Annotated in this window: 97 protein-coding genes, 3 tRNA genes and 3 pseudogenes (2 of these 103 only partly in view); 55 read left to right on the forward strand and 48 right to left on the reverse strand. The window is 40.7% G+C overall.

From position 1 onward, the window contains the following. Positions 1–2,495 (reverse strand): annotated as a pseudogene (locus ACYQ3L_RS06700) (hybrid sensor histidine kinase/response regulator transcription factor) (it extends 1,532 nt beyond the left edge of the window). A gap of 87 nt (positions 2,496–2,582) precedes the next feature. Between ACYQ3L_RS06700 and ACYQ3L_RS06705 the strand changes: the two are divergent. The 5 genes from ACYQ3L_RS06705 (at position 2,583) to ACYQ3L_RS06725 (ending at position 11,534) form a co-directional block, all read left to right on the forward strand. After that, positions 2,583–3,407, forward strand: a complete 825-nt coding sequence (locus ACYQ3L_RS06705; protein WP_459952367.1) for an IS982 family transposase — start codon at positions 2,583–2,585, stop codon at positions 3,405–3,407. A gap of 285 nt (positions 3,408–3,692) precedes the next feature. After that, complete coding sequence (locus tag ACYQ3L_RS06710; protein WP_379994055.1) at positions 3,693–5,159, forward strand: hypothetical protein; 1,467 nt, start codon at positions 3,693–3,695, stop codon at positions 5,157–5,159. Between the two features lie 36 nt (positions 5,160–5,195). After that, positions 5,196–8,234 (forward strand): SusC/RagA family TonB-linked outer membrane protein, encoded by a 3,039-nt coding sequence (locus ACYQ3L_RS06715; protein ID WP_379994054.1) that lies wholly within the window; start codon positions 5,196–5,198, stop codon positions 8,232–8,234. A gap of 13 nt (positions 8,235–8,247) precedes the next feature. Continuing rightward, positions 8,248–9,825 (forward strand): RagB/SusD family nutrient uptake outer membrane protein, encoded by a 1,578-nt coding sequence (locus tag ACYQ3L_RS06720; RefSeq protein ID WP_379994053.1) that lies wholly within the window; start codon positions 8,248–8,250, stop codon positions 9,823–9,825. Positions 9,826–9,920: 95 nt separating this feature from the next. Further along, on the forward strand, positions 9,921–11,534 hold the full coding sequence (locus tag ACYQ3L_RS06725; protein WP_379994052.1) for a glycoside hydrolase: 1,614 nt from the start codon (positions 9,921–9,923) through the stop codon (positions 11,532–11,534). A gap of 111 nt (positions 11,535–11,645) precedes the next feature. Here ACYQ3L_RS06725 and ACYQ3L_RS06730 read toward each other — a convergent pair whose 3' ends face one another. Both ACYQ3L_RS06730 and ACYQ3L_RS06735 read right to left on the reverse strand, forming a co-directional pair. Beyond that, positions 11,646–11,951 (reverse strand): hypothetical protein, encoded by a 306-nt coding sequence (locus tag ACYQ3L_RS06730; RefSeq protein WP_379994051.1) that lies wholly within the window; start codon positions 11,949–11,951, stop codon positions 11,646–11,648. 328 nt (positions 11,952–12,279) lie between these two features. Then, a tRNA-Met gene (locus ACYQ3L_RS06735) sits at positions 12,280–12,346 on the reverse strand. 424 nt (positions 12,347–12,770) lie between these two features. Between ACYQ3L_RS06735 and istA the strand changes: the two genes are divergently transcribed. The 3 genes from istA to ACYQ3L_RS06750 all read left to right on the forward strand — a co-directional run bounded on the left by istA (position 12,771) and on the right by ACYQ3L_RS06750 (position 15,604). Further along, positions 12,771–14,354, forward strand: a complete 1,584-nt coding sequence (gene istA / locus ACYQ3L_RS06740) for an IS21 family transposase (protein WP_380002093.1) — start codon at positions 12,771–12,773, stop codon at positions 14,352–14,354. After that, positions 14,341–15,123 carry an IS21-like element helper ATPase IstB gene (gene istB, locus ACYQ3L_RS06745; RefSeq protein WP_459952321.1) on the forward strand — a complete coding sequence of 261 codons (783 nt, stop codon included), beginning with the start codon at positions 14,341–14,343 and terminating at the stop codon, positions 15,121–15,123. The genes istA and istB overlap by 14 nt, the downstream gene beginning before the upstream one ends. 124 nt (positions 15,124–15,247) lie before the next feature. Continuing rightward, entirely contained in the window at positions 15,248–15,604 is a 357-nt protein-coding gene (locus ACYQ3L_RS06750) for a (deoxy)nucleoside triphosphate pyrophosphohydrolase (RefSeq protein ID WP_459952468.1), read from the forward strand. Between the two features lie 235 nt (positions 15,605–15,839). Here ACYQ3L_RS06750 and ACYQ3L_RS06755 read toward each other — a convergent pair whose 3' ends face one another. Further along, a complete protein-coding gene (locus ACYQ3L_RS06755) occupies positions 15,840–17,057 on the reverse strand; it encodes a phage integrase SAM-like domain-containing protein (protein ID WP_379994172.1) in 1,218 nt (405 codons plus the stop codon). A 240-nt stretch (positions 17,058–17,297) separates the two neighbouring features. Beyond that, positions 17,298–17,370, reverse strand: a tRNA-Lys gene (locus ACYQ3L_RS06760). 386 nt (positions 17,371–17,756) lie between these two features. On the opposite strand from ACYQ3L_RS06760, the gene ACYQ3L_RS06765 reads away from it, so the two are divergent. From ACYQ3L_RS06765 to ACYQ3L_RS06775, 3 genes are all read left to right on the forward strand, one after another. Next, positions 17,757–18,842, forward strand: coding sequence for a phosphotransferase enzyme family protein (locus ACYQ3L_RS06765; RefSeq protein WP_379994173.1), 1,086 nt, complete (start codon positions 17,757–17,759; stop codon positions 18,840–18,842). Between the two features lie 39 nt (positions 18,843–18,881). Continuing rightward, entirely contained in the window at positions 18,882–20,888 is a 2,007-nt protein-coding gene (locus ACYQ3L_RS06770) for a retaining alpha-galactosidase (RefSeq protein WP_379994174.1), read from the forward strand. 351 nt (positions 20,889–21,239) lie between these two features. Beyond that, the gene (locus tag ACYQ3L_RS06775; protein WP_379994175.1) at positions 21,240–21,584 is read left to right on the forward strand and encodes an MGMT family protein; all 345 of its coding nucleotides are present in this window, start codon (positions 21,240–21,242) and stop codon (positions 21,582–21,584) included. Here the strand turns inward: ACYQ3L_RS06775 and ACYQ3L_RS06780 are convergent. The 5 genes from ACYQ3L_RS06780 to ACYQ3L_RS06800 all read right to left on the reverse strand — a co-directional run bounded on the left by ACYQ3L_RS06780 (position 21,581) and on the right by ACYQ3L_RS06800 (position 27,258). After that, entirely contained in the window at positions 21,581–22,810 is a 1,230-nt protein-coding gene (locus ACYQ3L_RS06780; protein WP_379994176.1) for a sugar MFS transporter, read from the reverse strand. The genes ACYQ3L_RS06775 and ACYQ3L_RS06780 overlap by 4 nt on opposite strands. Positions 22,811–22,861: 51 nt before the next feature. Beyond that, positions 22,862–24,325 (reverse strand): rhamnulokinase, encoded by a 1,464-nt coding sequence (locus tag ACYQ3L_RS06785; protein ID WP_379994177.1) that lies wholly within the window; start codon positions 24,323–24,325, stop codon positions 22,862–22,864. Positions 24,326–24,400: 75 nt separating this feature from the next. After that, positions 24,401–25,045, reverse strand: coding sequence for a class II aldolase/adducin family protein (locus tag ACYQ3L_RS06790; RefSeq protein WP_379994178.1), 645 nt, complete (start codon positions 25,043–25,045; stop codon positions 24,401–24,403). 24 nt (positions 25,046–25,069) lie between these two features. Further along, positions 25,070–25,459 carry an L-rhamnose mutarotase gene (locus ACYQ3L_RS06795; protein WP_291109672.1) on the reverse strand — a complete coding sequence of 130 codons (390 nt, stop codon included), beginning with the start codon at positions 25,457–25,459 and terminating at the stop codon, positions 25,070–25,072. 8 nt (positions 25,460–25,467) lie between these two features. Then, the gene (locus ACYQ3L_RS06800; RefSeq protein WP_379994179.1) at positions 25,468–27,258 is read right to left on the reverse strand and encodes an L-fucose isomerase; all 1,791 of its coding nucleotides are present in this window, start codon (positions 27,256–27,258) and stop codon (positions 25,468–25,470) included. A 228-nt stretch (positions 27,259–27,486) separates the two neighbouring features. Between ACYQ3L_RS06800 and ACYQ3L_RS06805 the strand changes: the two genes are divergently transcribed. From ACYQ3L_RS06805 to ACYQ3L_RS06815, 3 genes are all read left to right on the forward strand, one after another. Beyond that, positions 27,487–28,374, forward strand: coding sequence for a helix-turn-helix domain-containing protein (locus tag ACYQ3L_RS06805; protein WP_379994180.1), 888 nt, complete (start codon positions 27,487–27,489; stop codon positions 28,372–28,374). 268 nt (positions 28,375–28,642) lie between these two features. After that, positions 28,643–29,590, forward strand: coding sequence for a cysteine synthase A (cysK, locus tag ACYQ3L_RS06810; RefSeq protein WP_379994182.1), 948 nt, complete (start codon positions 28,643–28,645; stop codon positions 29,588–29,590). Positions 29,591–29,837: 247 nt separating this feature from the next. After that, positions 29,838–31,133 (forward strand): O-acetylhomoserine aminocarboxypropyltransferase/cysteine synthase family protein, encoded by a 1,296-nt coding sequence (locus tag ACYQ3L_RS06815; RefSeq protein WP_379994183.1) that lies wholly within the window; start codon positions 29,838–29,840, stop codon positions 31,131–31,133. A gap of 83 nt (positions 31,134–31,216) precedes the next feature. Here ACYQ3L_RS06815 and ACYQ3L_RS06820 read toward each other — a convergent pair whose 3' ends face one another. From ACYQ3L_RS06820 to dut, 16 genes are all read right to left on the reverse strand, one after another. Beyond that, positions 31,217–31,717, reverse strand: a complete 501-nt coding sequence (locus ACYQ3L_RS06820) for an OmpH/Skp family outer membrane protein (RefSeq protein WP_379994184.1) — start codon at positions 31,715–31,717, stop codon at positions 31,217–31,219. Between the two features lie 56 nt (positions 31,718–31,773). Next, positions 31,774–32,289, reverse strand: coding sequence for an OmpH/Skp family outer membrane protein (locus tag ACYQ3L_RS06825; RefSeq protein WP_379994185.1), 516 nt, complete (start codon positions 32,287–32,289; stop codon positions 31,774–31,776). A gap of 88 nt (positions 32,290–32,377) precedes the next feature. Beyond that, entirely contained in the window at positions 32,378–35,050 is a 2,673-nt protein-coding gene (locus ACYQ3L_RS06830) for a BamA/OMP85 family outer membrane protein (protein WP_379994187.1), read from the reverse strand. 74 nt (positions 35,051–35,124) lie between these two features. Next, on the reverse strand, positions 35,125–35,874 hold the full coding sequence (gene uppS, locus ACYQ3L_RS06835; protein ID WP_379994188.1) for an undecaprenyl pyrophosphate synthase: 750 nt from the start codon (positions 35,872–35,874) through the stop codon (positions 35,125–35,127). Between the two features lie 19 nt (positions 35,875–35,893). Then, the gene (gene porG, locus ACYQ3L_RS06840) at positions 35,894–36,604 is read right to left on the reverse strand and encodes a type IX secretion system protein PorG (RefSeq protein WP_379994189.1); all 711 of its coding nucleotides are present in this window, start codon (positions 36,602–36,604) and stop codon (positions 35,894–35,896) included. A 75-nt stretch (positions 36,605–36,679) separates the two neighbouring features. Then, positions 36,680–38,056, reverse strand: coding sequence for a DUF6242 domain-containing protein (locus ACYQ3L_RS06845; RefSeq protein ID WP_379994190.1), 1,377 nt, complete (start codon positions 38,054–38,056; stop codon positions 36,680–36,682). A 77-nt stretch (positions 38,057–38,133) separates the two neighbouring features. Beyond that, on the reverse strand, positions 38,134–39,201 hold the full coding sequence (ribD, locus tag ACYQ3L_RS06850) for a bifunctional diaminohydroxyphosphoribosylaminopyrimidine deaminase/5-amino-6-(5-phosphoribosylamino)uracil reductase RibD (protein WP_379994191.1): 1,068 nt from the start codon (positions 39,199–39,201) through the stop codon (positions 38,134–38,136). A 75-nt stretch (positions 39,202–39,276) separates the two neighbouring features. Then, positions 39,277–39,654, reverse strand: coding sequence for a RidA family protein (locus ACYQ3L_RS06855; protein ID WP_379994192.1), 378 nt, complete (start codon positions 39,652–39,654; stop codon positions 39,277–39,279). Positions 39,655–39,677: 23 nt separating this feature from the next. Further along, positions 39,678–40,418, reverse strand: coding sequence for a 23S rRNA (guanosine(2251)-2'-O)-methyltransferase RlmB (rlmB, locus tag ACYQ3L_RS06860; protein WP_379994194.1), 741 nt, complete (start codon positions 40,416–40,418; stop codon positions 39,678–39,680). A 5-nt stretch (positions 40,419–40,423) separates the two neighbouring features. Beyond that, complete coding sequence (locus tag ACYQ3L_RS06865) at positions 40,424–42,103, reverse strand: amino acid permease (RefSeq protein WP_379994195.1); 1,680 nt, start codon at positions 42,101–42,103, stop codon at positions 40,424–40,426. A gap of 500 nt (positions 42,104–42,603) precedes the next feature. Then, entirely contained in the window at positions 42,604–43,545 is a 942-nt protein-coding gene (locus tag ACYQ3L_RS06870; protein WP_379994196.1) for a GNAT family N-acetyltransferase, read from the reverse strand. Continuing rightward, positions 43,535–44,308, reverse strand: coding sequence for a WxcM-like domain-containing protein (locus tag ACYQ3L_RS06875; protein WP_379994197.1), 774 nt, complete (start codon positions 44,306–44,308; stop codon positions 43,535–43,537). Before ACYQ3L_RS06875 ends, ACYQ3L_RS06870 begins: the two co-directional genes overlap by 11 nt. Before the next feature lie 15 nt (positions 44,309–44,323). After that, positions 44,324–45,607, reverse strand: a complete 1,284-nt coding sequence (locus ACYQ3L_RS06880) for a murein hydrolase activator EnvC family protein (RefSeq protein WP_379994198.1) — start codon at positions 45,605–45,607, stop codon at positions 44,324–44,326. Further along, positions 45,604–46,452 carry a lipoprotein insertase outer membrane protein LolB1 gene (lolB1, locus tag ACYQ3L_RS06885; RefSeq protein ID WP_379994199.1) on the reverse strand — a complete coding sequence of 283 codons (849 nt, stop codon included), beginning with the start codon at positions 46,450–46,452 and terminating at the stop codon, positions 45,604–45,606. Before lolB1 ends, ACYQ3L_RS06880 begins: the two co-directional genes overlap by 4 nt. After that, positions 46,452–48,206, reverse strand: a complete 1,755-nt coding sequence (locus ACYQ3L_RS06890) for a tetratricopeptide repeat protein (protein ID WP_379994200.1) — start codon at positions 48,204–48,206, stop codon at positions 46,452–46,454. The genes lolB1 and ACYQ3L_RS06890 overlap by 1 nt, the downstream gene beginning before the upstream one ends. Before the next feature lie 23 nt (positions 48,207–48,229). Next, entirely contained in the window at positions 48,230–48,664 is a 435-nt protein-coding gene (gene dut / locus ACYQ3L_RS06895; RefSeq protein WP_379994201.1) for a dUTP diphosphatase, read from the reverse strand. 204 nt (positions 48,665–48,868) lie between these two features. On the opposite strand from dut, the gene ACYQ3L_RS06900 reads away from it, so the two are divergent. Continuing rightward, a tRNA-Val gene (locus tag ACYQ3L_RS06900) sits at positions 48,869–48,943 on the forward strand. Positions 48,944–49,385: 442 nt separating this feature from the next. Here ACYQ3L_RS06900 and ACYQ3L_RS06905 read toward each other — a convergent pair. Beyond that, positions 49,386–50,210 carry an IS982 family transposase gene (locus tag ACYQ3L_RS06905; RefSeq protein ID WP_459952367.1) on the reverse strand — a complete coding sequence of 275 codons (825 nt, stop codon included), beginning with the start codon at positions 50,208–50,210 and terminating at the stop codon, positions 49,386–49,388. Positions 50,211–50,769: 559 nt separating this feature from the next. On the opposite strand from ACYQ3L_RS06905, the gene ACYQ3L_RS06910 reads away from it, so the two are divergent. Then, positions 50,770–50,904: a hypothetical protein gene (locus ACYQ3L_RS06910; protein WP_380001046.1), complete on the forward strand. Its 135-nt coding sequence runs from the start codon at positions 50,770–50,772 to the stop codon at positions 50,902–50,904. A gap of 14 nt (positions 50,905–50,918) precedes the next feature. Further along, on the forward strand, positions 50,919–51,176 hold the full coding sequence (locus ACYQ3L_RS06915; protein ID WP_380001048.1) for an OsmC family protein: 258 nt from the start codon (positions 50,919–50,921) through the stop codon (positions 51,174–51,176). A 40-nt stretch (positions 51,177–51,216) separates the two neighbouring features. Here ACYQ3L_RS06915 and ACYQ3L_RS06920 read toward each other — a convergent pair whose 3' ends face one another. After that, positions 51,217–53,913, reverse strand: coding sequence for a cation-transporting P-type ATPase (locus ACYQ3L_RS06920; RefSeq protein ID WP_380001050.1), 2,697 nt, complete (start codon positions 53,911–53,913; stop codon positions 51,217–51,219). 345 nt (positions 53,914–54,258) lie between these two features. Then, complete coding sequence (locus ACYQ3L_RS06925; RefSeq protein WP_459952368.1) at positions 54,259–54,480, reverse strand: hypothetical protein; 222 nt, start codon at positions 54,478–54,480, stop codon at positions 54,259–54,261. A 561-nt stretch (positions 54,481–55,041) separates the two neighbouring features. Between ACYQ3L_RS06925 and ACYQ3L_RS06930 the strand changes: the two genes are divergently transcribed. Next, positions 55,042–56,133, forward strand: coding sequence for a site-specific integrase (locus ACYQ3L_RS06930; protein ID WP_380001053.1), 1,092 nt, complete (start codon positions 55,042–55,044; stop codon positions 56,131–56,133). Positions 56,134–56,399: 266 nt separating this feature from the next. Here ACYQ3L_RS06930 and ACYQ3L_RS06935 read toward each other — a convergent pair whose 3' ends face one another. From ACYQ3L_RS06935 to ACYQ3L_RS06980, 10 genes are all read right to left on the reverse strand, one after another. Then, positions 56,400–57,275, reverse strand: coding sequence for a branched-chain amino acid ABC transporter permease (locus tag ACYQ3L_RS06935; RefSeq protein WP_380001055.1), 876 nt, complete (start codon positions 57,273–57,275; stop codon positions 56,400–56,402). Between the two features lies 1 nt (position 57,276). Beyond that, a complete protein-coding gene (locus ACYQ3L_RS06940) occupies positions 57,277–58,164 on the reverse strand; it encodes a branched-chain amino acid ABC transporter permease (protein ID WP_380001057.1) in 888 nt (295 codons plus the stop codon). Beyond that, positions 58,152–59,129 carry a polyprenyl synthetase family protein gene (locus ACYQ3L_RS06945; RefSeq protein ID WP_380001059.1) on the reverse strand — a complete coding sequence of 326 codons (978 nt, stop codon included), beginning with the start codon at positions 59,127–59,129 and terminating at the stop codon, positions 58,152–58,154. The genes ACYQ3L_RS06940 and ACYQ3L_RS06945 overlap by 13 nt, the downstream gene beginning before the upstream one ends. Positions 59,130–59,229: 100 nt before the next feature. Beyond that, positions 59,230–60,243, reverse strand: coding sequence for a hypothetical protein (locus tag ACYQ3L_RS06950; RefSeq protein WP_380001061.1), 1,014 nt, complete (start codon positions 60,241–60,243; stop codon positions 59,230–59,232). Positions 60,244–60,252: 9 nt separating this feature from the next. Continuing rightward, on the reverse strand, positions 60,253–61,377 hold the full coding sequence (locus ACYQ3L_RS06955; RefSeq protein WP_380001063.1) for an ABC transporter substrate-binding protein: 1,125 nt from the start codon (positions 61,375–61,377) through the stop codon (positions 60,253–60,255). Positions 61,378–61,383: 6 nt separating this feature from the next. Further along, positions 61,384–62,031 carry an ATP-binding cassette domain-containing protein gene (locus ACYQ3L_RS06960; protein ID WP_380001065.1) on the reverse strand — a complete coding sequence of 216 codons (648 nt, stop codon included), beginning with the start codon at positions 62,029–62,031 and terminating at the stop codon, positions 61,384–61,386. Then, positions 62,025–62,675: an ABC transporter ATP-binding protein gene (locus ACYQ3L_RS06965; RefSeq protein WP_380001067.1), complete on the reverse strand. Its 651-nt coding sequence runs from the start codon at positions 62,673–62,675 to the stop codon at positions 62,025–62,027. Before ACYQ3L_RS06965 ends, ACYQ3L_RS06960 begins: the two co-directional genes overlap by 7 nt. A 155-nt stretch (positions 62,676–62,830) precedes the next feature. Further along, entirely contained in the window at positions 62,831–63,370 is a 540-nt protein-coding gene (locus ACYQ3L_RS06970) for a hypothetical protein (protein WP_380001069.1), read from the reverse strand. Positions 63,371–63,391: 21 nt separating this feature from the next. Then, entirely contained in the window at positions 63,392–64,315 is a 924-nt protein-coding gene (locus tag ACYQ3L_RS06975) for a relaxase/mobilization nuclease domain-containing protein (protein ID WP_380001071.1), read from the reverse strand. Further along, positions 64,296–64,913, reverse strand: coding sequence for a MobC family plasmid mobilization relaxosome protein (locus ACYQ3L_RS06980; protein WP_380001073.1), 618 nt, complete (start codon positions 64,911–64,913; stop codon positions 64,296–64,298). Before ACYQ3L_RS06980 ends, ACYQ3L_RS06975 begins: the two co-directional genes overlap by 20 nt. 664 nt (positions 64,914–65,577) lie before the next feature. On the opposite strand from ACYQ3L_RS06980, the gene ACYQ3L_RS06985 reads away from it, so the two are divergent. From ACYQ3L_RS06985 to ACYQ3L_RS07015, 7 genes are all read left to right on the forward strand, one after another. Continuing rightward, entirely contained in the window at positions 65,578–66,354 is a 777-nt protein-coding gene (locus ACYQ3L_RS06985; protein ID WP_380001075.1) for a ParA family protein, read from the forward strand. After that, a complete protein-coding gene (locus ACYQ3L_RS06990; protein ID WP_380001077.1) occupies positions 66,354–66,851 on the forward strand; it encodes a DUF3408 domain-containing protein in 498 nt (165 codons plus the stop codon). The genes ACYQ3L_RS06985 and ACYQ3L_RS06990 overlap by 1 nt, the downstream gene beginning before the upstream one ends. Further along, the gene (locus ACYQ3L_RS06995; RefSeq protein ID WP_380001079.1) at positions 66,851–67,441 is read left to right on the forward strand and encodes a hypothetical protein; all 591 of its coding nucleotides are present in this window, start codon (positions 66,851–66,853) and stop codon (positions 67,439–67,441) included. The genes ACYQ3L_RS06990 and ACYQ3L_RS06995 overlap by 1 nt, the downstream gene beginning before the upstream one ends. Positions 67,442–67,777: 336 nt before the next feature. Then, positions 67,778–68,056 (forward strand): helix-turn-helix domain-containing protein, encoded by a 279-nt coding sequence (locus tag ACYQ3L_RS07000; protein WP_380001081.1) that lies wholly within the window; start codon positions 67,778–67,780, stop codon positions 68,054–68,056. Position 68,057: 1 nt separating this feature from the next. Beyond that, the gene (locus ACYQ3L_RS07005) at positions 68,058–68,357 is read left to right on the forward strand and encodes a helix-turn-helix domain-containing protein (protein WP_380001083.1); all 300 of its coding nucleotides are present in this window, start codon (positions 68,058–68,060) and stop codon (positions 68,355–68,357) included. Positions 68,358–68,486: 129 nt separating this feature from the next. Continuing rightward, positions 68,487–69,011, forward strand: a complete 525-nt coding sequence (locus tag ACYQ3L_RS07010; RefSeq protein ID WP_380001085.1) for a helix-turn-helix transcriptional regulator — start codon at positions 68,487–68,489, stop codon at positions 69,009–69,011. After that, complete coding sequence (locus ACYQ3L_RS07015) at positions 68,989–69,714, forward strand: nucleotidyl transferase AbiEii/AbiGii toxin family protein (RefSeq protein ID WP_380001086.1); 726 nt, start codon at positions 68,989–68,991, stop codon at positions 69,712–69,714. The genes ACYQ3L_RS07010 and ACYQ3L_RS07015 overlap by 23 nt, the downstream gene beginning before the upstream one ends. A 326-nt stretch (positions 69,715–70,040) precedes the next feature. Here the strand turns inward: ACYQ3L_RS07015 and ACYQ3L_RS07020 are convergent, their stop codons facing one another. From ACYQ3L_RS07020 to ACYQ3L_RS07030, 3 genes are all read right to left on the reverse strand, one after another. Then, entirely contained in the window at positions 70,041–70,406 is a 366-nt protein-coding gene (locus tag ACYQ3L_RS07020; RefSeq protein WP_380001089.1) for a virulence RhuM family protein, read from the reverse strand. A gap of 3 nt (positions 70,407–70,409) precedes the next feature. Then, positions 70,410–71,636 (reverse strand): site-specific integrase, encoded by a 1,227-nt coding sequence (locus tag ACYQ3L_RS07025; RefSeq protein ID WP_380001092.1) that lies wholly within the window; start codon positions 71,634–71,636, stop codon positions 70,410–70,412. An 80-nt stretch (positions 71,637–71,716) separates the two neighbouring features. After that, positions 71,717–72,946, reverse strand: a complete 1,230-nt coding sequence (locus ACYQ3L_RS07030) for a tyrosine-type recombinase/integrase (RefSeq protein WP_380001094.1) — start codon at positions 72,944–72,946, stop codon at positions 71,717–71,719. A gap of 308 nt (positions 72,947–73,254) precedes the next feature. On the opposite strand from ACYQ3L_RS07030, the pseudogene ACYQ3L_RS07035 reads away from it, so the two are divergent. From ACYQ3L_RS07035 to ACYQ3L_RS07045, 3 genes and pseudogenes are all read left to right on the forward strand, one after another. Next, positions 73,255–73,452: pseudogene (locus ACYQ3L_RS07035) on the forward strand (tyrosine-type recombinase/integrase); the annotation flags it as partial. A 58-nt stretch (positions 73,453–73,510) separates the two neighbouring features. Further along, positions 73,511–74,755 (forward strand): site-specific integrase, encoded by a 1,245-nt coding sequence (locus ACYQ3L_RS07040; protein ID WP_459952369.1) that lies wholly within the window; start codon positions 73,511–73,513, stop codon positions 74,753–74,755. A gap of 197 nt (positions 74,756–74,952) precedes the next feature. Next, positions 74,953–76,503, forward strand: coding sequence for an IS5 family transposase (locus tag ACYQ3L_RS07045; protein WP_459952245.1), 1,551 nt, complete (start codon positions 74,953–74,955; stop codon positions 76,501–76,503). Between the two features lie 220 nt (positions 76,504–76,723). Here ACYQ3L_RS07045 and ACYQ3L_RS07050 read toward each other — a convergent pair whose 3' ends face one another. From ACYQ3L_RS07050 to dxs, 4 genes are all read right to left on the reverse strand, one after another. Further along, complete coding sequence (locus ACYQ3L_RS07050) at positions 76,724–77,806, reverse strand: CapA family protein (RefSeq protein WP_380000695.1); 1,083 nt, start codon at positions 77,804–77,806, stop codon at positions 76,724–76,726. An 18-nt stretch (positions 77,807–77,824) separates the two neighbouring features. Next, the gene (locus ACYQ3L_RS07055; RefSeq protein WP_380000693.1) at positions 77,825–79,282 is read right to left on the reverse strand and encodes a TrkH family potassium uptake protein; all 1,458 of its coding nucleotides are present in this window, start codon (positions 79,280–79,282) and stop codon (positions 77,825–77,827) included. Positions 79,283–79,292: 10 nt separating this feature from the next. Continuing rightward, entirely contained in the window at positions 79,293–80,630 is a 1,338-nt protein-coding gene (gene trkA, locus ACYQ3L_RS07060) for a Trk system potassium transporter TrkA (protein WP_380000691.1), read from the reverse strand. A gap of 101 nt (positions 80,631–80,731) precedes the next feature. Continuing rightward, entirely contained in the window at positions 80,732–82,675 is a 1,944-nt protein-coding gene (gene dxs, locus ACYQ3L_RS07065; RefSeq protein WP_380000688.1) for a 1-deoxy-D-xylulose-5-phosphate synthase, read from the reverse strand. Positions 82,676–83,071: 396 nt separating this feature from the next. Between dxs and ACYQ3L_RS07070 the strand changes: the two genes are divergently transcribed. The 3 genes from ACYQ3L_RS07070 to ACYQ3L_RS07080 all read left to right on the forward strand — a co-directional run bounded on the left by ACYQ3L_RS07070 (position 83,072) and on the right by ACYQ3L_RS07080 (position 89,775). Further along, a complete protein-coding gene (locus ACYQ3L_RS07070) occupies positions 83,072–85,480 on the forward strand; it encodes a TonB-dependent siderophore receptor (protein ID WP_380000685.1) in 2,409 nt (802 codons plus the stop codon). A 228-nt stretch (positions 85,481–85,708) separates the two neighbouring features. Then, positions 85,709–86,833, forward strand: a complete 1,125-nt coding sequence (locus ACYQ3L_RS07075) for a PepSY-associated TM helix domain-containing protein (RefSeq protein ID WP_380000683.1) — start codon at positions 85,709–85,711, stop codon at positions 86,831–86,833. An 83-nt stretch (positions 86,834–86,916) separates the two neighbouring features. Continuing rightward, entirely contained in the window at positions 86,917–89,775 is a 2,859-nt protein-coding gene (locus ACYQ3L_RS07080) for a glycoside hydrolase family 2 protein (protein WP_380000681.1), read from the forward strand. Positions 89,776–89,969: 194 nt separating this feature from the next. On the opposite strand, the gene ACYQ3L_RS07085 is transcribed toward ACYQ3L_RS07080, so the two are convergent. Together ACYQ3L_RS07085 and ACYQ3L_RS07090 are read right to left on the reverse strand one after the other, a co-directional pair. Further along, positions 89,970–91,544: an Rne/Rng family ribonuclease gene (locus ACYQ3L_RS07085; protein ID WP_380000679.1), complete on the reverse strand. Its 1,575-nt coding sequence runs from the start codon at positions 91,542–91,544 to the stop codon at positions 89,970–89,972. 313 nt (positions 91,545–91,857) lie between these two features. Further along, positions 91,858–92,166, reverse strand: coding sequence for an HU family DNA-binding protein (locus ACYQ3L_RS07090; protein WP_260397887.1), 309 nt, complete (start codon positions 92,164–92,166; stop codon positions 91,858–91,860). Between the two features lie 124 nt (positions 92,167–92,290). Here ACYQ3L_RS07090 and mutY point away from each other — a divergent pair, with 124 nt between their 5' ends. The 24 genes and pseudogenes from mutY to tpiA form a co-directional block, all read left to right on the forward strand. Beyond that, positions 92,291–93,355 carry an A/G-specific adenine glycosylase gene (gene mutY, locus ACYQ3L_RS07095; protein WP_380000677.1) on the forward strand — a complete coding sequence of 355 codons (1,065 nt, stop codon included), beginning with the start codon at positions 92,291–92,293 and terminating at the stop codon, positions 93,353–93,355. A gap of 73 nt (positions 93,356–93,428) precedes the next feature. Beyond that, entirely contained in the window at positions 93,429–94,355 is a 927-nt protein-coding gene (locus ACYQ3L_RS07100) for a glycosyltransferase family 2 protein (protein ID WP_380000675.1), read from the forward strand. 202 nt (positions 94,356–94,557) lie between these two features. Then, positions 94,558–94,911 (forward strand): NADH-quinone oxidoreductase subunit A, encoded by a 354-nt coding sequence (locus tag ACYQ3L_RS07105; RefSeq protein WP_291110978.1) that lies wholly within the window; start codon positions 94,558–94,560, stop codon positions 94,909–94,911. Beyond that, positions 94,902–95,474 carry an NADH-quinone oxidoreductase subunit B gene (locus ACYQ3L_RS07110; RefSeq protein WP_044216933.1) on the forward strand — a complete coding sequence of 191 codons (573 nt, stop codon included), beginning with the start codon at positions 94,902–94,904 and terminating at the stop codon, positions 95,472–95,474. The genes ACYQ3L_RS07105 and ACYQ3L_RS07110 overlap by 10 nt, the downstream gene beginning before the upstream one ends. Before the next feature lie 81 nt (positions 95,475–95,555). Then, a complete protein-coding gene (locus ACYQ3L_RS07115) occupies positions 95,556–97,184 on the forward strand; it encodes an NADH-quinone oxidoreductase subunit D (protein WP_380000672.1) in 1,629 nt (542 codons plus the stop codon). A gap of 123 nt (positions 97,185–97,307) precedes the next feature. Next, on the forward strand, positions 97,308–98,408 hold the full coding sequence (gene nuoH / locus ACYQ3L_RS07120; RefSeq protein ID WP_380000669.1) for an NADH-quinone oxidoreductase subunit NuoH: 1,101 nt from the start codon (positions 97,308–97,310) through the stop codon (positions 98,406–98,408). 80 nt (positions 98,409–98,488) lie between these two features. After that, a pseudogene (locus tag ACYQ3L_RS07125) lies at positions 98,489–98,962 on the forward strand (4Fe-4S binding protein); the annotation flags it as partial. Between the two features lie 255 nt (positions 98,963–99,217). Next, entirely contained in the window at positions 99,218–99,721 is a 504-nt protein-coding gene (locus tag ACYQ3L_RS07130) for an NADH-quinone oxidoreductase subunit J family protein (RefSeq protein WP_380000667.1), read from the forward strand. A gap of 124 nt (positions 99,722–99,845) precedes the next feature. Further along, positions 99,846–100,190, forward strand: coding sequence for an NADH-quinone oxidoreductase subunit NuoK (gene nuoK, locus ACYQ3L_RS07135; protein WP_006801649.1), 345 nt, complete (start codon positions 99,846–99,848; stop codon positions 100,188–100,190). 175 nt (positions 100,191–100,365) lie between these two features. Further along, complete coding sequence (nuoL, locus tag ACYQ3L_RS07140; RefSeq protein ID WP_380000664.1) at positions 100,366–102,306, forward strand: NADH-quinone oxidoreductase subunit L; 1,941 nt, start codon at positions 100,366–100,368, stop codon at positions 102,304–102,306. Positions 102,307–102,416: 110 nt separating this feature from the next. After that, on the forward strand, positions 102,417–103,901 hold the full coding sequence (locus ACYQ3L_RS07145; protein WP_380000662.1) for a complex I subunit 4 family protein: 1,485 nt from the start codon (positions 102,417–102,419) through the stop codon (positions 103,899–103,901). A gap of 95 nt (positions 103,902–103,996) precedes the next feature. Beyond that, positions 103,997–105,421 (forward strand): NADH-quinone oxidoreductase subunit N, encoded by a 1,425-nt coding sequence (locus tag ACYQ3L_RS07150; RefSeq protein ID WP_380000660.1) that lies wholly within the window; start codon positions 103,997–103,999, stop codon positions 105,419–105,421. A gap of 95 nt (positions 105,422–105,516) precedes the next feature. Next, positions 105,517–106,224 (forward strand): MotA/TolQ/ExbB proton channel family protein, encoded by a 708-nt coding sequence (locus tag ACYQ3L_RS07155; RefSeq protein ID WP_380000658.1) that lies wholly within the window; start codon positions 105,517–105,519, stop codon positions 106,222–106,224. A 33-nt stretch (positions 106,225–106,257) separates the two neighbouring features. Then, on the forward strand, positions 106,258–106,677 hold the full coding sequence (locus ACYQ3L_RS07160; RefSeq protein ID WP_380000656.1) for an ExbD/TolR family protein: 420 nt from the start codon (positions 106,258–106,260) through the stop codon (positions 106,675–106,677). Positions 106,678–106,811: 134 nt separating this feature from the next. Beyond that, the gene (locus tag ACYQ3L_RS07165) at positions 106,812–107,360 is read left to right on the forward strand and encodes an RNA polymerase sigma factor (protein WP_380000653.1); all 549 of its coding nucleotides are present in this window, start codon (positions 106,812–106,814) and stop codon (positions 107,358–107,360) included. Positions 107,361–107,362: 2 nt separating this feature from the next. After that, positions 107,363–108,628: a hypothetical protein gene (locus ACYQ3L_RS07170; RefSeq protein ID WP_380000651.1), complete on the forward strand. Its 1,266-nt coding sequence runs from the start codon at positions 107,363–107,365 to the stop codon at positions 108,626–108,628. A gap of 24 nt (positions 108,629–108,652) precedes the next feature. Then, positions 108,653–109,450, forward strand: a complete 798-nt coding sequence (locus ACYQ3L_RS07175; RefSeq protein WP_380000649.1) for a hypothetical protein — start codon at positions 108,653–108,655, stop codon at positions 109,448–109,450. Between the two features lie 67 nt (positions 109,451–109,517). Next, a complete protein-coding gene (locus ACYQ3L_RS07180; RefSeq protein ID WP_380000646.1) occupies positions 109,518–110,045 on the forward strand; it encodes a mechanosensitive ion channel domain-containing protein in 528 nt (175 codons plus the stop codon). Positions 110,046–110,117: 72 nt separating this feature from the next. After that, positions 110,118–110,573 (forward strand): single-stranded DNA-binding protein, encoded by a 456-nt coding sequence (locus ACYQ3L_RS07185; protein WP_380000644.1) that lies wholly within the window; start codon positions 110,118–110,120, stop codon positions 110,571–110,573. A gap of 126 nt (positions 110,574–110,699) precedes the next feature. Next, entirely contained in the window at positions 110,700–111,284 is a 585-nt protein-coding gene (gldD, locus tag ACYQ3L_RS07190) for a gliding motility lipoprotein GldD (protein WP_380000642.1), read from the forward strand. After that, positions 111,257–112,771, forward strand: a complete 1,515-nt coding sequence (locus ACYQ3L_RS07195) for a glycosyltransferase family 39 protein (RefSeq protein ID WP_380000640.1) — start codon at positions 111,257–111,259, stop codon at positions 112,769–112,771. Before gldD ends, ACYQ3L_RS07195 begins: the two co-directional genes overlap by 28 nt. Positions 112,772–113,204: 433 nt before the next feature. Beyond that, a complete protein-coding gene (locus ACYQ3L_RS07200) occupies positions 113,205–113,756 on the forward strand; it encodes a DUF1599 domain-containing protein (protein WP_380000638.1) in 552 nt (183 codons plus the stop codon). A 7-nt stretch (positions 113,757–113,763) separates the two neighbouring features. Continuing rightward, positions 113,764–115,092, forward strand: a complete 1,329-nt coding sequence (locus ACYQ3L_RS07205) for a BT_3928 family protein (RefSeq protein WP_380000636.1) — start codon at positions 113,764–113,766, stop codon at positions 115,090–115,092. 35 nt (positions 115,093–115,127) lie between these two features. Next, positions 115,128–115,343: the 5' portion of a triose-phosphate isomerase gene (gene tpiA, locus ACYQ3L_RS07210; RefSeq protein ID WP_380000634.1), read on the forward strand. Its footprint extends 531 nt past the window's final position; the window shows 216 of its 747 coding nt (coding positions 1–216); it begins with the start codon at positions 115,128–115,130; its stop codon lies off the right edge, out of view.

Raw genomic sequence — 115,343 nt, forward strand, 5'->3', positions numbered from 1 at the left:
TTTAATTCCTGTTCTTGCAGATGGTTTTTCTTTTCTAAAGTAAGGGAATTCTCTAAGTCGAGTTTACGCTTATAGAAACGGAGTATAAGAATCACTATGCAGAAAACCGCTATAATATACAGTGCTTTAGCCCACCATGTGAGCCACAATGGCGGATTGATATTGATTTTCAGAGAGGTGATATTTTCCGACCAGTCCTGATTTTTCACCCGGGATTTAATTACCAGTTCGTATGTGCCGGGAGGAATGTTGCGGAAGGTAACCGAGTTTTCTCCCTGTGTATTGTACCATAAATCCTCCAGGCCTTTGAGCATATAAGTATATTCAACCAGATGATTGAGCGAATAATCCAATACATTGAATGATATATTGAATGTATTCTGGTTATAGCTTAACTCAATATCGGACGTAACCGGTATATCCGTATCCTTATCCGATATTTTCAGCTGATCGCTATATATTTTGAAACTGGTGATAGCTGTAGGCGGTAAATCTATTCGGGTAGGCACAGCCTCCGGATTGAAATAGCATACGCCGTTTTGCGAGCCGAAGAATATTGTTCCATTGGAGTCTTTGGTAACCGAACCACTCATAAAATCACCCAGGGGAACCCCATTGTAATGGTCGTAATTATCGAACTTGTTATTGTTGTGCATAAAACGGCTGATCCCTCCGTTGGTGCTAATCCATATGTTTCCATCCTTATCTTCGGTAATGGCGCGGATATGGCTGTTTATTAACCCGTCTTTCTCGTCGAAAACGATATATTCATCCATTTTATCGGGAGATTTGAAATAGACAAGCCCCTCTCCCGTGGCCACCCACATTTGCCCCTTTGTGTCTTTATATATATGATCTACGGTATTGGACGGGAAGCCCCGGTCTGTTTTCAGAGTCTTGATAACTTTCAAATTCTTGTCGAGAACAGCCAGTCCTTCCCCGAAAAAACCAATCCATATTTGCCCTTTGTTGTCTCTCGATATGGCACGTACCAGATTGTTGGGCAGTTCGGAATTCCCGGTAGAGAACAACTGCCCTTTCTTTGTCTCAATATTGTATTGGTATAATCCATAGGTACAACCTATCCACATATTCTTTTCGTTGTCTTCATAAAAACACCTGACATCGGTGTTTTTCCCTTCTATCATAAATTCCGAAACGGCTTTCCTCTGTGAATCGAATATGTTCACGCCACCCCGGAACGTGCCGAACCATAGATTGTTCTTTGAGTCTCTGATTGCGGCTAAGATAGCATCATCGGTTATCTTATTGCTCTTTTTATCTAAAATCCACGTCCTTTCCCCATTCTCGAAAACATTGATTCCCCCGCCATCGGTACCTATCCATACACGGTCTTTCTCATCGGTACATATTCCCCATGCTATAGGGTTATTTAAAGAATTATTCAGAGTTTGTATAGGTGAGTACGACCATGTATCGAAAAAAGGCGAATAATGGCTGATGAAGTTTATCCCTCCTCCATATGTGGCAAACCAGGAATTGTTGAAAGAGTCCTGATAAATGCACCGGATCGTCGGATTCGAAAATCCTTTGCTATCGTCCCGGTAAGAAATATTATTGAACGAAACATGCTGAGGGGTCAGGAACATGCTTTGCTTTATATCGAGGATGCTTACCCCGCCTTTTTCTGTTCCGACCCATAATTTCCCGTCGCTGAGCTGATTAATGGTGTATATGTAGTTCGAGATCAGGGAAGCCTTGTTTTGGGGATCGTGGCTGAATACTATAAATGATTCTTTCTCGGCATTGAAAAGAGCCAGCCCATTGTTCGTTCCTATCCACACATTATCATTTTTATCTACATAGATAGTCCTTACTTCATCCCCCGGCAAGCTTTCCTTATCATCCGGATCGTTTCTGAAATTCCTTATCTTTTTGTCTTTCAATGATAGTATGCTCAGTCCTGACGACACATGTCCTATATATAGCAATCCCTTATTATCCTCATTTACAGACCAGACATTATCACTGACCATCCCCGGAATTGTAGACTGATTATAGTGTTCGAACGTCTTATTCTTTTTGTTGAAATACTCGACACCCCTGTAATATGTAGACAGCCATAGGTTTCCGTCTTTAGAGTTGGTTATATCGGTAATGTCGTTTGTTATAATTCCCGATGGATTGGCGGCGTCATGTTTATAATGGGTAAATGTTTCTGAATAGCAGTCAAACATATTTAGCCCTTCCCGTTGTGTCGCGATCCATACCACATTATCATGTTGATCGGCATATACTTTGTTCAGTTCGTTGCCGCTTACGCTGTTACTGCCCTCAATGTTATTCTTTTTATAGATTCTGCATTTATTTCCGTCAAACCTGTTTAATCCGGATTCGGTGGCAAACCACAAGAATCCTCTTTTATCCTGCGTAATGCTCACAATATAATTGTTTGAAACACCATGTTCTATACCCAGCCTTTTTATCGTATAGGACTGAGCGTGAGATGATGAGGGTATAGACAGAATAATAATTAATTCAAGTTGCTATTTATAGAATTATCCAATAAAAAAGGTCAATCCCTTAACTTTGCGGTGCTAACACACAAAAAAGGACTGACCATGGTTACAAAAACCATTGCAATATACGTATTTTTTGATGATATATTGAAATCGATGAACCACAAAGAGCCTGAGAGCCGTAAGACCAGTGATGCGGAAATCATTACGGTAGTTCTGATTGCCGCCCAGTATTTTGCAGGCAATATAGAGAAATCCATCTGTTTTGTCCGTTCTACCGGATTGATGCCTCGTATGCTTGGCAAAAGCCGCTTCAACCGCAGGTTGCACAATATAGGAGAATTTCTTAGCCAACTCTTTTTCTATACAGGCCAGGCAATAAAGGGTATGAGCCTTGAGACAACTTATAGCATCGATAGCTTTCCTGTAGAGGTCTGCCATAATATACGCATAAGTAGATCCAGGATTGTCAAAGGGGAACAATACCGAGGTAAATGTGCTTCCAAACGTGTTTATTTTTATGGTTTTAAAGTTCATATGATAGTTACTTCGGATGGTATTCCCGTAGAATTTACCTTTACAGCAGGCGGAATCCATGATATTGACGGTATAAAACAATTGCCGGTCAACCTGCCTGATGGAAGTCAACTTCTGGCTGATTCCGCTTACACTGATTATTTGCTTGAAGACATGCTGGCCGATAATAATATTTATCTGAAAGCTGCCAGGAAAAGTAATTCCACAAAGCCGCATAATCCGTGTATGGAATATCTGATATCTATTCACAGAAAGCGGATTGAAACAGCTTTTAGTGATATTACCAAGTATTTGCCTAAGAAAATTCATGCCGTCACTCAAAAGGGGTTCTTGATTAAACTTATTGCTTTCATTTGGGGATATACTTTTGATAAAATTTACAATCTATAAATAGCAACTTAAATTAATTAGGAACAAAAATGATCTCATAGGGTCTATCAGACTATTGACTATTGATATTCAAATGTAATAATAATCTGATAATATAGATACCCTAATCAGGCATTGACCGATTTAGCATTCATTAATGATTAGTTTGCGTTCACGTCCGTAGTCGATCAATATATACATTTGCTGCAGAAATATAGTGCTGGTACAATTGGAAAGTTCACAGCTGCGGTTTTAATTGTATCATTCAATATAAATTAAAAAAATCATAAACTAAAATCTGATTTCATGAAAACAAAAAAGTGTATTAGCTTGCTGTTGATCCTTCTATTTCTATTGAATGGATGTAGCGATGATGATGGCTATTCCGATGTAGACGGGTTACCTCCTACAATTGTTATGGGCTCTTCGAATATAAAGACAGAACCCGGCAGAGAAATTACAATCAAAGCAAAAGTAGAAGATAAAGACGGGCTTCGCTCCATCAATCTGAAAAATGCGGCATTCAATCTGGATAAAACTATAGATCTTACATCAGACAGTATTGTATATTCTTTCGACCTGAACTATAAATACAAGATAGTGAAGGGGCTGGAAGGAGACAATTTTCAATTAGATGTTACCGCTACCGACCGCGGCGGACGTACCACTACAGAAACTGTACTGGTTACCATGGACGGGGATTTTACAAATCCTGTATTTACCGTATCTCCGGATGCAGCCATAACTGTTCTGTTGAAAACAGAAACACGATTGAACGTTAAATTTACAGCAGAAGATGATAAGGCATTGGATCTGGTAACAATAAACATACCTGAAATCAATTATTCGAGAGAAATCACAACCTTCACAAATTCAGGCAAGACTCTTGAATTTAATGACCCTATAACATTACCTTCGGCAGTAGCCACATATAACCTGACATTAAAAGCTGTTGACAAAGCAGGGCTGGAAACTAGCAAGACCAGTGTGATCACTGTATCGGAAATGCCGGACTTCCCTAAAATGTACCTTGCGGATGTAGCGACTGTAGCCGAGTTGAACAGTGATGTATTTGGCGTGCCTATGCGTATAGAGCGTACTGCCGCTTTTGAATATAAAGCTAATTATTATTGCCAGAAAGCAGGTACTGAGATTTTCTTCTTACCTCAAAAAAGCGATTTCACTCCGATTTGTTTCGGTATCGATCCTGCCGATAACACAAAATTGACTGATGATCCCGATATTGCAGAACCTATCGTGTTAACTCAGGCGAATGTATATTATGAAATTACATTTAATGTAAAAACCGTTATTTACAAAGTCAAGACCTATGCGATTGCTGATGCGGTTGATCCTGTCCCTCATAAATTCGGTTCTATCAGTCTGGATACTTGGGGTGATGGCGGAAGCTGGCTTCAGGAGTTCTATTTTGGTTATATGACTTCCAATCCGAGAGAAGTAAGCCGGTTTACACAGGATGCGACCAATCCGCACCTCTATTACCTGGCTAATCCATTGTCTTTGGAAGCAGGACAGAAAATGAATTTTGTTTTCCACAACTGGCACTCTGATGGATGGTGGAACTATTGCTCATGGCGAGTAGATAATTCGGACGAACCGGAAATATTCAATTATTATGGCGACTATAAGAACCCTGCATGGACCAAGCCTAACGGTGCTGATAACTGGGCGAAACCGACAGTAAAACAGACAGGTTCTTATAAATTATATTTTGACGCTCATTTGGGAAGAGCTAAACTTGTCCGCGAGTAAATATAAACAGAAGTAAAAAAACATAAATAAATACTTATGAAAAAATATCTGATAATTCTATTATTAACCTTGCCTCTGTGTCTTATGGCACAGACCAGAGTTACACTTACCGGAAAAGTTTCGGCTGCCGGCAATGAGCCTCTTATTGGCGTCACTGTAATGGAAAAAGGCACGACCAATGGAACAATGACAGACATAGATGGTAATTATACTTTGTTGAATGTTCCGGAAAACGCTACGATTGTATACTCCATGATCGGCCTTATAACCAAGGAAGTGAAGATGGACAAAGGCGGGGTTATAAATGTTGTGATGGAAGATAATACAAAGATGCTTGACGATGTGGTGGTTATCGGTTATGGCGTGGTGAAGAAAAGCGACCTAACCAGCTCAATAACTACCGTAAAAGGAGAAGCATTAAAGAACATGACATCAGGAAATGCCTTATATTCCATGCAGGGTAAAGCCAACGGTGTGCAGATCACCGGTTCGGGTGGCCCGGGAGACAACCCGCGCGTGATAATCCGCGGTGTGACCACAATAAACGGTTCCGATCCGCTGTATGTAGTAGACAATGTACCTTTGGGGCAAGGAGCGAATATAAATTTCCTGAACCAAAATGATATAGAAAGTATAGAAGTATTGAAAGACGCCTCAGCCGCAGCAATCTACGGTACCAGAGGTTCTAATGGGGTAATTTTGATTACTACAAAAAAAGGATCGGAAGGAAAAACTAAATTCCAGGCCAGCGCATCTTTAGGAATGCAAACCCTGAACAAACCCGATATGGCTAATGCCGCTACTTATGAGAAAGTATTTAAAGAACGTTTCGAAAACGACAAAGCTAAAGGCGGAAGTAATGCACCCTGGGATGTTGCCGGTATCGGTTCATTCTCTGATACGGATTGGTGGGATCAGGTAGTTAACGATGTGGCATATACCCAATCATATAACTTTAGCTTTCAGGGAGGAACAGATAAATTTGTTTACAGTGGTAGTTTGGGATATTTCCGCCAGAATTCTCAGTTCGACGTTGGTTACTGGGAACGTATTACAGGTAGATTCAACACAGAATACAAATTCAACAGTGTTGTAAAGGCTGGAATAGATTTTGCCCCACGTTACGAGAACTGGACAGATACGCCTAACCTGTTCGATGCCGTTATGCGCATGGACCCGACAACACCTGTATATAGAGCCAGAGAAAACTGGGGTATAAATGAGTACAGCAATTATGCCCGTTCTTACCACAATCAGGTTTGGAATCCGGCAGGAAGCGTTGCCCGTCAGAACAAGCACAGCAATGAATACGGGCTGATGATGAATCCGTATCTGAGTATTGAGCCGATAAAAGGATTGATTGCCCGCACTCAATTCAGTGTAAATGCGCGCTTCAGAATGACCGATAATTATACTCCTCAGTTCCATATTCATGATCTTGAACAAAGTCAACAGAGCAAAATCGAACGGAATTCAAATCATTGGGTAGATTGGACGTGGACCAATACATTGAATTACATGCGTACATTCAATGAAAAACATAATCTAACCCTGATGGGTGGCTTCACTATGGAGAAGTCTGCAGAATATTGGTTGACCGGCTCTAGAGAAGCAGTACCAAACAATCATCCGAATCTTCAGTATGTAAAGGCAGGAACATTAAACCCTCAGGCAGACGGAACTGATGTATACAAATCCTATATATCTTATTTAGGACGTGTAATGTATAACTATGATAGCCGCTATTATCTTACTGCTTCGGTTCGTACCGACGGATCTTCCAGATTCCCAAAAGGAAATAAATATGCCACATTCCCTGCTGCTTCTGTGGCATGGAGAGTATCGGAAGAAGGATTCATGAAAAACCAGAATGTACTATCAAATCTGAAAGTCCGTGCAGGATGGGGACGTGTAGGAAATGATATTATAGACCTAAATGCTTACCTGAACCTGATCGATAAAGCTGATTATGTTTTCGGCTCCGACCGCTATATAGGAACCTCTGTCAGCTCTGTAGGCAATACGATGTTGAAATGGGAGATTGTAGAAGACTATAATCTGGGAATAGACGCAGGCTTTTTAGATAACCGTCTGGATATTACAGCTGATATTTTTCTGAAAAAATCGAAGGATATGTTGATCCAGAAACAAAATCTGATGGTAACAGGTTATCCGATGTGGAATGCCGAAATGTGGTCTAATATTGGTAGTATGGAAGCCAAAGGTTGGGAATTATCGGTGAATTGGAAAGACCAGATGAGAGACTTTAATTATGAAGTTGGAGTAAACCTTTCCGGTGTAAAAAATATCGCTAAAGGTTTCGGTCTTACTACAGAATACTTAAGGGGAGGGTTCTTTAATGAATACATTATAAAGAACGAAGTCGGAGGAGAGATCAGCCGCTTCTACGGCTATGTCGCAGATGGCATTTTCCAGAATTGGACAGAGATTAACAGTCATACCAGCAACACAGGAGAATTGCTTCAGCCGGATGCTGTTCCGGGAGATATCCGTTTCAAAGATTTGAATAATGATGGTGTATTCAACGAAAAAGATAAAACATATATAGGCAGCGCTTTCCCTGATCTGATGGTTGGTTTGAACATCCGTTTGGGATATAAAAACTTTGATCTGGTATCTAACTTCTACGGTACTATCGGAAACGATATATACAACAGTGCCAAGGGTGGTTTTTATGCGGGAACCGAAGGACAGAATGTATTTGCAGACGCATACGATAAAGCATGGAGAGGTGAAGGTACAAGCAACTATTACCCTCGTCTTTCATACACTGACGCTAACCTGAATTACCGCAGGGTTTCTTCATTCTTCGTTGAAGATGGATCATACTTCCGTTGCAAATTACTGCAGATAGGTTATACCCTGCCAACAAAAATGACCAAAGGATTAGGTATACGCCTTTCAGCATCAGCTCAAAACCTGTTTACTATTACCAGCTACTCAGGAATGGATCCGGAGCGCGCAGCTTTGGGTAGTGCATTGGAAGCCGGTATTGACAATCTGGGTTATCCTAACCCTCGCACATTCCTGTTCGGTCTTAATATTAACTTTTAATCAGTAGCAAACAATGAAAAATATATTAAAAATATTTATTGGCGGGGCTCTAATGCTTTCATTGGGAAGTTGTTCCGATTTTCTCGACAGACCTGTATTAGGACAGGAAAATCTCGATACATACTTCCAAACGGAAGAAGAGTGCCTGAAGGAGGTAGCCGGATGTTACCAAGCCATATTCTTCGACGACTGGTGGCAGGTTCAGGCTCCTTATGTAGGATTCGATATGTGTACAGACGACCTTTGGTTGGGTAATACAACCCAGTCGCAGAGTGACTGGCTTAGAATGGGTCATTACGGAAACCCTAAATTTGACGGGCCTATATCAAATTTCTGGCAATACCGTTATAAAGGTATATTGAGATGTAATATCGTTATAAACAGGGTTGCAGATTCTCCTATTAAAAATGAGACTCTCCGCAAAAGAATGATAGCTGAAGCTAAATTTCTCCGTGCGTTCTACTATTTCGATTTGGTGAAGAATTATGGAGGAGTACCTATAGTGTTGGATATGCTAATGCCCGAACAAGTACACGGTATTCAACGCAAAAGTATCGATGAAACTTATACTCAGATAGAGCAGGATCTGAAAGATGCGATAGCCGGATTGCCTCAAAAAAGCGAGTATAGCTCATCAGACCTTGGCAGGGCTACAAAAGGCGCAGCGATGGGATATCTGGGTAAAGCTTACTTATACCAAGGCAAATATAGCGAAGCCGAAAGCATATTAGGAGACTTGATAGATACTCAGGAATATGATTTGTGTACCAACTTTAAGGATGTATGGTCTATAGATCATAACAATAGCGTGGAATCACTTTTCGAAGTCCAATTCAATTCCGATATCAGCTACAACTTAGGAGGTAGGCTGCCTGTGTTTACCGGTTCTCGTGACGATTCGGGATGGTCTTGGGGATTACCGACCAGTAATCTGGAAAAAGCATTTTTGGACGCAGGAGATACAGAGCGCCTTCGCTGGACTATTGTAAAGAATGGAGACGATGTACCGGGAGACGATTCCGATGAAGCTAAAGATTATTTGATAACTCCATCTAAACATAAATCGGCACGTATAAACAGAAAGTATTATATTCCTCACGCTCAGCGAACTACCCCATATGACGCTAATCATAACAATTTAAATCACAGATTGCTTCGTTTTGCAGATGTTTTATTAATGTATGCTGAAGCAGCAAATGAAGAAGGACATGATGAAAACGCCCGTAAAGCACTGAAAAGAGTACGCGACCGTGTAGAATTACCGGAAGTAACATCATCGGGTACTGCCCTTAGAGATGCGATAAGACTGGAGAGACGTCTGGAATTAGCTCTTGAAAATCATCGTTTGTATGATCTTCGCCGCTGGACGGACGACAACGGTAAAAAGGCCATCTGCAATGTATTTGGTCAGAACGGGACTTTTGTAAGATATAATCTATATGAATCTACGGATGAGTATGAGTTGACAAATCAGACGGAGAATAGTAATAAAGGAATAACATTCCAGGAAAACAGGGATTTATTATTTCCTATTCCTAATACTGAAGTTCTTTTGTCGGAAGGAAGTATTGCGCAAAACCCTAATTTCTGATTTATATATCAGACAAAAATAGTGTGCTCTTGATTCTTTATAATTTCAAATAAAGAGCACACTATTATATCTTTAATTTATTAATTAATGACATCATGAAGATTATAAAGCTGTTTTTATTTATGTGTCTGTTTCTATCATGCATTTCATGTAATGATGATCCAACCCCAACCATTGCGCCGGACACCGGAGCAGGTGAAGAAACGGAAGAAGGCAATGAAAATGTTACCATATCGCTCAGTACGACATATCAGACTATCGAAAGTTTTGCGGCTTCCGATTGCTGGGCACCTAACTATATAGGTACCTATTGGACGGAGACAGAGAAAGAGGATATTGCAAAATTATTATTCTCGAATAATATAACAGGAGGTAAGCCGGATGGCATCGGATTGTCCGGGTGGCGTTTCAATCTGGGAGGAGGTACTGCGCAACAGGGTGCAGCCAGTGGTATAGAAGATGCCACCAGACGGGCCGAATCGTTTATGAACCCGACAGATGGAACATTAGACTGGACAAAGCAAGCCGGGCAACAATACTTCCTCGAAAAAGCAAAGAGCTATGGTTGCGAACAGTTTGTAATGTTCAGTAATACTCCTCCGGTATATCTTACGCGCAATGGAAAAGGTTATTCGGCGTCCGGAGCATATTCCAATCTGAAAGACGACGCTTATGACGATTTTGCCAATTACATTGTTTCTGCAATAGATTATTTCAAGACGAATAAGGGGATTGACTTTGATTATATAAGCCCGGCAAACGAACCCCAATACAACTGGGAAAGCGGACAAGAAGGTTCAGGCTGGCAAAACAGTGAGATTAAGAAACTTTCTGTAGAACTCGATAAGGCCATAGAGGATAAAGGGCTTAATACAAAGATATTATTGGCAGAAGCCGCCGCCTGGAATTATTTATATGAAACCGATGGTGATAACGGAAGAAAGAATGTGATATATAATTTGTTCGACAATGCATCTTCCAGTTATGTAGGAGACCTGAAACATGTAGCACCGATTGTTGCCGGTCATAGTTATTGGACTGATGGAAATTGGGAAAACCTGGTAGACGTAAGAACTACCGTTGGAACAAAAGCCGGTGCGGCCGGTCTGAAAGTTTACCAGACTGAATGGAGCATGCTTGGCGATGGATACAGCAGCAGTGAGTTTGTTGGTTTCGACAATGCTTCATATATGGATATAGCTTTATATATGTCGAAAGTTATACACTGCGACCTTGTATATGCCAATGTTTCCTCATGGTCTTACTGGACAAGTATCGACCAGGAGCGCTGGAATCATAAGAATAGATTTTTACTGATAAAGGTGACCCCTGCCGGAGGCGACTATGGTGATATTACCCAAAGCGGGACTCATGCCGCAACCAAAACATTATGGGTGCTTGGTAACTATAGCTTGTTTATACGTCCAGACTATAAACGCGTAGCACTTGAGATGAAGAATACATCAAAAGAATTATTCGGGAGTGCGTATATTTCGCCGGATGGTAAAAAAGTGGTGGCAGTATATACCAATTTGTCAGCAAGCCGGTATGATGTGAGGGCTAATCTGGCAAATGCAGATATAGAGTCGATAAAAACATATACTACCAGTCAGACTCAGGATCTGGAAGAAGAAAGTATTAAAGATACAGGTAATTCTATTTTTGTAACACCTAATTCTGTTCTAACAGTGGTTTACAACTTAAAGTAAATAGTAAATAATATAATAAATCTGACTTCATTGGGAAGATGAAATTCTAATATAGAATTATTCCGAATGAAGTCAGTTTTTTTTGATACAGACTCTCCCGCTTCGACAGGGTTATATACTAAAAACGAATTTTCGGATAAAATCATCCCCTTCCCATTCTTCCTTACATTTTACATGTATACCTAATATTTGCAGCAGGCGTTTTAGTTCATTGCCCATAGAATCTATGTAAACCAAGCTTATCTTCTTTATTTTTAACAGCTTAGAAAAGCTACCGGTGTCGCTACTCCTTAGCTTTATACTCTCATAACCGGATACTTTATCGTTTTCCAGTCTGAATACATTTACTTGCATATTTTCTTTTATTTCCTTGCCGGGTGTGCCTCTGTCTGTTATTATTGCAATGGTCTTAATCATATCCTGTGTAAAATATTAAATCGCGCTTGTTATTAAAGACGCTTTGATGGCAGATAATATTTTAAAACTGCAGTTTTTTTAATAATCTTTTCTTATAGCACACTCTATTTCTAAATGAATCTAATAAAAGCATAACGATTATTATTGTTTTTTGTGCAATGAAGGGATTTAGAAAGACGCTTAGGCGGGAGATAATGAATTGGGTATATGCAGCCGGAAAAGGGTTTACAGTCTGGTTTACATTACCTCTTCAAAACCTAGTAAACTTCTCAAAATTCAGGCAATAAAAAAAGACCTACATTTTACTGTAAGTCTTTCATTTTCTGTGTGGTCCCACCTGGGCTTGAACCAGGGACCCCCTGATTATGAGTCAGATCTTCACCATTTCATTCTATTTCAGAAATATTCATTAATTATTGATATTCAGATATTTGTGATTATTAAAAATGTTAATAAACATTAACAGTGGTGCAAATTATCATTATATTTTGTACACTTGTGGTGCAAATTTTGGTGCAAATTAATTTGCACCACGAGCTATAAAAAACTTCAATTGACAATGCCATGAGTACCTTTTATTCCAAACAACCGACAGCAACATTATTCTTTGACACTCGCAGAATTTTAAAGGACGGACGGTGTTGGAAAATCCAGTGAGCGTTGCCCCCTCGTGCCAGTCTAAATTGACCCCATGTACCAAAATATGTTTGACCCTTTTCGCCAAAATAAAAATGTCCCCTGTCGGAATATAAACCAACAGGGGATTTTTATGTAATTTAGATTTACCCTCCTGGTCGATGGGTTAAAACTAAAATTACTATGACAACAAAATTAGCAAACATTCTTCATTGCTATGCAATGGGGATGGGTATAAAAGGTATCAGCGCGACCTTTGAGCTATCCCGTAACACAGTGCGCAAGTATGTGCGTTTGTTTCAAGAGAGTGGTATGCCAATGGAGCAGCTTCAGTCCATGCCGGCGAAGCGCCTTGAGGAGATGTTTGGAAGCAGCGGTGAGAGGGAACGTACCCCTTCAGTGCGTCAGTTGGAACTGGAGGCGCTCTTACCTGAGTATGCCGCAAGACTTACACGCAAAGGAGTGACAGTAAAATCTTTGTATGAAGAGTACCGGCGAGAGCATCCGGGTGGATTCCGTCATGCAAGTTTCGGCGCGTACATACAACGTTATCGGCTTGTATCACGTCCGGTGGGTCACGTTGAGCATTACGCCGCAGACCAGCTGTATATTGATTTTGCGGGCGACCGTCTAGAGGTTGTTGATGAGCAAACAGGCGAAGTCAGATCCGTTGAAGTTTTTGTAGCCATCCTTCCTTGTAGCCACTATACCTACTGTGAGGCAGTCTGGTCGCAGAAGAAAGAAGACCTTATAAAAGCATGTGAGAATGCACTACACTTCTATGAGGGTGTGCCCTTTGCAATCGTCCCTGACAATTTGAAGTCGGCGGTAACTCGGAGCAATCGCAATGAGCCGGTTATTAACGAAGACTTTGCCGCTTTTGCCGAGCATTATGGTTGTAGTGTATATCCGGCACGTGTCAGGCACCCAAAAGACAAAGCCCTTGTAGAGAACGCTGTAAAACTGATGTACAAGTCTGTTTATACCGATCTCGAAGGTCTGATGTTCCATGATTTGGAATCACTCAATGCCTGCATTATCCAATCTCTAAGTCGTTTCAACGAGAGAAAACTTACCGGACGCAATCAGTCTCGCAGGCAGTTGTTTGAAGAGGTAGAAAAAGACTATCTACGAACTTTACCCTCTGTGCGGTATCAGATGAAGGAACGCAAATCTGTGACCGTGATGCGTAATAGCTATGTAACTCTCAAGAAGCATCATTACAGCGTGCCAAAGGAATATGTAGGCAAGCGTGTCGATATTGTTTACGATGCTGATACTCTCGATATCTTCTATGGCCTGCGGCTGGTAACAACCCACCAGCGTGATGACACTCCCTATGGCTACACTCGGAAGGAGGCACACAATCTTCCCGGTAGGCATGGTAGCTACGAAAAGGATCTGGACGAGGTTTTTGAACGAGCTACTCAGATAGATAATATCGTCTTGCTTTATCTCAAGGATGTAGCATCGCAGAAGAAATATATGCCTCAGGCCTTCCGCTCATGCAGAGGTATCCTAGCCTTGGAAAAGACCTTCGGACAGGACAGGCTTGTGGCGGCATGCGCCTGTGCTTCATTGATGCGCGTTTACGGATATCAAGATGTTATCGGTATCCTGAACCGGGGCGATGATGCAGACTTTCTGCCACAGGCTGATCAGGACTCGGACACCAACTTATCACTTCCGCACCACAAGAACATCCGTGGACGTGAATACTTCTCAAAATCAACAACAAAAACTAACAACAACAATGGAAACAAATAATAAAACCGCACCCGTTACTCAGGAGAAAGACCAAAATATCATTTCTCTGGATCTGATGAACCGTATGAAGCTGCATGGTATGGCTGCCGCCTTTAAGGAAAGCCTGCAGTCCACCGTTGCCGAGTCTATGACTGCTGACGGCTTCCTCTCATTACTATTGGCTCGTGAATGGGACTATCGTTCGGATGCCTCCATACAACGCCTGATTCGAGGGGCCGGCTTTCGATACAAGGCTTATCTTGAGAATATAGACTATACCATCAATCGAAGTCTCGACCGCAACCATATAGAACGGCTCTCGTCGCTTGACTTTATCCGTCAAGGAAAGAATCTGTTCATTACCGGTTCATCCGGAACCGGCAAAAGTTATATTGCAACAGCCATTGGGTATCAGGCGTGTAAGAACGGAATACGAACTAACTATGCCAATGCATCCAAACTTATGGGAGCGCTAAAAGTTGCAAAGACAAAGGGGATCTTCGAGGCCGAACTCAAGAAAATAGAACGATGTCAGTTACTTATACTTGATGATCTCTTTCTTGTTCCTCTTGACGCTAAAGAACGTTCAATATTGCTTGACATCATCGAAGATCGTCATGAGCGCAAATCTATCATTGTGACCTCACAATTACCGGTTGCCAACTGGTATGATGCAATAGGAGAACCAACAGTCGCTGATGCCATTCTTGACCGCATCGTCCACTCGGCGCATCAGATAGAACTTACCGGTGAGAGTGTGAGAAAAATGAAGGTAGACAAAAACAAGTAAATCTAAAATAAAAATGACCCCGTCGACCAGGATAATTTAGGGGTAATCATAAAGTTTTTTCAGGGGTCAATTTAGATTTGGCACGAGGGGGCAACGCTCACTGGATTTTCCAGTAGCAGCAATAATAGCAAAAGAAGACAAAATACTATGCACTCAAAGGGGGAATGTAAAATACTTACCTTATAAATGGGAATTTCCAGGAGGTAAGGTTGAAGTAGCTGAAACTAAAGAAGAGGCCCTCATTCGTGAAATAAAAGAAGAACTAGGGTGTACAATTATAATAAAAGATCATGCTGTGGAGGTCAAACATGAATACGACTTCGCAATTATTAATTTAACGGCCTATTATTGTAATATAATAGACGGTAATATTTTACGAAAAGAACATCATGCTATAAAGTGGTGTAGTATAGATGAACTTTTCGATTTAGATTGGGCAGACGCAGACTTACCAATTGTTCAAAGAATATCTAATAGATAAATATATTAGAACAAAAGAGTCTAATGTATTGTATTTGAACATTATAGATTCTTTCAATATTATTTTTCTTTTCAACTGATAAACACCCCATTTAAAAAGAGAATAATAAAAGCAAGGTTTTGATAAATAATACACTTTCGCAGAAAGGAAGATTATTTATTCAAACTCGGAGAGCTAGACCTTGATTAAATTATTCTCTTATAATACATTTGTGTTCAGATGAAAGAAAAGAGAGTTAGAGCGAGAATTTCTTATCTACCTCTTGAATATCCCTCATTATAGAACTATCCAATACTTTTGCATAATGCTGGGTTGTGCGAACATTGGAATGCCCAAGTATTTTAGCTACATTTTCCAACGATACTTTGTTCGCTAAAAATACAATTGTTGCCGCTGTATGTCGGGCTACGTGAGTGCTAAGTTTCTTTGTAATTCCACACGAATCGGCAATTTCCTTCAAATAAGAATTCATGCGTTGATTAGTAGGTACAGGAAATAATACATTCTTTTCAATACACTCAGGATGGTTCGCATATTTATCTATAAGCATCTTTGCTGCTGTAATAAGAGGGATATTACACATATTATTGGTCTTTTGTCGGTTTTTGCGAATCCACAGTGAGCCATTATTGTCCTTTACCAAATGTTCAGACTTTAGTTGCTCAATATCCGAAAATGCCAATCCTGTAAAGCATTGGAAGAGAAAAATATCTTTGACTGTGCTTAGTCTTTCAATAGAGAAATCCTTCTGAATGATGGAATTCAATTCTTCTTGTGTTAGGAACTCAATATTCGTTTCCTCAAACTTGAATCGATAAGTCATAAAAGGGTCTTTCTGAATCCAGTCATTGGAATAAGCAATACGCATAATCTTCTTTACTTGCTTTAATCGGGTGATAGCTGTATTCTGAGCACAATTCTTCTCTGCTTTTAGAAAGGTATCAAATTTCTGAATGAAGGGTAAATCAACATCCTTTAGATTGATATCGGACTTCTTGTACTCTTTCTTTAGGAACTCCTTCAAATATCTTACTGTACCTTCGAAGCGGATAATTGTCTTTTGAGCATAACCTTTGCCTTGTAATTGCTTGATCTCTTTATTATGCTCCTCAAAAACGTCAATAAGAGTTTTGTGCTTTTCTTCAACACCACAAAATCGATTACAGATTTCTTTTGCGGATATTTCGAAATTGTCGGCTTCGAGTTGCCTATGGATATTCTGAACTTTAGCTCTGACCGTATCAATATACATATTGATCTCGGTTGATAGATTGTCTTTGGTTTTAAGCTTTCCTTTGGTCTGATCCCAATTCTCTACTAATGCACTTCTTCGGATAAACATTTCACAGAATCGCTTATCTACAGTGATTCTCATGGCGATAGGGGCTTCTCCGTTTGCTTTGATTTTATTCTTTTTGAGAAAGAATAAAACATGGAAGGATTTTTGTTTCATTTTACTACTTTTTTTGTGGTTAAAATTACGTTTAAACCATCAAGTAGTCATGAGGTAAGTTGCTGACAAATAATGACTAATGATCAAAATCGTGGACCATTTTTCGCACGCTTATTTGTCCACGATTTAGGCATGTATATACTGTCGTAAATTGCCCTTTTCTGCCTATTTGGACAAAAGAAAAAACCTTGACTTTCTACTGAAAATCAAGGTTTTACTTCTTTTTGCATCATTTGCTAGTGATCCCGCTGGGGCTCGAACCCAGGACCCCATCATTAAAAGTGATGTGCTCTACCTGCTGAGCTACGGAATCTCCCTGTTGCTTTATTAAAGCGAGTGCAAAGGTAGTAGAAAAAATTTATTATCCAAATTTATATTTCCAAAAAATGCACAGTATAAGATATCCGGCCGCTTTTATTCTTACAGAAAAGAACTATAATAATCTTATATATAGAAAATTACCATTAATTATACATTCGAACTAAAAAAAGCCTTTTTTTATATTTTATTTTATTGCTCATTCTGATTTAAAGTTATTTTTATGAAATCCATTCTTGGGATACACACATCATATAGATAATTCTATTTCGAAAAAATACAAAAAAATGGATGTTAATATAAATGAAACCTCTATCTTCGTTATATCCTTTAAACCAAATGCATCCGGTATTATATATCTTAAATAAACACCTTTAACCGATGACTATAGAAAAACACTTTGCTTTCGACGGGCCTGTAAAGGAAATACGACCTTTAGGCGAAGGGCTTATCAACGATACTTTTTTCGTAGAAACTGTAGGAGATAATCCGGATTATATACTCCAAAAGAAAAACAAGAATATCTTCAAAGATATTCCTGCCATGATGGATAACATCCATAAAGTGACCACCCACCTAAAAGAAAAGATTATAAGACAAGGAGGAGACCCTTTGCGTGAAGCCCTTACGATAACTCCTACAACAGACAATAAGCTATATTATCTGGATGAAGATGGAGAATATTGGGCTGCATGTTTATTCATCGATAATACAATTGCTTATGAATACGCAGATTCCCCGGAGTTAGCAGCGCAAGGAGGAAGAGGAATCGGCAAGTTCCAAGCCTTGCTTGCTGATATGAAAGAGCCGTTGGCCGATATATTGCCTGGTTTTCACAATATGAAATTCCGTTTTCAGCAATGGAATGAAATATTGATGAAAGATCCGGCAGGACGCAAAAAGAAGGTGCTAAAAGAAATAGAATGGATAGAGAGCCGTCGTGACGAAATGCTTGCTTTATGGAACAAATTCGAAAGTGGTGAACTTCCGGTGCGGGTTACCCACAATGATACCAAGATCAGCAATATATTGTTCGACAAACAGGGCAATGTATTGTGTGTGATAGACCTGGATACAGTACTGAGCAGTATGTGCCTCAATGACTATGGAGATGCTATCCGTTCATATACCAATGCCGGCAAAGAAGACGATGAGAATCCGGATAACGTATATATCAAGATGGATATCTTCGAAGGGTACACAGCAGGCTACCTATCCGAAGCAATTACGTTCCTTACTCCGGCTGAAACAGAGAATTTAGCCTTTTCCGCCAAATACATTACCTTCGAACAGGTTCTCCGCTTCCTCATGGATTACATTGACGGTGATAACTATTACAAAGTGAAGAATAACACCCATAACCTGGTACGCACACATGCCCAATATAAATTACTACAGTCGATGGAAGAGAACTACGGCAAAATGTGTGAAACCGTGAACAGGCTTGTTTCTAATCTGAAAGGATAGCATATAAATTGGATAATAAACCTTCAAATATAACTAATAATGAGAAAAAACAATCTGGTAATCTTTTCTTTATCCTGCCTTTTATTCTGTTATACAATGACAGTTACCGCCCAAAAACAATTCACGCTGAAATCTCCCAATGGCAAGCTGGAAACCAGCATCAGCGTAGGTAAAACAGTCGAATATTCCGTATCTCACGAAGGAGACTTGATACTTTCCAAATCGTCTGTTTCCATGACCTTGGCTGATGGTAGTGCCTTTGGTATTAATGCCAGGCTATCCGGATCATCCGTAAAAGCTGTAAATCAAACCATTGACGCCTCTGTTTATAAACGCAATAAGATCACGGACAACTACAATGAACTTGCTCTAAAGTTCAAAGGTGATTACAATATTATATTCCGGGCCTACAACGATGGTATTGCTTATCGCTTTGTCTCTACTTCGAAGAAGCCGTTCATTATAGAGAATGAACAAGCTGAGTTTAACTTCCCTGCTGACGTGAAAGTATTTGTTGCCTATGCCAACAAACCGGAAACCACGCCTCTTGAGAACCAGTTTTCTAACTCATTCGAGCAGCCGTATCACAATATAGCTCTATCTGCATGGAACAAAAAGCGCCTTGGGATTTCACCGCTAGTAGTTGAAGGAGCGAAAGGAAAAAAGGTTTGCATCACAGAAGCTGACCTGATGAATTATCCGGGAATGTTTCTGTATCCGCGTGAAACAGCAAACGGATTGAAGGGTGTTTTCGCTCCATACCCCAAAGATACCCGTCAGGGAGGACATAACGAACTCCAGATATTAGTCGGTTCCCGCGAATCATTTATAGCAAAATCCGATGGCCCGGCAAACTTCCCCTGGAGAGTGGTTATTGTTGCCGAAAAAGATTCGGAACTCGCCGACAGTGATATGGTATACAAACTTGCAACACCCTCCCAAGGGGATTATTCTTGGGTAAAACCCGGAAAAGTCGCCTGGGACTGGTGGAACGACTGGAACCTGTATAGTGTTGACTTCCGTGCGGGTATAAACAACGAGACATACAAATACTATATTGATTTTGCATCTGAATACGGCATTGAATATGTAATCCTTGACGAAGGATGGGCTGTCAACAAAAAAGCCGATCTGTTTCAGGTAATACCTGAGATCAACCTTCCGGAACTGGTCAGTTATGCCAAAGCCAAGAATGTAGACCTTATCCTGTGGGCCGGATATCATGCTTTCGACAGGGACTTGGAGAAGGTTTGCAAGCACTACAGCGAGATGGGCATCAAAGGATTTAAAGTTGACTTTATGGATAGGGATGACCAGATCATGGTAGACTTTCACCGCCGGGCAGCTGAAATGGGAGCTAAATACAAAGTACTTATAGATTTCCACGGTACATATAAGCCAACCGGATTGCAACGTACCTATCCGAATGTAATCAACTTTGAAGGGGTTAATGGGCTGGAGCAGTTGAAATGGTCAGGTCCCGAACTCGATCAGGTTACCTATGATGTTACTATTCCATTCATCCGGCAGGTAGCAGGTCCGATGGACTATACACAAGGCGCAATGCGTAATGCGACAAAAGGTAATTACAGGAATGTGTATAACGAAGCCATGAGTCAGGGCACACGCTGCCGTCAATTGGCCGAATACATCATATTCGAATCACCTCTGAACATGCTATGCGATAGTCCGTCCAACTACATGTCAGAGCCGGAATGTACAAAGTTTATCGCAGCCGTACCCACCGTATGGGATAACACTATCTCATTGGACGGGGAAATCGGAAAATGTGTATCCATCGCCCGCCAAAAAGGTAACATCTGGTATGTAGGCGCCATGACTAACTGGGATGCCCGTAGCATGGAACTTGATCTGTCTTTCTTAGGGGAAGGCAACTTCAAAGGTGAAGTATTCAAAGACGGGATAAATGCCGACCGTGCCGCCCGCGACTACAAGAAAGAAACAATAGATATTCCGTCAAATAAAAAATTACCGGTATCTATGGCTCCTGGTGGAGGTTATGTAATAAAAATAACAAGAAAGTAAGCACACAAATATAAACTGTTTGCAGGGGTGGTCATAATACGACGCCCCTGTTTCCTTTAATGTTTGAGGGGGCGGAAAAGCCCATGCCATCTTTATCTTAAAAAAGGTAACACATATTTCAGTTAACAGTAAGCAGTAAACAGTGAACTAACTTGTAACTGCCCGCAGGGCGAAGAAATAACATTCGCCGAAGCGAAGGCGAGGCAAACTCGTAACTACTTTAATCAATACTTCAAAGAACTATCAGCTATCAGCCAACCGCTAACAGCTTACTATATAGATAAACTTCTTATCAAAACATCACCATTAATCTATCCGTTTTTAATCTTATATTTGTATAAATATCAAACCATGCCTAAACTCGATAAAGAAGATTTCACCGGAGCCGTCTATGAGATTGTCAGAATGATACCTTACGGGCGGGCAACCAGCTATGGAGCCATAGCCAAAGCCATCAGCCATCCCAATATGTCGAGGATGGTAGGGCGTGTTATGGGACAATGCGACTCCGCTAAAAGCGGTATTCCTGCCCACCGTGTAGTCAATAGCAGCGGGGTATTATCGGCCAAAGAAGCTTTCGGCAATTCGGGTGAAATGCAGAGGCTACTCGAAGCCGAAGGAATCACTGTGGTCAATGACAGGATAAAAAACTGGAAAGCCGTATTCTGGAACCCGGTGAAAGAGATAAACCTTTAATTCTTCAACTTACTTACTCCGAAAGCTAATATCACGGCAAAGCAAACCAACGGAATTACAAATCCGGCAGCCATAGAATACAAATCGGCTATACGCCCCATCAGCATGGGGATAACAGCACCTCCGGCCACAGCCATAACAATAAGGGAAGAGCCTTTTTCCGTATTTTCTTTCAATCCGCTTATACCTATCGCAAAGATCGTAGGGTACATGATAGACATAAAGAAATATGAAGCAAACAGACAGACCACCGATATCATACCCAATCCCATAACCACGACAACCATCAACAAAATATTCATTGAAGCATATATTGCCAGCAGCCTCTTGGGATTAAAGAATTTCATCATGTAACTTCCCGATATACGGCCGACCATAAACATACCCATCCCGCCGAATGCAAGTATCTGGGAAGCCTCCAGATGGGATATATCGGGGCGTACTTCAATCACATAATTGATAAAAAAACTGCCTATACCTGTCTGTCCCGCCACATAGAAGAACTGGGCCACCACAGCGAATATAAAAAGGGGATGTTTCAACAGGTCTTTGTAACGGCTTTTGGTATCCGCGGATACAGCACTTCCGGATGACTCCGTATCTCCTGCCGCTATTTGAGGCAAAGGGGTGCGTATAAACAATACGGCAATAAGCAATACAACCACGCCGATGCCTATATAAGGCGTAGCTAATGCGGAAAAAGGATCGCCTTTATCCGAGAAAATAAGTAATCCTCCCACCAGAGGACCTAATATCCAGCCCAGGCCATTAAAGGATTGAGCCAGATTGATACGCCTTGCCCCCGATCTGGCCGGCCCTAAAACCGTTGTATAAGGATTAGCCGCGGTTTCGAGGCAGGTCAGCCCACAGGCAATGACAAACAGCGCTATGAGGAAAGGAAAGAATGCCTTGATTAACGTCGCCGGATAGAAAAGAAAAGCTCCGATAGCGAAGACCAATAACCCGAAAACAATTCCTTTCTTATACCCGTATCTTTTAATTATCAGCCCGGCAGGAATACCCATCACAAAATAACCGCCATAGAGGGCAAACTGCACCAACGCCGAGCGCGCTTTGGATATTTGCAATATTTCCTGAAAATGCGCGTTTAACACATCCAATAATGCATGCGCAAATCCCCAGAGAAAAAACAAACTGGTAACAAGTATAAACGGGAACAGGTAGTTCTGGCCATCTTTTCCCCTGAACATAGAATTGTTCTTCATATTATTTTGCATGGTATGTATTGATATTAAAAAGGTTAAGTTGATTAAAATTTATTGGAACAGTTGTTTTTTTTCAGTTATTGCATCAGTCCATTTTTTTGTGTTAGCGGGATAATATATTTTTTGCTCAAAACTGTTTTTTATAATATTATGTCCTTCTTTCAAGTCCTGTATTTGTTTGCCGGCTATAGCCTGCTGAATAATATTTCCTACTGCCGTTGCTTCTGTGAGGCCTGTTATCACCTCCATATTCAATGCATCGGCTATGTATTGATTCAGTAACTCGTTGCGGCTTCCGCCTCCCACCACAAAGATATGTTTTATTTCCAAACCTGTGCATTCCTGCAACCGGGCCATTACAAAATAATATTTAACGGCAAGGGATTCCAGTACGCAGCGTACCAGTGCCCCTTTCGATACGGGAATAGCCTGACCGGTATTCCGGCAGTATTCCCGGATAGCCTCCGTCATGGAAGCGGGATGGGTGAACGCAGGATTATCACTGTTTATAATACTGCGAAAAGGTTCGGCATTATTACACTCGGAAAACAAATGGGCATACGCACATTCTTCGCCGGCCTTCTCCCATTCGTCGATCAGTCTTTGCAAAAGCCAGAGCCCTGTAATATTTCGCATAAAGAGAATCTTATCGTCTACACCTCCCTCATTTGTGAAGTCATTTTTCCGGGCTTCTTCCGTAAGGACAGGTCTGTCTGTTGTCACACCCAACAGGGACCATGTCCCCGAACTCAGGAATGCCCAATCTTTACCATTCGCCGGAATAGCGGCTATAGCGCTGGCCGTATCGTGCGAACCGACTGAAAATACGTTAATACCGTCAGCACCTGTTTCTTCCGCAATTTCATTCCTTAGCTTGCCAATAAGATTGCAGGGATATATGATATTTCCCATCAATCGGTACGGTAAATCCAGTTTATCAAAGACAGCTTTACTCCAATGTCGTGTCCGTGCGTCTAATAATTGGGACGTAGAAGCTATAGTATATTCATTACAGGCGACTCCCGTAAGGAAATAATTGATGAGATCGGGAGTAAACAGCAATTTACCGGCGATTGACAATACCGGGTCTTCTTTTTGTTTAAGACTTAAAAGCTGGAAAACGGAGTTTATTTCCATCTGCTGAATTCCCGTAATTGCATACAGCTCTTCTGCAGATACAGATCCGGAAGCTACGGCAGACATGCCTTCGGTACGGCGATCGCGATAGCAAACGGGATTGGATAGTAAATGACCCGATTTGTCTATCAGCCCGAAATCGACACCCCAGGTATCTATTGCGATGCCTTCCAACGTATAGCCTTTTTTTACGGCTAACCGGATACCCTCTTTTATGTTTGAGAAAAGTGACAGGAAATCCCAATAAAGCGTATCTCCCAATCCGGTGGGAGGATTGCTGAAACGATGGACTTCATCTAAATGAACCTTCCCGTTTTCAATGAAACCGACAATCGCCCTGCCACTTCCTGCGCCAAGGTCTAAAGCCAGATATGCCATGATAATGATCTAATTGATTAATATGCAATGTGCCAATTAATTAGCAAATAGTGCAACACTTATAACTCATAACTATTATGATCCTGCTTTTCCCAGGATATAGACCTCCAAATCACGGATTTCTTCATCGCTCAAAGTCTGATAATTGCCTTCACCTGCACGCACAATTATACCGCAGGCAAATTCAAAAAAGACCGCCTTCTGGAAGGCATCATCGAAATCTTTTCCGCAAACTGCCTGGCCATGCTTGTTCATCAATACGCAGTCATGCTCTCTCAGGGCGTTTGTCACAGCATCCGCCAATTCTTTAGAGCCGGGACGGAAATAGGGTATCACCGGAATTTCACGGCCGCAATAGCAGGGAACTTCGGCCACGACATTGAAATTCTCAGGTTTCTTCTTCATACATGAAACAATTGTGGCATATTCCGACTGGAAATGAAGAACCACGTTCATGTCTTTACGCTCCCGTAATACCCCAAGATGAAAGACACTTTCCATAGAGGGCTTCGGGCCATCTATCCTCAATCCTGTTGATATATCACATATGGCTACATTTTCTTCTGCCAGACGTGGAAGCCATGATCCTGTACCCGATACCAATGCTGTATGCTCTTCCACACGCCACGAAAGATTGCCGCTGCTGCAAAGCTGCAATCGCTCTTTTCCGACACGATGAGCCTGTTCTATAAATTTTGCAATATGTTCTTTTGTTATCATTTTAATATTTAGTTTATATAAGGATTACTTCAGGGCGTCCGTAAGGGAAAATATGCGCTCTGCAAGCTGCCATTTTTCTTCCGAACGTTGCCCTTCTCCCACTATCTGGAACTGAGATACAAATTCTTCCCATTCGGTTTGTCTTTCGTATGTAGCCAGTTTACCGAAAGAAGCATCCCAGTCGAAATCGGGAGCTGTTTCCAATAACATGAAGGCTATATCATTTATCATATAGATCTCCATATCCAGAATGCCCGCCTTACGGATGCCCAGAGGAATTTCCTTCCATATATTATGGCTGTTATGCCAATATTTATATTGTTCTAAGGTATCCGGACTCAGTTTCAGGAACTGGCAGAAGCGTTTTGTCGCCCCTGCCGGTTCTTTTTTATACCCTTCTTTCAGGTCTTTCATTATTCTTTTTATTTCTTATAAAGAGGGCCGTATGTCTGGCACGCCCGGTAATCAGCACTTTCTTTATCCATACCGAACGCGTTCCATGAAGACGGACGGTAAATGTCGTCAGAGCTTACGTTATGCATGCAAACAGGGATGCGAAGCATAGAAGCTAATGTAATCAGATCGGCTCCGATATGCCCGCAGCTGATAGATCCATGATTAGCCCCCCAGTTGTTCATCACCGAATATACATCTTTAAAATTAGAATCATCTGTCAGGCGAGGGACAAACCATGTTGTAGGCCAGCCCTTATCGGTGCGTTCATCGAGTATTTTGTGCACTGCCGGGTCCAGATCTACTGTCCAGCCTTCGGCGATTTGCAATACAGGGCCTAAACCCTTTACCAGATTCAGGCGAACCATTGTACAAGGCATGCCCCCACGTGTCAGGAATTTGGAAGAAAAGCCTCCCCCTCTGAAATATTCACGGTTGGCCGGCATCCATGTTGTCGCATCCAGACAGGCTTTTGCTTCCGCCTCTGTAATATTCCAGAATGGCTTCATCGTAGGTTTTCCATCCTTATCGTTCTGACATCCGCTGCCATCCAGAGTTGCCGCACCCGAATTAATCAGGTGAATCATTCCCGCGGAGGCCAGCCCTTCCAGTTTCTTTCCGGTTACACGCTCCACAGCTTCGGGGCTCCAGTATGTCCGTACGTCTGCAAATATCTGTGCCGTATTGGTCAGTAAATAGCCAAATAACATAGCTGTGCCGTTCAGTGCATCATTTTCGGTAGCTAATATATAAGGAGAGCGGATTCCGGTCCAGTCGAAAGATGAATTCAGAATTGCTTCGGTAAAATCGCCGTTCGCGTAAAAATCCGTCCACTGGCGTTGCCCCTGAAATCCCGCAGCAATCGCATTGTGCCCCAGAGCCTCTTCGCCGAATCCCATTTCTTTCAGCTTCGGATTACCGATCATCAGATCCCGCACTATTAATGTCATCTTCACAATAAATTCCCAGTCTTTATCCCTTCCGGCCTGATCTTTCTTCAGATCGGCCCGGTTGATATTATCTTCGCCTTCCTTGCAGTTAGCTTTTGCCCAAGCCAGCGCTTTCTGATATTCATCCTTATCGTATATACCCTCGGTCATACGGCGGATAATTTCCACTTCGTCTACCCCTTCACAGCGCATACCCAGATAATCTTCGAAGAAATCGGTATTCACGATAGAACCCGCGATACCCATGCAAACCGCACCGATAGACAAATACGATTTACCCCGCATGGTAGCTACAGCCAGACCTGCTTTTGCAAAACGAAGTAATTTTTCTTTCACATCGGCAGGGATCTCCGTTGTTCCTGCATCCTGGACGTCACGTCCATAGATGCCGAATGCGGGCAATCCTTTTTGTGCGTGTCCGGCTAATACCGCCGCAAGATATACCGCTCCGGGGCGTTCCGTTCCATTGAATCCCCAGACAGCTTTTACCGTGTGTTGTTCCATATCCATCGTTTCACTACCATAGCACCAGCATGGAGTAACAGTAATGGTAACACCGACACCTTCTTTACGGAATTTCTCGGCACAAGCGGCGCTTTCAGCGACACGGCCGATAGTTGAATCTGCGATAACGCATTCTACCGAAGAACCATCGGGATATTTCAGCGTTGAGGTCAATAAGGAGACTACGCTTTTCGCCATGTTCATTGTTTGGGTTTCGAGTGATTCACGTACACCACCCATACGGCCGTCGATAGTTGGACGGATACCAATTTTTGGCCATTGGCCCTGAAATCTTTTTGTTGTCATGATATCGATTTAGATTAAAATATTTGTTCGGTATATCTTTGTCGCTTCCTTTCAAAGAAGACTAATTCAGGTTACGAAGCGAAATTAGGGATAAAAGACAAGAATCACTTTCACTTTTTCGATGAATAGATGATACAATATCGATATATAGTATTTAAAATAATTTGCTATATATTATAAATAAGTATATTTACAATTTATTAAGATAACATAAAAGCGATACACCTTATGCATACCTCTACCGAAAACCTGGATTTTATACTCCTCAATATTGGCTACTCTGAGCTCAATGCAAACTGGAACTGGAAAAATATCTATAGCCCTTTTGCCAGAATATATTATGTGAAAGGGGGAGAAGCACGTACAAGGATTGGGGGCAAACTATATACCCTAAAACCGGATCATATCTACCTGACACCGCCTTTTACCCTGCACAATGATGAATGCGACGGCTATTTCTCGCTATATTACATCCATTTCTATGAAAAAGCAATAAATAAAGAATCGGTGTTCGACAAATATGATTTCCCGGTAGGGATAAAAGCTGAATCATTGGATTTGATGCTGACCGAGAGATTACTAAAGATTAACCCTGAACGCCATTTAAGAAATTTCGACCCTGAGTTATACGACAATTTCCCGAATTTTTCGCAGTATATCGCCGACAACAACAAGATACCCAGGCATTCTATCATCGAAACGCAAGGCATATTATACCAGCTGATGGCTAAATTTTTCGAAATGGCCAAAGTTAAATCGGATAATAAGGACAGCCGGATAATCAGCGGATTAAAATACATCCATGAAAATACAGACAAAGATATATCTATAGACCGGCTGGCAGATATAGCCTGTATAACCAAAGACCATTTTATCCGGATATTTAAAAAAGAAATGAAATGTACTCCGTTGAAATATATAAACCTGAAAAAGATAGAAAAGGCTCAACTCCTGTTGCTTACTACCAGTATCTCCATCAGGGATATTGCTCTCGAACTGGCAATAGACAATATTTCATACTTCAACCGGATATTTAAGCATCATACCGGTAAAACCCCTACCGAATATAGGAATGAATATAATAAACAGCAGGCTTTCGGAAATGTCAGAGATTAACAATTCCTTCACCTCAGGTCGTTTTCAATAACAACACCTTGGGCGGGAATCAGCGAACAGGTTAAACGCCCTGTAAGGATTACAGAACAAATAGATTATACGAACCTATGAAATTTGGGCCATGTACTGTTATTACTCACCCGGAATCTATTTAATCTGAAATATACCATATTTATGGTATGAAAATACCTTACTTTAGCGATTTCAGAAATGCAGAATACCATTTAACTTTGTATCATTGAAAATCAGATATTAAAATTATAATCTTATGGGAAAAATTGCTAAAAAATTAACAGACCTTATTGGTAACACTCCATTATTGGAGCTTTCGAACTATAATAAAAAGCACGGGCTTGGAGCCCCTGTAATTGGAAAACTGGAATATTTTAATCCGGCATCCAGCGTAAAAGACCGTATTGCCAACGCGATGGTAGAAGATGCGGAGGCATCGGGTATTCTAAAGCCTGACAGTGAACTGATAGAACCTACCAGCGGTAATACCGGGATAGGGCTTGCATTTGTGGCAGCGGCCAAGGGCTATAAGCTGACACTTACAATGCCGGAAACGATGAGTATCGAACGTCGCAATTTGCTGAAAGCATTAGGCGCAAATATCGTTCTGACTCCGGGCCCCGAAGGCATGAAAGGAGCTATCGCAAAAGCTGAGGAACTGCAAAAAGAAAATCCGAAAGCTGTAATCCTGCAACAATTTGCTAATCCTGCTAATCCTGCTGTACACAAACGGACCACAGCCGAAGAGATCTGGCGTGACACAGATGGAAAAGTGGATATTTTTGTATCCGGAGTAGGTACAGGCGGAACAATAAGCGGAGTAGGAGAAGCATTGAAGAAATACAATCCGAATGTAAAGATTGTGGCTGTTGAACCTACCGACTCACCGGTATTGTCGGGGGGTAAGCCCGGACCACATAAAATACAAGGTATCGGAGCAGGTTTTATCCCTAAAACATACGATGCATCCGTAGTGGATGAAATAATTCAGGTAAGCAATGACGATGCAATACGCACAAGTCGTGAACTGGCCAGGGAAGAAGGCCTGCTGGTGGGAATATCTTCAGGAGCTGCGGCTTATGCAGCATCCTTATTGGCTAAGAAACCCGAAAATAAAGGTAAGAACATAGTTGTTATCTTACCTGATACAGGCGAGCGCTACTTATCCACAGTGCTTTATGCCTTCGAGGAGTATCCCCTTTAATCATGTATATAGTTAAATTGTTCGGTTATTAAATCTAGTTGAGTAATTGGCATTATCTGCCGGTTACTCATACTTATAATGATTATTATCGGATAAATATTTATCTATATACCTGCGAGTTATTAGCGTATCGTTTTTAACAGAGAGGAGAAACCTCCTGATTGGCTTCGCCGAACGTTGTTTTTCCATTATTAACTATTTCCTGTGTTACTTTTTAAATAGTATATATCATATAAAAATTATAGAGATGAGTAAGTATAAATTTGAAACCCTTCAGGTACATGCCGGACAGGAGAAAGAGCCGGTAACGCGTTCACGCGCAGTTCCTATCTATCAAACAAGTTCATATACATTTGACGATGCGCAGTACGGAGCCGATTTGTTCGGCCTGCGCAAGTTCGGGAATATCTATACCCGTCTGATGAACCCGACAACAGATGTTTTCGAAAAGCGTATCGCTGCCCTTGAAGGCGGGGCATCAGCTCTGGCCACTTCTTCCGGTCAGTCCGCACAATTCATCGCATTAAATAATATATTGTCGGCCGGGGATAATTTTGTTACTACATCTCATCTTTACGGTGGTACATATAATCAGTTCAAATCGCAGTTCAAGCGTTTGGGTGTAGAAGCGCGTTTTACACCGGATGACGAACCTGCTTCTTTCGAGAAATTGGTGGACAGTAAGACAAAAGCGATCTATCTGGAAACAATCGGTAATCCCGACTTGAATATACCCGATTTTGAAGCTATTGCCGCTGTGGCTAATAAACACGATATTCCGTTGATCGTAGATAATACCTTCGGCGCCGGAGGTTACCTTTTCCGTCCTTTGGAGCACGGAGCGACTATCGTTGTAGAGAGTGCGACCAAATGGATCGGGGGACACGGAACTTCTCTGGGAGGCGTTATTGTAGATAGTGGAAAATTTAACTGGGGTAATGGCAAGTTCCCAGAATTTACAGCACCTTCCGAAAGCTATCATGGTTTGGTGTTTTGGGATGTCTTTGGGGCAAATGGTCCGTTCGGTAATATTGCCTTTACTATCCGCGCCCGTGTAGAGGGACTTCGTGACTGGGGCAATACAATCAGTCCATTCAACTCGTTCCTCTTGCTGCAAGGCTTGGAAACATTATCTTTGCGTGTTGAGCGTCATGTAGAGAATACCCTGGCTATTGCACAATGGCTCGAACAACATCCGAAAGTAGAATATGTGAATTATCCGGGACTTGAAAGCAGCCCTTATCATACTCTGGCTAAGAAGTATTTCAAGAACGGATTTGGCGGTGTTCTATCCTTCAAGGTAAAGGGCCCGGGTGAAAATGCTGATAAAGTAATAAACGCTTTGGAGCTGATAAGCCATTTAGCGAATGTAGGGGATGCCAAATCTTTGATAATTCATCCTGCAACGACTACCCATGAGCAGTTATCAGAGGAAGAGAAACTAGCTACGGGAGCCATACCGGGCTTACTCCGCATTTCGGTCGGCATTGAGAACGTCAATGATATAAAGGCCGATTTGGAACAAGCTTTGGCTAAGATATAGACATAGTCAGCCAGCTTAAAATAAGAATAGGCTAATCCTTATCGGGTTAGCCTATTCTTATTTATGTTTATGTATGTGACTTATTAGTCTGTAATTCCTAACTTAGTCTTTACCATTTTACTCGCATCTGTTGCATGTGAGCCTATGTGTAATAAAGTGGCAGCATCTAAGATATATGAATAGTTGTTCTCATCACCAACATCTTTGATAGCTTGTCTCATTTTCTGCTGGATCGGCGTAATTAATGTTTGTTGTTCTTTCTCAAATTCGGCCTGGCTAGTTTGGATAAAGTTTTGATATCTGTCTCTTAGTCCATCCAATTGAGTTTGCCTGTCAAGAAGAACGCTTTCAGTTAAATTTGTAGTGTCTTTTTGGAACTCTTCTACTTTCTTTGTGTATTCGGCTTCTATAGCTGCTGCATTCTTTTTAATAGTTTCGCTTTTTGCTGCAAGTTTAGTTTCAACGTCTTTCAGTTCAGGCATCTTGGAGAAGATCTCATTTGCATTGATATATGCAATTTTATCTTGCGCGAACATCGACATTGGTGCTATTACTATAAGCAATAGGATTAGCTTTTTAAACATAGTTATAAGTTCTTTTAAGTGGTTAATTCTATATTATTGAGGACAAATATAAATAATTATTTTGAATATCCGAGTTTTGCAAGAACTTCATTACTGATGTCTATCCTTGGAGATGCAAAAATAACACTCTCCGCTGAAGCCCTGTCAAGTACGAGTTGGTACCCCTTAGCTTCCGATATTTCTTTTATAGCATTATATATGTCATCCTGAATGGGTTTTACCAGCGCTTGTCTCTTCTTAAAGAGTTCACCTTCGGGACCGAAGTATTTCTTGTTCAGTTCCTGCAGGGTCTTTTCGGTCTCTACTATTTCATTTTCCCTCGTGGTTTTTTGCTCTGCAGATAAGAATACAAGATCGGCCTGGTATTTCTTGTACATGTTCTTTACATCAAGCTGTATCTTTTCTACTTCGCCTTGCCACTTTTTAGACATTACGTCAAGCTGTTCCTGTGCAGTTTCATAGCTACTGATATTTTTCAATATGTATTCCATATCTATCAGAGCAAACTTCTGAGCATAGCTTCCAGCGGCTATTCCTATAAATAAAGTCAGTAATAATAATATTCTTTTCATAACTGTCGATTTTTGATGATATATATTAGACACACAGTTTATGCATTTGTTTATTCCGGGTTCTATAAATAATGTTAATACGATTCAATTAAAATTCCTGTCCGATAATGAAGTGGAATTGACTACCACTCTTTTCTCCGGTACTGCTAACCGAATCAAATCCATATGCCCAGTCTATACCCATGAGTCCAATCATTGGTAGCATAATACGTGCACCTACACCTGCAGAACGCTTAAGATCGAACGGATTGAATTTCTTCAGGTCATTCCATGCATTACCGGCTTCAACAAATGTAAGCAGGTAGATCGTTGATGATGGTTCCAGGATAAGCGGGTATCTCAGCTCCAGGGCTAAACGGGAATAAGCGCTTGCCTGTGTGCCCAATGAGCCGTTTTCATAACCACGCAGCCCGATCGTTTCTGTCGCATATGTACTTGAATATCCGGACATACCGTCACCTCCCATATAGAATGTTTCGAATGGCGATTTTTTATTCTTGTTGAAATATCCGACAAATCCATACTCTGTACGGGTCATCAACACCGGAGTCTTTTTAGTATCATATAAAGACGTGAAAGTCTTCGCTTTGAATTTCCATTTATGATATTCTATCCATTTGAATTTATCTCCCGGCTCATAACCGTATTCATCTGTTTTCATGCTGGCATAATCTTTCCCGTCAAAAGAAGAGAAAGGAGGCGTAATCTGCAAACTAAGAGATATATCCGTACCACGGCGGGTATATACCGGATTATCGATAGAACGCCTGTTCAGTGAAAGATTCAGGCTTAGGTTGTTGCAAACCCCATCCTTTACGATAAAGTATGCCCAGTCTTTCATCCTGTATAACTGGTAAGATAATTCAGCTTGTACAAAGAAGTAGTCATCCGGCCAGCTTAGGCGTTTCCCATATCCTACCGAAGCTCCGATCATCTGAATAGATTTATTCGGGTCGGCTGCAAAACTATAATCGCTATAACCACTTCCATAACCGCTTCCATAGCCGTAACCATAGCCGTAACCATAGCCATAGCCGTAATTGTTATTGATATACCGGCTATTGATATCGGTTTGTCTTGAATAATATGCTCCCACCGACAGAGAGTTCGGACGCTTACCTCCGAACCATGGGTCCATAAATGATACAGAGTATGATTGGTAAAACTTCGCATTCGTCTGAGCACTCAGAGTAAGAGTCTGACCTTCTCCCTGAGGAATAATCCCTTTATAAGATTTAGGGTTCAGCATATTCTTTAATGAGAAGTTGGAAAATTTCAAACTCAACTTACCGATGATACCGGTTTGTCCCCATCCGGCAGAAAATTCTACCTGGTCATTGGCTTTAGATACTAATGGTAAACTGATGTCAACTGTTCCTGACTCAGGGTCGGGAACGATACCCGGATTTAAGTTTTCCGGATCAAAATGTCCTGTCTGAGCGATCTCACGCAGTGAACGCACAATGTCGTCGCGGCTATAGAGCGCACCCGGCTTAACCCGTAATTCGCGGCGTACAACATCTTCATATACACGGTCATTACCGGCTATGGTCACTTTCCGGATCGAAGCTTTCGGGCCTTCTGAGATGCGTATTTCCAAATCAATAGAGTCATTTGCTATATTTACTTCTACCGGATCGGCATTAGAGAATATATATCCATGATTCTGGTAGAAGTAGTTCATTACAGATTCCTCATTAGCAGATAACTGCTCGGTCAGTTTCTTCTGATTATATACATCTCCCGGTTTCATATTCAGCACTTGCTGCAACTGCCAGGTAGGATACACAGCATTTCCAACCCATTTAATGTCTTTGAGAAAGTATTGTTTTCCTTCATCCACCTTGATCACTATGTCTACCTTATCCGGCTTCCGGGCATCGGCATACACTGTGTCCCATGTGATTACGGCATCCCTGTAACCCAGCTCATTGTATTTCTCTATCAGGTGTTCTTTATCTTCTTCATAGCTCTCCGATACGAATTTGGTAGAGCGGAGGAAGTTTGCTATCCAGGCCTGAAAATTACTCTTATGGCGAGTTTTTTTCATCGCTTTCTCCAATGTTCTGGCCTTAACCTCAATATTACCTTCTATCGTAATTTTGTTGACCTTTGTCTTATTCTTCTTAACTACATCAATATTAAGGATAACGTGATTTTCCTTAGATAAGTCGGGCTTGTCGCTCAAAGTGATTTCAGCTTTGGTAAACCCTTTTTCGTCAAAATATTTCTTTATGATAGTTTTGGCCCGGTCCATTTGGTTCGGTGTGATTTGCAGGTTCTTCACCATGCCTATCTTCGCCTCGATATCCTGGCGTTCACTTTTTTTCATCCCGGTATATACAATATCCGATATACGGGGGCGTTCTTTCAGATTTATTTCTAACCATATTTTATTACCTTCAATTTTGGTTGCCAGAATTTTCACATCAGAGAACAAGCCTTGTCTCCAGAAGCGTTTTACCGCATTAGTTATTTCTGGTCCGGGAATTTCAATCTTGTCCCCTACTTGCAGTTGGGCAAACCCAAACAGAGTGAAGTCTTCGTACATCGGGTTCACGATCCCGGAAAGCTTCATGTCTGCTATTTCGTATTTCTTACTGGTGCTGTATGAAATAACAGGCAGGCTGTCCACATTTACCTGAAGGGCTTTATTCACATTTTTAATTTCTGCGCTGTCTGTAATTCCCTGAGCTTTTATGGCTGCTGAAATTGAGCAGAAGAAGATAATGAATAGAAAAAATAAACTTTTTTTGAACATATTTTGTTTCGTAGTTACTTTCTAATATTTAAACCTGTTTTTATTATCTATAGTATAGAGTTGACATAAAAAGTTCAGGATTTTCCTGAAATTTGCTCACTGGTCTTTCCAAAACGCCGTTCACGGTTCTGAAAATCAACAATTGCTTTATACAAGGACTCTTCATTAAAATCAGGCCATAATTCATCCGAGAAAAAGAGTTCCGAATAAGCTATCTGCCAAAGAAGGAAATTGCTTATACGTAATTCCCCTCCGGTCCTGACCAATATATCAGGATCAGGGATACCTTTTGTTTCCAGATAAGATGCGATCAGTTCCTCTGTTATTTCCTCCGATTCTATTTTTCCGGACTTAATGTCAACGGCTATGTTTTTCATCGCCCTGGTCAATTCCCATTTTGAAGAATAGCTCAGAGCTAAAATTACAGTTGTACCGGTACATACGGACGTAGTTTCGAGACAGTAATCCAATGCTTTTCTCGTATCTTCGGGCAACCGTTCAATGTCTCCTATAACTTTTACACGAACGTTGTTCTTCACCAGTTCGGGTGTTTCATTCGCTACAGCCTGTACCATCAGGCTCATCAGGGCTTTCACTTCCTCCTCCGGACGTTTCCAGTTTTCTGTAGAGAATGTATAAAGCGTAAGATAACGGACCTCTGCTCTTGATGCACCTTCAATAGCTCTGCGTACGGCGGAAATACCCTCTTTGTGACCGAACGTACGGTCCAGATCCTGCCGTTTGGCCCATCGCCCGTTGCCATCCATTATGACAGCAATATGCTTAGGTACCCGCGTTTTATCTATTTGGTCAAGATATGACATCTGTATTTTAGTTTAATAATTAATCAATATTCAGGCAAGGACATATCCTTGTTCCAAAATCCCAGGTTAGACTTATCATAGTAAGAGAATACCAGTCGTTGTTCTTAAAAGCACCTCCGTTTATTTTGTAAGGCGCATCGAGACTCAGACCATCCCCATCCTTTGTAACGTCGAACGAATCACTAAATAGCTTCCTGAAAGAGAATTCAAATCCAAGATTCAGTCTGTCCTTTAATTTATATTTTACTCCAATCCCGATTGGAATATTAGCGTCAAAAAATGTCTTGCTACCCGAACCCAACGTAAACCCTATTCCCGTAAATACATACGGAGATATGCGTTTAGCACCTAAGTAACCGAACTTATCACTGTAATTAAAGAAGTTGAATTCTATCTGACTACCCAATTCATAAAACATCCGGCTAAAAGAGATTTCCTGCCCGAACGGATATTTATTTCCCGAATCGCGGGTGTCACCCGAAACTTTCCCAATTACAAAATTACTCTTCACAGACCACCTCAGATCTTTGTTGTATCTGAAGACGACTCCTGCCGACAATCCCGGGTTTTGATACAATTTGCTCTTATTGACATCTCCCATATAAAAGGACGTACCGGCCATCCCTCCTATCTCATACTTATAATCATCTTGCGCTTTAAGTTCGATGAATGAGAAGGGAGAATAGATGATAATCAATAGTAAAGTAAATAATATCTTCCTTTTACCCATTTATTAATCTGTATTCTGTTCTTATTTATCTAACGCAGAAAGCAGGACTAAAAGTATATCACTCAAATCTCAGATCTAGAGTTTTGTTCTAAGTTTATTAATTCTGCCTATCCAAACCTTTTGTATAGGACTTATTCCCGAATCTGGAACTCCGCCGAATACCCAGATATAATTTTTTTCATCTACAATAACCGATTGCCCTGATGCTTTCGGCATTCTTGGGTCTGGTTTTTCCTTATTAGGAGCTGTAATCCATTTGTATCCGTAGCTCTGTGTCTTGTAGAAGCTATTTCCTGTCAGGGCATACATATACCCATTGTAAAGGAAGGTTGTAACCCCATCCTTTTTAGGAATTACCGGATTAGACTGATTAAACGCAACCTGAAGACTATTATCACCGGTTATCTTTATAGACCATGTCTTCACATAACCCAAACCACTGATATTTTTTGTAACAGTCAATACACAATTATTCAGATTGCTTCTGTCGTTATGAGTCACTGACGAATATCCTGTTGCAGGGAAATCACCGTCTATTTTGGTTTTAGTGTCCAAAGTTTTCAGGTCGGTAGTCGTTGCTAACGAGTCACGAGTAATAACAAGAAGTAAATCAGTAGCGGCATTTAAAGTAGGCACTACTCCAACAATGCTTGTCACATTGTTGCTTATTCCGTCTTTACTCCATGAAGTACCCTCTATACCTGCTGTATAACCTTGTTTATTTTTATCAACAGCATAGAATTTATTGTTGAAGAATGTTATGCTTTCCAGAGCAGATGCATCAAGCTCGCCGGATACAGCCTGATTATCTCCGTAAGACAGAGCTGCCTCTATGTTATCAGGCTTATTCGCTTTAGATAAATATATTTTATTATCTGTGCGGGCGATGAATGTATAGAATGTCCCGTTAACCAGCAAGGTTTTTTGTTTATCGAAGGAGGCGGGATAACCTGTTGGCACATTTTCTTTCCAGATCAATGTATCCGGGTCTTCCTTATGTACCAGTATCTTTATGGTGTATTCCCTTGGGTCTTTGCCATTAAGAGGAGTTATCCTGAATTTGGGATACAGATAAGTAGAGAAATCCACCGAGTCGGTAGAGTTCCAGTCCACGACAGAATCTTTAGGGTATATCAACTCTACCTTTCCGATGCTTCCTGCAGTATACGAGAGGGTGACTGCGCATTTCCTCAATGTAGTCTGATAAGGCAACGAGTCGGGATTGTATATCAGCCTGTTAAACTGGTCTATAGAGAACCTGGTTGTTGACAGCGACGGATAATTTACCGTATCTATAGCAGTATAGGGTAATGCCGCTATTTTGAAGCTCGAAATCTGAGAGTCTCCCGATAATTCGGAAGTGTCGTATTCGGATGTACTGTCATTGCATGAACTTAGTGCAAAAACAGATAAAAAGATGAATGATAATTTAGTAATTTGCTTCAATCTCATTAGTTTAAACAGATTTATTCAGTATCAATGTGCAAAAATAGAAAGAATTTCGGCTTACGCCTCAATAAATCTAATATTTATATAATTTTATAAGTATCCGCAGTGCTTAAATGCACATATTCAGATGTTCCCCAATAGCCTTTATTCAAGACATATCCTCTAATATCAGGGGCCTTTACCCCTTTGCCGAAACAGACCTTCGAGGTCTCAATATACGCCTCATCCCACATATCTGCATCTATCAGGCTTTGCAACAGTTCACGTCCGCCTTCGACCAGTACCGAATCTATTTTACGGCTTCTCAATGTGGAAAATATATTATGGAGAAGGCTTTCATTAAAGTCCGTCCGGATATAAATAACGTTGCCGGATTCTTTTTCGTATAAATCCTTCTCTGTAAATATGATTGTTTTTACTTTTCCATCAAATAAGTGGTAATCCGAAGGAATCCTACCCTGCCTGTCTATTACGATCCGCACGGGATTCTCTCCATACCAGTAACGTGTGGTCAGAGATGGATTGTCGTTTACCGCTGTATTTGTCCCTATCATAATACCTGCTGTCTCTGCCCTTTTCTTATGCACGAGCATGCGTGAAAATTCGTTTGAAATAGGAGTAGGTTGCGGCTTCTCCCCGTCACATCGTTCTTTATCTATAAAACCGTCCTGAGTCTGTGCCCATTTCAGGTATATATAAGGCCGGTTCCGGATCTGTGCAGTAAAAAACGCTCTGTTAAGAGCCTGAGCCTCTTTCTCCAACACTCCCACAACGACCTCTATGCCTGCGTCTTGCAGCATCTTTATTCCCCGACCAGATACGGCAGGATAAGGATCGGGGCATGCCACCACCACCTCCGGTATTTTATTGTCTATTATAAGCTGGGCGCAAGGAGGGGTTTTTCCGTGATGAGAGCATGGCTCAAGGGAGACATAAATTGTAGAATCTTTTAGCAAAGCCTTATCTTTAACGCTGTTTACCGCATTTACCTCAGCATGAGCCTTGCCATACTGACGATGGTAACCTTCGCCAATAATTTTGCCCTGATGGACTATAACCGCGCCTACCATCGGATTGGGGCTTGTAAAGCCTCTCCCGTTCTGAGCCAATTGCAGGCAGCGGTACATGTATTTCTCTTCAATAGTCATTTTCCTGAGTTTCTACAAAATGAGAAACGCAATAATCAAAAGTATATTTTATTTCAACTATCTTTTATTCCACGATCAACGCGCAGCAATTACTTCTATCTCTACCAAAGCACCTTTCGGCAGATCCTTTACAGCAAAAGCCGAACGGGCAGGAAATGCGCCGGTAAACTGTGCGTTATATACCTCGTTCATCCCGGCGAAATTTGCTATATCATTCAGCAAAACGGTTGTTTTCACTATATTATCTTTTGTCAGCCCTGCTTGGGCTAGTATAGCTTTGATATTCTCGAAGGACTGTGCTGTCTGTTCTTTAATGTCTTCGGATGGAAAATCCCCGGTAGCAGGGTCGATCGGTAATTGTCCCGAAATAAATATCAAACCATTCACTTCTATCGCCTGGCTGTACGGGCCTATTGCCGCGGGAGCCTTATCTGTGGCTATTACTTTCTTCATCGCTTTATATTTTAAGATTATGTTTATTTCAATCCTTTCTGACGGATAACTTCATAAATAAGCACTCCCGCGGCTACCGATACATTCAGCGAACCGATAGTGCCGAATTGAGGAATTTTCACCAGATTATCAGCTATACGCAGGTTTTCGCTGGCTACGCCGACATCTTCAGCGCCCATCACAAATGCTATGGGACCGGTATAATCTACATCAGTATATACGTCTGCTCCTCTTTCACTCGCAGCTATTACTTTGATTCCGCTGTTTCTCAGGAATTGAATTGCTGAAGTAAGATTCGGCTCTTTGCAAACCGGTATTTTAAGCAAGGCTCCTGCCGATGTTTTCACCGCATCCGCATTTACGGTTACGCTCCCCTTTGCCGGAATAACAATTGCATTAACACCCGCCACTTCGCAGGTACGGGCAATGGCTCCGAAGTTGCGGACATCGGTGATACCGTCCAGTACGAGGATAAAGGGATCTTTCCCATTTTCGTAAAGGAAAGGAACGATATCTTCAATCTTTTCGTAAGTGATCGCCGAAAGGAATGCGATAACACCCTGATGGTTTTTGCGTGTAAATCTGTCCAACCGTTCGTTCGGCACACGTTGCACGGCGATTTCATGCGATTTCAGGAGAGCGAGCAGTTCTTTCGACAAGTCTCCTTGTAATTCACGCCTGATTATTACCTTATCTATTTCTTTTCCGGCTTCGATCGCTTCTATAACAGCACGTATGCCGAAAATCATTTCCTTTTCCTTCATTCTTCTTATTCTTTTATATGTGTTGCCACTGTTTTAGCAGCAGCCAGTTTACTCTTGTGATATCCGTACCCCAGATATATGACTAACCCTATTACCAGCCAGATGATGAACATGACCCAGTTGGACCAGCCAAGCTCTGTCATCAGGTATAAGTTGGTAAGAATACCCATTACAGGCAATAGCGAAAACTTATACTTGAATGCCGCCGCCGACAATCCCAGCCATACAGCCCAGAAAACAATCAACAGCGGTTTCTCGCCTATGACTGTCCGGAAATCGGTCTTACTGACGAACAAATATACTGCAACTATGAGTAATATGAAAATGATATACTGTCCATTTATATAAGGCACCTTGAATTTCGCCTTTTTACTGTCTCCTTTATGATCGAGGAACAACACTCCCGCGCATACAAGGATGAAGGCAAAGAATGTGCCCACACTGGTAAGGTCTACAACAAACTGCATATCCAGAAACAACGACGGCACACAGACGACTATTCCCGTGATAATGGTAGAGAAAGCGGGAGTCTTATATCTCGGATGAATCTTTCCAAATTTAGGCCAAAGGAGTCCGTCGCGGCTCATATTCATCCATATGCGCGGCTGCCCTATCTGAAAAACAAGGATGGCACTCGTGATCGCAATAATTGCAGTAGCGGAAATAACACCTGCGACAAAGTCCATATTCACCACCTGAAATACGTACGCAAGAGGATCATCCACACCTAACTCTTTATAGTTGACCATTCCGGTCAGGACCAGTGCTATCGTTACATAAAGCACGGTACAGATACCAAGACAGTAGAGCATGGCGCGGGGCATATCCCGTTGCGGATTTTTACTCTCTTCGGCTGTGGTAGATATAGAATCGAATCCGATAAAGGCGAAGAATACAGCAGCGACTCCTCCCAGCACTCCTTGCAACCCGTTAGGTGCAAATGGCGACCAGTTCTCAGGCTTTACGAAGAAAACCCCTACCCCGATAACCAATAATATGATACCGATTTTGAGGTACACCAGCAGGTTATTCACAAACCTGGATTCCTTAATGCCGATGAAAACAAGGAATGTGAGGGCTGTAACAACCAATCCGGCAGGCAGGTTTATCAGTATTTTCGTACCGAAAAGCTCGGGTGCATTCTGGTATGTCTGCGCTGCTTTGATGGTGTGATACGGTAAATCTGTAACGCCTTGTGATACTATGTTATACGCTTTGTAAGCTGTCGAATATCCGATGCCAAGCCAGTCGGGCCATATAATGCCAAAACCTTCGAGCAGGGTAGTGAAATATTCCGACCAGGAAATGGCGATCACCATATTCGATACGGCATATTCCAGTATCAACGCCCACCCGATCACCCACGCGAATATCTCACCCAGTGATACATATGTATATGTATAGGCGCTGCCACTGACCGAGATCATGGATGCAAATTGTGCATAACACAAGGCTGTAAACACACAGGCGATAGCCACAAATACAAAGAGAAGCGATACTGCCGGCCCTCCGTGAAATGCCGCCCGCCCGATAGTGCTGAAAATACCCGCGCCAACAATGGCGGCAATACCGAAAAGAGTGAGGTCTCTCACGCCTAATACTCTTTTCATTCCTGACCCGATAGAGTCTCCATCTCCGGATATACTATCGATACTCTTCTTTCTAAAAAAGGAATTTAAACTCATTCTATTTATGTGATAACTCTAAAGAGGGTTTTCGATTCATTCTAAAAGTTGACAAACTTGACACTTTTTACATAATTTCTTATTGTTACTTTTTCTTCTGAAAACTCCGTGTTACTCTTTTTTGTGTGTTTAAAAATCTCTCCCAAAACGCAAAGACACAAAAAGGTAACACATGTTTCAACTTTTAGCTGATAGCTATTAGCCATTAGCTTAGGCTATCGCATAAGTGGCTTTACAGTTAGTAGTCATCAGTTAACAACTTGTATCTCGTGTCTTGTTTACTTGCAACTCGTAACTGCCCGAAGGGCGCAGAAATAACATTCGCCGAAGCGAAGGCGAGGCAAACTTGTAACTGTTAAAAGGTAACAAAGGTTACATTTTTTTCTCTATTTTCTATCTGTCGACTTATACCCTCTCTGGTAGCCTCCCCTTGGGGAGGTTGGAGGGGCCAATCAATACTTCAAAGAGCTACAAGCTAATAGCTGGTAGCTAACAGCTCACTATATAGATAAATCAATTGTATAAATATTATATACAGTCCCCCGTGCTCCGAATCCCTCTTTTTGATGTATCAGGTTTTCGTTCAGGTGCCAGCCGCCGTTTTCTGTCGATATGCCATAATCGAAATATGTTTTGTGAGCGAATGCCGTATTTATTATATGGTCGATAACCAAATCTATAGCTCCGAGTTTTTTACCTTCTTCAGTTGCCGCTACATACTGAGCGTGCACCACTCTTTCAGTTTCGAAGACAAGACAACCGCCTATTATACTACTATCTGTATTCTCCACAGCAAACAGATGTATATTACGCGGAAATTTATTTTTCAGGTAATTTATTTCAGCTAAAGAATGAACAGGCTCTGTTTCGTATTTATCTTTCAGATTCCGGGAAAGTATTTGCCAGAAACCGGAATAGTCTGTGGCTTTTTTTACGGCCAAATTGTTCTTCAGGGCTTTTTTTACACCCCGTTTACGCAAGTCCGAATATTTTGTTCTGTCCGGAAGTAATAGGGTAGAAGATATATTACACGATGTGAGTATCGCCTTATATCTGAACAACGCATATAAATCCTCTTCGGCAGGACGAATATGATAAATATGCGGAACAGCCTTATACACAATCTTCCTGATTCCCTGATGCCGGAATGTCGTTGTAAGATATTCGAATATGGAAAGTACATCCGCAGCAGTAGTCTTATCGCCCATAATAAGGCCCCCGTATGTAAGCCCTTTGTGCGAATAAAATATCCTATCTTCCATATGTCCGGGCATCAATGCCACCAGTACATCGTTCAGATAAAACATCAGGGAATAATCCCTGAAACGGCCGGCATGATACTCAATAAAGTCACGATAGAAAAGAAATGTACTATTTTTGGAGTCACGTACAAATTTGTCCCACGCGTCCTTATATTCTGAACTATAAAGCTTAATTTTCATGCTGCCGGTATTTTTTAAATTCCGAATAGGTATGTATATAATTTTCCGCGTCATATACATCAGAGGCCAAAACAAGACAAACAGTTCCGGACGAATACTCTGTTTCCGTTGCCCATATACCGGGCGGTATATACAGGCCGTAGTCTGGCCGGTCGAGCACTACGTTTTTTTTAGTTGTCCCATCGTCCAGTTCTACCCGAAAACTTCCGTTTGTGGCAACCAGTACTTCGTGGCAATACTTATGGGCATGCATACCCCTTGTCTGCCCCGGCGGGATATCGTATATATAAAATATGCGTTTTATATCGAATGCGATATTTTCAGCACGATTCTGTATCAGTGGAAATTTAATGAGGACACAATCTTCTACAGAGAACGTCTTTAACTGATTTCTATCTGTTTCACCACATACGGATAATCCGGCAGGAGAAGATGCTGACGAAATAACAAGATATGTAGAACCGGCGGAAAAGCCTTCAAGCCTATAACTCATTATGGCAGGAATACAAAGAGCTTGAGCCGGATCATTCAATGTGTGACTTCGCCCGTCTTTTCCATTGTCAAGTAAAAGGGTAAAACTTCCCGATAAGGCGACTATCACTTCATCCTGGGCTTTGTGTATATCGCTGTCATTGTACTGACTACCATATTTCCAGCAGACAGACGCGATAGGAAAAGGAATATGATTTCCGGCTTCTATGAAAGAGAGGACTCCCTTCCGGTCTCTGATTCTCGGTAATTCTATAAATTGTTCTCTTTTCATAGCAGTCCGGTTACGTTATCTCAGCCAAGGCTCGGGATTGAGTTTGTTGATTCCCTGCCACAACTGGAAATGCAGTTGCGAAAGGCCTGTATCCGCATCTGTATATACTTTGCCAAGGGACTGGCCTGTTTTAACTTTGTCTCCTTGCTTTACATATATACTCTGTATATTTCCGTAGAATGTGTAGTAGTTTCCATGGCGCACAATAATACAGGTGTTATAACCCGGTATGGCCGCCACATAAGTCACTTCACCGTTAAATACGGATTTGGCCTCCGCTCCCGATTGCGACTGGATATCTATCCCGCTGCTCGATGTGGTAACGAAACGGCTGTGCTGATGGGAGCCGAATCGTGTGGTTATGGTATAATTTCCTGTTATCGGATAAGGGAGTCTCCCCCTGTTCGAAGCAAAATTATTCGATAAAGCTATATTCTCAGGTGTCGCGACAACTTTTGCGGCATCTTCTTTCGGAGGAGTCACGGTAGTTGTAGCAGAACCACTTTTCTTCGAGGTCGTTTTTGCTGCTTCCACACGGGCTTTTTCAGCGGCTATACGTTTTGCTTCCCGCTCCTGACGGGCTACTTCTTCGGCTATCAGTTTGGCTATCTGCCTGTCCAGGGCCTCTGCCTGCTGACGTTTTTGAGTCAGTATTTTTTGCAGGTCCTTTTGCTTTTTCTGAGCTTCACTAACTTCTGCCTGATAGTTGGTTTCTTCCTTCTTCAGGTTTTCCTGTTCGGTAGTGCGCTGACCGAGTAAGGCGGTTTTTTCATGCCTTGTTTTTATCAGGGCTTCCTTCCGTTCTTTTAGCTTCGCGCTTTTGTCCTTAATTTCCGAGGCTTGCTCTTTCCTCCATTCCGAGTAGTTGCGTAAATAGCGCAGCCTCCGGTACGATTCTGTCAAAGATTTCCCGGAGAGTACAAAAAGCATCTTATTTTCACTTTGACGGTTTTGAAGCATTCCGTCAATGGCTTTCGAGTAGTTTTTCTGCTTGTCTTTAAGTTCGGATTCAAGTATTGCTATTTCGGATTCAATCCGCTTTTCCTCCACATTTATACCAGTTATTTCCTGTCCCAGAAGGTCCAATACTTTTTGTCGTGAGAATATCTGATTGGATATAAGCTGTATCCTGTCCAGCAAGGTAGTAGTGCTTCTTTTAGTCTCTTTCAGCAGTTTATCGGTATTCGATATTTCACGCAAGGCGTTCTTCCTTTGCTGCTCGAGTTCTTTTATTTTCGAATTTTGAGCGAAAGAACAAATACTGATAAGGAGAATAAAGAGAAAAGCTGCTACTCTCATTTCTTTTTGATATATGTGCCTATAAGATCAGAGAAATCCACTTTGGTATATTTGGGTGATATGGAATTATCGATGCTGAAACTTTTGTCTATTTCCAATTTATCATATGTGATATTAATATCGACACGTCTTTTTTCAACGTCTACCTTGGCTTGCATGGTAGTCGGATATACGAGATTGTTGTCTTTGATGAAATCATTGTAAGACCATTGCAGGGTTATCTTTTTCTTTTCATTGTAGATCAATGTAGATGCCACATGGTTGGTGGCATCTACGGCAAAGTTGTATAACAAATCGCCTTTCCCTTTTGTTTTCAGCATATAGACATCGTTTGCCGACGATATATCATACTTCTGAAAATCCTTTTCCGCAACTTCTCTATTGCCCGGAATAAATAGTTTATTGGTAAATAAAGCCTGTAAATTGTAGAAGTTAAAATCTAGATTAGCTATAACTTTCGAATCTTTGAATCGTTCGGCGATATATTGCTTTTTCATCCTGTCGACCATAAAGATACTGTCGGGAGTGATGGTCAGCCTCATGGCTTCCCCCCCGAGTATGGGAATCCGGATCGATACCTGCAGGATGCTATCTTTTACCATTTTGAATACGGCAGGGACTTTCTGAGAAGAATTACCGGCTTTAAATTCTACATTTCCTTTGGTAGTAAGCGTTTTGAACTTAACTTCCGAAGATAACGCGTCTTCAATCACCTGCTTATGCGATTTTTCCTCCAGAGCTCCTCCGGCAGCAATTACTTTTTTCGATTTACAACTGCTCCCCGCAAATAATGCAGATATGATGAACAGGAATACAGCTATTTTATTTAATGCGTTTAGTTTCATTATTCGGCAATAAAAGTTTTCGTTTCTATTTTCTTTTCCAATGTTTTGGATTTGCTACCCCCCTTTTCCTTTGCTTTCTCCCAATACTCCAGGGCTTTTTCGGGTTCATCCGTTTTATATAAGACATCTCCATAATGCTCCAATACTTCGGCGCTAACCTCTTCCTTCTTTTCCTGGCTGTACTTTATGGCATTCTCGATATAAATTTTGGCAATCGTATAGGCCCCCTGTTCAAATAATACCCATCCATATGTATCGAGATAGGTAGGATTTGAGGGTTCGGCTTTTACCGTAATGCTGCTCATCCGTTCCGCTTTATCGAGATCTTTTTTTACTAAAGACAAATAATAACTATAATTGTTCAGTACACCCAGATTATTCGGGTCATAGGAAAGAGCCTTATCGTAAATAACAAACGCGCTGTCGCGTTTTTCCATCTGATAGTACAGATCTCCTATCTGTCCGTAGAAATCGGCCAAAAGCTTTGTATTGTTCTCATCTACATATACTACTCCTTTTTGCAGGGCACCGAGCGCCTCCTTATAATTCTCTTTCATATACTGGGAGACTCCCAGATAGAAATAGAACTGTGGTTGGTCGGTGATATAGGAAAGTGCTTGTTTACATACCTTAATAGATAAATCGATGCTGTCAGGAAAAGTGGTATATAACATCTGTTCCCATCCAACAGGGTTTGTAGGATTAGCTTCCGCAAACAACTGATATTGAAAACGGGATTCCTCTTTTTTATTCTGCATCATCAAAAGGTTACCATACATCAGGTTGAGTTTCGGTTCCTGCGGATGCTGTATCATCAGTGTATCGAACAGGGCGTTGGCTGCCTGCGTATCTTTTTGAGTCCTTTGCAGCGTACCTACATACTGCGCAAGGATGGATAGCTTAGTATCAATGTCCATTTTAGGACTAACAAGAGCAATGTGCAATTCGTTCTCTGCAGCGTCCTTGTTCCCTGTCTGCTGATAGTATTCGGCCATAGACGAGATGAGGTAGGGATCATCAGGGTCGATGGATTTGGCACGGCTGTAAACCATGTAGGCTTCCTGTGTTTTTCCTGCCTGCAGATATAAATCCCCAAGAAGGATCTGATATTTGATCTCGTGCGGATATTTGTCTATATACTTCTGAATTTCAGCAAAGGCTTGTTTCTCCTGTTTCATCATCGTATATAACTGATACTTTTGCAGGCTTATCTTTTCGTTCATACCTACTATCTGCTCCAGTTTATCCAACGTTGATATGGCACTTTTGAAGTTACCATCCATACGGTATGATTCCGATAAGTAGACGTATAGTTCTGTATTATCAGGATCTCCGGCAACCAGTTTTTCGAATTGCTCTATGGCATCGCTGTATTGCTTAAATTCGAGGCACATGCTTCCGTATGCCATATTGTAGTAATAGTTACCACTATCATATACTGTGGCTCTGCGATAATAATCGATAGCCTTATTCTTGCTTTCAATAGAATTGTAATAATTGCCGAGTTCGTACAATACATTTGCATTTGTAGAATCGATTGCCATACAGTATTTTAGATAATCGAAAACCGCATCGTATTGATTGGTAGCTTTGGCATTCATTGCCTCATAAAAGAAATAGTCGAATTTACGGCTATCGTCAACAGAAAGCTTTACTGTAACCGGACTGGATATTCCGCTGTTTTGAGCAAAGGAAAAAAGATTACCTGCAATAACAAGTAAGGCTAAATAAAAAACACGTGCTTTTTTATGCATATCAAAAATGACGTTTCTGAATATTACTGTTTGCCTGTGTGGCCAAAACCTCCGGCTCCGCGCTCCGTTTCATTGATTGCCTCTACCTCATCCCAGAGGACCTGCTCATGCGAAGCAATAACCATTTGACATATACGTTCTCCATCGTTTATAACAAAATCATCATTTGATAAGTTGACAAGTATGACACGGATTTCGCCACGATAGTCTGCATCGATAGTACCAGGTGAGTTTAATACCGTCAGCCCGTGCTTGAAAGCCAGCCCGCTGCGGGGACGTATCTGAGCTTCATATCCTTGCGGTAATTCCAAATACAGGCCGGTTGGAATAAGAGTGCGTCCCAACGGCTTCAATGTTACAGGTTCCGTAATGTTTGCTCTCAAATCTACTCCGGCAGAATAAGGTGTTGCATATTCGGGTAGCGGATGGTGTGATTTATTTATAATTTTTACGTTCATCGTTTTAAAGTCATATATTTATATTGCTGCGAAATTAGTTAAATCTTTGCAATCTACTTAGCTAATTGATAAAAATTAAGATTTTAAAATGCTTGAAGTCATTTCGTTTCAAAATATTTTTCAAAAAAAGATTTCAAATGTTTTGAAATATTGAAAAAAGCTATATCTTTGCATCGCATTTGAGAGAAAATGCATCCCAAACAAGGGCGTTTAGCTCAGCTGGTTCAGAGCATCTGCCTTACAAGCAGAGGGTCGGCGGTTCGAATCCGTCAACGCCCACTTGACTATCAAAGACTTACGAGAAATTGTAAGTCTTTTTTCGTTTATATGTACACACAATTTGCACACAACTTTTGAAATCAGAAGAAACGGAAAGAACACTATTTATAACACATCTCAAATAATATAAATTTGTTTTCTTTATTTTTCAGCTCATTATTTTCTATTGACCATACAGGCCTCTTCTAAGAATAAATAATATCTTTGTTAAATTCTAATTGAAAACACTATGATACCCAACTATCAGGCAATTATGCTTCCCCTATTGAAAACTATACAGATAATGAGATCATTATCTGTATAGTTTTCAATATCCTTTAGATAGTTATATAAATCTAAATATTTCATAATGCAAACAGATTATACATATGTTCATTTACTCTAGAATGAATTCACTTATAAGAAGAATAGAAAAATAATAATAATTAATTTAAGTTGCTATTTATAGATTGTAAATTTTATCAAAAGTATATCCCCAAATGAAAGCAATAAGTTTAATCAAGAACCCCTTTTGAGTGACGGCATGAATTTTCTTAGGCAAATACTTGGTAATATCACTAAAAGCTGTTTCAATCCGCTTTCTGTGAATAGATATCAGATATTCCATACACGGATTATGCGGCTTTGTGGAATTACTTTTCCTGGCAGCTTTCAGATAAATATTATTATCGGCCAGCATGTCTTCAAGCAAATAATCAGTGTAAGCGGAATCAGCCAGAAGTTGACTTCCATCAGGCAGGTTGACCGGCAATTGTTTTATACCGTCAATATCATGGATTCCGCCTGCTGTAAAGGTAAATTCTACGGGAATACCATCCGAAGTAACTATCATATGAACTTTAAAACCATAAAAATAAACACGTTTGGAAGCACATTTACCTCGGTATTGTTCCCCTTTGACAATCCTGGATCTACTTATGCGTATATTATGGCAGACCTCTACAGGAAAGCTATCGATGCTATAAGTTGTCTCAAGGCTCATACCCTTTATTGCCTGGCCTGTATAGAAAAAGAGTTGGCTAAGAAATTCTCCTATATTGTGCAACCTGCGGTTGAAGCGGCTTTTGCCAAGCATACGAGGCATCAATCCGGTAGAACGGACAAAACAGATGGATTTCTCTATATTGCCTGCAAAATACTGGGCGGCAATCAGAACTACCGTAATGATTTCCGCATCACTGGTCTTACGGCTCTCAGGCTCTTTGTGGTTCATCGATTTCAATATATCATCAAAAAATACGTATATTGCAATGGTTTTTGTAACCATGGTCAGTCCTTTTTTGTGTGTTAGCACCGCAAAGTTAAGGGATTGACCTTTTTTATTGGATAATTCTATAAATAGCAACTTGAATTAATTACTTTACAAAGTATAAAAAACTCTTGTAGAATATCTCATTTACAAAAGCTTGGATATAAATTCCCCATATTCCTTCGTAAAGAATTGATTTTTGATTTTATATATATTATTTCTTTTGATACCAATTAAAGGATCGACACTTCTCAAAGAATTATATGCAATACAATATACCCCCTGAAAATTTAGGCAGATTCTATAAAGATGTAAATATAGAAGAATTTGGGTTTGTGGACGTAAGTCATATTAATAATTTTTCAAAAGGCATTGAAGTGCGAGTCTTAAGATCAAAGATAGAACGACTTCCATTCTATTTACACAATAAAAAAACAAATTACATAATTCACAGAATATCAAAGATCAAGCCGAAAAAATGTATTATCTTGTTATTCGAAGTATAAACCCCAATATATAAATGGTATGAAAGCAATGTATACAGCCGTAGCAATTTCTGTAGGCGGAAGAGAGGGTAATGATTAAATCACCGGATGGAGTATTGGACCTTGAAGTCAAACCACCAAAAGAAATGGGAGGCCCGGGTGGTTCGTACACTAATCTTGAACAATTTTCGCAGCCGGTTATTCAGCATGTTTCGGGAGTGCCTTAAATCATGCGGCATTATTGAAAAAGAAGGAAATAATCTTAACTGTAACGGCAAAAGTTAGTATTGGTAAAAACAACGATGGAGGTTTCCAATTAGCGGTAGAGATGGATGTGGATATTCTTGGAATGGATCAAAAAGAAGCAGAAGAATTAGTTAAGAAAGCGCATCTGGTTTGCCCTTATTCCAACGCTACACGTAATAATATTGAAGTGAAGTTAGCCGTTACGACCACAGCTCAAATAATAATGTCAAAAGAAAATTTCTATGTCTTTTGAAATAAAGCCATAGGAATTTTCTTTGTATCCGCAAGTTTAATTAAATTACTCCCTTATACTTATCTATACGTCTGATAATAGATTTTTCAATTTCTATAATGAAGAATATCCCTAAACCAAACAAAATAGGATATAACCAATCATATACAGGCAAAGGCTTTGTAGCAAACAATCTGTTCATAAAAGGTAAATAAGTGATGCCTAATTGCAGAACAATAAGTATAGTCGATACTACATAAATCGCTTTATTATTAAAGAAATTCTTATTAAAAGCATATCCGCGAATACTCCGGCAATTAAATAAGTGGAATAATTGAGAAAAAACAATAACCTGTAAAGTAATCGTTTTAACGATATCGGCATCATATCCACGACTGAGCAATATCATATTGAGAATTAAAGTGCCTCCGCCGATAAGTACCGATATAAATAATATCCGCCATATAAAATATTTACTTAATAAAGGAGTATTTGGTAAACGGGGTGGACGCTCCATTGTTCCGGGTTCGATATTCTCAAATGCTAAAGCCAAAGAAATGGTAATGGATGTTATCATGTTTATCCATAATATCTGTACGGGGGTAATCGGTATCATTACCCCGAATAAGATACTGGCTATAATCAAGAAACTTTCCGCTCCATTTGTGGGAAGAATAAACAAAATTGTTTTCGTCAGATTAGAGAAAACACGCCTGCCTTCTTCAACCGCTGAAACTATTGTCTTGAAGTTATCATCTACCAGTATCATTTCTGCCGCATCTTTAGCAACCTCTGTTCCTTTTATTCCCATAGCAACACCTACATCGGCTTTTTTCAACGCGGGGGCATCATTTACCCCATCGCCAGTCATTGCACAAATAGAACCATCCAATTGTTGCGCATTTACCAATCTGAGCTTTTGTTGAGGAGTAGTACGTGCAAATATATCGTATTCATGCACAGCCATTACCAGCTCGTCATCAGACATTTTTTCTATATCTTTTCCCTGAATAGCTCTTTTCCCATCTCCAATACCCATCTCCAATCCAATCGCTTTTGCAGTATTTACCAGATCGCCCGTAATCATTTTTACACGGATTCTCGCTTTGAGACATTCGTCAATGGCTTCGAGAGCCTCCCTGCGTGGAGAATCTATTATTCCTGCCACACCTAGAAAAATCAAATCGTCATATATATCTTCATGTTTAAGATCGCTCTTTCCTGAATCTACAACCTTATAGGCTGCCCCAATTATACGCTGTCCTCTATCAGCCAGATGGGTAACTTTATCATTCCAATAAGTAAAATCAAAATTTCTAACACCATTGAGTGACTGCTCTTTGGAAACCATCTCGAAAAGGTGGTCGGGAGCACCTTTCACAAAAATGATATTTTCGCCGCCTATATGAGTCAAAGCCGCCATATATTTATATTCCGAATCGAAGGGTATGGTAGCAATACGTTCAGCTTGGTTAACTTCAAAATTAGCTTTCCGATACAATGTAATCAATGCGCCTTCCGTCGGATCGCCTTGTACTGTCCACAATCCGTCCGCATCATTACTTATTGCCGCATCATTACATATTTCCATACAATAAATCAGTCTCGTCAGGACTGATTGTTGCTTAAGATCAACCTGTTCTTCGTTTATTAAAATCATACCTTCAGGTATGTAGCCTATTCCTGTAACCTTAAACTCATCATCGGCAGTTTGTAATGTTTTAACAGTCATCTCATTTTTAGTGAGCGTACCGGTTTTATCAGTAAATATAACTGAAACAGCACCTAAGGTTTCTACCGAAGGAAGATGACGTATAATGGCTTTTCGTCGAGCCATATTCCTAACTCCTATAGCCAGTATAATAGAAAGAATAGCAGGCATACCTTCGGGTATAGCTGCTACTGCAAGGCCAATGACTGACAATAACAGAACTTCGGTCTGATAATCGCGAAAAAAATAACCGAACAAGAAAACAAATAATGATATGACCACTATAACTATTGATACCATTTTACCGAAGTGAGCCGTTTGTTTTATTAATGGTGTAGTAATGGCAGGTACTTCATCGAGAAGTTTATTAATCATACCTATCTCTGTATTCTCACCCGTGGCAACGACTATCCCAATTCCTGTACCTGTACTTATTGCAGTACCTGAAAAAGCCATATTTGTTTTATCGGCCAATATCGTATCAGGATCAAGTACACTGATTATCTTTTCGGAAGGGACAGATTCGCCGGTTAGAGTAGACTCATCTATCTTGAGATTATCTGCTGTCATTAATCGCAAATCAGCAGGTACCTTATCGCCGGGAGCTAATAAAACGATATCGCCGATAGTAAGATCGGTGGCATTAATTTCTTTTCGTACTCTATCTCTTATTACTTGAGCTTTAGACGATAGCATTTTCTTTATTTTATCCAGAGCTTTTCCGGCTTTATTTTCTTGAATAAAGCCAATAGATGCATTGATCAAAGTGACAAGTAGTATAAATATTGTTTCGAAGTATTGGCCAAGCACTGCTGTTACAACAGCTGCGAAAAATAGCACATAAATTAAGATGCTGTCAAATTGTTTTAAGAAGCGAACGAATTTATTCTCTTGCTTTTTTTCAGGAAGATCATTTTTGCCAAATTCGTCAAGTCTGTTTTTAACTTCTTCTTCCGATAGTCCATTTACGACATTTGTATGTAGTATATCAATGACAGTATTAGCATCGATAGCACTCCAATTATTATTTCCATAATCCTTTTTCATAAAATTCAATTTGATAATTTATAGGGACTAAGACCTATTCGATCTTTTGTTAAGCATATAGCTATAGCCTGCTATTGCTAATAATTCAGGTGCATTGTAGATAATATTCAGTCTCACGCAGCTTCAAGACAGTTTATTTATATTATGTCCCGGAATCTTACATCCTTCAATAATGAATGTAGTTTTACTTAGAGCGCCTGTTCTTTCCCTCTTTTAAATAAATCTATAGACTAGATTTAAAGATCAGTATAAATTAGAGTCAAGCTATTACATAATCAGAATATAAAGTTTCACCCGTAGAGCATTTATGCGATACGGGTTCAGTTATTAATACTTAAAACATCCTCAGAATATTTCCCTGATATGGTTTGCATTACTTTTAATGGTGTCAATGACCTGGCTTATTTGGCCCTTCATTATTAACTTTGACATGGAAAGAGCAAATCCTTTTAGCTGTTCGAATTCTATTTTAGGAGGCATTGCTAATGCATTGGGATCTGTACTAACGGATATTAATACAGGCCCATCCATCATAAAAGTCTTCTTTAATGTGCCTTCAACTTCCATCGGATTATTTATTGAAAATGCCTCCATCCCCATAGCTTGAGCAAGTCCGTGACATCTTTATTTTTAGCTGTTTCACCGGGATATCATATATTGATTTATGTAATTTAACCCAATCTGATATTGAGCTGGGGTTTGACAATCATTTATGGATAAAAATTAATCGACATAAAACTCATCAGCCAGCACATATCCCATTATTGAAGATATCACTCCAAATTTTAGAAAAATATAAACGGCAATATAATGATGAACCAATATTCCCTATAAACAGTAATCAAAAAATGAATGAATATCTGAAGGAAACAGCAGACATTTAGGAGAGAGGAAGCAAAAGAGAGTAACGAGAATTAAATCAGCAGATTAAGTAAAATAGTTCTTTTGACAAAAAGAGAATAAATGCACGAAAAAGCAAAGATGACGGCGAGTTCAGTTTCCAAATCATTACCTGAGTAACTTTACGGCATCAGAGTCTATTCGTCACTTATTCAGTGGTTTGCGTAATTTTGCATAGCACCGGATAACTCTAAGTAAACTAAATTTGTAACAAAAAAAATTAGAGTTATGGCAAGAAGTACATTTAAGGTTTTGTTCTACCTGAAAAAGAACAATCTGAAAGAGGGCAAAGCCCCGATTATGGGCAGGATCACAGTCAACAGTACCATCTCCCAGTTTAGCTGTAAGCTAAACATAAAGCCCGACCTTTGGGACACCAAAGCAAACCGAGCATCGGGTAAAAGCCTCGAAGCACAGAAAATCAATCAGAAGTTAGATAATATTAAAACCCAGATCGGTAAGCAGTACCAAAGTATTTGCGACAAAGATAATTTTGTTTCTGCCGAAAAAGTCAAAAACGCTTATCTGGGCTTCGGGGATGAGTTCCGCACTTTCTTCTCTATTGCAGATGAGTTTTACGAAAGTTATGCCAAACGTGTGGGTAAAGACCGTACCGAAGGCTCTTACGAGCAACTGATTATTAATCGCAGACGAGTCGAAATGTTTCTACGGGACAGATACAATCTTTCCGATATTCCGATCAAGGAAATAGAACCTCCGTTTATTGAAGATTATTATGCTTATCTATTGGAAGAACGCAAGCTGGCAGGAAGCACTTTGCTTACAGCTGTTACCAAGCTCAAGCAAATTATGTTGATTGCGCAGCGCAAAGGATATATCCATATCAATCCTTTTGCTAGTTTTCGATTCAAGGCCAAAACACGTGACAGAGGCTATCTGACCGAAGATGAACTCAAAAGATTTATGTCTGTGGAGCTTCGCCGATATAAGCAACGACAAGTTCGGGATATTTTTGTTTTCCAAGCCTTTACCGGATTGGCTTACTCCGATGTCAAGAAACTAACCTTCGATGATATTCAAACTTCTTTCGATGGCGAATTGTGGCTTATAGCTAAACGCAAGAAGACCAATGCGACATTTTATGTAAAGCTACTTCCGGTAGCTAAACAACTGATTGAGCAATACCGATTAGTAGCCAAAAATAATTATGTATTTCCTGTTCCCACTTTTGGCGATAGTATGAATCGCTGTCTGCAACGTATCGCTAAATTATGCGGTATTACCAAGCGAGTTACCACGCATTCAGCAAGACACATGAATTTTTCTTTCCGACTGAAAACAAGCAAGTTGCAAGAATAAAAATCTTAGCAGGTAACGGTTTAGAAACGAGCGAATTTCTTTCTTTTACCTCATTTTGCACAAAATACAAAGAACGGCTTTTGACTACAAAGATATAAAAGATTACTTACTTAACCATAGAGAAAGTAATATATTTATCTCCATGTTTTATCATTTGTATTCTATGGATTCGGCTCTGGGTATCAGAAAAGTAAAAGTCTAATTGATAGTCAGTCAATTAGACTTTTTGATTGGAGAAATTTTCCCCGCATTTTCCCCACCGATGCCTAAAAAAGATTATCAGCAGCTTTCCGTTCAAATCCCCGACTATACCGAAACATCATAAAAATCAATACCCCACCATAAATAATCTGCCGCATATTGGCAGCAATGGCATTCGGCATACCGACAAAGCGCAGGACTTCGGGCAAAAAAACAAGAAACGCTGCCGCAATAACACTTCCCCATAAATTGCGCATACCGCCGATAATGACAATGGAAAGGATAAAAATAGATTCATCGACTGTAAAACTTGTCGGGTCAATATAACTGATATAGTGTGCGTAAAGCACTCCCGGAACGGCGGCAAGCATCGCACCAACGGTAAAAGAGATAACTTTTGACAAATAAACATTTTTACCTAACGATTGTGTAAAAATTTCGTCTTCGCTCAATGCCCGCAAAGTAAGACCAAATGAAGAGGCGGTCAGTTTTTTCAGGAAAAAGAATATCAAAGCGACAAAAAACAATGTTAAAAGCAAAAATGCCCATTTACTTTCTATTGCAACTCCAAACAGTGAAATGGCAGGAATACCCGGAATGCCGAGCGGTCCTTTGGTGAGCGACATCCAATTGTTCATCAATGAAAAGACAATGACCTGAATACCCAAAGTGCAGATAATAAAATAGTCGTCTATCGTGCGCAAAGCAATAGCGGACACAACCAACGCCAATAATCCGCTTAACAGCATCGCTATCGGTAAGACCAACAAGAAAGGCACCCCGAAATTGACGGCAAGCAAAGCGGCGGTATATGCACCCACTCCGTAAAATCCTGCGTGAGCAAGCGAAATCATTCCGCCAAAGCCCGCAGAGAGATTTAAACTTTGCGAGAGCATTGCGTAAATGCCGACTAATATCAATAAATGTAACAGATATTCCATCTTATATTTCTATTTTCTTCAACCGTTTGCCACTAAAGCCGAGCGGTTTTCCTATTAAAAACAAAATCAGAATAATATAGGCAATGGCATCCATCCATTGACTGCCTATGTAGTATGCCGATAGGTGTTGAGCCGTTGCCAACAGCAAAGCACCGCCTACCAATCCCCAATTACTGCCTACGCCGCCGATAATCATCGCCACCACGCCATACAACAGCCAATTAAAACCCATCGTAGGTGTCATATCCGTATCGAAAGCAATCAAAATTCCGGCAACCGCCGCCAATGCCGAACCAATGCCAAACGACCACAAAATAATCCTGTCGGAATTGATACCGACAATATTACTCAATTCCGGATTACTGGCTACTGCACGAATATTACGCCCAATCCTGTTGTATTTCATAAAAAATACACAAGCCAAAAACAACGCCAAACAAATTACAATCGTGATAATCTGAATATCGGTAATATATGCTCCAAAAAATTCGTTGCCTACTTTGATTTCGCCTGTCCGCACGCTTTTGGTATCATCGCCCCAAAGCATAGATACGACATTTTGCAACACGGTGTAAAGCCCCAACGAGGCAATCATCAGTATCATTGGCGAGGCATTGCGTTTCCGTAATGGTTTATACAACATGATTTCAGATAACATACCAACAGAGGTAGCGGCTATAATGGCTAACGGAATTGATAAATATAATGGGAAATGCAACTGTTGCGAAAACAAATAGGTAAAATAGGCGGAAAAGGTTAGGGTAATGGCGTGGGCGATATGGAAAAAGCGTGTTGGATAGTAAGTCAATGAAAAAGAATATGACATTGTTAGATATAGCGAAAATGTCAATAATATATTTACAATGAACTGTGCTGTTATATTGAACATACTAAATTTGCTAAATCTATTAATTCTTTCTTTTGTCCGCCAAATTTAAATGGTTTTATACTATCAATTGCCTCTTTGCAAAGTCTTTCTAATTGCGAAATGCAATATTCAACTGATTTTGATTTTTCAATTATATCCAACAGAATATCAATATCATTACTTGAAAACGAAGATTTATTCCAAATTCTACAAAATTCTGTTTTATATTTTGGACTATTCAAAACATAAATAATAGGAAGTCGTTTTTTATGAGCAACTAAATCTTCTGCGATTATTTTACCGTTACTGCCATCTGTCAAGATATTTACTAAATCATCTCGTAATTGATATGCTGTACCCAATTTTAAACCATATTCAGACAATGCGTGATATTTTTGCTCATTAATACCTGCTATTACAGCACCTGATAAAAAAGATTTCTGAATGAAATAACCTGTTGTATAGGCAATCATCTCAAAATATTTTTCTTCTGTAATAATTGGCAACTTTTCATATTGTAAATCCCAAAATTGTCCAATACAAATTTTTTGATACGCTTCCTCCAAATTCGCAATTATCTTTCGTTTTTCTGAATCATTTATATATTGATTCTTTAAGATTATTTCGTTTGATAAACTTCTAAATAATTCTCCGATAATAACAGTATTTTTTATCCCGAATTTTTTGGGCATAGATTCTTGTCCATTGCGAATTGGAGAATCGTCAAAAATATCATCAATTATCAAAGTTGATATTTGCAATAACTCTATTGCTACTGCAATATCATAATAATTCGATTCTATCTTTTTATTACTCATATTAATACCCGTACAAAAAAGATAAGGGCGAAATAAAATGCCAATATCATTAATCGGGTATAACGATTGCCTTCTCACTTCCGTGTAAGAAGACAATCGTTCATCTAAAAAATGAATTAGTGAATCCTCAAACAGTTTTGATTTGTCTATTAGTTTTTTTATTAACATTGACAGACTTTTTTTGAGTTGAACTACTTTTCTGACTTGAATTTATCAAATCAGTCTTACTTTTGAAATTTACAATAAATTGTCCCATATATTTAAAAAATTATAATGTTATTGATTCGTATTGTTGAATATTATCATCAGAAAAAAAGTTTTTTATATTATCTACTGTTTCGTCTTTGTAACAGATTCTCGTTTTTTTATCATCTTTATCTTTGCCTATAATCCATTTATTTTTCCCAGATTCAAACAGAATAAAATCGTCATATTTTTCATTAGCATTTGACTTCCTTCTGATATCCTCAAAAGTAGTTGAATTACACCAATAAATATTATCAAATCCCCAATTTTTATGTTGAACTTTTATATCTTCTGTAATGTCTGTATTAGCATTTGAAATAAAGATTCTTTTTTTCTTATTCTTATCAAGCGTTTTATAAATATTATTCAAGTAATTTGTATAAAAAGCATAATCGTTTTTTTCTGTTAATTGTACAATTTCCAAGTTCCATACAGAAAATAATATTGACGGTTTTTGTAAAAGAGATTCTTTCAATAATACAGCATACAAATATGTAGATAAAGATACACCGCCTTCCGAGGCTTTTATATTTTTTATTAATTCATCAATATTTTTAAAATTAACATCTTTCAGGTGTGTTAAAAAATTATCCGTATTAGCAAATTGTTTGTATAATTCTACCGTAAATGCTTGTAATACAAAATGTTCATTTGCGGTTTCATTCATAGCATTTATAAATGTACGACTAAAAAGAATATGTAAAAAACATCTTTGCAGTTCCAAACTTAAAAAAAATGTCAATATTGAGAAACCTAAATTAATAGCAATTAAAAAGCACGGCTGAAAATTAATAGTCATACCCATAAGGGAGTATGGCGTTGCCTCAATATGCATACCCATCAATGATAGATTAAAAACGAATGTCAAAATAATTGTTATCCAAAAAGGGGTTGCATAATGTAAAATCCATTTTTTCCCCCACATTTTAACAACAAAGTTATGTAGTTTATCCTTGTTTTTATTGTGTTGGATTATCAAAAGACTAATGCCCGCTAATAAGATAAAACCTATTAATATCCAAAATATTGTGTGCATACTCAAAACCTATTTAATGATTACAAAATTTCCATTCGCTATTTTTTTAAATTGCATTGGTTTATTAACATCTCCATTCCTGTCAAACTCAATCAAACCTGAAGCCCCTTCATAAGATTTTATTTCAGTAAGCCCTTTTCTAATACCTTCACCTGTGGAGTTTCCTAATGATATTGCTTTTGCTATTAGATAGACAGCATCGTAACCCACATCACAAGTAATTGATATATCTTCGTGATAATAGTTTTTGTAATTTTTTCTAAAACTCGCAACTGTCGGATTATTAATATCAGGGTCTTTGGGGTATGGATAAATTATTCCTTCCGCTGCCTTTCCTGCCATATCAATAATTGTTTTATCTTCCATTGTTACTGTGCCTATGAGTTGACAATTAAATTTCAATTCTCGTGTTTGTTTGATAATAATAGCATTTTCTTTTGAATATCCTGCAATATAAAGTACATCAATATTGCTTGCTTTTATTTTCGCTAATTGACTCTTGAAATCATTAGCCCCTTGTTCATAATTTTCTTTGTTTAGAACTTTACCGCCTTTATTTGTAAATTCATCAGAGAAAACTTTACATAATCCATTCCCATAATCATTATTAACATAAATAATTGCTGCACGAGATAAATTGAGTGTATCTATCGCAAAATTAGCCGATAATTGTCCTTCTAGATTATCAGAATTCCAAATTCTAAAAAAATAAGGACTAATTCCCGACAATTTTGGATTAGTTGAACCTGTTGATAAAACTACAACTTTATTTTTATCTCCAATCGGGGCTATTGCCAATGCCACAGAACTTACGCTATTATCAATAACGGCTTGCACTTTATTCTCAATGAGTTTGTACATTGCAGTTACTCCTGTTTTGGAGTCAGCCTTACTGTCTTCATAAATAATCTGAATTTTATTTCCGTTAATTCCTCCTGCCTTATTTATTTCTTCAACAGCCAAATCAATACCTTTTTGGGTGTTTTTACCATAAACGGCAACATCTCCACTTAATGGCAAAATCGCACCGATTTTAATCACTTCTTGTTCTTTATTCATCTTATTCAGATAAACAAATACTCCGATTGCAATTATCGCAATCACTCCAATTGTAATAAAAATTTTCTTTTTCATACTATTTTAATTTTTAATAATTCCTAATTCTAATTCAATTACTTTATCTATTTGATTTTCAAATAAATACTTTTTGTGCTCTACGATAATAAAAGTTACATTTTCCTTTTTCAAATCGGCTATGCTATTTGCAATTATCTCGGAGTTTTGAGAATCAACCCCCGCAAACGGCTCATCAAGCAACACCAATTTCGGCTTATGCACCAGCAAACAGCCAAAAGCTAATAACTGCTTTTCGCCGCCGCTTAAATGGAACGGTGTGCGTTTTCGCAGCGTTTCAAGCATCGGCAGCGTTTCATAAACCTTTTTTACTCGTTCTTTGGCATCGGCGGTTGTGTAAATATTTGCCGAAGTAAGCAAATTTTCTTCCACCGTAAATTCCTCAAACACATTCTTCTTTTGCGGCATATAAGCAATGCCTTTCCGCAACATTTGCGCTGTGGGCAAAGCGGTAATGTCCTCGCCCTCAAAAATAATTTTTCCTTCTGCCGACCAAATTTTCAACAAACCATATATCGTTTTCAGCACTGTGCTTTTGCCTGAGCCGTTGCCGCCCGTCAGCAAAACAATTTCGCCTTTGCCGATTTCAAAGGAAACATCAGTCAGCACTTGCTTTTTGCCGTAACCTGTGGTTATGTGTGCTACTTTCAGCATACGATTACTCCTTTTTCCATTTGCAAAATATGGTCGCTTGTTGCATTGATATAATCGGTATTGTGTTCAATTTGCAAAATCGTTTTCCCCTCTTGTTTTAACTGCTTTATCAGGTTGGTAATTTTCAGCAAATTATCTTTATCAATGCCCGCTACTGGCTCGTCGATTAACAACAAATCGGCATCGTTGGCTATACAACAGCCGATAGTTAATAATTTTTGTTGTCCGTAACTTATCTCGCCCGCCAATTCATTGCGTTTTTCCAACAAAGAAACTTTTTCCAAAATTTCGTCTGCGCGTTTTTGCTGTTCTGTACTCGGATTGGCAAATAATTTCTTTTCCTGTGCCAGCAAAATATTTTCATAAACAGACATTTGTGTAGCAAGTCGCAAATCCTGAAATGTCCGCCCAATTCCCAAACGATTGACACGATAGGGTGCAAACCGCGCAATTTTCTTTCCTTTAAACTCCACAACACCAACAGTCGGTTTCAGAAATCCCGATATGATGTTGATTAAGGTCGTTTTGCCTGAACCGTTACCACCTTTGAGTGTATATACACAACCCTTTTCCAAACGGAGATTGACCCCATTCAGCACCTGTGCATCGCCAAAGGATTTATGTATATTTTTCAATTCAAGCATCTTATATTTTTACTTATCTCTATTTCTGCTATTAAAACTTCGGCCGCAAAGGTAGTAATAATCTTCGTGTCGGCAAAAAACATCACAAGAAACTTGCGTAATTCGATTTTTTGATTATGTATATTTCGGATATTCTTAAATGCAGTAGCAGACGCTTACTTGGTTTTTAACAATTCAACATTTTCCCGCAGTTTTTCTGCCTCCTCACTATTCCTTCGCACCCTTTCCAATCTTTCCGCCTGTTCCTGAACTAACTCCTCGTATTTCTCTACATGCTTACGAATGATTCGGATACTATCACCATACTTGAATTGCTGTTCCAACCAATAAAGATTTTCTTTACTGGTCTGTCCTTGCATCTTAATATACCTGTATTTCATGTCATTGTCTCGATATTGGCTAATCGTTTGCCGTTGGTTGGCAATTGCCCAAAATGAGCCAAGCACGATTACAGCCAATGCTACCCATGAAAGAAAAAACCAATTGGAACGTATATCAATCGTATGGCGGTGTTGATGTTCGATTATGGTGGGCTTTTTAACTTCGTCAATCACATTTTCAAACCGTTCTGTTATAGCATTTATAGCTGATAAATCAACCTCAACCTGTTTGTTCGGTTGCTTATCCAACTTACTATTTATTGTTTCAAACATTTCAAATATGGCGGAAGTATCCATTTTATTCGTATTGCTCATAATGACTTGTTTTTTAATGGTTTATAAATGATATCCTCTTTTCTTTTTCTTCTTGGGTTTAGTTTGTCGCATCAATTCCGCTTCATCGGGGTCATAGTTTGTTCCTGATGTCGGAATATCGAATAACCCACCCAAAGCAGAAACTGTATTTTCCAAAACAGAAGATTGATTTTGGGAATGATTATGTGCGGATTGAACATGAATATCTTGCGTCCTGTCATTTTGTTTCAGTTGAAAATCAATCTTGCTGTAACTGAATTGCCTGTCAATCTTTGAGCCATTGAATATATATCCGTTCTTTTCAAACCGAATGCCCTGAACTTCATTGGTGTTGCCCTTGTATTTCAAACTGATTACGATACCTTGCTTTTTCAGTTCGTCATTCAGGTCTTTCCAATTTTTGCACTTCGGAATGGTTGCGTTCAGGGCATCAAAAATTTCGTATTTTGTTTTATCCGGCTCTTTCAAGCGATGCCGTTTTACATTTTCTTTGCCTTGTGCAAAGTACAATCCGTGCTTTTCGGTCAGCTCCTTGCATATCTTTTCACTACGGTAACGGTCGTTCCTGTCCGAAATCGTTTTACCATCGTTATCTATCCGATTGAAAACGATGTGGATATGCGGATGTTCCTTGTCGTAATGCCGACCAATGATGTACTGTGTATTTATAATTCCCATTTTTGTCATGTACTCTTTCGCAATCTGCACCATTTTCTCATTGGTCAATTTATCCTTGTCCTGTGCCGAGAAATCCAATGAAATATGACCGACCGTTTTGGATACTTTTGGGTTTAACCCGGCTTGAGTGATGAAATTTCGTATAATGGATTCACGGCTTTTCAGGCGAACGCCTTCCGATGCAATTAATTCCGTTTGCTTGGCTTTGTCGAGAACGTAATTGATTACGCCCTTGAAACTTTTACCTTTAACTATCTTGGCTACCATTTTCTAAAAGATTTAATGTGTTATCAATTTTATCCGCCAGATAGAGGTATTCGCTTCGGGCATCGGTGTAACCCTCGGCATTTGCTTTTTTCGCAATCTGATTCAGATTGTTTCCCATGCCGGAGAGTTTGCGGATACAGTCCATTTGTTCTGTTGTCAATCGTTGGCGAACTTGGCAACCGGTAATTGTCAATCGCGCCACTTCGGTACAGGTCATTCCTGCTTGGGTTGCTTTTGCTTTCAAGGCGTAATAATCTTTCGTGCAAAGATTGACCGCTATCCGGTATTTCAGTTTTTCGGCGGGACTTAATTTCGGTCGCCCGCCTTTTTTGTTTTTCATTATCATCATCCTTTTTACAAGTTTGAATGGAGACCAGCGGGATAATTCAGAGTTTCGATGCACTCGAAACATAAACTTGCTTCTATGACGAAAAGCAAAAAAAGAAGAGACAAATGTCTCACTGTTTTTTTGGTTGACGGCATCGTTAATGCTTAACTTCGGGCATACCACTAAACAGCCCGGATCATTTAATACTTGATAATTCTCAAAAATGCGGCTTGGATAAGAGGCCGCCGATACTGCTTTTTTACTTTTCATTAGTCTGTTATTTTAATGATACAGACCACGAATTAAATAATAATATTTCTTGAATTACAATGCTTTACCCGGATCGGATTATTCTGCGGAGACTCGCTGCATATTACTATTTCAGGCATAAAAATACCGGTGTGGACTGCTGCGGTTTGCCAGCTCTATAATTTAGGTAAATGACCTCATGCAAAAAATATAATTTCCTCTTTTAAATAAATCAAACCGATAGAACCATCATCATTTTAGTGCAGAATAAAGCCATCCTATGCAATAGAAACCAGTATTATACACTGATAAATAAGTTGTTATATATTCGCATCTAAAAGTCTTATAAACTTACAGTTTGCAGTTTTTACAGATTAAAAAACAGATTATTTTCAATTTGTATATAAAACATTAAAAATTGGAGGTTGGTAAACCGGCTATTTTTCCAATAGCCTTTCATATTTGACAAACCGGTAATTATCAAACTTGAAAAGTTGGTTGTTTGGTAATTTGGAAACAGGAAGACTTGAAGATTTCACAACATGAAAGGTTGATCGTTTTAGTATTTTATTGAAAATAAGATGATTTGATAATCTGATAGTAATTTATGCAATTTTCAATCAAGAAGTAAAAACTGAAAATTTTCTAAATAATAATATGTCTAATTTTAAAACTATCAATCCGTATGAAACAGAAACCTTTATTTATCGCTTTCTCCACCCAGAAGGGGGGAGTAGGTAAAAGTACCTTCACTGTCCTGGCAGCAAGCCTGCTACATTATCAGAAAGGATTGAATGTCGCCGTGATAGACTGCGACTATCCGCAGTGCAGTGTCTATGACATGCGCAAGCGGGAGATCCGTCAATTAGAGACCAACCTGCACTACCAGTCTAAAGCTATCTCCCTGTTCGAATCGCTAGGTAAACAGACTTATCCGATTGTCTGCTCCAAGCCGGAAGAAGCTATATCCAGAGCAGAAGAATTTTTATCAAAAGAGCCTGCCGATTATGATGTCGTCTTTTTTGATTTGCCCGGAACAATTAACAACGAAGGGGTGATCGCTACCTTTATGGGGATGAATTATGTTTTTGTTCCCATGTCCCCTTCCCGTCTCTCGATGGAAAGCACCCTCTCGTTTATTATCCCCGCCAGCGAGTTGATCCGGGAACATACGGATATAAAGCTAAAAGCTATCCACCTGTTCTGGAACCGTATCGACGGGCGTATCAAAAAAGAGTGGCTCACCCATTACCAAGGCGTTATCCGAGAGTTCGGTTTATCCCTGATGCAGACAGCCATTCCCCAATCCGTTCGCTACGACAGGGAGCAATCTCTGGAGGGCAGCGATGCCATCTTTCTCTCCACCATATTCCCTGCCGATAAGAACCTTGTCAAAGGCAGCAATCTGGATCTGCTGGTGGATGAGCTACTGGAAATTACTCACTTAAAACCCCGAATATAATGGTAACAAAAAAAACAGCAAATAAATACGATGATCTGCTCAAATTGGTACATAACGGTATTGATCCGGATCAGCCTGTATATAAAACAGAGCAGGAAGAAAAAGCAGCGGAGTCTGTAGATACAGTACTTGTCGATGCCGTAACAGATGATTCTTTTGTTACAAAAACAGAACAGGCTGAGAAAATAGATAGCACAACTGTACCTGCTCAGTTACCCACAGAATTATCGGTAACTAAAGCTCCCGCAAAAAGAAAACGTAAGACTCAGGATGACTATCAGGAGGTGTTCTTTGTACGGGTGGATTTTACCCACCGTAAACCACTTTATATTACGGCAACTACCCATCGCCGCCTGATGCGTATTGTCCACCTGATGGACGAATCCAAAGCCACGATTAGCAGCTATGTGGAAAATATCATCCTGAACCACCTGGAGACCTTCAAAGAGGATATAGAAACTATTTACCGTACAAATAATCTTAATCCGACAGAATAATGGATACATTTATACAAATCCATGTGGTGATAAGCCTTTGGCTATGGACCGGATTGTTTCTGAGTAGTCCATTGCTCCGAAAGGCATTTATGGATATGCACCGCAGCATGGCATCGGATATATATGAAGCAATGAAGAAACAAATGGTAAAACTATTTAGAATAGTAGCCGACTTTATATCACGTAAATTAAGAAAAGCTTCATATTACATCGAAGAGAGCAGCTATGAGCTGCGTGTAAGCGTAGCCCGTTCCCTTGTCAGCAAGGAGCTGTTGGAAGAATTAATGCATAAGAACCTTGTTGCTGCTATCTCCCGGGCACGGATGTTAGATCAGGGAGATTCCGGGGTGATGTGGGATGATCTTGAAACAATGGCAGATCTGGCTACCGGAAAAGAGGTTGGGTACGAAGGCAAGAAAACTTCGGTAGAGACAGCTTTCAAGTTATGCAATACGGATTTCTTCGAACAACTGATCACCCGTATTCCCCGTGCCCAGGAACGCATCCTGCTGGCACTGGACCGGATAGAAGACAGCAGCCCATATGAGTCGGTCAGAAATGAAGCATACCGCAAGTTTATAAGGGGATAAATACTAATCCCGTACAAAACAAATAAAAGAGAAACAGCCCGCGAATCAATTTTCGTGGGCTGTTTCTCTTTTATTTCCGGGATCGGGAAATTGGGATTGATTCACTCAGGCAAAGCCACCGGCTTCCAAACCGAAGCCACTGGCTGCCAGTAGACTTTGAGTACTGAAACCTCTTCCGAATTAATTATTTCTTTGTTCTTGAAATCGCCCCAAAGTGTCAAATGATGCCAATAGCTGCCGAATGATGCCAGCGTCAATAACTTTGCTGTTTAGCCGATTTTTTGTATATATATTTATGCTGTAAACGAAATTATTCATTCTAAAATATGAAAAGTTATGGAAATAATAAACATTGAAGCCCAAACCTTCGAATCGATGATGAACCGTTTCGAAGCCTTTACCCGGAAAGTGGAAAACCTGTGCGGGGATCATCAGGACAAAGGTCTTCACCGCTGGCTGGATAATCAGGATGTATGCCGGATACTCAACATCTCCAAACGTACCCTGCAAACATACCGGGATAATGGTACACTGGCTTATACCCAGATCAATCACAAACTATTCTACAAACCGGAAGATGTGGAAGCAGTTATTAACAAATTAAAATCAAAGTAGTATGAGTAACGAAATTATCACAAGGGAGAATGATCGTATAAAACGGTTCTTCGGTTCGCTGGACAGGATGCTGGACAAAATCGAATCCGTGCTGACAGGATGTAAGCCAACACTGAATGGCGAGCGTTTCTTGACAGATCAGGAGGTATCGAACAGGTTAAAGGTTAGTCGAAGGACTTTGCAGGATTATCGAACTACAGGGAAAATACCTTATATCCAATTGGGAGGAAAAGTGCTGTACAGGGAAAGCGATATCCAGAAGATGCTGGAGGAGAACTACCGAGAAGCCTTTCGACAGTAAGGTGATAAAAAAAAAATAAACAAAATCATTTATTTTTATTATCTTTGCAACAGCTAGATCGAAGTTAAGAGGTTCCTGACAGATCAGTATCGTACCCAAACTTCATTGTCACACAAAAACAGATTTACTATGTTGCCCAGTATCGAACAAATAAAAGGTGTACATCCCGGCTATATCCTGGAGCGGGAACTCAGGAAGCGGCATATAACCAAGAAAGCATTCGCCGCCTCGATCGGAGAATACGAGCAGGTTATCGGAGAAGTTACCAAGCGCAGGCGGCGGATCAATCCCGTTTTGTCATTGAAGATGGACAAGGCGCTGGAGGCTCCGCAAGAGGGTTACTTTATGCTTCTGCAAACCTATTTCGATCTGGCAGAGGCTCAAAAGGAGCTGAACCGGAATATCCATCCCGACCTGTCAAAAATTCGAAAGGTTATCTTCTGGGATACCGATTTCGACCTGATCGACTGGATCAGAAACAAGCGGTTTGTTATCGAGCGTGTGTACCATAGAGGCAATGAGACGGAAATGGAAGAGATTATCCGTTTCTATGGCAAAGATGAAGTCGATAAGGTTGTCGAACAAAGTAAACAAATCACCCTTACACGGGAAATAAACAGAAAAGACAGTAATGAAAACAAAATTATATTATAATACAATAAAGGATGAGCTTCACTCCGTCCTGACCCGGCTGATGACGGCTGATGAGTTGGAAGCGTTCCGCCTGGTAGGCGGCACATCGCTGAGCCTGCAACTGGGACATCGCATATCGGTCGACATAGACCTTTTTACGGATGCCGAGTATAAAAGCATTGACTTTGATGCAATAGATAAATTCTTACGCAATAACTTCCCCTATGTGGATTCTCCTTCATTTGGAGAGGTGGCATTTGGTAAATCATATTACGTTGGCCAAAATGCAGAAAGAGCTGTCAAAGTGGATCTGTATTATACCGACCCCTATATCAGGCCTGTACAGCAGGTTGACGGTATTCGTATGGCACACATAGAGGATATTGCTGCCATGAAGCTGGAGGTTGTCGGCAATGGAGGCCGTAAAAAGGATTTTTGGGATCTTGACGAGCTTTCACAGACCTATTCCCTTGAACAGATGCTCGGATTTTATGAAGAACGTTATCCGTACTCATATACCAAAGAGGAGATACTCAAATCACTGGTCTGTTTTGAGTCGGCGGATGAAGAGTCTGACCCCGTATCATTGAGAGATAAACCCTGGCAGCTGATCAAGCTAGATATTGGGGATATAGTCAAACGGTACAGCCAACAGCAGAGTCAGAATCAACGCCCCAACATTCAACCCAAGCCGCCAAAGAGAGGGAATAGTTTAAAAATGTAATGGGCTATGGATTCATCTGCCGGAGTAAGTCATTGACTTTTGTCAGCCTCCAGCCCTTTGTCTGAGAAAGTTTGCAGGAAAACGTTAAGTAATGGCTACCGTTAACCGTTCAAAGTTATTATCGGCCAAGCGGTTATTCTGCGGGCAGTCGCCCTCTCAAAACGGGCTGGACGGCCATAAGCGGAAATAACCGATACTTGGACGGTAAATAACTTGAAACGCATTATAGATAAGTAGATGGAATAACAAGTACATGACAGGCTTTCCTTAAGAAAAGCCTGCCATGTTTATAGGTATGCCTGTTTATCTCTAATTGGTTAAGAGCTTCAATTCAACATATAATTTTGAATAGATATTATTGGCATTTCAGGGATTTCTTTTCTTACGGCTTTACCACAGAGCCATTCTCTAAATACCTCTGCATTTCTTGACTGAATTCGGAAAGCAAGAGCGATAACCATATCCAGCCCATAATAATCCGGATAGATATTTTTCCCTTCAACTACACAGTCCATCGAATCATCGCCCCGGACAACACCTGATTTTTCAATATCTCGAATGAGCTTCTTTGCCGTCTGATAATAGATACCGAACAGATCGGCAATATCAGAAACACTCATTCTTACATGACCTGGAACAGCAACTATTCCATTCTCTGTTATTGTAATTACTCCTCTTATTCCTTCTTTCATGGTTTATAGTATTATTGCGGTTTGATTTGCTGTATTTTGCACTGTTTTTCTCCGTTCCATCAATTTGTCCATATCCTCCGATATTTTATCGTCTGTTACTTTGGCATAGCCTTGTGTCGTGTTGATATTGGCATGCCCCATCATTTTGGCAATGCTCTCGATGGAGATACCTGCTGATAATAAAAGGGTTCCAAACGAATGGCGGCTTTTATGGTAGGAGAGAGGCTCTTTCAACCCGGCGACAATACCTATTTGGTTGATGTCGTTCCATATTACATTCCGGTTTTCGGGTAATGGAAATACAGGACTTGTGTCATCTGTGGTATTATATAAATTAAGGATCTGTTCGGCTACCGGATGTAGCGGAATAAATGCTTCCACATCAGTCTTTACCCTGCGTTTTCGGATATAAGGTCTGCCTTCTGCTGTTTTTCCGATATGGCGGGGATAAAGCCTTTGCATATCCACATAAGCCAGCCCGCTGAAAGCCGAGAAAATAAATGTCCGGCGAACCAGTTCCATCATCCTGCTATGCATCGGAGTTTCCATGATCCGTTTGAGTTCGCTCCGTGTGATGTATTTGAGTTTGGGAGCATCTTTCTTCTCGTAAGCAAGCTCTTCAAGGGGATTGGCTCTTAATATCTCCTGATCGACAGCAATGTAGATAAGCCTGTTGAGCCAGCATAGGTGCCGGTTGGTATGGCTGGAGCTAAAACCCAGTTCCCCTTTACAGAATAGTTTGAAGGATTCCCCGAAGGCTTCGGTTATATCCGAAAAGGAAATATCTTCCATTCTCCGGTAGCACAGGTACTCTTTCAGATTCCGTTGTGTGAGTTTGGACTGGCGGTAGGTAGAAGTAGAGGCTATTTCCAACGAACGCAGGCGCAGCCGTTCTAGTTCAGCTTCTCCTGCTTGCAACAGCATCGTGGGAACAGCATTTACCCCCGCAATGGTATTTTTCAGTAACTCCGCGCTGACAACACCTGTGTTTTTTAGCATGCTTTCGTAGGCTCGTTCCAATTTAGCCCGGAATTTAGCCAGACAAGTATTATTTCGCTCGCTGTCGGTAGAACCTTTCCTTGCGTTCCATTCTTCGGGATTGCAATAGATCCCTGTCGAAAGAACACTTTGTTTGCCATCTATACTGATTCGGCACAGTACAGTCGTTGTACCATCAGTTTTTACCTTGTTTCTGTTGATATAGAATAATATATTAAATGTTGATCGCATGATGTACAGGTTTAAAGAGTTAATATTCAAAAATTTAATGATTGATAATTTGATAATAAATGAAATTAGAAAATCAGAGATTACAGAACCAGTTTCAAATCCCGGGTTGCCTCTATGTATTTATCCATATCTTCGAAGAGCTTTTTGGGAGTAACACGGGCATAGACCTGTGTAGTGGTTATGTTGTTGTGACCGAGCATTCTACTAATTGTTTCTATGGGTACGCCCTCTTCAAGCGTGACCAGGCTGGCAAACGAATGTCTCCCGGCGTGGTAGACCAGATCTTGCGATAGATTAGCCATAATCCGCAAGCCTTTCATATTGGAGCGCAAGGTGGCATAGTGTTGCTTCGGGAACAGGGTTTCCCGACTCTCATCTTTGTATTTTTTGATCAGGTCAATGGCTTCGGGAAGCAACTTAACCCGTGCCAGCAATTCGTTCTTCTTCCGGCGGTATTTCAACCAGAGACAGCCTTCTTCGTCCGTGATGATATTCTCCTTTGTGATAGAGACTGTATCGGCATACGAAGTCCCTGTATAACATGCAAACAGGAATAAATCCCGTGTAATGATATGGGAGGTTCTGTTTTCGGGTATTTCCAGATCCCTGACCTTCTCGAAATCCTCACGGCTTAATGCTTTGGGTGTGGTTTCTTTTTGCTTGGGCAGCTTGTAGTGGGCAAAATGGCATTTTTCGGAATGGCCTTCCTTATAGGCTATCTTGCACACTTTCTTCAACAAGGCGAGATAGTGGCGTAGTGTATCCATTGCCAATCCCTTATCCAGCAGTACAAAATCCTGAAACTCCCGGATAAACTGTTCGTTAAGCTGCCCGAAAGCCAAATCGGAGCTATTGAACTTCTTTTTGATGAATTCGGCTAAGGCTCGCTGGGTGTAAGTATATGTAGGGAGAGTACCCGCTGCACGGTCGATACCGATACGCATCTTTAACTCATCGGTGAGACGGTCAAAGAGTTTCAACAGGGTCATTTGGGTTTCTACACTTCCTTGAAACTGATTCTTGATATCTTCGGCTGTAAATCGTTGCTTCCGCTCCAACAGGGATTCATAAGCAGAATTGACGGCGAGCAGTAGCTTGTCTAATTTGGAATTAACAATAACCGCTTCACGGCTCTTCCCGTTCAGACGGCTCTCACGGGGATTCCAAAGGGAGGGAGTGCAGGAGAGTTTACAGCTGAACTGTATCATCGAACGCCCAACGGTTATTCTTCCCATGATGGGGACTTTACCCGATTTATCCAAACTACTTTTTTTGAGGTAAAGTAAAACCTTGAATTTTTCTTGCTTCATAACACTTATAGTTTTTTATGGGCTTTGTCGTCAGAAATCTGACGACAAAGTTACCGGTTTTATAAGTGCTCTTTGTTATGCAAAATATTGTGAATCAGTACAAAATAACCCAATCTATACTTCTCCAATCTGCCACAAGTTACCTGTTTTAATCCGGTAACTATCGTGGTAACGGATTGGTAACTCAAATACTGCAATATTTGGCTATATCCTGCTTTTTAGCAAAATAGCAAATTAGAGTAATTTGATTCATTTAAAACGAGTTACGTTTTATTTACCCCGATTCGCTCGTTACCGTTTTAATGAGTATTGTTCATTCAGCGCGCCACAGCTTTGCAAGCCTTATTACGCTCGAAGAGGGCGTTCCGATAGAAACGATCAGTAGGATGCTCGGGCACAGCAATATCCAGACAACACAAATTTACGCCCGCGTCACCCCGAAGAAGCTTTTCGAAGATATGGACAGGTTTATAGAAGCAACCGGCGATTTGAAGCTGATCCTTTAGTTCCCTGATTCTGTCAACCTTTAAATTTTTGAACTTTAAATCTTTAAATTTATAAATCATGCGCAGTACATTCAAACTGTTATTCTATATCAACCGGGCAAAAGTAAAGTCCGACGGCACAACAGCCGTTATGTGCCGGATCAGCATCGACGGCAAAATATCCGTTCTTACGACAGGTATTTACTGTCCGCCCGATGACTGGAACGCCAAAAAAGGCGTGATCAAAACGGCAAGGGATAACCATCGCCTGACAGAGTTCCGTAACCGCATTGTAAATACCTATGAGCATATCCTTAAACAACAGGGAGCGGTCAGCAGCGAACTTTTGAAAAATACGATAGCCGGTATAAACTCTATTCCTACCTGCCTGCTTGAAGCAGGTACAGTGGAACTGGAACGTTTACGGATTCGTTCGACAGAGATAAACTCAAATTCAAACCACCGGGAGTCCAGGCTTATGCAAACCAACCTGCGGGAATTTCTGCTCTCCAGGGGGATGGAAGATATTGCTTTTACGGATATCACCGGGGAGTTCGGGGAATCATTCAAAATCTACCTGAAAACAGTGCACAACCGGAAGAATTCCTATATAAACCGGAGTCTGACATGGCTGAACCGCCTTATCTACATTGCCATCGATCAGGAGGTATTGAGGAGCAATCCGCTTGAAGATGTACGGTACGAAAAGAAAGAACCCGCCAGGCACCGCTATATAAGCAAACAGGACTTAAAGCGGATTATGGAAACCCCGGTGAGCGACCCACGCCTGGAACTGGTGCGCAGGGCTTTTATTTTCTCTTCGCTGACCGGCCTTGCCTACGTGGACATATACGGCCTTTATCCGCGCCATATCGGTAAAACGGCAGAAGGCAGGCTCTATATCCGGAAACAGCGGGTAAAGACACATGTAGAGGCATTTATACCCTTGCACCCGATAGCCGGGCAGATACTTTCACTTTACAATACCACCGATGACAGTAAGCCTGTATTTCCTTTACCTGTACGCGATATGATTTGGTGGGATATAAACCAGATCGGAGTTTCCATGGGATTTAAAGAGAACCTTTCCTACCATCAAAGCCGGCACAGCTTCGGGACACTGGCGATTTCGGCAGGACTCTCCATCGAGAGTATTGCCAAAATGATGGGGCATGCGAATATTTCCACGACACAGGGTTATGCACAAATCACGGAACAGAAAATATCGGAAGATATGGACAGGTTAATGATACGCAGGAAAAAAGACGCTCCGGTAACAGATGCAGGCCTGGATAAGACAGCAGGGACACATGACAACCAATGACATATCCAAACTATAATACCAACGGCAGGCTTCACATGAATAGCCTGCCGTTTCACAGTATCATAGTATCCTGCAAAATACTTACCAGACGGAAATTACCTGAACTTCTCCCTGTAAGTAGGGTCTGCTGATAAACTGATAATTCGTTAAGGATGAGTGAAAATACTTATATTTGTTTTTTCCAAATGCAAGGATATATGAAGAAACAGCGCAAAAGTCGTGCACTTAGTCCCAATTATGCGAGTCCGAATCAGTTGGTTTTATCGGGATTTGAAAATCCATTCGATCAGCAACTCGATCCGGGAAACCGTTGGGTTGTATTGTCCCATTTGATTCCCTGGGATGAGATTTGCAATCTTTACCTCAAACATGTAGGGGTTAGTTCAACGGGTCGACCGGGATTGAGTCCTCGTGTGGTTTTGGGTTCTCTAATGATCAAGCATCTTTGCAATTTGGATGATCGGGAGACAGTGAGTCAGATTTCGGAAAACATCTATATGCAATACTTTCTGGGGTACTGTAGCTTCACCCATGAAGCCCCATTTGATGCTTCACTGTTTGTGGATTTACGAAAACGCTTGGGTCTAGATACGATCAATGCGATCAACGAGCGGATTGTTCAGTTGAAGACAGGGATGGAGTTTGTGAAAAAAGAATCGGATAAAGACGATTCCGGCATTGATCCTGATGAGGATTCCTTATCCGGTGGCTCAGCGAACAAAGGCCGGATCATTTTTGATGCTACTGCTTGTCCACAGGATATTGCTTATCCAACGGATTTGAATCTGCTCAACGAAGCTCGTGAAATATCGGAAAACCTGATTGATCAGCTCTATACCCATCTGTTACATGATAAAAAGCCGCGTAGCTACCGCAAGGTTGCTCGCAAACGCTATCTGAAGACAGCCCAGAAGAAGAAAAAGAGCAAGAAAGAGATCAGAAACTCCGTTCGCATTCAATTGGGGTATCTCAAGCGGAATATAAATTCTATCCATCGGTTGCTGGATGCTTATCCTAACCTTCCCTTAAAGAAGAAGGATCGGAAATATTTGTATGTTATCCAGACCTTGTTTGATCAACAGTTGTACATGTATAAGTCCAGGACGCATACAGTGGAAGACCGGATAGTAAGCATCCATCAACCTCATGTACGCCCCATAGTCAGAGGAAAGAGTCAAGCCAAGGTAGAGTTTGGTTCCAAGATACATGTTTCCATTATTGATGGCATCTCGTTTCTGGATGAACTTTCCTGGGATGCTTTTAACGAGGGAAGTCACATGGAGCACTATGTTGAAAAGTATCGTGAACGGTTCGGATGCTACCCCCGCGAAGTACTCGCTGATCAGATTTACTGTAGTCGTCCCAATCGGGTTATGCTCAAGGAAAAAGGCATCAAACTTTTAGCAAAGCCACTGGGCAGGCCTTCGCCCATGTCAATTCATGTAAGTCCGGGAGAGCGTAATCCAATAGAAGGAAAGTTTGGACAAGCCAAAACAGGTTATGGCTTAAACCGTATCAAAGCCAGACTCCGACAAACAAGCGAATCATGGATTGCCTGCATCTTCCTTGTGCTAAACCTGGTCAAATTGGCGGGGATGGCACTCCCGTGTCTTATTCAGAACTTATGGTTTAGTTTTTCAGCATTGCTGTTGGAGATAATCGCTAATAAATCGGATGGACGCAATAATAGTTATCGGAACCGGGAAATAGCGGACGCAAACCGAATTAAATATGAATTGGTCTGCTGAGTTTTTCAGCAGACCCTACTTTAATCAATACTTCAAAGAGCTCCGGCAATCAGCTACATATATAGATAAACTTTTTCAAAAAGGTAAAAATTTGGTTTGCCCTGACAAATTGGATGTTGGGATAAAGTGAAAACTTCATCTGCATAGTTAGCTGTTATCTTTTTCTATTGATTGGAAAGGCAGGCGGAAAGATTACTCATCGTGAATCCATTCCATCAGACTAATCATTCTCCCATAAGCTCTCAACTGCATTCTTCGCGTTGGTAGCAAAAGTCTGCATTTTCAGGAACGATTCTTCTCCTAATTTTTCCCGTCCCAGCTCATTATCGAAAGAGGCCACAGGGAGCAGTTCAAAAAAGGATGGAGTATCCTTGTCTTTCATCAGCTTGTTGACCCAGACAAGGGAGTATGAACAGGAATTTATCTTAACAGGGTTATTCCCATCTTTGCTGATGTCTATTTTTACCATCATCCCACCTGTTGTATTTACAGGTTTCATGGCTGAAATCAGGTTTCCCATCGAGTATACGATTATATTCCTGATTCCTTCCCCGTCTTTTTGTATGTCTATAGGCTGCACTACATGCGGATGTCCGCCAATAACCAGACGTACCCCGTTACTGACAAGAAAATCGGCAAGCTCTTTTTGTTCCTTGTTATGTTTTAGTACATATTCTATGCCCCAATGCATATTGGCTATAATAATATCGGCTTTCATTATCTTGGCCAGTTCTATGTCTTTCAGTATCTGTTTTTTGTCGATATAATTAACTATATTGGGCTTCGTAACGCTATATCCGTTTGTATCATAGGTGTAGTTTAGCATAGCGATACGGATGCCGTTCTTTATCATCATCAGGGGATAATACAAGTCCCGCTTTTCCCCGTTGGTGAAAACACCTGTGTGCTTTACCTTCATAGAATCCAGTACCGTGATGGTGCGCTCCAATCCCTTCTTCCCTTTGTCCAGAATATGGTTGTTCGACAACAGGAATATATCGAATCCGGCATCTTTCAGCGCGCATGCGTATTTATCTGGGGAACCGAAGCGGGGGTATCCGGTGTATCCCTCACCTGGCAAGGTGGTTTCCAGATTGACAACTGCTATATCCGCCTGTTTGATTTCATCTGCTACAAACCGGAAGTACGGAGAGTAGTCGTAGCCTTCATTTGTCTTCGCTGCATCGAGCTGTCCCTTGTGCTGCATGGCATCTCCGGCAAAAAGGAAACTGACTTTCTGTTCTTGCGCGATAACAGTGCAGGTAAAGAATGTTGCGGCAAGAAGCGTGTAGTGTTTTTTCATTTATATAAGAATCGGTTATTATCTTCTCCAGAAAGCGGGCATAAACAAAGAAAGTACTGTAAACAGTTCCAGGCGGCCTGTGAGCATCAGAAAGCAAAGGTACCATTTGGAAACTGTAGGCACATCGGAAAAATGCCCGTTAGTGCCGATTTCAGCCAGGCCTCCGCCGACATTTCCTATACAGGAAATAGCCGCGCCCAGGGAGTTCTCAAATTCCATCCCCGACAAAGACAGGAGCAGGCAGCTGATAATAAGTATTCCCAGATAAAGGAATATGAAAGCCAGTACTTTTGTGACAATGTCCATGGTAATCACCCGGTCATTGAGACGAATAGGAAGTATGGCGTTCGGGTGTACCTGCCGTTTAAATTCATTGATCGAATTTTTGAAAAGTATAATGATACGCACGATCTTAATACCGCCCGCCGTAGACCCGGCACACGCTCCGAAAAGCATGAAGATGACAACCACGAACTGATAGAACGCACCCCAATTCATAAAGTTTTCTGTCGAAAAACAAGTCGTTGTCAGCATGGAAACGACCTGAAACAGTGATGTGCGGAATGTTCTTTCCACGCCTTCTATCTTTCCCGAAGAATATAGCCCGACAGCGATAATGGATACGAAGATAATAATGATAAGGACGTACCATTTAAACTCTTCGTTCCTGAGGAGTTTTTTAGGATCGCCTTTCATGAAGAAGTAGATAAGAGGGAAGTTAATGCCGCCTATGAACATGAATATCGTAATAACATACTCTATATAAGCAGAATCCCAGTAAGCGATACTATTTTGCTTGGTTGAGAATCCGGCAGTGGAAATGGTGGTGAAAGCGTGGCAGACAGAGTCGAATATATTCATCGGGCCCAGCCACAACAATAGGATAAGTATGCCGGTGAGAAATATATAAACTACCCAGAGCCGTTTGGCTATCTGTGAAATGCGCGGGCGGAAACGGTCATATCCGATCCCTGTGACCTCGGCATCGTACAGTACGGAGGCATTCCCTCCCATGGGCAAAATAGTGGCAACGAACACGACGATACCGAGTCCTCCCATCCATTGGGTTATACTCCTCCAGAAAAGCAGGCCTTTGGGCATGCTCTCTATATCGGTCAGTATGGTCGCTCCTGTAGCGGTAAAGCCGGATATTGTTTCAAAATAGGCGTTGCTGATGCTTGGTATCGAGCCGCTGAAATAGAATGGCAGCATACCAAAGGCGGAAAGGATTATCCACGACATGGCCACCATCAGAAAGCTTTCGCGTTTACCTATCGGCTTTACATAATCCTCGGTTCCGGACAGACGCAGGAACACACCTGCAAAGAAAGTTATCGTAGAGCTTATCAAGATCGCATCACCGGCTATTTCATGCGAATAGTACGAAACAACAGTCGCGGCCATCATAAACAGAGATTCTATGATGAGTAAAAAGCCGATAGTTTTTAATACAAAACGATAATTGAAATTGCTCATTCGTAATCGGTTAATGGAACAGCTTCTCCGCTTCGCGCAGTGAGTCGTCGAGACAAAGAACTACTACATGGTCGTAAGGCTCAATCATGGTTTCCCCGTCGATCATCATTGGTTCCCCATTGCGTATCAGGCCTCCCAAGGTCACATTTTTCGGTAATATTATATTTTTTACTTCTTTCTTGGTTATCCGGGAATTGGGGCGGGCTATTATTTCCGCTACATCGGCATTAGCCACGGTCAGCGACTTTACGTTGGATACGTCTGCGCTGAGCAGGAAACGGTAGATATTGCTTACCGTAATAAGCTTCTTATTGATGATACTGCCTATATCCAGATTTTCAGCCATTGAGATATAATCCATATTCTCTATTTCGGCCACCGTTTTTCTTACGCCGAAACGCTTGGCTGCCATACAGGCCAGTATATTGGCTTCAGAGTTTCCGGTAACGGCAATGAAGGCGTCTATATCCTTTATGCCTTCCTGCAGCAGGAATTCGGCATTGCGCCCGTCGCTATGGTAGACGGTTACATTCTTCGGCAGTTTTTCCAGTAACTGATAGGATTTTTCCTTATCTGATTCCAGCAGCTTTATATTAGTGGAGTCGGGCAAATATTGGCAGGTACGGATAGCGATGCGGCTGCCGCCCATTATCATCACGTTTTTTACATCAAAAGTCGCTTTACCCGCGATTTTGGGCAAATCGCCTATATTGTCTTTGGTGACGGTAAAAAAGACAATGTCTCCGGCCAGTACCTGGTCACTGCCTTTGGGTATGATGGTTATATTCTTTCGTTTGATGGCGACGATATGAAATATCTTATCTTCCTGTCCCAATTCATAAAGATGTTTGTTTACAAGTTCGGAATTCTCCCGTACTTTAATTCCGGCCAGAATGATGTTGCCGTCGCAGAGTTCTATCCACTGGCGCACCCACGGACGCTTCAGGGCTGAAACAATTTCTTTGGCCGCCAGCATTTCGGGATAAACCATCGAGTTTATTCCCAGCTTACCAAAGAACTCTTTGTTTTTTGGTAAAAGGTACTCGTAATTATCTATCCGGGCGAAAGTTTTCTTTGCCCCCATATTCGAGGCCAACATACACGCTGTTATATTGACAGACTCATCAGGGGTAACCGCTATGAACAGATCAGCTTCTTCAATATCCACTTCGGTCAGGTCTTTCAGTGATGTGCATGACCCGGCCATAGTCATCATCTCCAGGTTCGTATTTGAAAAATTGAGCTTGTTTTTATCAGTATCCATCAAGACGATATCCTGATTTTCCACTGATAATAGTTTTGCCAGATGTGTGCCTACTGCTCCTGCTCCTGCGATTACAATTCTCATAGACATATTATCTATTTAAGGTCTCAAACCTATTCATTACTTTTTTATCTATAACACCAAGAGTTGGTTGTAATAAAAAAAATTGCATTAAATACTTTCTCTTACTTGTATATATTCTCATGTTGCTGAGGTACGACATTATACCGGATCAATGTTTCCTGCATACGTTTTGCCAGTCCCGGGGCATCTATTTCACAAAGCTTATTCAACTCTTTTATAGAACCATGAGTAACAAACTCGTCCGGTAAGCCTACACGGGTAACATTTATATTATGATAATTATTTTCTGAGAAATATTCAAGTACGGCACTGCCCAATCCCCCGTTTTCGACCCCATTCTCAATGGTCATAACATTTTCGAAATTCTCGGCTACTTCTTTCAGTAATGCCTTGTCTATTGGTTTCAGGAATATCATGTCGTAATGGGCAATGGAATATCCCTCACTTTCTATTGCGGCTATCGCCTCCCGGGCGGCATTTCCGATAGGGCCTATTGTGAGTACGGCCAGATCCTTACCGTTTTTCAGCTTTCGTCCTTTACCGATTTCGAGTTTCTCCATTTTACATTCCCAATCACATAGTACGCCCTGCCCCCTGGGATAACGGATAACAAATGGCCCGTCATGTCCATAAGCGGCAGTAAACATCAGGTGGCGGAGATAATGCTCATTGTATGGTGAGGCGATTACCAGATTCGGAATACAACGCATATATGCGAGGTCGAATGCTCCGTGGTGAGTAGGCCCGTCTTCGCCGACCAGCCCGGCCCTGTCGAGACACATTACTATATGCAGGTTCTGTAAGGCTACGTCATGTATCACCTGGTCGTAGGCCCGCTGCATAAAAGATGAATATATGTTACAAAATGGCAGAAGCCCTTCTTTTGCCAGTCCGGCCGAATAAGTTACGGCATGTGCTTCGGCAATGCCCACATCGAAGGCCCTGTCAGGGAATTCCTTCATCATGTATGTCATGGACGAACCTGTTGGCATGGCAGGAGTAATACCTACTATTTTTTCATCCTGCTGTGCCAGTTCGACAAGAGTATGCCCGAAAACATCCTGGAATAGTTGAGGCTGGTCTTTCGATTTTACAACAATCCGCTCTCCGGTCTCTTTATCGAACTTACCGGGCGCATGCCATACTGTAGCGGATACTTCCGCCGGTTTGAACCCCTTACCTTTCACAGTATGTATATGCAACATCTTTGGTCCTTTGAGATCTTTGATGTTCTGTAAAATGCGTACCAAACCACGCAGGTCGTGTCCGTCCACGGGGCCAAAATAACGGATGTTAAATCCTTCGAAAAGGTTATGCTGCTTGGTCAGTAGAGACTTAAGGCTATTGTTGAAACGGAGGATAAAGTTTTTACCTTTTTCCGTGATCAGGTTTCCTTTCTTAAACTTCTGATAAACATCGTTCCTCACACGGTTATAAGTCGGGGAAGTTGTCATTTTTACCAGATAATCTCGTATTCCGCCCACATTGTCGTCGATCGCCATATCATTATCGTTAAGGATAATAAGTATATCGTTAGGCTGGGAATTTGCATTGTTCAGTGCCTCAAAAGCCAGTCCTCCCGTCATGGAGCCATCACCGATGACTGCCACCACATGTCTGTCTTCCTTTTTCAGGGCCGAAGCCACAGCCATACCTAATGCCGCCGAAATGGAATTGGACGCGTGTCCGGCAATGAAAGCATCGTATTCACTTTCTTTCGGATTGGGAAATCCGGCCAGGCCACCAAACTGGCGGTTGGTATGGAATCTGTCTTTTCTTCCTGTGAGTATTTTATGGCTATATGCCTGATGTCCTACATCCCAGACGATGCGGTCGTATGGGGTATTGTACACATAGTGAAGGGCAACGGTTAACTCTACTGTACCCAGGCTGGAACCGAAGTGCCCCGGATTATTGCTTAACTGGTCGATAATAAAGGTCCTTAAATCTGAACAAAGAGTTTCCAGCTCTTCTATGCTCAGGTTTTTCATGTCGGAAGGATAATTTATCTTCTCTAGTATTGATATATCGTTTTGTTCACTCATAATCGTTTTCTTCAAATATAGAACCGCCTCTTTGAGGGTATAATAAACAGGCAAATATATAAAACAAAAAGCACTTATATATTAAGTTGGGCGTAATTTAACCTGTTGAGCCAGACACTTTTTATATATCAATATAAAAGTATGAGTTCAGCCAGAGTATTTTAAAGATAATTTATTTTGTAATGATGTGAATAGTTAATTTAATTAACTCTATACTTATTAAATTTTCAGCGATAAACAAACCCTTTGGGAAATACCACACCTATCAATCCCTATTTATGGTTATAATTAAATAAAATTATCATTATTTCTTGCGATTGCCAGCCTGAGCAATAATCAGGACCTTTGCCATCGGTTATTTTTATCTATTCACACATATACAAAATATATAATAATATGAGAAAAATCATTTTTCTAAACCTATTACTTATTCTCAATATATCTCTAGCTGTTGCACAGACGATAAAAGGGAGAGTGATCGATGACAAAGGACAGCCTCTGGCTTCGGCTACTGTTGTTATTAAGGAACTGCAAAAAGGAGTATCCACTGATAATGAAGGTAAATTCAGATTTGTACGTTTACCGAAGAGAGAACTGACTATAGAAGTGAGTTTTGTGGGTTACAACAATAATACTAAAAAAGTAAATCTGTCGGATAACAACGAAGTGCATCTGCATTTTGATATGGTTCCAAATGCTAATCTAAGTGAGGTGGAAGTATTCGGGGAGCGTTATAAACAACCCGAAAAACTGGATGCGATTACCCGTATGCCGCTTCGTCCGAGCGAACAGATACAAAGTATCTCGGTTATTTCCGATAAGGTGATAGCGGAACAGGGTGCTTTGACCGTGACCGAGGCAATACGGAATGTTCCGGGTGTTATTCTTTTCGGCTCATACGGAGGAGTAAAAGAAAGTTTTTCCAGCAGAGGTTTTCGAGGTATTCCGGTTTTGAAAAACGGGGTCAGAACAGATTCTCAGCTTCAGACGGCATCGATCCTTACCGATATGCAAGGTGTAGAAAGTATTCAGATGATAAAAGGCTCTGCAGCGATTACACAAGGGGTGATTACCGATATAGGAAATGCAGGAGGTGTGATCAATGTTGTAACGAAGACTCCTAAGTTTATAAATGGAGGAGAGGTTGGTGTGCGTGCAGGTAGTTGGGGGCAGTTTCGCCCTACATTCGATGTACAGTCTGTACTCGATAAAGGGAAAACTGTTGCTTTCAGGTTAAATGGCGCTTATGAGCGTTCGGACAACTATCGCCCAATCGTTTCTTTGAACAAGGTCTACATCAATCCATCTTTGGAATGGAGACCCGATGAAAAAACGACAGTAACTCTCGAAATGGATTATATGAATGATGACAGAACTCCGGTTTCTAGTGCAATAAATCTCGCCGATGGCGGTACAGAAGCGATGTATGAGATACCTCACGATAAGTTCCTTGGTACCAAAGCAGATAATATAAACACAAAAACGCTTACATATGCAGCCCGCATAACACGCCAGATTGCAGACAAAGTAAGCGTTAGAGCTGCTTATTTCGGATCTTCTTACAAATTTGATAATTTGAATACGTCTATTGGAACAAGAGCTATTAAGGATGATTATAATGTGAGAGGTAGATCATTGACAAGAAATATGAGGGATGACAAGAATTCAACATTCCAGCTCGACCTGGTCGGTAAAGACATTTATACAGGAAGTGTGAAACATACATTCCAGCTAGGATTCGACTACAGGACAGCGGATGTATCCACCACCAGCTTTTCGTCTTATTCGTTAGGAAATATAGATATTGTAAATTCTCCTTCTATACCGAATGACGTAAGTCAGGACTCCATCATAAAATATATAAAACCAAACACGCCGGTTGATACATACTATTCTACATATGGCATTATGGCTCAGGAGGTAATGACTATTAATGAGTATTTAAAAGCGATATTGGGACTTCGCTATAGTTCCATTTCTACGAATAATACAGGTGGAGGTGTAACTACAGAAGATGCATGGAATCCGATGGTAGGAGTAATGGTTACTCCTTTAAAAAACATGAATATATTCGGTTCGTATACAACTAGTACCAATCTTAGGAATGCTGCAAACATCCTGGAAGACAGGGTAACCCTTGCAGGCCCTGCTACAACAAAACAATGGGAGTTCGGTATTAAATCAGACTGGCTTAATGAAAGATTGCGCTTCAACTTTACATATTTCGACATACTTACCGACAACCTCACTAACTCGGAATACGTATATAATGAAGGAACAGGAACTCAGGAAACGACAGGCTACTATTACAAAGCAGGAGACCTGAAGAGAAACGGGGTAGAAGTGGAATTAAGCGGACGTATACTGACCAATTTGCAGGTGATGCTGGGGTATTCATACACGAATGCCAAATACAAGAACAGTCCTTCATATGAAGAAGGGTCTGCACCTATAAATGCAGCTAAGCATACAGCAAACGGATGGGTATATTATACTTTGGATAGAAGTCCGCTGAAAGGTTTATCCATTGGTCTTGGCGCCTACTATGTAGGCAAGCGTCCTGTGGATGACTTCTCGCTGAAACCAAATGGACATGAAGGCACACTTACCGGGACAAAACCCTTTGATATGCCTGCCTATACAACCGTGAACGCTCAACTAGCTTATACTTACGGCAAGGTGACTACCCGTGTATTCTTCAACAATATATTCGATGAAGTAGGATATAATTCATACTACCGTGGCGGTTATATAAATCAAATCGACCCGCGCAATTTTGCGGCAGTAGTATCGTACCGTTTCTAGAGCGAATCACTATTTATGATTACGGGACAATGAGAAAATCATTATTTATTGGGATTGCAGGTTATTATAATTACCCCGAAATTTGCAGAGATGATAGTTGATTTAATCTGCCTCAATTCTCAAAAAGATATAGATTAAAGAATTACTTAACTTTGATGATAGTTGTTCCGATGAATTGTTTGATAGTCAATCCATCGGAACTTTCTTTTAGAATACAGAAATACATTTATGCGGAAATTTCTTAAACAGCTACACAAATGGCTCTCTATTCCTGTCGGAATTATCATTGTAATCGTTTGCCTTACAGGAGCAATACTTGTCTTTCAGGATGAAATACTCCAACTGGCCAATCCATCCCACTATTTTGTAAAAGAGGTTAAAGGCAGTCCGATACCGTTGGATGAACTGATACCGTTGGTAAATGCTCAACTGGACAGCAATACTGTTGCCAGTGTGCAGATACAGGATAATCCGGAACGTACTTATGCGATGACCCTCAAAGAAGGCTTCCGCATATCGGCGTTTGTAAACCAATATACAGGAGAAGTAACCGGAATGTATAAATTCAGGGAAAGCCCCTTCTTTACTATTATGTCACTTCACCGCTGGCTATTGGACGGGGGGCGTACATGGGGAAAATATACAGTAGGTATCTCAACTTTGATATTCGTATTTATTCTTATCAGTGGTTTTATAGTATGGATGCCCCGCAGACTGAATAAGAGCCGTTTCAAGATTCAATTTCGTAAAGGAGGGAAGCGTCTATGGTACGATCTGCATAACGTGCTGGGAGCATATGCCTGTCTTGTGTTGCTGATCTGCGCATTTACAGGGATGATGTGGTCTTTCGAGTGGTACAGGAACGGAGTATTTAAGTTGTTCGGAGTAGAAGCGCCTAAGGAATCCGGACATGGGGGAGGAAACCGCGGAGGCGGAGGAAGAGGTAAGGAAGGGAAAAAAGAAGAACTGAATATTGCAAACTGGCAAACAGTATATAATACCCTGAAAACGGCAAATCCGGACAATGAATACATCCGGGTGCAGGATAAATCGGCTACAGTACATCTGAAGTCATCCCTGACTTCGAGGGCTACAGATAAGTATGACTTTGATAAAAACACGGGAGAGATAACAAAAATCACCCTGTTTAAAGATCAGGAGGGAACAACTAAGGTGTGGGCATGGGTATATAGTTTACATGTAGGGAATTACTGGGGTATCTGGTCGAAAATATTTACCTGTTTTTTCTCCCTTGTGGGCGCAAGTCTACCCATTACAGGCTATTACATCTTTTTTGCCAAGAGAAGGGAGAGGGCAAAAGTAAGGGCGAGGAAAGAACGCCGCAAAAGTTAATTAACGTTTGAGCGTTATCTCGCGGGTAAAAAATATTACCTTTGTGTCTGACCTATTAATCAAAAACAATAAAGTCAGAACCCATGATTAACGAACAACAAAAATTGTATCTGAAAGGTACGGTGATACTACTCCTGTTTATGGTATCATCTACAAGTTTTAAAGCACAGCAGTTTACTAACTTATGGACAGGGTTACGCCAGCCCCAGCCACAATCGGAACTGCCGGAAGGTAATGCTCCTTTTCAGGATGCAAAAAGAATTGAAAAACAAAACTTACCTGCAAAACTTACCTCTACACAAGAGGGAGAATGGATCATCTCTCAGGGCTGGGAAATGACTGACGGAGCAACAGTAATTGAATCCGGAAAGTCAATATTCGATCCGCAACTGAATACGGCAACATGGTATAATGCCACTGTTCCCGGTACAGTCCTTACTACACTGGTAAATCAGGGAGTTTATCCCGATCCGTTTTTCGGACTGAATAATATGAATATCCCCGATTCGCTGAGCCGCACCGATTGGTGGTACAGGTGTAAATTTAATGTCCCGCAGGATATTGCCGGCAAGCAACTGCAATTACTCTTTAATGGTATAAATTACCGGGCAGAAATATATCTGAACGGAAAAAGGCTGGGTAGTATAAAAGGGGCCTTTATCCGGGGAAAGTTCGATGTGACAGGTGTTGTAAACCTAGATTCGGAAAATATACTGGCCGTCCATATCCTGCCTCCCAATAATCCGGGAATACCTCACGAACAATCAATGATCGCCGGGCAGGGCTTGAACGGAGGAGTGCTGAGTACCGACGGGCCAACGTTCATATCTTCTATAGGCTGGGACTGGATTCCGGGTATTCGCGACCGTAATACAGGTATCTGGCAGGATGTAAGACTCAGGTCGAGTGGTGACGTATTGATCGGTGATCCTTTGGTGACAACAGATATTCTCTTACCCGACACTACTCAGGCGAAAATAACTATCCGTACTAATATCCGTAATATAAGTGCAAATGCTATAAACGGGACACTTTCTGCAAAAATAGAGAATATGAATATCGATATACCTTATTCGCTGAAAGCTAATGAGGAAAAAATATTGGTTTTCAGTCCCGAGGAGCATAAGGAATTAAATATAAAGAATCCCCGCCTGTGGTGGCCAAACGGTTACGGCAATCCGGAGTTATATGACCTGGAACTAACCGTCCGGACAAATAGCAGTATCTCGGACACGAAGAAAGTACGCTTCGGTATCCGTGAGATGTCATATGAACTGATGGTGAGTGATAATAATCAGAATAAAAGGGTACTTTATACGCCTAACTCAACGACAAATAAAGGAAACCCCGTATTCGATTATGAAAAAAGGGCTTTCTTTACCAAAGATAATCAACTGCCTGCAATTGCCAAAGGTGCAGATATATCAGGATTGGAAACATTATCTGCCGACGATTCTGTCGGACCTTTCCTTGCAATCAGGGTAAACGGAGTGAGGATATTCTGTCGTGGCGGCAACTGGGGTATGGACGATGGTATGAAAAGGGTGTCGAGAGAACGGATTGAACCGTATGTACGTTTGCATCGCGATGCCAATTTCAATATTATCCGCAACTGGACGGGTGAATCGACCGAAGAAGTATTTTATAGTCTTTGTGACGAATACGGCATGTTGGTTTGGAACGATTTCTGGATTACTACAGATGATACGGTAGAGCCAAGCGACTTCGACCTGTTTGTTAAGAATGCTACTGATGTAGTACGCCGTTACCGCAATCATCCGTCTATAGCTATCTGGTGTCCCCGCAATGAAGGTTTTGCCCCGGAAGGAATGAGCGAAATGCTAACAAAAATGGTCGCGCAAGAAGACCCTACCCGCCATTATCATGGTCAATCCCGTTTTCTGAATATGGGAACAAGCGGTCCGTGGGGATACTTTAAAGATCCGTCGCTATACTATACCCAAAATGCAAAAGGTTTCAATACCGAGATGGGAAGTTATGCTATCCCTACGGCGAATACTATCCGCAAATTCATCGCCCCTGAAGATCAATGGCCGATAAATGATGTATGGGCATATCACGATTTACATCACACATCCCAGAATTTCGGGGACTTTATGAATGCGGTCAACCGTTACGGAAAACCCGATAGTATGGAGGATTTTGTCCGCAAATCACAATTTATAACATACGATGCATGGCGCAATATGCTCGAAGCATGGAATAGCAAGATGTGGGACAATACTACAGGCCTTATACTGTGGATGAGCCACCCGGCGTGGCCGAGCATGATCTGGCAGACATACACTTACGATTATGAAACACCTGGGTCATATTTCGGGGCGAAGAAAGCCTGTGAGCCGGTACATATACAGATGAATTTGCCGGATAACGATGTAATGGTTATTAATACGACATTGCATGATTACAGATCAGTGACGGCCAGCATCAAATATATAAGCCTGCAAGGTAAAGAGTTGTATAAGAAAGATATAAAGTTGGACGCTAAGGCAAATTCAGCTACTAAATGCTTTGTCCCTGCAAACGTGAATAGTTTGCCTAAACTGTATCTGACACGCCTGGAGTTGAAAGATATAAAAGGCAAAACGATATCGACAAATGACTATTGGATGACTGACGGAAGCATTGACTCATACAGGAATATGAATACACTATCTCCTGTGGACGTGGTTGTAAAGACTATAAACACAAAAGGTAGAACATTGGTGGAGGTATCAAATCCTTCAAAAACGTTAGCTGCCGCCCTGAAATTGAATGCAGTGGATAAAAATACAAACGAAATACTTCTCCCTGCCTATTTCTCCGATGGCTATATCAATTTATTACCGGGGGAAAAAAGAGTTGTAGAATTGACCCTGCCCCAACAGCTTACTAATAACTATAAGGTGGTAGCTGAAGGATATAATGCAAAGAGTAAGTAAAAGATAAGGATTCCGGAATAAAAGATAAAGCTGCATTTGCGTCATGCAAATGCGGCTTTATTTATAACTGGACGTTCAGCATATTTACAAACCGGCAGTTGATTATAGCTTCAACTCCCGATCCGTATTGGTTATAACAAAAAAGAAACCGCCTTGATATATCAAAGCGGCTTTCCCTGTATTTTAGGCAATAATTATTTTACTTCAAACTCTTGTTTCATATCTATTTCTTCTTTGTTCTCATCATAAAAATGATATTCGAGAAGAGCCAGATTCTGGTTCGGTAATATTTTTATTCCCATGCTATATCTCCATTTCCACTGCCATTTGAGGGAAATAAGACCTTGATTGATAAACGCTGCAACGTATGGATGTACGTGCAAGGTAAATTTCTTCACTTTCAGATCTTTTACAAGATAACTGATTTTCATACGCAAGGTGTCTGTGAATAATATGGATGGCCTTATTTCTCCCTTACCGAAACAGTTAGGACAAATTTCGGTTGTGGTAATTTCCATTTCAGGGCGAACGCGCTGCCTTGTGATTTGCATCAACCCAAATTTGCTTAGAGGCAAAATGTTATGCTTGGCGCGGTCGTTAGACATTAATTCCTGCATTCTTGTTATCAGTTGACTGCGGTGCTCGCCTTCAGTCATATCTATAAAGTCGATTACGATTATGCCCCCCATGTCTCGTAATCTTAGCTGTCTGGTTATTTCTTCTGCTGCCGCGGAATTCACTTCCCAGGCGTTATTTTCTTGTCCGGCTTCCGGGTTCTTTGACCTGTTTCCGCTATTCACGTCTATTACGTGCAATGCTTCTGTGTGTTCTATAATCAGATATGCTCCGTTTCGGAACGTTACCGTTTTTCCGAAAAGAGCCTTTATTTGTTTTGTAACGCCGAAGTTGTCGAATATGGTGAGGTCACCGTCATATTGTTTTACAATGTTCTTCTTCTCAGGCGCAATGAATGAAATATAATCTTTTATCTGATTACATGTATCAGGCTCATTTACATGTATCTCCTGAAAGCTCGAATTAAATACATCACGCAAAAGGGCAACTATACGTCCTGTTTCTTCAAAGACGAGAGTCGGCAACTTGCTTTTCTGTATTTTGGGAAGATTGTCATCCCATCGCTTTACCAGTGTTTTCAGTTCAGTATCCAGATCGGCTACTTTCTTACCTTCGGCTACAGTTCTTACTATTACGCCGAAGTTTTTAGGCTTTATACTCTGTATCAGCTGACGTAGTCGGGCTCGTTCTTCCTTCGACTTGATTTTTTGTGATACGGAGACTTTATCATTAAAAGGTATAACAACGAGGAAACGTCCGGCCAGGGACAATTCCGATGTAAGGCGGGGGCCTTTTGTCGATATAGGTTCTTTGGCTATTTGTACCAGGATTTCCTGCCCTGGTTTCAGTATGTCACTGATAGAACCATCCTTATCTATGTCATGCTCCAGTTTCATTTTGGAGATGTTCGGGAATTTTTTCTTATCAGCCAGCGCCTGTTTGTAGAACTTATCAACAGATTTGAATTGAGCACCAAGATCTAAATAGTGAAGAAAAGCGTCCTTTTTGTATCCAATGTCTACAAAAGCAGCGTTTAGTCCGGGCATAAGCTTTTTCACTTTGCCGGCATAGATGTTTCCTACCGCGTATGAAGCATCTCTTCCTTCTTTTTGCAGTTCGACAAGCTTTTTGTCTTCAAGTACTGCTATCGAGACTTCATTGGGCTGAACATCGACTACTAGTTCGCTATTCATAACTATAATTTAGAAGTTGAAAATTAGATTTAAATATATCCAGTATTTAAACCTTAAAATAGGTTTGCTTCTTTGTGTAATAGAAGCGGATTGCATATAATACACAAAGAACAAACTTAAAATTCAACAATTTGTAAGTTTGTTCCTGTATATTTCTGTTAAAGAAAGAAATAAGGCTTATTTTTTCTTCTTATGCCTATTCTTTCTCAGTCTTTTTTTGCGCTTATGCGTAGACATTTTATGTCTTTTTCTTTTCTTTCCGCTTGGCATGTTATTTATATATTTAGTAATTAATAATTTGTATGCGTCTCAATTACTTTCTTACTTGGATTACGAAAGTTTTGGCAGGTTTGAATGCCGGAATTGAATGTGCTGGTATGATAATAGTCGTGTTTTTAGAAATGTTACGAGCCGTTTTTTGAGCTCTTGTCTTCACGATGAAACTACCGAAACCTCTTAAATAAACATTTTCATTCTTGCTCAGGGAGTCTTTAACTACGTCCATGAATGATTCAACTGTTTTCAATACAGTCGCTTTGTCTATGCCTGTATTTTTCGCAATCTCGTTAACGATGTCAGCTTTTGTCATTTTCTTATTTTTTTTAGATTCAAAACAATTAATTTTTTGGACTGCAAATATATAGCTTTTTATTTACCTTTGAAACAAATAACGGCCATTTTTTCTAAATAATGCAGAAATTAACTTTCGGTGACCGGGGATTTCTGTCTGTTGTAAATAATTGTAAATGAGTAAAGAAAAAGATTTAAGATTAAGTTCTATATTAATAAGGTGGTATAATGATAATAAACGGGAGTTACCTTGGCGCGATACAACAGACCCTTATTTTATCTGGATTTCAGAAATAATATTGCAGCAAACGCGAGTAGATCAAGGATATACGTATTTTAACCGGTTTGTGAAAAGATTCCCTTCCGTAGGTTTGTTGGCACAGGCCGAAGAAGATGAGGTTTTGAAGCTTTGGCAGGGTCTGGGCTATTACAGCCGCGCGCGTAATCTTCATGCAGCCGCAAAAATGATATTGGAGAAATATAATGGAGCCTTTCCTCGTGATTATGAAGGTGTTTTGAGTCTGAGAGGGGTGGGGGGATATACTGCTGCCGCGATAGTGTCGTTTGCCTATAATCAGCCATATGCGGTTGTCGATGGTAATGTGTTCAGGGTGTTGTCGCGTATATTTGCTATTGAAGAGCCTATAGATAGCACAAAGGGTAAGAAGCTGTTCTCTCAGCTCGCACAGGAATTGCTTGATGATAAAAGGCCAGGTCTGCATAATCAGGCTATTATGGAGTTTGGGGCCTTGCAGTGTGTACCTGCGTCACCCCATTGTGGAGATTGCCCGGCTTCGGTGATGTGTCTTGCATATGCGCAAGGCAGGGTAGGAGTATTTCCGGTAAAAGAAGGAAAACAAAAGGTGCGTGCCCGTTATTTTCATTATTTCGATATCCGCTTCGGCGACGGTTATATGCTTTTGCATAAGCGTACGGCAAAAGATATCTGGCAGGGTCTGTATGAGTTGCCATTGGTGGAAACCGGAGACGCTTTACCGATAGAGGAACTCCGGCAAGCGGATGGTTTCAAAAAACTGTTTAAAGATAATGATGGTGCATATATTATAGAATATGTGTTGCAGATGAAGCATATCCTTTCTCATCAGGCTATATATGCGACATTTTATCAGGTCACCGTGCAGACCGTATCGATGCCCGGCGAATATTTAAAGGTGAGGATTGAAGATGTGGACGAATATCCCGTATCGCGTTTGGTGCATAAATATTTTGAAAAAATGTAACTATTAGGCTTTGCTATTTGCATAAGCCACAAAACACTATAACTTTGTACGAAACATAAACAAACATCGAAACATGGATAAGATATCTTTAATTGTGCCTTGCTATAATGAAGAACAAGCTCTTCCCTTCCTATATAAAGAACTAGTGAAACTGACAGCAGAGATGTCTGAGCAGGAGTTTGAGTTTATTTTTATCAATGACGGTTCCAAGGATAAGACATTGGAATTGGTGAAAGGATTAAAGAAATCGGACGACAGGGTTCATTATGTGTCTTTTTCCCGGAATTTTGGTAAAGAAGCGGGTATATATGCAGGCTTGAAGGCTGCCACAGGGAACTATATTTCCTTGATAGATGCCGATTTGCAAGATCCGCCTTCTCTGGTGAGGGAAATGTATGAGAGCCTTAAAACGGAAAATTACGACTGTGTGGCGACGAGGCGTGTAGACAGGAAAGGAGAGCCTGTTATGCGCTCATTCTTTGCGAAACAATTTTATAAACTTATAAATAAAATATCGGATACGGAGGTGGTCGACGGAGCGCGGGATTTCAGGTTGATGACGCGCCAGATGGTTGATGCTATATTGGAAATGAGTGAGTACAACCGTTTTTCAAAGGGCATTTTCGGATGGGTCGGCTTCAATACCAAGTGGATCGCCTTCGAGAATATCGAACGCGTTGCCGGGCAGACTAAATGGTCGTTTATCGGATTGTTCCTTTATTCATTAGAGGGGATAATCGCATTCTCTACACGTCCGTTGCTTATTGCTTCCCTGTTTGGTATTTTGTTTTGCCTCATTGCATTTGTTATGATCTGTGTTATTATCTTCAAAACATTGGTGTTTGGCGATGATGTGCAAGGGTATCCGTCTACTATGTGTGTGATCTTCTTTATAGGCGGGATTCAGTTGTTCTGTCTTGGTATTTTGGGGCAATACCTTTCCAAAACCTATCTTGAGACAAAGAAACGTCCGATTTATATAGTGAAGGAAACAGCATAAAAGGTTGTTTTGCAATCTTTAGTTGTCAAATTTGAATAATTTGGCATATAAATTTTTGTGTTTAAAAAATAAAACTGTAATTTTGCGCCGATTGTCCGCAGACTCTCATTTGGTGCGCTTTTTGCGGTTTTGGCAAAGTGTCACTGATACCATAGAAAGTGATTGACAATTGATAGAAAAGTTTTAATCTTAAAATGAAAATATGAGTTCTTCTGCTCTTTTTTTAGTCGTTCTTTTAACGGGAATTATGCTTGTATGCGCCGGACTCGGCATGGCATTGCTACTATCACCAAAATCATTTAATGCACAAAAAGGAGAACCATACGAATGCGGGGTTCCGACCCACGGTACTTCATGGATGCAGTTTAAGGTAGGATATTATCTTTATGCAATCTTATATTTAATGTTCGATGTGGAGGCCATATTTCTATTTCCGTGGGCAACTGTTGTACGGAATTTAGGTATGCCTGGATTATATAGTATACTGTTTTTTGTATTAATCTTAGGCCTTGGATTGGCTTATGCATGGAGGAAAGGAGCATTGCAATGGAAATAAAGAAAATATATATAAAAGGTATTCCTAACGATGAGTTTAAGGATAATGAATACCTTGAAGATTATATAAAGGAGCTGAATGAAAACGGAGTTCCGGTTGTTGTTGGAAAACTGGACGACCTTATTAACTGGGGACGATCCAATTCTGTCTGGCCTTTGGCTTTCGCTACCAGTTGTTGCGGTATCGAATTTATGGCTTCGGCTGCTGCCCGTTACGACCTCGCCCGTTTTGGGATGGAGGTTACGCGTAATAGTCCCCGCCAGGCCGATACAATGGTAGTAGCAGGTACAATCGTACATAAAATGGCTCCGCTGCTTAAGCGTGTATACGATCAGATGGCAGAACCTAAATATGTTGTGGCCATGGGCAGTTGTGCTATTTCCGGAGGCCCGTTTGTGGATTCATACCATGTAGTGAAAGGAATCGATGAAATAATGCCGGTAGATGTATATGTGCCGGGATGTCCTCCCCGTCCTGAAGCTTTATTTTATGGCTTGATGCAGCTGCAACGTAAAATCAAGGTGGAACGCTTTTTGTTCAAAGTAGATAAAAAGAATAAGTAACTCGTTTCTGGTTACACGCACAGATAGGGGCAGTTATTCCCCATATAAAATTAACATGTAATTCGCAACTATAATATATCGATGGAAAACATCAGGAAAGTAATATTGGAAGCCGTACCCGAAGCGGTGATCGAAGACGCCGGAAGGCTTACGGTTACTGTGGAGCCGGACAAATTACGCCATTTGGCAAAAGCTCTTCGCTATCATGCAGAGTATCCTTTCGACTATCTGGCTATGCTGACCGGAATGGACTGGGGAGAAAAGCTCGGGGTAAATTATCTTCTGGCTTCATCAAAAGATTTATCCAGGGAGGTTGTCCTGAAAACAGGTACAGTCGATAGAGAAAATCCATTGCTTTATACAGTTACAGATATATGGGAAACCGCCCATTATAATGAACGTGAGGTATATGCGATGTTCGGTATCCGTTTTATCAATAATCCGGATATGCGCCGTTTCTTCCTCAACTCCGATTGGAATGGTTTTCCGTTGAAAAAAGATTATGATACAAACCCTGTATTGAACCCCGTTTCGGTAGAGAGTAAAGATATCGTTGATATTGCTCCCCGGATTATGGAAACACCCAATGGATTGAAGGAGGAGAACGTAAGGGTATTCGAAGAAACCGATTATATAATAAATATAGGGCCACAGCACCCTTCTACCCACGGGGTGATGCACTTCCGTGTTGCATTGGAAGGTGAGATGGTGAAGAAGATAGACGTCCACAGCGGATATATCCATCGCGGGATAGAAAAGATGTGCGAGAACATGACCTATCCGCAGATACTGCATCTGACTGACCGTCTGGACTATCTTTCCGCAAACATCAACCGTCACGGCCTATGTATGTGTGTGGAGAAAGCCGGAGGAATAGAAGTTCCGGAAAGAGCGCAATATATCCGTACCATTATGGATGAGTTGAATCGTATCGATTCCCATCTTGTAGCCTGGGCGACCATGTGTATGGACTTAGGTTCTACCACCGCTTTTATATACGGTATGCGCGAACGTGAGGAAATACTGAAGATATTTGAACAGACATCAGGCGGGCGTTTGATTATTAATTACAACGTTATCGGTGGTGTTATGTTCGATATATACCCTGAATTCCAGAAAGATGTAAAAGCATTCATTCCGCTCATGCGTAAGCGCCTGAAAGAATATGACAGATTGTTTACAGGGAATGTCATCGCATTGGGACGTATGAAAGGAATAGGCCTTCTTTCCAAAGAAGACGCTATTTCTTATGCGGTTACAGGACCTGCAGGACGTGGTTCGGGATTCGCTTCTGATATCCGTAAGCATGTACCTTATGCACTTTACGATAAAGTAGAATTTACAGAAATTATACGTGAAGAAGGGGATGCCTTTGCCAGATATCTGAACCGTCTGGATGAAATAGAAGAGTCCCTGAAGATTATAGAACAATTAGTAGATAATATACCTGATGGCGAATTCTTAGCCAAAACAAAAGCTATAATCAAATTGCCTGAGGGTGAGTACTATCAGAGAGTGGAGGCCGGTCGTGGAGAATTCGGTGTATTCATCGAAAGCCGTGGCGACAAGGTCCCATACCGTCTGAAATTCCGTTCTCCGTCGATGGCTGCTGTTTCGGTGATGCCCTTGATTTGTGAAGATGAGAAGATTTCAGACTTTATCGGTATCGGTGGTTCTATGGATTATGTGATTCCTGATATCGACCGTTAATACAGATTAAGGTCTCAGACCTATTTGTTGCTTTTGTATTTGCAACAGCAATAATAGGTTGCGGTTAAATAATGTTGCATTAAATGCTTTTTTTGCTTATTCATTTTATCAATATAAAAACATATGCTGTTAAAATTTTCGTTAGAGCCCTCTCAATTGACCTCATGGCTTGATACATGGCTACACGCCAATTTGCCAACATGGGCAGCTCTGACAATAGAATTTGTACTGATAGGTATTGTCTTACTGACCCTTTATGCAGTACTGGCCTTGATATTAATCTATGTAGAACGTAAAATTACGGCATTTTTCCAGGCACGTTTAGGCCCGAACCGTGTAGGTAAATACGGACTCATTCAGAGTGTGGCCGACATGGTAAAGATATTGCTAAAGGAAATTATTCATGTTAAGCAATCCGACAGGTTCCTGTTTTTTACAGCGCCTTTCTTTATGATTGTGGCTTCCATGCTTACATTCGGTGCATTACCATTTGGTCAGGGACTTCAAGTCGTGGATTTCAATATCGGCGCATTCTATGTAATTGCCGTTTCATCACTGGGTATCATCGGGGTATTACTGGCCGGATGGTCAAGTAATAATAAGTATTCGATGATCGGAGCCATGCGAAGCGGAGCCCAATTTATAAGCTATGAACTTTCCGCTGGATTCGCTTTGATGACAGTAGTTGTATTGTCAGGAACAATGAGTTTTTCCCAGATAATACAGGGTCAGACATATCTCCATCAATGGAATATAATAGCAGGACATGTTCCCGCATTTATAGCATTTATTATCTATCTGATTTCAGGACATGCCGAAACTAACCGTGGGCCTTTCGACTTGCCGGAAGCTGAATCGGAGTTAACAGCAGGTTACCATACGGAATATTCAGGATTGCAATTCGGGTTTTTCTATCTGGCTGAGTATCTGAATATGTTTATTGTTGCAGGTATCGCCGCTACTGTATTCTTAGGAGGATGGATGCCTGTACAGATTGAAGGTTGGGACGGATTTAACCATGTGATGAACTATATTCCGTCATTCATATGGTTTTTTGGAAAAGCAGGATTCCTTGTCTTCCTCAGTTTGTGGGTAAGATGGACGTTCCCGCGTTTGCGTATCGACCAGCTGTTGAATCTGGAATGGAAATATCTGTTGCCGATTAATATGGTAAACATATTATTGATGGTAGCTATGGTTTTATTGGGTTGGACTTTTAAATGAATAAAAGATAGTATTTAATACTGTTGCAGATATAAAAATAATAAAAAGGTCTGAGACCTTAATTTATAGAAAATACGATAATGAGTTCAGTATCAGAATATTTTTCAGGTTTATTTGGAGGTATCAGGTCATTGCTCACAGGTATGAGGGTGACATGGGGTGAGCTGTGGACAAAAAAGATCACAGAGCAATACCCTGAAAACCGCGCAACCCTTGTAATCCCTGACCGTTTCCGTGGCGAGCTGATCATGCCGCACGATGAAAATAACGAGCATGCCTGTACAGCTTGTGGTATCTGTCAGATGAATTGCCCGAACGGGACAATACAGGTTATATCGAAGAGTATAGAGACAGAAGATGGGAAAAAGAAAAAAATAATAGACCGTTACATTTATGATTTAGGAATGTGTACATTCTGTAATCTGTGTGTGATAACCTGTCCGTCGGATGCGATTGTTTTTGCGAATACTTTCGAAAATTCGCTCTTTACTCGCAGTAAGCTTATCCAGCAACTAAACCATGAAGGTTCTAAGCTCCGTGAAAAGAAAAAGGAAAAGCCTGCTCTTGTAACAAGTCCTGTAGCTAAAGCAGAAGATGCCGTACATGGAAAGAATACGGCGCCGGAAAATGTACCCCAGACTCCGCTCGAACCTATACCTGCACAGGATATAAAAACGGCCGATGGAAGCCATCCCGAACTGGATGTGAAAAAGGATGTGACAACCAAGACAGTACCTGCGTCCAAGACAGATGGAGATATTGGGCCAAAAGAAGATAAAGAATAAATAATATACGATAATCAACAGATTATGGCAGAACAGATTATATTTTACATTATAGCAACAATCATTGTGTTTTCCTCCATTATGGCGGTTACAACACAAAAGATTATCCGCTCGGCGACATTCCTGTTATTTGTCCTTTTAGGTACAGCAGGTTTGTATTTACTACTCGATTATCATTTCCTGATGGCAGTACAGATAGCTGTTTATGCAGGAGGTGTGATGGTATTGTTCATCTTTGCTATCCTGCTCACCCATGAGCCGGGAGTGGATGTCAAATTCGAAAAACCGGGAAGGGTATTCATAGCAGCAGTTGCGGCTCTGGCCGGACTGGGTATTTGCGGTCACATAATATTCTACAATGTGAACAAGTTTTATACTTACGTTACACAAAGCGAGTTGCAGATGCAGGATATAGGTATGGCAATGATGGGTACGGACAAATACCAGTACTTGCTGCCGTTCGAGGCTATAAGTGTGTTGTTGTTAGCTTGTATTATTGGTGGTATAATGATTGCCAGAAAAAGATAACACCTCCCCCTACCCCTCCAAAGGGAGGGGAGACTGAAATGAATAGTAAAAAAGTAATATAATACAAATACCCTCACAGGTAGCTTCTCTTTTGGGGAGGTTGGAGGGGTGGATAATAAATATTATGGGTGATTTTATAACAAGTTTTCTATCAGGACCGGTGCCTATCGAGGCGTATCTTGCGGTAAGTACTATTATGTTCTTTGCCGGGGTATATGGTTTCCTTTCACGTAAAAACATGTTGATGGTTCTGGTTTCTGTGGAGTTGATGCTCAATGCTGCCGACCTGAATTTTGTGGTATTCAACCGTTATCTGTATCCGGGACAGCTCGAAGGGTTTTTCTTTACCCTGTTTGCGATAGGAATAGCCGCCGCCGAAACAGCGATAGCCATCGCCATCATTATCAATATATACCGCCATGTGAAGAGTATATATATAGATGAGAATATTACTAAAATGAAAAACTGAGAGAATAGAGAGTTACAAGTTACGAGTTACAAGTTACTAAGTTGAAGTAACGAATAATGAGTAATGAAGGCTCAAATAGAAAATATAATAATGTAGAGTTGTTACGGTTTAAGGTGGGAGTGTCTGAAAAAGAAGCTCGTAACTTGTAACTTGTAACTCGTAACTAAAAGAAAATATGGACGCATTTAATTATTCTATACTGATACTTGTACTTCCTGTCGTAATGTTCCTCATTCTGGGGCTGGGCGGAAAATATATGAAGCCTGTAATTGCCGGAACACTGGGAAGCCTTTCCCTCGCAGTAATGGCAGTGCTGGCTTATACTACAGCTTATCAGTATTTCTTCGAAGTAGGGAAAGGCGCCGATGGCGTTTATCAGGCTATAAATGTATTCCACTTCCAGTGGTTAAGATTTACAGATACATTACATATCGATTTAGGTATGTACCTCGATCCTATATCGGTGATGATGCTGGTTGTGATTACTACCGTATCACTGATGGTACATGTTTATAGTTTGGGTTATATGAAGGGCGAAAAAGGATTCCAACGCTATTATGCTTTTCTGTCCCTGTTTAGTTTCGCGATGCTGGGGCTTGTTGTGGCGACCAATATATTCCAGATGTATATCTTCTGGGAACTTGTGGGGGTATCTTCATTCCTGCTCATCAGCTTCTATTATGTAAAACCGTCGGCAGTAGCCGCTTCGAAGAAAGCGTTTATTGTTACCCGTTTTGCTGACTTCTTCTTCCTTGTAGGTATTCTGTTGCTATCATATTTCACAGGTACATTCGACTTTGCTACATTGACTGCATCGAATGCAGATATCTGTGTATCATCTACAGCCGGAATGTCATTCCTTGGCATGTCTGTCCTTTCGTGGGCAATGCTCCTTATATTTATGGGAGGTGCCGGGAAATCGGCGATGATGCCGTTCCACATCTGGCTGCCCGATGCGATGGAAGGTCCGACCCCTGCGTCAGCCCTTATCCATGCCGCAACGATGGTTGTAGCCGGAGTATTCCTTGTGGCGCGTTTGTTCCCGATATATCATTTCGGAGCGCCGGAGATTTTGACTGTTATAGCATGGGTAGGAGCGATCACGGCATTGTTTGCTGCGGTGGTGGCCTGTACCCAGACCGATATAAAACGTGTACTGGCATTCTCGACTATATCGCAGATTGCATTCATGCTTACTTCTTTAGGCGTTTCCAAATTCGGGGATCACGAAGGATTAGGTTATATGGCGGGTATGTTCCACTTGTTTACGCATGCATTCTTCAAAGCATTATTATTCCTTTGCGCCGGAGCTATCATCCATGCAGTGCACAGTAATGAGATGGGGGATATGGGCGGACTTGCCAAGAAACTGCCAATCACCTGTATTACGTTCGGTATTGCCTGGCTGGCTATAGCCGGGATTTATCCATTCTCAGGATTCTTTAGTAAAGATGAGATATTGGCTGCCGCAATGGAGCACAATTTTCCGATATATATAATCTTGTCGGTTGCAGCGGGATTGACCGCGTTCTATATGACACGCCTGTTCCTTCGTATCTTTTTCTATGAAAAGAAACATTATCACCATGAACCGCATGAGGCGGGTCCATCAATGGCAATCCCTTTGATTATACTGGCTGTGTTTGCCTTCGGGGCAGGTTTTGTTCCTTTCAGTAAGTTTGTGACTTCGGATGGAGTGCCTTACGAAGCGCATATTAATATGCAGGTTGCGGTAACCAGCGTATTGATATCACTTGTCGGTATCGGTATCGGATTCAGATTGTACTTCAAGAAAAACGATATACCAGACAAAATCGCATCAAGCATCAGTACATTCTACAAATGGGCGCATAATAAGTTCTATTTCGACGAATTGTGGCTGTATGTAACACGTAATATAATCTTTAAACGTATTTCTGCTACTATAGCCTGGTTCGATAAGAAGTTTGTGGACGGCTTCATGGATTCACTGGCTTATATGACACAGGCAGCGTCCAGTACGATCAAGAATTTCCAGTCAGGATATATTCAGCAGTATGCATTGGCTTACCTGTTGGGAGCATTGATACTTGTGGTCGGTTTTGGCGGATGGTTAATTGCTTTTATTTGTAAATAAGAATTAAGCTGTTGGCTTATAGCTATTAGCTGTTGGCAGACAGAAAATAAGATAAATGTAAAGTTTAAAAAAGCTAATAGCTATAAGCTAAAGGTTAAAAGCTAAAAAATATGAATATTCTTTCATTATTTGTTCTGGTCCCTGTTGTGATGTTACTTGCGTTCATACCGTGTCGCAACATCAAACAAGTACGCACCGTGGGAGTAGTAGGTGCAGTTATAGAAGTTATTTTGGCTTTGGTTCTCCTGTTTATGTTCTATCAGGAACGGGCAGCAGGGAATGCTGCGGAAATGTTGTTTACATTCGACGCAGTCTGGTTTCAGGCAGCAAGCATGAACATACATTATGCTATCGGGGTTGATGGTATTTCGGTACTGATGATACTGCTTACCGCCATTATCATATTTACGGGTACTTTTGCTTCCTGGAATATGAACCCGTTACCGAAGGACTTCTTTATGTGGCTGACACTATTGTCGATCGGTGTATATGGATTCTTTATCTCTCTGGATATGTTTACCATGTTCTTCTTCTACGAGATAGCCCTGATACCGATGTACCTGCTTATCGGACTCTGGGGTACGGGACGCAAAGAATATTCGGCAATGAAATTGACCCTCATGCTGATGGGAGGTTCCGCATTCCTCTTTGTAGGTATTCTTGGAATCTATTACCATTCTTCAACTACAGGTGACTACACATTCAATATCCTCGAAATTGCAGCCAATAATAGTATTCCACTCTCTGCTCAATACTGGATATTCCCGCTTACATTCTTAGGGTTCGGGGTTCTTGGTGCCTTATTCCCATTCCATACATGGTCGCCTGATGGTCATGCATCAGCACCTACAGCAGTATCTATGCTTCATGCCGGAGTATTGATGAAACTGGGGGGATACGGGTGTTTCCGCATTGCGATGCGCCTGATGCCGGAAGCAGCCGATGAACTTTCATGGATATTTATAATACTTACGGGTATCAGTGTTATCTACGGAGCACTGGGTGCTATCGCCCAGACAGACCTGAAATATATCAATGCTTATTCCTCGGTAAGCCACTGTGGATTGGTATTGTTCGCTATATTGATGATGAACCAGACGGCTATGACCGGGGCAGTGATGCAAATGCTTTCGCACGGTCTGATGACAGCCCTTTTCTTTGCCCTGATAGGTATGATATACGGACGCACACATACCCGCGATATACGCCAAATGGGTGGGCTGATGAAGATTATGCCATTCCTCAGTGTATGCTATGTAATTGCCGGTCTGGCTTCTCTTGGTCTTCCGGGATTGAGTGGATTTGTGGCTGAAATGACAATTTTCGTGGGTGCATTCGAACATAACGATATGTTCCACCGGATATTTACGATTGCTGCTATATCCTCAATTGTGGTGACAGCAGTTTATATACTGAAAGTGGTTGGTAAAATACTGTTCGGACCAGTTCAGGACCCGCATCACCTGGAACTGACCGATGCTGTATGGCATGAGAAGATAGCCACAGTAGGACTGATAGTCTGTGTCGCAGGCATGGGATTATTCCCGGGATGGATTTCCGATCTGATTACAGCAAGTCTGGGGTATATAAAATAAATCAGTTAACAGTAAACAGTAAACAATATAAAATACAAAAGGAAGTTACTCGTAACCCGTAACTTGTAACTCGTAACTAAAATTAAGATATAAAAATGGATTTGAGTAATTATTTGTTGATGAAGCACGAGTTATCACTGATAGTGGTATTTCTCTTACTTATTATTTATGATTTGTTTGCTTCGGACAACGCAAAGAAATATTTCTTCCCTGTGGCCTGTACGCTGTTTCTGGTGCACACCGTCCTATGCTTCTTTTTTAAAGACAATGGAGCGTCCTTTGCTGGCATGTATGTTACCGGTCCGGCTTATCTTACAATAAAGAATATCCTGAATATAGGTGTATTCCTGATTTTCTTACAGGCAAATTCATGGCTGAACAGACCTGATTCGATTATTAAGCGCGGAGAATTTTTCATGCTGACCATACTTACCCTGATAGGTATGAACCTGATGGTTTCTTCCGGAAACTTCCTGTTGTTTTATATTGGTCTTGAAACGGCATCTTTGCCTATTGCGGCTTTGGTTGCGTTTGATAAATACAGACAAGAATCGGCTGAAGCCGGAGCCAAATATATATTTAATGCTATCTTCTCGTCAGGTATGATGGTTTTCGGGTTATCATTCTTATATGGAGCCTGCGGAACGCTATATTATGCAGATATCGCCACAAATATATATTCTGCGCCTATGGTAATAATGGCGATGGTATTTATCCTGGCCGGAATATTCTTCAAAATATCCCTTGTTCCGTTCCATCTTTGGGCTCCGGATACATATCAGGGCGCGCCTACAAATGTAACCCTTTATTTATCCACGATTTCTAAGGGAGCAGCGGTATTTGCACTGATGACCATCCTGTTCAAAGTATTTCCGGTACTCGCGGACGTTTGGCAAAACATAATATGGATCATAATCCTGCTTACGATTACAATTGGTAACCTGTTTGCTCTCCGTCAGAAGAATATGAAACGCTTCCTGGCTTTCTCTTCCATATCGCAGGCCGGTTATATCATGTTGAGTGTATTTACGGGAACGGCCGAAGGTATGGCTGCAACGATGTTCTACATCTTTGTATATGTATTTTCGAACCTGGCGGCTTTCGGAGTTATTTCTGCGATAGAAGACAAAACAGGAAAGGTGAATATGGATGACTATAACGGATTATATTATACAAATCCCAAACTGGCACTGGCTATGATGATCGCTATGTTCTCGCTGGGAGGCATTCCGCCTACAGCCGGTTTCTTCAGTAAGCTGTTCGTATTTATGACGGCTATGCAGCAGGGACATGTATTGCTTGTATTCCTCGCATTCCTGAATACTGTAATATCATTGTACTATTATCTATTGGTAGTTAAAGCAATGTTCATCAATAAGAACAATTCTCCTATCGAGACTGTTAATACAGACGGATATTTAAAAATATCACTGGTAGTATCGATGGTCGGAATATTTGTAATCGGCATGGTAAGCTGTTTCTATCAATATATAGATAAAGTTAGTTTTGGCATATATTAAAGATTATTAATTTATAAATAGAATTCGACAGAAGACTGTATCTTTGAGCTTCTGTCGAATTTTGTACAATAAAATATATACAACAAATATCATTTATGAATTTATTTGTTTTACTTCAAGCGGCTACTCCCGTTGTAGAAATGGCGGAGCAAACCGTCCAGACTGCTCCCGAAGAGAGTTATTTAAGCCTGGTAATGAAAGGTGGCTGGATACTGTTACCAATCTTTCTTTTATCGCTTTTAGCTATATATGTCATTATTAATAAGTGGCTGGTAGTAAACCGTCTTGGTAAAAAAGACTCTGTCTGGTTATCCCGTGTAGTAGAACTTATACATGAAGGGAAAGTAGACAAGGCCCTTAAATTCTGTATAGAACGCCCTTATGCTTCTGCTAAAGTGATTGCGGCCGGACTTAAAGATTTTGACCGTGATGATAAGGAAATACAGGAATCGATGGAAGTAGAAGCCCGTCAGCAAATAAGCATATTGGAAAGTCAGATGAACTGGCTGGGAATTACAGCTTCTATTGCACCGATGCTCGGGTTTCTGGGTACGATTTTCGGGGTGATAAAAATATTTTATGATATAGCTAAGACAAACGATCTGGCCATAGATACGATTTCTACAGGACTTTATCAGAAAATGATATGTTCCGGAGCGGGTTTGCTCGTGGGGATAATAGCATATGCCGGATATTATGTGCTGAATGGACGTATCGATAAAGTAGTAGTTAATATCGATAAAGAATCGAACGAAGTATTGAAAGCAATCAGAGCTTATAAAAGAGGTACTGTTGAGGCCTGATTTTATAGAGGTTATTCCTAAAAAAGAGAAAACATGAAAATAGAACGGAGAAAAACAAGGGCTGCGGAGGTTTATACCTCTTCATTGAATGATATAATGTTCTTCCTGTTGTTGTTTTTTCTTATTATATCTACAATGGTTACTCCGGCGGCTATCAGGGTTCTTTTGCCAAATGCTGCTACCTCAGAGCAGGTTGTGACCAAGAAAAATATTAATCTTATAATAACTCAGGATCTGAGATATTATGTCAATGATAAGGAAGTCGTAAAAGAAGAAATCGAGCAGGCACTGATGTCTGCCATTACAAAGGAAAAAGAAAAGAACAATAATGTCGAGGTAAATGTTCTATTACAGGCAGACAGGTCACTGAGTCTGCAGGACGTTGTAGATGTGATTGATATTGGGAATAAACTGCAAGTGAAAATGGTGCTGTTTACCCAAAAACCTGGATAATTAATTTATAAAAATAAAAAAGACAAAAACATAAATTTCATTATTACTAAAAAAAGATAATAGTAAATGAAATTTATACTAGATGATGCAACATTTCTACAAAAAATGCATCTCTAAAATGAAGCTTGACCAATATGAATGAACTGCAAATTATAGCAGGCTGTAAAGAACAAAAGCGTGAAGCTCAAAAAATGCTATACGAGGTATATGCCCGTAAGATGTATAGTATTTGCTTACGCTATAGTTCGGATCAGGACGCTGCTCAGGATTTATTGCAGGACGGATTCATGAAAGTGTTCGCTAATATTGATTCATTTCAAGAAAGGGGCTCTTTCGAAGGTTGGCTCAAGCGCATATTTATAAACCTGGCTTTAGAAAACTTAAGAAAGAAAAAATCAATAATTCAGACTTCCGATGATGTTCAGGATCTTCCCGATATAGTGGATGATTCTACCGAAGACGAACAAATGTATAAAATATCGGAAAGTGAATTGCTGAATATGGTGCAAGACCTGCCTCGTGGCTATTCTACAGTTTTCAACTTGTATGCAATAGAAGATTATTCACACAAGGAAATAGCAGAAATGATGAATATAAGTGAAGGTACTTCACGTTCTCAATATGTAAGAGCAAGACAGATATTACAGGGGAAAGTGAGACAATATATTAAAGAGAGATCATAAAAATGATAGAAGATAAAGACAAAATAAAGGATCTATTCTCCTCAAAGTTAGGAAACTTTGAGCCGGAAGTGCCTGCATCCGTTTGGGGTGGGCTGGATCAGCTTTTGTCTAATCAGCCTGTACAAGCGCCTGATGCATCATCTTCGTCATCATCTGCAAATTCTTCAACAGCCAATGCAGCTTCTTCGACCACAAAAGCATCTATTATAAAGACCATCGCTATTGCTGTAGGTGTAGCGGCAGCAATTGCAACAGGTATATTGTTTATTCCAACAGATGATAAACCGGTGATGGAAGATGCTAATGTTGTAGCGACAGAAGAAGTTAAGTCGCCTGAGGAAATTCAGGATGCGGATACAGTGATTGAAATTCCGAAAGCTGTGCTGCCGCGACTGGCCAGAGCCAGGGCTATAGCTGAACCTGTAGTACCACCAGTAAGCAAAGCGGAACCGGTACAGGAAACTGTATCTGAACCATTGAAGAAAGAAGAGCCTGAGAAAGAAGAGAAAAAAGAGGAGAAAGAAGTTCCGGTGCAGGCACAAACTGTAGTCATGTTGCCGGAAGTAACATCACCGTCGAAAGGGCTCTCTGTTGGAATTACAGCGAATTCAGGGTTGTTTGCTGACAATGTAAGTGAAAGAGGTGGAGGATTGCTGTTCTCTCACCCTGTAAGGACAAGGACTTTGCATGAGGCGCTAGTTAAAGAAAACAGTGAATTTGAGCTGGAGCACAGGCAGCCTATTTCATTCGGGGTAACAATAAGCAAAGAGATCGCGCCTAGATTGTCATTTGAAACAGGGATAGTCTATACGCATCTGTCCTCAAAGGTAAAATCGAATAGTGTGTTTAATATAAGTGAGACACAATATTTTAACTATCTGGGTATACCATTGTCGCTGAATTATACGTTCTTTGAATTGGGTAAGACTAAATTTTATTTTGCTTTGGGAGGAATGATACAGAAAGATATAAACGGAAGATATATAAGTAACATGGGCTTCTCTATGCTCGACATCGAAGATAAGGATCTTGCTGGCCGTATCTTTTATTCAGAGCCGTATTACATTAAAGAATCCGTGAAACAATCAAATCCTCAGTTTTCGGTAAGATCATCTATAGGAATATCCTACCCTCTGTATAAGAAAATGTATTTTTACGGAACGATAGGAGGAGCATATTACTTCGACGCCGGAAATAAATACAGGACCATATATTCTGACCGAAAGACTCAGTTGGATCTGAATCTGGGAATTAAGTTTGACTTTTAAAAATTAATACAATTAAAAATAAACATGAAAAAAACATCTTTACTGAAAATTTTTTGTAGTGTACTCTCCGTGGTGTTACTGATGTCATCATGTCTGGGAGATGGGGATAGTTCATTTACTATTGAGAAGGATTTTGCTTATATTGTGGAGAACAATTATGGCCAAAGGTATGCCATTACATCTAACGGATATATAATGCATGAAAATATTACTAAGTTAACAGCCGGTAATTGCTATTTTATAGCTTATAAAATAATATCCGGATCAGCAGACGGCTATTATAATGCTGAGTATGTAAATGTATTGAATGATGGGAAGGCGATAACAAAGGGATTATTTCAGAAGCCGGCTGAAAATTTAGAGACAATCAGCCCTTCAAGTTTAAGTATACAGGCTTGGTCCTGGAACAATGCGATCGGGGATAACTGGCTGATCGGCTATAATCTGGCAAAGAAAGAACGGGACGAAGTCAAAGTTTTCTTCTATTATGATCCGGACAATCAGAAATATACAGATGGCACCACAGTAGTAGAAATAGACCCTGTAAAGGATAATAAGATTATAATTGATATAAGATTCGTGATAACAGACGCTGTCGGCGGTGAGTCAGTAAACGAATCTTCCTATGCTGTTGGAAATTTATCGTCCCTCAGAGCAGGTATTGCTGAATTTAGACCTAATTTTAGCGGTGTAAGTACCGACTATGTAAATGTCCCTGTGAAATTCAGATATCAGAAAAAAGATGTTACAGAACCTCAATACATCGGTAACTGGCAGTGGGATGGTAGCAATGCGTATTATATTCAGTTTACAAAGAATTAAATTGATTAACTAATAAATAAAAAGAGACGTAGCCTGCGGACTGCGTCTCTTTTACATATATAAAGAAATGTTGGAAAAAGATATCTTAACCATAATAACAGATCATTTACCTCAGATAATAGCATCAGCGGTTATAATTTTATTAACACCATCCTCAAAATATATTGTAGGTAAGATAATAAGGAAGTATGGTTCTCTTACTCTGAAGTCAGAACCACGGACATTGCATATAATACAAGTGATAAATATCCTTATCAATTTCACTTGTCTGGTTACCCTTGCAATTATCTGGGGAGTGCAGCCGCAAAATATGCTGGTGGCTTTATCTTCGATATTTGCAGTAATAGGCGTTGCCATGTTTGCCCAATGGTCTATCCTGAGTAATATTACAGCCGGAATTATTATATTTTTTACTACCCCATTTAAAATTGGAGATGAGATTCATATCCTGGATAAAGATACTCCTATCGATGCCGTAATAGAGAATATCCTGACTTTTCATACCCATCTCAGGACAAATGAAAATGAGCTTATAATCATACCAAACTCACTTTTTCTGCAGAAAATAGTTTCTGTCGGGAAAATGGAAAGATAATATGTTGCAGAATCTGTTAAGTGGATTTTTTTCCTATATTTGTGATATTATAAACAAAATGGATAGTTGAATATGTCGGTGAACAAAGTAATATTGATAGGAAATGTAGGGAAAGATCCCGACGTGAAATATTTCGATAATGGCAGCGTAGTTGCAAATTTTACCCTTGCCACTACCGAGAGAGGGTATACAGCGGCAAACGGTACCCAGATACCCGACCGCACCGAATGGCATAACATCGTGTGCTGGAGAGGCCTGGCTAAAGTGGCGGAACAGTTTGTGAGAAAAGGGACACAAGTATATATAGAAGGTAAGATACGGTCGCGCACATACGACGATGCCAACGGGATGAAACGGTATGTGAATGAGATATATGCAGATAATCTTGAATTGCTGGGCAGTCGCAGGAGGGAAGGTGGAGAAGGAAATGAAAATATGCCGTATTCACAACCTACAGGCGAATCTTATCAATCACCTAATCCATATAACTCCCCAAATGTATCGGAGGAAGATGATTTGCCATTTTAAAAGAGATTAATGATCTCGTAGAATGAGATTTATCAGATATGTTAGACAGGTTAATACAAATAGGAGACTGTTTGCTTTAATCTGTTTTTATTTTAGGTCACAGGACTATTTTTACATAGCATGAATATGGGAAAGCAAGCAGCTTTGTTCTTGATCATCTGTTGTATATTCGTTTCGTGCAACGAATATACGCCGAAACCTGTAGGATATCCGCGGATAGACAGGGAAGAATCCGGCGTGGTGAAATACGGACATCCTGCATTTTCTTTTCTGTATTCAGCTAATGCCCGGATCGAGGAAGTGGAAAATGGTAATGAATCAGGTTTCTGGTTCAATATCATTTACCCTGCGTATGATGCAATTATATATTGTACATACATGCCTGTCGACAAAAAGAAGCTTTCCGGAGCATTGGAGGTTAGCTATCAGCTGGCATACAGCCATGCTCTGAAAGCTAATGGTATACGGCAATCGCAATATACGGATTCCTTACACCATACATCCGGTATAATCTATGACATAGGAGGTCCGGTAGCAAGCCCGGTACAATTTTATCTGACTGATAACACATCTAATTTTCTGAGAGGCTCATTATATTTCAATCAGCAGGCCAATTCCGATTCTATCGCTCCTGTAATAGGATTCCTGCGTGAAGATATTGTAGCTTTAATGGAATCTTTGGAATGGAAAAATTCAAAAAACGGACGATGAAGTTTTCGACTGCTCTGATATATGTCTGCCTGTTTATCGCCGGGGTTTCCTTATTTACATATCTCGACTTTAAGGATACAAGTCTTTTATACGACGATGTGTATTCCATTTCTATGGCAAAAGCTTCATATGCAGATATTCTAAATATTACGGCATCAGATGTACACCCTCCGTTATATTACTGGTGTTTAAAACTTTTCAGCTCCCTTTTTGGAGATTCTCTCTTCTGTTTCAGAATATTTTCTACACTGGGTATTATTGCGGTTCTCCTTTTAGGCTGTTTTCCTATACGGCGTTTATTCGGAGATAAAACGGCCATTACCTTTATGCTACTGATTATTATATTTCCGGTTACCCAGTATCTGGCAACAGAAATAAGGATGTATTCGTGGACAATGTTTTTTGTCTTGGCCTGTGCATTATCTGCTTATCAGGCTTTCAAAAAAGGAGGTAGGATGTGTTGGGGGGTATTTCTTGTAACAGGCCTTTGCGCAGCATATTTCCATAACTATGGGCTATTAAGTGTTTTTGGCATATATATACTTTTTTTCATCATCCTGATACGGGCAAAAAAGAAACTGACTTATCTGATTCTTTGCGGAGTGTTATTCTCCATAGTTTATCTGCCATGGCTTATTCAATTGTGGGGGCAGGTCGATGCTGTTTCATCCGGTTACTGGATAAAGCCATTAACCCTGAACGACTTATTCCTGCATATTTACTATTTCTATTCACCGAAGGAAATCTGGCAACCGTTTACTTATTTTTCGAAGCTGCAAATGATGACCGGATTGATTGTTCTGATGGCGATACAATTAGTCCTGACAATAAAAGTGCTACTGTCCGATAATATAAAGAAAGACAAAATGCCATTGCTGGCTATCATTTCCTTTATTACATTTCTTTTTCCCGTAGCGATAGGGTTTATTATTTCTGTTACATACCTGCCGGTGCTGGTAACACGTTATATGACCTGCTCATTTGGCCTTTTCATTCTAAGTCTGGCTCTTATTTTGGCGAAGGCCCTGGAGTTTCCCCGATACAGGCGGCTATCATATGCTTTTCTGCTTCTTCTGCTTATCACGGGTGGAGTGAGACTTTACTCGGGAGTGAATTATTACAACCGGACGGGGTCGGCTTATCAGAGTATAAGGGACTTTATAAAGGGTGGAGACAGGACGAGAACAACTCTTGTTGTAAACGATTTCTCATATCATGTCATGCCCCGGTTACAACTAATTGTCCCGGAAAATGAATATATTATCTTGACTGGAGAGAGAACAGAAGATTTCCGGCCATTCCGCTTTGACGAAATAAGATTGGAAGACTTTGTTGCAGCAGACTTTATCCTGGTGCATCAGGATAGAGAAGCCATACAGCATGATTTCAGACAATACAGAGAATCGCTGACTAACCACTATATCGCTATTGATAGCCTCCATGCTACAGATATCCGCTTATACCATATGAAAAAAGTAACACCCTAGAATATTATAATGTCGCGAAAAATTTATCTATATATAGCTGATTGCCGGAGCTCTTTGAAGTATTGATTAAAGCGGTTACGAGTTACAAGTAAACAAGATACAAGTAAACAAGATACGAGATACAAGTTGTTCACTGAAAAAACTGTTACCTTTGTTACCTTTTAACAGTTACAGGTTACTTCGCCCTTCGGGCAGTTACGGGTTACAAGTTGGCTGGCGTTTTGTTTTGTATCACGCAAAGACGCAAAGGTTTTACATCTTACCAGTTGTTGACTGTTTACTGCTAACTGTTTACTGATATTTGTTGGCTATTAACTGAAAAAATGTTACTTTTTATGCCATAGGTATTCATAAAAATTAAATGGCAAATGAAGCAAAGCATACATTAAACATTTTTTCATACCTTTGCACACTGAAAAATAGAGATATTAACATGGCAGATACCAAAGCGCAGTTTGAGAAAGTGATTGAGATATGCCGCACCCTTTTTGCCAAAAAGCTGAAAGATTACGGGGCATCGTGGCGAATCCTTCGCCCTCAATCGGTTACAGATCAGATTCTGATTAAGGCAAAACGGATAAGAAGCATCGAAGAAAAAGGTGTAAGCCTTATCGACGAAGGTATTGCTCCCGAATTTGTTGGTATTGTCAACTATGGTATTATCGGGCTTATCCAACTCGAACTCGGATTTTCCGACAGTGTGGATTTGGACGAAGATCAGGTTTTGGCCTTATATGATAAGCATATGGCTCAAACCAAAGAGTTGATGTATGCCAAGAACCATGATTATGACGAAGCCTGGCGGGCTATGCGTATCAGTTCTTATACAGATCTTATTCTGACAAAAATCTACAGGACAAAGCAGATAGAGGAAAATAAAGGTCAGACTATTGTATCGGAAGGCATCGATGCCAACTATATGGATATGATTAATTATTCGTTGTTCGGGCTTATTAAACTTGAATTTCCTGAGAGCGAAAACTAAACTGGGGATGAGTAAGAAGGATATTGGGATAAAGATATTAACAGAGGTTTCCAGGGTCATTCTCGGGGTTACCTTTATTTTTTCCGGCTTTGTAAAAGCCGTAGATCCTTATGGTACGGCATATAAGATAGATGACTATTTTGCCGCGTTTAATCTTTCTTCGCTTACCTTCTTTTCCCTTCCGCTTTCGGCTTTGCAGAGCATAGTCGAATTTGCAATGGGAGCCTGTATGCTGTTCGGGCTTTACCGCCGTTGGAATTCGCGCCTTACATTGGTGGTTATGGTATTTATGACCATTCTTACACTTTATCTGGCTATTGCCGACCCTGTAGAAGATTGCGGTTGTTTCGGAGATGCACTGGTTATCACCAACTGGCAAACGTTTTATAAGAATATAGTTCTGCTGATATGTTCCATTATTGTATTCCGGTATTGCGAGAGGATCAGCAACTTCTTTACAGGTAAGACTTACTGGCTGGCATTTCTATATATACTTATTTTTATCAGTTTATTTGTATTCCGTAATTATATATATGAGCCGTTGTTTGACTTCCGTCCGTACAAAATAGGGGCGTCCATCCCCGAACAAATGGGAGTGGAAGAAGGCAAGGGCCGCGAAGAGGTATCGATGTTGGTCTATGCAAAAGATGGAGTGGAAAAAGAGTTTACGGAAGAGAATTATCCGTGGGAAGACAGTACCTGGGTCTTTGTCAGGATGGAAACCAAAGTGCTGAAAGAAGGTGTGGCATCAAAGATAAAGGATTTCGTGATAACTGAACTCTTCTTTGATGCAAAGAAGACCGGGGTCATTGGCCGGACCGACATTACGAATGATATTTTGTCGGATAGCGGCTATGTATTCCTGATGCTTTCCCCGTCACTCGAAGATATGAGTACATGGTATCTCAGCGACTATGAAGATGTGAGTAATTACGCTGATTACAGAGGATATAAATTCTATTGTGTAACATCGTCCACTACGGATGAAATACTGCGCTGGTCGAAAGAAAACGTTATCAATTTTAAATTCTGTACAATGGATGAACGGGCTATAAAGACCATTGTGCGTTCCAACCCGGGAATGATATTGCTGAAAGACGGGGTGGTAATCAATAAGTGGGCGAATGTCGAAGTTCCTGCAGAAGAAGAGTTGGTAAAGCCTTTGGAAGAATTGCCTTATGGGCAGTTAATAGATACGGATAGGCGGGATAAAAAGAACCTTTTTTATATAAGTGCAGTTTTCATTTTGCCTTTGCTCGGTCTTAAAGGACTGGACTTCCTGTTTTTCAGACGGAGAAAGAAAAAGGAGGAAGCACAGGAGGAACCCGAAGAATAAATTCAGTATAATAATATAAATAAAACGCTTTAATTATGAGAAAGAACATTGTTGCAGGAAACTGGAAAATGAATAAGAGCTTACAGGAAGGAGTCGCTTTTGCAAAAGACCTGGAAGCTGCCTTGGCAGGTAGAACATTGAAATGTGATGTAATTATCGGTACGCCGTTTATCCATCTGGCTGGCGTTGCGTCGTCTACTAAACTGGGAGTTGCTGCACAAAACTGCGCTGATAAAGCTTCAGGAGCTTAT

This window comes from Dysgonomonas termitidis, assembly GCF_054657735.1.

Excerpts from the sequence above, each read along its gene's own strand:
- ACYQ3L_RS06705 (WP_459952367.1), top strand. The coding sequence starts at position 2,583 with ATGGTTACAAAAACCATTGCAATATACGTATTTTTTGATGATATATTG.
- ACYQ3L_RS06710 (WP_379994055.1), top strand. The coding sequence starts at position 3,693 with ATGAAAACAAAAAAGTGTATTAGCTTGCTGTTGATCCTTCTATTTCTA.
- ACYQ3L_RS06715 (WP_379994054.1), top strand. The coding sequence starts at position 5,196 with ATGAAAAAATATCTGATAATTCTATTATTAACCTTGCCTCTGTGTCTT.
- ACYQ3L_RS06720 (WP_379994053.1), top strand. The coding sequence starts at position 8,248 with ATGAAAAATATATTAAAAATATTTATTGGCGGGGCTCTAATGCTTTCA.
- ACYQ3L_RS06725 (WP_379994052.1), top strand. The coding sequence starts at position 9,921 with ATGAAGATTATAAAGCTGTTTTTATTTATGTGTCTGTTTCTATCATGC.
- ACYQ3L_RS06730 (WP_379994051.1), bottom strand. The coding sequence starts at position 11,951 with ATGATTAAGACCATTGCAATAATAACAGACAGAGGCACACCCGGCAAG.
- istA (WP_380002093.1), top strand. The coding sequence starts at position 12,771 with ATGACAACAAAATTAGCAAACATTCTTCATTGCTATGCAATGGGGATG.
- istB (WP_459952321.1), top strand. The coding sequence starts at position 14,341 with ATGGAAACAAATAATAAAACCGCACCCGTTACTCAGGAGAAAGACCAA.
- ACYQ3L_RS06755 (WP_379994172.1), bottom strand. The coding sequence starts at position 17,057 with ATGAAACAAAAATCCTTCCATGTTTTATTCTTTCTCAAAAAGAATAAA.
- ACYQ3L_RS06765 (WP_379994173.1), top strand. The coding sequence starts at position 17,757 with ATGACTATAGAAAAACACTTTGCTTTCGACGGGCCTGTAAAGGAAATA.
- ACYQ3L_RS06770 (WP_379994174.1), top strand. The coding sequence starts at position 18,882 with ATGAGAAAAAACAATCTGGTAATCTTTTCTTTATCCTGCCTTTTATTC.
- ACYQ3L_RS06775 (WP_379994175.1), top strand. The coding sequence starts at position 21,240 with ATGCCTAAACTCGATAAAGAAGATTTCACCGGAGCCGTCTATGAGATT.
- ACYQ3L_RS06780 (WP_379994176.1), bottom strand. The coding sequence starts at position 22,810 with ATGAAGAACAATTCTATGTTCAGGGGAAAAGATGGCCAGAACTACCTG.
- ACYQ3L_RS06785 (WP_379994177.1), bottom strand. The coding sequence starts at position 24,325 with ATGGCATATCTGGCTTTAGACCTTGGCGCAGGAAGTGGCAGGGCGATT.
- ACYQ3L_RS06790 (WP_379994178.1), bottom strand. The coding sequence starts at position 25,045 with ATGATAACAAAAGAACATATTGCAAAATTTATAGAACAGGCTCATCGT.
- ACYQ3L_RS06795 (WP_291109672.1), bottom strand. The coding sequence starts at position 25,459 with ATGAAAGACCTGAAAGAAGGGTATAAAAAAGAACCGGCAGGGGCGACA.
- ACYQ3L_RS06800 (WP_379994179.1), bottom strand. The coding sequence starts at position 27,258 with ATGACAACAAAAAGATTTCAGGGCCAATGGCCAAAAATTGGTATCCGT.
- ACYQ3L_RS06805 (WP_379994180.1), top strand. The coding sequence starts at position 27,487 with ATGCATACCTCTACCGAAAACCTGGATTTTATACTCCTCAATATTGGC.
- cysK (WP_379994182.1), top strand. The coding sequence starts at position 28,643 with ATGGGAAAAATTGCTAAAAAATTAACAGACCTTATTGGTAACACTCCA.
- ACYQ3L_RS06815 (WP_379994183.1), top strand. The coding sequence starts at position 29,838 with ATGAGTAAGTATAAATTTGAAACCCTTCAGGTACATGCCGGACAGGAG.
- ACYQ3L_RS06820 (WP_379994184.1), bottom strand. The coding sequence starts at position 31,717 with ATGTTTAAAAAGCTAATCCTATTGCTTATAGTAATAGCACCAATGTCG.
- ACYQ3L_RS06825 (WP_379994185.1), bottom strand. The coding sequence starts at position 32,289 with ATGAAAAGAATATTATTATTACTGACTTTATTTATAGGAATAGCCGCT.
- ACYQ3L_RS06830 (WP_379994187.1), bottom strand. The coding sequence starts at position 35,050 with ATGTTCAAAAAAAGTTTATTTTTTCTATTCATTATCTTCTTCTGCTCA.
- uppS (WP_379994188.1), bottom strand. The coding sequence starts at position 35,874 with ATGTCATATCTTGACCAAATAGATAAAACGCGGGTACCTAAGCATATT.
- porG (WP_379994189.1), bottom strand. The coding sequence starts at position 36,604 with ATGGGTAAAAGGAAGATATTATTTACTTTACTATTGATTATCATCTAT.
- ACYQ3L_RS06845 (WP_379994190.1), bottom strand. The coding sequence starts at position 38,056 with ATGAGATTGAAGCAAATTACTAAATTATCATTCATCTTTTTATCTGTT.
- ribD (WP_379994191.1), bottom strand. The coding sequence starts at position 39,201 with ATGACTATTGAAGAGAAATACATGTACCGCTGCCTGCAATTGGCTCAG.
- ACYQ3L_RS06855 (WP_379994192.1), bottom strand. The coding sequence starts at position 39,654 with ATGAAGAAAGTAATAGCCACAGATAAGGCTCCCGCGGCAATAGGCCCG.
- rlmB (WP_379994194.1), bottom strand. The coding sequence starts at position 40,418 with ATGAAGGAAAAGGAAATGATTTTCGGCATACGTGCTGTTATAGAAGCG.
- ACYQ3L_RS06865 (WP_379994195.1), bottom strand. The coding sequence starts at position 42,103 with ATGAGTTTAAATTCCTTTTTTAGAAAGAAGAGTATCGATAGTATATCC.
- ACYQ3L_RS06870 (WP_379994196.1), bottom strand. The coding sequence starts at position 43,545 with ATGAAAATTAAGCTTTATAGTTCAGAATATAAGGACGCGTGGGACAAA.
- ACYQ3L_RS06875 (WP_379994197.1), bottom strand. The coding sequence starts at position 44,308 with ATGAAAAGAGAACAATTTATAGAATTACCGAGAATCAGAGACCGGAAG.
- ACYQ3L_RS06880 (WP_379994198.1), bottom strand. The coding sequence starts at position 45,607 with ATGAGAGTAGCAGCTTTTCTCTTTATTCTCCTTATCAGTATTTGTTCT.
- lolB1 (WP_379994199.1), bottom strand. The coding sequence starts at position 46,452 with ATGAAACTAAACGCATTAAATAAAATAGCTGTATTCCTGTTCATCATA.
- ACYQ3L_RS06890 (WP_379994200.1), bottom strand. The coding sequence starts at position 48,206 with ATGCATAAAAAAGCACGTGTTTTTTATTTAGCCTTACTTGTTATTGCA.
- dut (WP_379994201.1), bottom strand. The coding sequence starts at position 48,664 with ATGAACGTAAAAATTATAAATAAATCACACCATCCGCTACCCGAATAT.
- ACYQ3L_RS06905 (WP_459952367.1), bottom strand. The coding sequence starts at position 50,210 with ATGGTTACAAAAACCATTGCAATATACGTATTTTTTGATGATATATTG.
- ACYQ3L_RS06910 (WP_380001046.1), top strand. The coding sequence starts at position 50,770 with ATGATTAAATCACCGGATGGAGTATTGGACCTTGAAGTCAAACCACCA.
- ACYQ3L_RS06920 (WP_380001050.1), bottom strand. The coding sequence starts at position 53,913 with ATGAAAAAGGATTATGGAAATAATAATTGGAGTGCTATCGATGCTAAT.
- ACYQ3L_RS06925 (WP_459952368.1), bottom strand. The coding sequence starts at position 54,480 with ATGGAAGTTGAAGGCACATTAAAGAAGACTTTTATGATGGATGGGCCT.
- ACYQ3L_RS06930 (WP_380001053.1), top strand. The coding sequence starts at position 55,042 with ATGGCAAGAAGTACATTTAAGGTTTTGTTCTACCTGAAAAAGAACAAT.
- ACYQ3L_RS06935 (WP_380001055.1), bottom strand. The coding sequence starts at position 57,275 with ATGGAATATCTGTTACATTTATTGATATTAGTCGGCATTTACGCAATG.
- ACYQ3L_RS06940 (WP_380001057.1), bottom strand. The coding sequence starts at position 58,164 with ATGTTCAATATAACAGCACAGTTCATTGTAAATATATTATTGACATTT.
- ACYQ3L_RS06945 (WP_380001059.1), bottom strand. The coding sequence starts at position 59,129 with ATGTTAATAAAAAAACTAATAGACAAATCAAAACTGTTTGAGGATTCA.
- ACYQ3L_RS06950 (WP_380001061.1), bottom strand. The coding sequence starts at position 60,243 with ATGCACACAATATTTTGGATATTAATAGGTTTTATCTTATTAGCGGGC.
- ACYQ3L_RS06955 (WP_380001063.1), bottom strand. The coding sequence starts at position 61,377 with ATGAAAAAGAAAATTTTTATTACAATTGGAGTGATTGCGATAATTGCA.
- ACYQ3L_RS06960 (WP_380001065.1), bottom strand. The coding sequence starts at position 62,031 with ATGCTGAAAGTAGCACACATAACCACAGGTTACGGCAAAAAGCAAGTG.
- ACYQ3L_RS06965 (WP_380001067.1), bottom strand. The coding sequence starts at position 62,675 with ATGCTTGAATTGAAAAATATACATAAATCCTTTGGCGATGCACAGGTG.
- ACYQ3L_RS06970 (WP_380001069.1), bottom strand. The coding sequence starts at position 63,370 with ATGAGCAATACGAATAAAATGGATACTTCCGCCATATTTGAAATGTTT.
- ACYQ3L_RS06975 (WP_380001071.1), bottom strand. The coding sequence starts at position 64,315 with ATGGTAGCCAAGATAGTTAAAGGTAAAAGTTTCAAGGGCGTAATCAAT.
- ACYQ3L_RS06980 (WP_380001073.1), bottom strand. The coding sequence starts at position 64,913 with ATGAAAAGTAAAAAAGCAGTATCGGCGGCCTCTTATCCAAGCCGCATT.
- ACYQ3L_RS06985 (WP_380001075.1), top strand. The coding sequence starts at position 65,578 with ATGAAACAGAAACCTTTATTTATCGCTTTCTCCACCCAGAAGGGGGGA.
- ACYQ3L_RS06990 (WP_380001077.1), top strand. The coding sequence starts at position 66,354 with ATGGTAACAAAAAAAACAGCAAATAAATACGATGATCTGCTCAAATTG.
- ACYQ3L_RS06995 (WP_380001079.1), top strand. The coding sequence starts at position 66,851 with ATGGATACATTTATACAAATCCATGTGGTGATAAGCCTTTGGCTATGG.
- ACYQ3L_RS07000 (WP_380001081.1), top strand. The coding sequence starts at position 67,778 with ATGGAAATAATAAACATTGAAGCCCAAACCTTCGAATCGATGATGAAC.
- ACYQ3L_RS07005 (WP_380001083.1), top strand. The coding sequence starts at position 68,058 with ATGAGTAACGAAATTATCACAAGGGAGAATGATCGTATAAAACGGTTC.
- ACYQ3L_RS07010 (WP_380001085.1), top strand. The coding sequence starts at position 68,487 with ATGTTGCCCAGTATCGAACAAATAAAAGGTGTACATCCCGGCTATATC.
- ACYQ3L_RS07015 (WP_380001086.1), top strand. The coding sequence starts at position 68,989 with ATGAAAACAAAATTATATTATAATACAATAAAGGATGAGCTTCACTCC.
- ACYQ3L_RS07020 (WP_380001089.1), bottom strand. The coding sequence starts at position 70,406 with ATGAAAGAAGGAATAAGAGGAGTAATTACAATAACAGAGAATGGAATA.
- ACYQ3L_RS07025 (WP_380001092.1), bottom strand. The coding sequence starts at position 71,636 with ATGCGATCAACATTTAATATATTATTCTATATCAACAGAAACAAGGTA.
- ACYQ3L_RS07030 (WP_380001094.1), bottom strand. The coding sequence starts at position 72,946 with ATGAAGCAAGAAAAATTCAAGGTTTTACTTTACCTCAAAAAAAGTAGT.
- ACYQ3L_RS07040 (WP_459952369.1), top strand. The coding sequence starts at position 73,511 with ATGCGCAGTACATTCAAACTGTTATTCTATATCAACCGGGCAAAAGTA.
- ACYQ3L_RS07045 (WP_459952245.1), top strand. The coding sequence starts at position 74,953 with ATGAAGAAACAGCGCAAAAGTCGTGCACTTAGTCCCAATTATGCGAGT.
- ACYQ3L_RS07050 (WP_380000695.1), bottom strand. The coding sequence starts at position 77,806 with ATGAAAAAACACTACACGCTTCTTGCCGCAACATTCTTTACCTGCACT.
- ACYQ3L_RS07055 (WP_380000693.1), bottom strand. The coding sequence starts at position 79,282 with ATGAGCAATTTCAATTATCGTTTTGTATTAAAAACTATCGGCTTTTTA.
- trkA (WP_380000691.1), bottom strand. The coding sequence starts at position 80,630 with ATGAGAATTGTAATCGCAGGAGCAGGAGCAGTAGGCACACATCTGGCA.
- dxs (WP_380000688.1), bottom strand. The coding sequence starts at position 82,675 with ATGAGTGAACAAAACGATATATCAATACTAGAGAAGATAAATTATCCT.
- ACYQ3L_RS07070 (WP_380000685.1), top strand. The coding sequence starts at position 83,072 with ATGAGAAAAATCATTTTTCTAAACCTATTACTTATTCTCAATATATCT.
- ACYQ3L_RS07075 (WP_380000683.1), top strand. The coding sequence starts at position 85,709 with ATGCGGAAATTTCTTAAACAGCTACACAAATGGCTCTCTATTCCTGTC.
- ACYQ3L_RS07080 (WP_380000681.1), top strand. The coding sequence starts at position 86,917 with ATGATTAACGAACAACAAAAATTGTATCTGAAAGGTACGGTGATACTA.
- ACYQ3L_RS07085 (WP_380000679.1), bottom strand. The coding sequence starts at position 91,544 with ATGAATAGCGAACTAGTAGTCGATGTTCAGCCCAATGAAGTCTCGATA.
- mutY (WP_380000677.1), top strand. The coding sequence starts at position 92,291 with ATGAGTAAAGAAAAAGATTTAAGATTAAGTTCTATATTAATAAGGTGG.
- ACYQ3L_RS07100 (WP_380000675.1), top strand. The coding sequence starts at position 93,429 with ATGGATAAGATATCTTTAATTGTGCCTTGCTATAATGAAGAACAAGCT.
- ACYQ3L_RS07105 (WP_291110978.1), top strand. The coding sequence starts at position 94,558 with ATGAGTTCTTCTGCTCTTTTTTTAGTCGTTCTTTTAACGGGAATTATG.
- ACYQ3L_RS07110 (WP_044216933.1), top strand. The coding sequence starts at position 94,902 with ATGGAAATAAAGAAAATATATATAAAAGGTATTCCTAACGATGAGTTT.
- ACYQ3L_RS07115 (WP_380000672.1), top strand. The coding sequence starts at position 95,556 with ATGGAAAACATCAGGAAAGTAATATTGGAAGCCGTACCCGAAGCGGTG.
- nuoH (WP_380000669.1), top strand. The coding sequence starts at position 97,308 with ATGCTGTTAAAATTTTCGTTAGAGCCCTCTCAATTGACCTCATGGCTT.
- ACYQ3L_RS07130 (WP_380000667.1), top strand. The coding sequence starts at position 99,218 with ATGGCAGAACAGATTATATTTTACATTATAGCAACAATCATTGTGTTT.
- nuoK (WP_006801649.1), top strand. The coding sequence starts at position 99,846 with ATGGGTGATTTTATAACAAGTTTTCTATCAGGACCGGTGCCTATCGAG.
- nuoL (WP_380000664.1), top strand. The coding sequence starts at position 100,366 with ATGGACGCATTTAATTATTCTATACTGATACTTGTACTTCCTGTCGTA.
- ACYQ3L_RS07145 (WP_380000662.1), top strand. The coding sequence starts at position 102,417 with ATGAATATTCTTTCATTATTTGTTCTGGTCCCTGTTGTGATGTTACTT.
- ACYQ3L_RS07150 (WP_380000660.1), top strand. The coding sequence starts at position 103,997 with ATGGATTTGAGTAATTATTTGTTGATGAAGCACGAGTTATCACTGATA.
- ACYQ3L_RS07155 (WP_380000658.1), top strand. The coding sequence starts at position 105,517 with ATGAATTTATTTGTTTTACTTCAAGCGGCTACTCCCGTTGTAGAAATG.
- ACYQ3L_RS07160 (WP_380000656.1), top strand. The coding sequence starts at position 106,258 with ATGAAAATAGAACGGAGAAAAACAAGGGCTGCGGAGGTTTATACCTCT.
- ACYQ3L_RS07165 (WP_380000653.1), top strand. The coding sequence starts at position 106,812 with ATGAATGAACTGCAAATTATAGCAGGCTGTAAAGAACAAAAGCGTGAA.
- ACYQ3L_RS07170 (WP_380000651.1), top strand. The coding sequence starts at position 107,363 with ATGATAGAAGATAAAGACAAAATAAAGGATCTATTCTCCTCAAAGTTA.
- ACYQ3L_RS07175 (WP_380000649.1), top strand. The coding sequence starts at position 108,653 with ATGAAAAAAACATCTTTACTGAAAATTTTTTGTAGTGTACTCTCCGTG.
- ACYQ3L_RS07180 (WP_380000646.1), top strand. The coding sequence starts at position 109,518 with ATGTTGGAAAAAGATATCTTAACCATAATAACAGATCATTTACCTCAG.
- ACYQ3L_RS07185 (WP_380000644.1), top strand. The coding sequence starts at position 110,118 with ATGTCGGTGAACAAAGTAATATTGATAGGAAATGTAGGGAAAGATCCC.
- gldD (WP_380000642.1), top strand. The coding sequence starts at position 110,700 with ATGGGAAAGCAAGCAGCTTTGTTCTTGATCATCTGTTGTATATTCGTT.
- ACYQ3L_RS07195 (WP_380000640.1), top strand. The coding sequence starts at position 111,257 with ATGGAAAAATTCAAAAAACGGACGATGAAGTTTTCGACTGCTCTGATA.
- ACYQ3L_RS07200 (WP_380000638.1), top strand. The coding sequence starts at position 113,205 with ATGGCAGATACCAAAGCGCAGTTTGAGAAAGTGATTGAGATATGCCGC.
- ACYQ3L_RS07205 (WP_380000636.1), top strand. The coding sequence starts at position 113,764 with ATGAGTAAGAAGGATATTGGGATAAAGATATTAACAGAGGTTTCCAGG.